Here is a 98031-nt window from a genome sequence, read left to right on the forward strand (position 1 = left end):
CCCTCTCCGCTTCTTTTTTTGTTTGGTACCTCAGTATTTTTATCGCAGATCTTTTTGGCAGTATCGACTGTGGGTTATCCGAGAACAGAAGTATACCAGCCACGGTGGGTCGATCACCGGTGATAACTCTCTGCTTTGTCAACCACTCAAGTGGCTCACCGGTGGGGATTGCGTCCAACAGGAACTCAAGGATTGCAACCGAATTGGTTATCTCTTCAACTTCAATATTTACGGGCTCATCCTCGAAAGACCTAACGCCCTTGTCATACTTTAGGCGATCAACGGCCTCTGCCCCAGAAAGAGGGAGACTCTGGGCGTTTCGTCTAACGTAAATTTTGCCATCCGTAGCTGAGATGATTTCTTGTGACTTGAAAATGTTTATGTGAAGCACAAGGCCCGAGTGATCTTTCGCTCGAAAGAATTCCGCTGTGTAATTGTTGGCAAGCGGCCCTAAAGACTCCATTACCTGAAAGATCGGGTTACAGGCCTCCTGATCGGCAAACCCCTTCCACAAGCGCTCTTTGCCGTCGGCGCTGATTACTTCCTCAATCCCGATATACACGTCTCCTCCACCGGTGTTGGCGAATGCAGAAAAGGTTTTTGTTAATTTAGAGGGTAAAATTTCTGCACTTTTAAGATCGGCGAAATGGCCCTCACTCATTTGTAAAAGGTCGGACACCCTGTCCGGATCAATATCAACAATTTCGAATGTCATTCCCATTTGCCCCACATCGATTCACCGGTGAAACTGCACTAAAGTGAATAACGCAAATTTTTACAACCGGAATTTGACGCAGCGCCACTCAAAGTATACCTCCCGCAATGTTAAAGCCGCCAACCCAAAAAATGGCCGCGGCTCTATTTTTCGTAACATACGGCAAATCCTAAGCCGCCCTCACAAACACCGCTAGCTCGCGCCGCACAGGATCCCGCTCCTCGCGCTCGACAAGCGCACCTTCACGCATCAGGGCGGTCACAAGGCTGGCCGCGCGCTTGCGCTGCACGTTGTCGTCCAAATCCAGCCCCACAGCGTAAGCTACAGCGCCTCCAACCCAGTTCTTGGCCTTCGGTGACTTCTTGTAGTCGGACGCGCTCACGGCCGCCAGGATGGACGCGCGCTGGTCTTCTGTCAGGTCTCCCGCCACGTCCTCGGCGCTCGGCCAATGCCACTCTGTCACGACAGGCGCAAAGTCCTGCGGCTGAGCAAGGCCGGTCCCGTTTCCAAGCGGCGTCGACACCAGATGGCGCCACTCCGCCTTATGCGAAAGCGGCGTCAGGTTCGACTTGCCGTAGGTGGTGTAGAAGTAGCTGAAGCGGTCAGCCTTATCGATGCCAGCCTCGCCTGCCTGCTCTTCTGACATGCGGTTGAGGACTCGTACCGAACGCGCCGCGCCTATCAGTGACACCGCCCCACGCGCATCTTCAACCGTCGCCTCTCGGTCAGCGACCTTGCGAAGGTGGTGCACGATGTCGATTGAGCAGTTGGTGTAGTCAGCAATCTGGGCCCACAGCTTCGCCACCTTGTCGATCGCGCCGTTGTCGTTCTCATTGACGCCATGCGTGGACACAAACGGGTCGACAATCATCACGTCGATGCCATTGCGCTCGATCTGCTCAACCACGGCTTCGACGATCGGCTGCTGGATGCGCACGCCGGCCTTCTTGTCTTCGATGGCAACGCATAGCTCCTGCTCACGGCCGCTGTCGAGGAACAGATGCCCTTCTAGGTCGGCTGGCTTCAGCTTATAGTGTATGCAAGCAGCCATGATACGCCGCTCCATTTCGTCACGCGGATCTTCGGCGTTGAATATCCAGGTGCGCAGACGCTTGGGCGGTTTGGTGCCAAGCAGCGCCCTACCCGACACCATGGCGAGCGCCTCGGCGATGCTGCTCGACGTCTTGCCTAGTCCGCCCGGTGACACCGTGACCGAGACGTACTTGCGGATGAAGTGAGAGCCGTACGCGAACTCACGGCGCGGCAGTGTTTTGGGGTCGATCCACTTGAAGGCGGTTGCGGTGATTGGTGACAGAGGCGCGTTGTCGTTGGCGGGCCCGATATCACCAGCGGGTGACTCCTCTTCCGTCGGCACGGCCTCCATCACGACATCCGCTTCTACCGCAGCCGCCTGCTCGCGCAGCCTGCCTTTTTCAAGGCCTCGCTGTATCATCCGCGTAATGTCCACCAGACGCGTGTTGTCGTGCGCCGGGAAGTCGGGCTCAGGAATGTGGCGCGGGTTCTGGATGCCAGCCTTAAGACCGTTCTCGATGGTCTTGCAGCAGCGCGACCAGTCCCTGCCCCAGCCGCGAGCAACGTCCTGAAGCAAGGCACGCGCCTCGGCCTCGCTGAGCGCTCCGGCACCGACGATAGTGCCGATCGAGAACGCCGCGTCGTTGAGCGCATTGTTGCGCGTGCCCATCGGGGCGCCTGCAAGGTCAGCGAGCTCACGGTCGACGGCCGCATCGACATACGCGTTGTTGGTGGCTGCAGACAGACTGTACTGCGTATGGGCTGGTGCAGACTTCGGCAGCAGCAGGTCGAGCAGCCAAGCCGGCGCGTCCGCAATCTCGCGCGTGTCCGTCTCCCACTTGTAGGAGCGCCCATTGGCCATCGTGCTGCCAGCGGCCAGCACGTAGCCACCCTCGGACCGGATATCGACGCCAGCGCCAAGAGCGCCGCGGTTGCGCGTGCCCACGACGTACTTGAAGTAGATGTGCATCCCGCCGTTCGGGCTCGTCACGCGGGCCGTGTCGGGCAGCGGTCCGTGCTCGGCTTCCATCTCAGCCAGCCAGTCGAAGCCATTAGCGCCGCCCGGCTTGTTGTCGATGTCGAGTGCGAAGAAGCCGGTCTTCTCGCCAGTCGGCAGGCCAACGGCGGCATCCGGCCAGTCCGACCACCATCTTTCGATGATGCGCGGAAAACGCGTCGCGCCCTTGAAGCCATTGGGCGTCAAAGGCGTCTTTTCGCCAAGCGTAATGATCTCGCCTGTTGCCTGGTCGACATGCTCCTCGGCGTGCGAACGGCATGGAAAGACCGGCCAGCCTTGGGCGACGTAGTGTTGCGCTAATTCAAGCGGCGTTTGCAATTGGGGTCTCCCGATTGTCGTTGGCGACCGTACGAGGAGCATCATCAGCCATTATGGCGCCGACGCATGCTTCCATCTTAGCGACCGAGACGGCGTTCCCGATCTGCTTGATTTTATCTGTCTTTGTACCTGCGAATTCGTAGGTATACTCTTCTGTATTGAAGCCCATTGCCGCGGCAAGTTCATGTGGCTCCAGCATCCGGAAAAGTATGTCATACTGCTGAGCAGGTTCTACCAGCACGCCTTGCCCGAGCGTCGGACCAACCGGCAGGGGTTGGCCCAGGTCGTGAACGCGCGGCGCCTGACCTTCACGCTCCCCGAACTGTGCCGCGATGAAAGCGAAATCCCCACCCTTTGCCGTGGTCATCGTGGGTATTGGATCAACATCGATGTCGCGGGCCTGCGGGCCGCCGTTGCTATTGGTGACTGGAACAACCATCCCAAACCGCCCCTTGCTGGTTATCGTAGGCAGAGCGTCGTCTACGGTATTGCAGGTTTCGCCAGAGCCGGAGCCGTAATAAGGGGAAATAAGAGCGTGGGACGCGCCGTTGCCGCCTGTGGTTTGCGTGGGAATAGGATTGCTGACGCCACGCGGTGAACCGCCTGATGCTTGGGACAGGACAAATGGCTCAGCAAGCCAAACGCCGCCTTTCGTATCCAGCGTAGGGATGAGGCCTTCAGAAACTCCCTCAGCCTTGTTACCTTTTCGACCGTTCATGATGATCGGTTCCGCCGCATACAGATGAGGAGCATGAGCCGTTTGCGTCGGTAAAGGATCGCCCGATCCTGTTGCTGTCGACTGCCCCTTCATGTTCACAATTACGGGCTCCGCGATCCCGATGTGCATACCGTTGGCGGCTATTGTCGGTAGCGGTTGATCAATGTCCTGGGCTGACATGTGATTCCGGAGTATGACAAGATACGGTTCCGGCCAGCCAAACTTGACGGAGCCGGCATAGATGCGTGCAAGCGTCTTTGCTGCAAGTGGCTTCTTTCGGTTGAGAATTGAACGACCTTTGATTTCCCAGTCGATGATCTCGCGAGCTGGACGCCAAGACTTTTTATCACCGAACAAATCTGCGTTGACGTTGTCCCGCTTTTGATGAGTTGGAGTCGGCCAATGAATCTTTCGACCGTCAGAGCGTCCCATAAGGATGAATCGCTGCCTAGTAGTGGCGTCACCATAGTCTGCGGCGTTTAGTTTTCTCCACTCCAGATGAAAGCCAAGTCGCTTGAGGGTGTCGATCCAAGCATGAAAGTACTCGCCCTTACGGCTCGGAATGGGTCGGCCCGTTCTGATGTTTACCGGACCCCAACCGGTGAACTCCCAGACGTTTTCTATGATGATCCGCTTTACACGAAGCTCGGTAAGCCAAGTAATGATATGCCAAGGGTCGGATCGTTGCTGATCGCTGGTAGGCTTGCCACCTCTCGCCACAGAATGATGGGTGCAAGTGGGCGAGGCCATAAGGAGGTCAAGGTATCCCTCTGGCACCAATAGATGCGGTCGAACGGTCGAAATGTCCTCAACGTAGTGTCTGGCTTCTGGATGATTAATGGTGTGCGTTTCGATAGCTGTCGGCCAATGGTTCACGCATACCAGGTCCATTTCCAGACCCAGTTTTTTAAGTGCCCTGTAGGCGCCCGTGGACGATCCGCCTGCCCCGCATAGCAGGTCAGCTACCTTAATCTTGCGCTTCATGTGTTCTCCTCAGAACTTATTTTTTCAGCTGATTACCTGTTGCGACTAAAAAGGCGCCTCGCTCAACGCCGCCCTTAGCCCCCGAGCGCAGCCCTCCCACGCTGCCTTGACCATCATGCGCTGCATGAGCTCGTCAAAGTGCGCCAGGTCCGTCACGCCATGCTCGGCGATGTATTCGCCGACGGCATCCACGCCGGCATCCAGGGCGCGCAGCTCGTAATCGTCGAGGCGATCGATCTTCTTGTAGTTGTCGATGCCCACGGCGCACCTCCGGCAGATGTAGTGAGGGTCTTTGTCGCGACCGTTGGCGTTCACGCCAATACCGAAGGCGTGCATCCCGCAGACAAAGCAGGTGGTGGGGTTATGGTCGGCGTCGACCGTCGGCGTGTGCTGGCGTGGGGTGGTTGGGAGTTTGGTCATGCTGCCCTCCCGAACAAGTCTGCCTGAACCGGCGACACATTGTCATTGTCGGCCTCAACGACGTGCACCTCTTCCAGCCGTTCAAACTCGATGCAAACGATCTCGCACATGGGCGAAACACCCTTCCAATCATTGATATAGAAAGACGTGTCGATCCCGCAGCCGGCCTCGAAGTGAAGGCCGGTGAGCTCCTGGAATTTTACCGCTTTGCCGTCCTTTTGGCGCTCGTAGCAAGGCCGTCCGCTGTAGTTGAAGCCCGCTGACATCTGCGGGACGATGAATGCACCAGTGTCGGCCAGATGAGCGGCGATATCGATGACGTGGAATTCGAACTCTGCGCCGGTGTAGCGAGGAGCGCCGCCGTTGCGCTTGATCTTGCCGAAAGGCGGGTTGCTGATCGCAACGTCAAACCTGCCCAGCCCCATTTCCAGCACGTCCATCACGTCGGCGAGAATCCATTCCGCCTCCGGCAAAATCGTCTGACCGACGGCGAGATAATCCGGATTGCGCTCCACGCAGGTGATGCGGGCCTTTTGGTGGCTACGGTGCCAGCAAGCGTACGACAGCATTCCAATGCCAGCGCACAGATCGATGATCCGCCCGCCGTATCCGCCTTGCCCGATGGCGTCGATCGTGAAATCAAACGCCATATCGTACGGTGTGAAAAAAGCGCCAGTAGCGCCGTTGACGTGGGTCGCGCCCTCGTTCCAGTTTTTGAGGACGAAGTCCTTGTCGTCTTCAGTTAGAGCCGGCTTCGTCAGCAGGTCGCAGGCCTGCGTATGGGCCTTTGCTTGAGCTTTCGTGAGCTTGGCCATTACGCTGCCTCCGAAAACAAATCAGCAGGACGATTGTCATTTGCCGGTACTGCCGCTGGATCGTCATCCTTGCTATTCGCGCCGATAGCCCACGCAATCCGGGCCGTAGCGATGGGCATGTATTCGTCCTCGCGCTCGCAGCCGATAAACTGAAAGCCCTCGAGAACAGCCGCCTTACCCGTGCTCCCAGAGCCCATGAATGGATCTAGGATGATTCCTCCGGGTGGCGTGATGAGGCGGCAAAGCCACTGCATAAGGGTCGTCGGCTTGACGGTTGGATGGGTGTTGGCACGAGGTTCAGGCTTGTAGCCCTCGTCGCGTCGTGTCATGTGCTGCCCGCTCGTATTAGAGACCATGCCGCCGGCTTTCTTCGGCAGGTGGTCTAGTCCTGCATCACGGTCGGCACGGCTGGCCTTGGCACAATAGAAGAAGCGTGCTGCGGACTTGTCGAGTTCAATGCGTGGGGCAAAGTGATCGCGAGTACCGAAACCGCCATAAATGCCTCGGCTCTCCTTCTCTCCATGCTCCGGCCCAACCGCTCTCTGCTGCCCGGGAGCATCAGGAAATGCCGCCAGCACCTCGTCGCTGCCGTCGTGGAGAATATTGGCTGGCCAGCGACCAGTTGGCTGTTGAAAGTCACCCGCCGCCCCGTTTTCGAAACCAGATCCGTCTTTCCAAGCAGACGATTCCGCTCTGCCGCTAGACTGCGCTGCATAAGCGCCACCGCCTAGTTTTTCATCGGTTTCAACCCGGCAGCCATCCACATTGATCGCGCCCACGCCCCACTCAGCAAGGTTAGCAGCGACGGTGCCAGTCAAAGGTTTGCGCGCCAGAGCAATAGGCTCCCATGCTGGCTTGAGCGCGGTACCCCAACCCTCCCAATCGCCATGCTGGTTGTGCGACTTCGGGAAGCCAGAACCATACACCCAGCCCAGTTGATCACGGATCTCAAAGCCTGCATCCTCGATCGCAACAGCCATGCGATGATACGTGCGCGTGCCAGAGAACGCGACGACATGGCCGCCCGGCTTGAGAACGCGCAGGACTTCAGCCCAGAACTCCTCTGAGAATGCGACTTCGCCGGTGTCCCACTGCTTGCCCATAAATCCAGCTGCTCCGCGACCATAAACGTCTTTGGCCGGTGCAGAACCTGGCTTTCCGAAACGCTTCTGGATCGAGACCAGCGCATAAGGCGGGTCGGTAACGACACTGTCGATCGAGTTGTCGGCGAGGCCGCGCAACACGTCGCGGCAATCTTTTTGATGCAGCACGACTCTTCCGTCGTGCATCGAGGTGATGCTCACGTTGTTTTGTCTCCTCAGACTGTGGTGTTCCCGCCGAAGCGGAAGCCGCGTTGGTGGCGCGGCGGGTTATTCTGCTACGGCGGGCCTTATAAGCGCCGCCGCCGCATTGCGAAGGCCTGCGGCACTAGCGCCGTGATGGGTGGCGGCGACGGCGGCCTTCAAGTTGACGTGCGAACCGACGCGAATATCATTGGCAATCTCTCGGCAAGCCTTTTCCTGCTTGTCATGCCACTGCGCGGCCAACTCGTAGCCGCGCGCCGTTTCTTCCCGCACCTTTGCATTAGCGGCGATGATGCGCGCAGCCTGAACAGCTGCGCTACCATAGGCGATCATGTAGGTGGGTTTGGTCATGCGACGCGAACCGACAACTGCTCGCCTGCCTCACCCATCCGAGCGCCAGGAACATCGGTGCCAGCCTTTAGACGGTCGGCGATTTCCTTTTTGTCCGGCGCAGTGGTAATTTTCACAACGTCTGACGGCAACAATGCCTCGTCGACGATCTCGACCGACGCAGCCTTCCTGCCGATGGAAATCGTCGCCTCTGCCAGAGGTACACGTGGCAGCCCTGCGGCTTTCAGCAACTTGAACATCAGGCTGCGCATCGCTTCCTTGCGCCGCTCGGCGCGAGACTTGCGCGCTTGCAGATCGGAGATGCGGAGCGCTACTGACTTTGCCAAGCTGTCGGCGTCGCGTTCGCCGTTCACAAGGCGCGTCAGGACGGCGTGGAAGTTGGTCTCGCCTTCAAGCATATCAGCGCGCAGTTCTTCGTCGGCTTCGAGCTCCGGATAAGCGGCGAGCATGTCCGAGAACAGCGCTTCGAGGTTGGCGACGTCGGCGGCCAAATAGTTGTCGTTGGCTGGTTTGGTCATGCGGACACCTTCACGAAATCGACCGATTCCGAATAGTATCCGTTCGACGAGCCGTACCAACGTATGTCCACGTGGCCCTTGATCGTCGCCAGCTTATAGAAGGTCCACGTTCCGCTTTCGCTAGCCTCTGGGGCGTCTTTGCTGGCAACCTCTGCAACAAGGATAGGGTTGCCGACGAGACTATCAAGGTCGCCATCAATGTCTTCGATGTAGACCGACTCACAGCAATCCTGCGAATGGTACATCTTGAAGGTTTCGCCTTCTTGCGTGGTGAAAAACAGTTCTTCGTCGCCAGATCTTCTGACTTCGGCAAGCGTCTTGCCGACAAGCGTGGAAAGGTCCACGCGGTCGTCCCAGTAGCTCATATCTATCTCCTCAACGTGGTGACGCCATTGGTGTGGCGTAGAGTTTGAAGCTATACTGTTTTTACAAATTTGTCAAGACTTCGGCGATAGCCTCCGCTGTTGCCAACCTGTACGTTAAGAATTCTTCGTGGGTCTTGTCTTTCTTGCTGCAATTGCATGATCGACAGAGAATTTGCAGGTTGTCTGGCCAATTTGTCCCGCCACGCGATATGGGGTGTATATGGTCGATGTGAAATTCTTCTTCTGTGGATGCGCCGCAGTATACGCATTTGAATTCTTGAGATTTGTTGATGCGATCGATGTCGTCCGGCGTAAATTTCCCATCGGCACCTCGCTCTAAAGACCTGCGATTTGCACCAATGGACCGCCACCTGTCGTAATTTTCATTGATCCAAGATGCGAGCCGCGCGCCAGATCGAATACGATACTGCTCGTCAGTGGCCCAAAGCACCCTGCGCAACAGGTTTATCGATTCACGATGGTCTGGATCCTCTCGCCGCCGGGCCGCATATATCCGGTTCTTCTCGTTCTTTGAGGCCACATAATTAGGATCATTTGCGCGCCTCTCTGCTGCGTACAGCCTGTTTGCTAGCCTCTCCTTTTCTGCGTATCCTGGCTTTGACCGTTTCTTCGCAGAACTAGCATTCTCACACGATTTGCATCGAGAAAATGGAACTCGCTCTCCCTTCCTATTTTTTCGCAGGCCAAATTTCTCCAGCGACTTCCACTCTCCGCATTTTGTGCAAACCTTACCGAGGCCATTCTCTCGGTCGGTATCCTTCGTCATATGCCCTCATCAACAACGCGATAGCCCTAGGAACGGGCTTTGGATTTGTTTCGCGCTCTATCTCGGAGACTTGTAAAGGTCTGGAATATCCCAGAACGCCGGCTAGCTGCGACTGGGTTAGTCCCAGACGCTTACGAATGGATCGAAATTCGTCATTATCCATGCACCACCTATATAAGGAATTTTCATTAGTTTCGTCAAGTTGAGTATATAGAAAATTCATTAGAATGGTACATCGTCCGCCACTAGCGCCTGCCAATCTTCCTCATCACGGTTGTCGTTCGCCGGCGCCTGTCTGTTGTCATTATCTGCCGGCACCCACTGCTTGACGTCCCAATACTTGCCGCGTGGGGCGATCATGACCTCGGCCGTGTCGCGCAGTTCTCGCTGCCGCTCGAGCCATTCCAGCACTGTCTTGGGAAACGGCATCTTGCCGCCATGCGATCGCCAGTAGCGGTCGGCCTTCGACTTGGGGAATCCTTGGTGCTGAGGGCAGATCCATTCAGATATTGAGGTCATCCCACACATGTACGTGACCTTCACGCTATCGGGCTTGCCTTCTTTACCGGGGTGGTGGCGGAACGTACGCGAGGTCACCGTGCGGGGTTCTGGCTCTGCCGTCGACATGATCGGTGTATCAGCAGCCGTGGCCGTAATCTTCGGACTGTCATCGATGTCGAACTCGTAGCCGCAGCATGAGCAGACGCGCGCCGAAGCATGCACCTTTTCTCCGCAGCCGAAGCGTCCGTTCTTGTCCTCGACGTCGAACGGGCAGACCTTCACTGGTGCTTCGCCGTCGCCCTTGTTGGGCGTCTTTGGCTGCACCATGTCGACCGGCCCGTGCTTGTCGACGAGACCGGCGAAGTCCAGCACGAGGCACGACGGTTTCGGACCAGCCTTGATTGCCGCAATGCGCTCCTGAGGCGTGCCGAGAGGCATGCCAGGCGCGTATATGACGCGAGTGCCGCGGCCCATCATCTGCACGTACAGCGAAACTGACAACGTCGGGCGAAGGGCAGCAATCAGGTCGACACCCTTGTGATTGAAGCCGGTGGTCAACACCGAGTTATTCGTCAGCGCGCGGATCTTGTAGGACTTGAAGTCCTCGATAATGCGCCGGCGTTCATCCTTCGGCGTTTCGCCGCTAATCATCTCGCAGGAGATGCCGCGCGAACGGATCTCATCACGCACGTGCTCGGCGTGCTCCACACCAGAGCAGAAGCAAAGCCAGGACTTGCGGTCGGCGCCCTTTGCGACGATCTCATCGACGGCGGAGCGCGTGACGTCCATCTTGTCCACAGCAGCCTGCAACGCGGATTGCTTATAGTCGCCGCCCTGCCTTCCTACGCCCTTCATATCGAACGTCGTGGCAGTAGCCTTTGACGAAAGCGGCGCGAGATAGCCGTCAGCAACACCGTCGGCGATGCCGTAGGTATAGACGATCTGATCGAACAAACGATCGTCGCCTTCATCAAGTCGGCCTGTATCCAGCCGGTAAGGTGTCGCAGTGAGCCCCAGGATTTTCATATCCGGATTGATGGCACGCAAGGCGGCGATGAAGCGGCCGTACATCGTGTTGCTGTTGGCGGGGATCAGATGGCACTCGTCCACCATCAGCACGTCGATGTGCCCGATGAGCGCAGCTTTGCTGTGCACGGTCTGAATGCCGGCGAAGATGATCTGGCTGCGCGCGTCACGACGGCCAAGACCGGCCGAGAATATCCCCGCCGGAGCAAATGGCCAAATGCCGAGCAGCTCTAGGTAATTCTGCTCGATGAGCTCAGCGACATGGGTGGCGACAAGGATGCGCATGTCCGGCCAGCCTTCAACCAGCCTCTTGATGAGCGAAGCCATGAGCAGCGACTTGCCGCAGCCAGTCGCGAGGTCAACGAGCGGATTGCCAGCAGTCGTTGACCAGTAGTCGAAAACAGCGTTTTCTGCGTCTTCTTGGTAGTGGCGAAGTTGGAGCATACGAGATTCCAGACCTTGAGATAAACGATTGGATTGCAGGGTTATCTGCGCTCGCCGCAATTCTCGCGGCTGCTTTTGCTTTTTCGTCGGCGCGCCAAGCCAAAAGACAAGCGGACGCGGTTCTCGGAGACGTGGAGCCTGTATTCAGCGCCTATCAGCTACCAGACGATGGGAAAAACTATCGCCACAGGGTCGCCATCGAGATAGTCAACCACAATCGGCTACCGCTCTATGTCCAAAGCATCAGGTTGGAGTACCCTGACTGGGTGCTTATTCACCGTGGAGCGGAAGAAGTTCGCGATCTTGTTGCCGCACTTTACGATGTAGTAATCGAGAAAAAGCGTGAGCACGTATTTGACGTTCCTTTCCGTCTCGCTGGGCGCTTCTCGAGTGATATGCCTGCAGTATCCACAAGCGTTTTCAATGTGAGATTTCTCGACCAGAACCAGCAGGGCGGTTTTGTACTAGGCTTCATCGTCCATTATCGCATGCATGGATCGAAGCGGGTTCGAGTTGCGTTTGCCTCGACAGGATTCGACGTTTTGGACTAACCAGCCTCCCGCAGCAGCCCAAGCACCCTCGCCCGCTCCTTGATGACGATTTGGCGAACGCGCTCTTTGGTGAGGCCGTGGTCATTGCCGATGGCCTCCAGCGTCTCACCCATCGCCCTTCGCATCAGCATCGCGCCATTGCGTCCTTCCAGCAGCGAAACAACGCGAGACAGGTCCGTGCCATCCTCCTGATGCGGATCAGTGGAACCCGGCAGTTCCTCAAACGCCGAGAGACTGCAGACCTCAGCGGACCGCGACTTGGTGGAGTTGGTGCGAACGAACTCCTTCGCCGTACCCCGAACGCAGAGGACGGCCCACGTCCAGAAGGTCTCAAGGCGGCATTCGCGATGACGGCGCAACATGACGACCATCGCCGACTGAAACAGTTCGTCGGCCGCGTCTTCGTTCTTGGTGATCTTTCGCGCCAGTCTTCGCAAAGCCGGCTCATAGGCCAGAAGCTTGCGGTCGAACGCGGGACTGCGCGGATTATTATCATTCGCAGCGACAAGCGGCGTGCGTGCTACAAGCGGCATGGTGGTCTCCTCATGTGGTGGTTCAGGCGTTGGTGGCGCCATCAATCCATGTCGTGCCGTCTCGCAGCACATAAGTGATTGTCTCGGCTTCCTCGTCGCAATCTGTCTGTTCGCCAGGCACGAGAGCCGGAATCGTCAAATGCGTCGGGCAGCCTTCCTTCTGCTCGTCGAACGAGATCGGCTTTGCCCAGCGCGCGCAGGACCAATGACCGTCTCCACCCATCTCTGGTGAGGAATGGATGCACGACCGGCAAGTGACGCGTGGCCAAGCGTTCTCTTTGCAGACAGGCTTGTGCTTGCAGAAGGTGCATTCGAACCAATCAGGCGCATCATTGATGCGCGACGGCGGCTCAGGTGAATTGATGATGCGTTCAAGCCGCGCCAGTAGACGCAGGCAGAACTCCGGATCGTATTCGATGCGCTCGGCATAGAGCGTGTCGTCATCTTTACAGCTGACGAGATACAGGCATCGCGACAGGCCGAAGGCGTGCATTCCCAGCTGACATTGTCCGTAGTGAAGCGGCTTTGCCTTCTCACATCCGTCTTTAACTATCAGCCTCATACCTTTGGCATTGCTAGACTTAAATTCGAGCAGGTGCTCTGTCTTAGGCGCCTCGACGACGCCCATGGCCTTGCCGTCGCACTTGCCGCGGACGTGCCCTTGCACCAGCCTGATCTTGTCCTGCTGGCCATAGACATCGACGCCGATGCGCTCGAGGTCGGCAACTAGCCTGTCCTCTTCAATGTTGCCGGTTTCGAACAGACGCAGCTGCCGGCCGTGGTGCTTTTCCAGCGGTGAGGCCCATCGGAAGGCGTACCAAAGAGCGCGATCGCATGGGTTGTTGGCTTCGCCAACTGATATGCCGAGGCTGTCCCATGACGAGGCTGCGGCTTCATAGGCTTGGTAGATCGCTCTGACAGTGCTGGATTCTGGCTTGGGTAGTGGGGCCATTAGACGCCCCACCCCATAAACTTCTTGAGCACGTCACCCATTCGCGCCGCTACGCCGCAATGCTCGACCGTCCTGCCGTAGGTGGTCATGTGCTCGCCGTGCGGCTCTGGGCTGTCGTGGCAGCGACGGGCATAGATGACGACTTGGTCGTAGCCATAATCGTCGGCGATGCGCTTTGCTGCACTGATTGGGATATCACGCATCGAGCAGCTTCCTTTCGATAGCGTAGCAATCATCGCCGCCGGTATATCCAGAGCTGTCCTTGATGAAGTGCTTTGTGCCGTCCTGCATAGTGATGACAAGTTGGGTGCTGCCGTATCCGCGATCCAAGTGGACGCTGGCGACGTGGTCGGTGTTGACCGAAAGTTCTCGTGTCAATCTGGTCAGCGCCATCAGCTGACCCTCATAGGCATGCAAACGAGCGTAAGCCCATCAAAGCCGTCGGACGTGATCAGCCCCGGCGTGCCGCTATCCTGCAAGGCCAGCTTGACCGGACCCGACGGCAGCACGTTGAGCACGTCGCGGACGTATGCCGCATTAAAACCGATATCCATCGGCTCGCCGCTGTATTCCGCCTCAACTTCGTCATTTGCCGACGCCTCGCCAGCTGCAACAGCGAGCGCGATGCTGCCGGGCGCAATGCTGAACTTCACGGCGCGGCCACGCTCAGACGACACCGTTGAAACGCGATCGGATGCCTTCATCAGCGCATCGCGATCGACAGTCACAACGCATTCGTTCGCCTTCGGAATGACGCGCTCGTAATCAGGGAATGTGCCGTCGATCAGCTTCGACGTGATGCGCACGTCATCCGACACAATGCGGATTTTCTGCTGGCTTATGGCCACCTGCACTTTGCCCTTTGGAAGCAAGCCGACGGTCTTGCGAGGCACAATAACGCCTTCGAAGGCTGGCAGCTCCGGGCCGATGTGACGCCCGAGACGATGGCCGTCCGTGGCAACCGCTTCCGACTTGCTGCCGCCCTTGAAGAACACGCCGTTCAGATAATATCGCGTCTCCTCGGTCGAGATCGCAAACGACACTGGCGCAAACATCGCTGCCAGATCGATTTCGAATTCTGCGTCGAACTTGTCGTCGCCGAGCGTTGGGAAGTCTTCTGCATGCAACGTCGCAAGAGAAAACCGCGAGCGTCCGGACTTCACCAGCAGCTTGTCGTCGTCGAGCGTCATGGTGATGTCGCCGGTCGCCTTGCGCGCGATGTCGTTGATCAGCTTGGCGCTAACGCAGATATTGCCGGGCTTGGTCACCTCTGCAGGAACGCCTGCGGTGGCGCTGATGTCGAGGTCGGTGGCCGTTATCGCAAGCCCGTCGCCTGCGGCAGCAAGCTGGACACTCGACAGGATGGAAATGGTGGATCTTGCTTCGACGACCTTCGTCGTGGCGGCAAGCGCACGCGTGAGGTCTTCCTTGTGGATGACAAGGTGCATGGGTGTCTCCTCTGATCGCGGGTTGTCCCGCGCGATGTGTGGTGGTGCCAGCCGTGGCGAGCGGCAGGCGGGTTAGGCTGCCCAAGGGGCCGGTTGACGCTTCGGCGGCTCGTAGCCGATTGGATAGCCGAGACCATCCTCGCCTTCATCGTACCGGCTCTCGTCGAACTGCTCGCCCTTCAACCCAGCGATCTTCTTGAACAAACCGATCGCGCTGCCTGGCTGCTCTTCGTTGTCGTTTGCCACCCACGATTCCTTGCCTTCATCATCGACGGTCAGGGCAGATATTGCCGCATCGAGAGAGAAAGGCGTGCCTTCCGTGCCGAGAACAACCTTCTCGCCATAAGCGCCGCCGATCTGGTCTTTCAGCTCCTCCCACGTGTCGATCTTCACCTTACGTCCTGCCAACACGATCTTGAGGATATCGCCCTTGCCGATCGTGTAGCCGCGATCCTGATACTTGAGGACGCGCGTCGCCGACGCCAGTGGGTATCGGGTGCCGGAATGGAATCGCAGGAATCGCTGTGAATTGTGCTTCAGGAAGTCGTCGTGGAATGAGAATTCGTCACTGTCGAAATCCAGCGCACCCATGACGGCCGTGAAGTCGAACGCGTCGAAGATGTCCTGCGCCGTCGGGAAGAAATCGAAGTGCATGAACTGGATCGGTGTGCCGCCGCTTTCTGCAAACGTCACGGCACGCTTTGTCGTTGAGACGCACCAGAAACCATTTTCGTAAGCGTCTGCGACTGCATATTCGAAGGCCTCGCGGCTCTTGAAGTAGACATCAACGTCGTTGATATCTCGATTGGTGAACACGCTTGTCACCGCTCCGCCGGCCGCGAATGCGCCGGGGATCGGGTAGCATTTCTCCGTGATCTTTCTGGCTTCCGCCTTGTAACTGCTCATGCAAATCTCCTCAAACGTGGTGAATTAGCGGGCCGCTGGTGAGGCAGCCCGCGTTGGTGGTTATTTGCTTCCCCAGGGCCGGCGCGTCGTGCCAGCAGCCACAGCGGCAGGCTTGTTGTCGTTGCTGGCGGCAGTTCGGCGGTTGTCATTGGCGGCGGATGGCTGAGGCGCAGGCTGGTTGGCGTCGATCTCTGGCGCGGGAACATTGCCTTCGTCTTCGAAGAAATAGCGTTTGATCTCGGCGCGCGCCGGGTAGCCGTTCTGCGCCTTACCAAGGCCGATCTTGGCAGTGAACGCCAGGAAGTGAAGCTCTTCGCTGTCCTCGATCGAAGACACGCCAACGGCACGGCAAAGGCTGGCGAACTGCTTCTGCCCGATCTCCTGGGCTTGCGGGTTGGAGTTCTCGAGATTGTAGGTCGTGAAGAGCTTGCGGCCCTTTAGGCTTTCAGGCTCGATGACCACCATCGTCGTCTTGAGGATGGTGCCGTTGCCTGCCTTCGTCGGGCCGACGTCGCTGGCCTCGATTTCCAGCTTGTAAATGCCGTTTGGAAGTTCGGCGTAGTCGTTCTGCTGTGTGTCGTGTGCGGTCGCATCAAATCTTTGACCAAGTCCTGCCATGCGTAGTCTCCTTGTGGTGTGGTGGTAGTGGTGGTTAGCGAAGGTAGTAGCGGAAAGGCCCGCTACCGAATTGCGTCGATGCGTGGTCACGCCAGACATGAATGAGCCAGACCCAGATTAGTTGGCCTGACCGTGTGCGTGCCTTTACCGGATGCCACGCGAACCACGATTCACCGCGGAACATGGTCACGCCGACTCCTCTTCCTCGACTGGCGCGTGCGCCGTGTAAAAGTATTTCGAGAGCTCGGCGAAGCCTTTGCCCTTCTTAAACGGAATGGACGGCGGCATGTTGAGACGGTTCTTCGCCAAGAAACCTGCCCGCTCGTCGGTGTAGATGACGCGCTCTGAGCCTGACATACCCTCGGCCTTGGCTTCCTTTTTGCCAAAGCCCTTGTCGACCTGCTTGACCGACGTGCGCTTGCTCATAAAGAGGAGGGCATCGCTCTTTTCCATAATGATGTCGGTGGCGCGGTCCTGCAACTTTGGCCGATAGCGGTCATACGCGTCGACGAGAGGATCGTTGAACGACTTGACCTTGCTGTGCAGGATCTGGACGACGTGGACACCTGCACGAGACAATGCGCGAATAGCAGACATGTATTCCAGCCAGTCGTTGTCGGCCTCAAGGTAGCCTTTACCAAACGCGGTAGGAGAGCCCTTGTCGTTGCTGTCGATGGTGTCCCAGCCCATGCGTGCGCAGGTGAAAGTCCACACCATCTTTTCGAACGCATCCAAGCTGTCGATGATGGCAGTCTTGAAATCGTGCTCCTCGGTCAGAAGATGCTCGAAAGCATCCATCATCTCGTTGAAATTTTCGATTTCGATCGACGGAACGTCTAGATCGACTGGCGTTTCCTCGCCGACGGTGTGCAGGTAGATCGGATTGGGGAACTCCCCTGCAAGCGTGGTCTTGCCGACGCCGCCGATGCCGTAGACGGCGAGGACGGGTGGCGTTTTGCGCTTGCTCGATCTCAGCTTGTCAAAGACTGACATTAAGCCTCCTCAGTGGTGTGTGGTGAGAATGATGGCGACGATGTAGGCAGCGGCTGCAAAGACGATCAGCCACCGCCAATGAGCGATCAGCGCGCGAACAGACGGCAAAACAGCCACCAGAATGCTCCAAGGACGGCGATTGCCACGATCGCCAACGGGAACAGCATGATGAGGCCAATGGCCACTACCGCTGTCAGGGCGGAGAATGCACCGCGCTTCAGGCCGCGAAGGACGTACTTGCGCGGCGTTGGTGTAACCGGCACGTAGTCGATGGGCGGCGTAATGGATTCGGTGTACCAGGGGGATTGAGGGTTGGTCATGCTAGGAGCCCCGCGAAGTACAGCAGGCCAACCGTCGGCAGGAAGGCGAGCCACACGATGATTGCGATCCAAATGGCAGCGAGCACTAGGCCGTCAGAGAATCCTACCCAGAAGGCCGGCCAGTTCATTGCGGAACCCGTCATCCCTCTACCCTCGCCTTCGCAGCCCGATGATAGCTCACAGGTGAGCCGCTCACCCACGTTCCTTCGAACTTGCGTGCCGCGCGTCGCGCCTCGGCCTTCTGCGCAGCGGTGCGGTAAGGCTTGCGATTGAGCATGTTGATTTTGCCGGTGCGCGTAAGCCCGGTCTGATGCGCAAGGTGCGCCTGTCTCATCATATTCTCCTCGTTGTGGTGAAGTGCGGCTGGTTGGTGGCCAGCCGCTTTGGTGGTTAGGCTGCGGCGTCGAAAGCTTCGACAGCGCGCTTTGCGGTCAACAGGTCAATGCCAGCGACCGCGCGCAACTCCTTGATCGCATCGATCTTTAGGCCCATCGCAGCCATGTTCTGCCACTTGTGGTCATAGACCGGCTTTGGCTCGTGATGCGTCGTCGTCAGCGTGAACACGCCGAACTGCTGGCCCTTGTGTTTCGCCGCCAGACGCTTGGCTTCCTTCTCGGCTGCGACGGTGGAAGCATGGACGTGTGGCGTTGAGGACGGCTTCGGCTGGCCGTTTTCGATTAGGGCGACGATGGTGGGTGTGGGGGTGGGTGGAGTTATCAGTTCGATGCTGTCGATGGGATCTGTCGCACCCCAGCCCTCTTTCGTCCAGTGCGTGCGAACTGTGCGCTGGTCGACAACCTCTTTCACGACGCCCTCAAGCTTGAGGGTCTTGTGGCGAATAAGGTCACCAACTTTGAACTTGGGCTGCGCGTTGTCGTTGCTGGGCTTCGCGACAGGCTCTTCGATCCATTCGGCGATGATGTCGTTGTCTTTCAGGCTCAACTTGTCGTCTCGATGAGATGAGCGACCATCGTCTGCCCATACCGCGCTGGCATAATTGCTGCCGTTGCCGAATATTGCGCAGCTGCCAACAATAAAGGCCGGCCCGACCTTGCGGCCGTCGCGCGTCCTATAGAACTTGCCTGCCTCGATTTTGATGGTGGCGGCAGAAGGCTCGAGGTTCGAGGCCTTCGCCAACCATTGTCCAGATTCACTGAAATCAACGCTGTACGTGTCGTCGATCCTGTCGTAACGGATGACCGTGCCGATCTCTCCGGTCTTCCCGAACAGACCGTGCCCGTTGTAATCCTCAGACTTGATCAGTCTAACTTCGTCACCCTTCTTAAGCTTCCCCATCACGCTGCTCCTTCCGTTGTTGTTTCGGCGGTCATCGCGCGCCGTTGTGTGAAGTCGACCTTGACGACATTGGTGTCGTCGTCCTGTTTTGCCGGCGGCTCGCCATCAGGATCGTGTTCGATCTCGAAGCCGTGCCACCAGATCGTCGAGGCGCCGTCAGCAAGGCGCACCTGATACTCGCTGCCCCAGTTGCGATCGCCGATGACGACGCCAGTGAGGTGAGGGTTTTGTCTGTTGCGGACCGGATCGCCGAAATTGAAGAATTCGCAGTCGCAGCTCATGCCGCCACCCGCTCACTACGCAGTGCGTAGTCGTTGACCGCCTGCCCCGCCGACAGATCGTCTTCCAAAGCCGGAGCATTGTCGTTTGCGGCGGCAAGAACGCGCGGGAGCGAAACCGGCATAAGGCCGGAAAGCGTGGAGCATCCGCCGTTGTGCGGTGCCAGGTGCGTCGTGCGGTCGGGATTGTTGTCATTGGCTGGGATGAAGGCGCGCTGCTTGTGCAAGCCGTATGTGCGCCGAAGCCGCTGGTATGCGGCCATTGGCTTGACGTTGTATCTGGCGGCGATATCTGCGACGCTCTCACCGTTTTCACGGCGCGCGTGCATATCCGCCAGCATCGTGCTGGTGATAATCGTCATGTCGTCTCCTCTGGGTGGTGGCCGCTTGGTGGTTGACAAAGCAGCAGGGTTATGAAACTAAACTAATTTTACAAATTTGTCAAGATTTCACCAAGGTGGATGCATGCCTGAAGTTAAGTCGCGCCTCCTGCAATCGATACTGAAGGAACAGAAGCGGAGAGCCGTAAAGGATCGCGCTGTCTACGAAGAACTAGGCGTGCCTCAGCAAACCTTCAGCACTTGGAAAGCTGGCGTCATACCGAGACCAAGACAATTCCCGGCGATTGCCGCCTTCCTCGGCGTCTCCGAAGATGATGTGGCGGAGATGGCTCGCGAGGCGGCCGAAACCGCCCCGTCCGTCACGCCGATTACGGTTGCCCGCACGTACGGCAAGATCTCCGACCGTAAGGTTGGCAAGTTCAAATTCGAGCCCATCAACGACGGCCGCAAACGTATTCCTGAAGGCAGGTACGCGATCATCATCGACACGAAAGTGATGGAGCCAGTCTTCCACGTCGGCGTGAAAGCTTGGCTCGACCCTTCGCGCTGGCCCATCGTCGGTGACGACGTTCTGGCCCATTCTGGCGGATTTGCCTGGATCGGGCGATTCGAAGGAATGAACAACGGGGCCGTTCAGCTTGGCCGCTATGATGGATCGCAGCTTGAAGTAAAAAACGTGGAAGCTGTTCATGTCATCGTCCTTTCGGAGCGGGTAGTTACAGCATAGCAGGCTGGTAACCCGACATGCCGATTGACAAATCCTACAAATTTGTGTAGGAGATTGGCTGTCCGATGTGGTGTCGGATATGGAATACGCTTCGTTCATGGCTTGGCTCTCGCCGAGTTCTCCTCGAGCGTTAGTACGAAGGCCGGGGTGGATACGGGTGGTGCCGATCCTTAAGCCCCGGCTTTTGTGTTTCTGGGTGGCGGCAGAAGGGGCGCGGGTTACGTCCGTACTATGGCCGCCCTTCCGCGTCAGGCCGCAGCCTTACGCCATTCGAGATACAGGTTCTTCAGCAGGCGCTTTTCGACATAGCGGTGAGCGCGGGTCGCGACATGCGCGCGGTAGGATTCTTTCTCGACGCCCTTGCCGTTGACCTTGCGCTCCACCGGCATGCCGAGCTTTTCAGCCTCGAAGCGGGCGCGCTCTGCGTAAACGCGTTGGTAATACGTGGCGTCGGAAAGATCGCTGCCGAAATCCGGACGCCACAGGCCCATATTGCCGATGATGCCGCTGCGCATGTTCCACGAGACCGATCGGCGGGCTCGATTGTATCCATGGTCTACCCAGTCTTGCGCTGTAGCGCCCTCGCCTGGGTTGCCTTGTCGACGACCGTTGATGACGGCCAGGCCAAGGCGTTTCCATACGGCGCTTACCGACTTGTAAGTGCCGATGTCTCCGCACTCGCCGACGATGGTAGCGAAGGAAACATCACCGAAACCGTTCACCGATTTCACAAATTCGTATGCGGGGAGTTGCTTGACCAGCTTGACCATCTGCTTTGCGTAGCCGTCGCACTGCGCGTCAAAAAGCTTTTCAGATTCGATGTAGGAGCTGATGACGCTCGCAACGTCAGACTGCAGCAGTCCTTCGTCGATCTCGTTCATGGCCGACTTAATTGCATCGTCGACGCGCTTCTGCGCTGCCTTCGTAAGCTTGCGCGGTGCCTTGCCGAATGCGGTCACTCGGTCGGTCGTCTTGTCTTCTTCAAAGTCGGCGTCGCGGCACAAAAGGCTGCGCACTTCCGCCTTCATCATAAGAACGACTTTTGTCTTTGCTCGGATGGCTGCCTGTCTGCGGCGATGAAGGTTGACGATCTGGCCGACGATGTCAGCGACTGGCTCTGGGTCGTAAGAAGCAAGTGGCTGGTGGTTGGCGAGCCATGGGGCTTCTGCAAGTTCTTCTGGGGATGGGTTGAATCTGATTTGCATGTTCATGTTGGTCTCCTCTTGGTGTGCGGCGTTTGGTTTGGTGGCCGCTGATTATGGGGTGGTGCAGGCTGGCATTGGACATCCGGGGTTCGAGCCGTTAGCGGCCAGCCTGAAAGACTACTGATGAGGTTTGCGGGCGTCGATCTTTGCTTGCACCCACGCCTCAACCTCTTCACGGACAAACGCTACTCGTCGTTCACCTAGATCAACGGCAAGAGGGAACCTGCCTTCCGCGCGGTAACGGTTGATCATTGTTCGCGACATCGAAGTCATCTTACAGACGTCATTAAGACTGATAAGTCGGGGTTTCTCTGCCATTGCTTTCTCCAATGTTGTGGGCGGCGGTGCTTCTCTGGGTTGCGCGCGCTCAAAGGCCGCCCACTCCGCTTAAGCGGAAACTCGTGTCTGCTCGTAAATTGACGTGAGGGTGTCGTTGTTGAACACTTCGTCGACGCGCTTGCCTTCGGGCAGCTTGGCCGCAACGGCGCGATAGTACGCGGCCTTGTGCAGCATATCCTGGGCTTGCGGCTGGTAGACAGCAACGGCGTTCTCTACATCGGCCTTGCGGGCATTCGCCATCCTTACGCCGTTCGGCAGAGTGACCGCCATAAGCTGGAGAGTTGCTGCCGTTTTGATGATCCGCGCACGGTGGGCGGAGCTGACGAGTTGCGGCTCCTTCATGACCAGCGGTCGAGAGGCGGCAAGATTGGCGTCGGGGCAGTCTTGGAAAATCTTCGCGTTGTCGCTGCGGATGCGCTCACCAACGGCAGCTTTTGCGCCAAGTTGGATGAGGTGGTTGCGGAGCGAGGCATTGCCTTCCGCAAGTTCGACGAGCGCATCAACCGCGCTGGTCTTTTCGTTGTGCCGGTCAACGGCCATCTGAATAAGCGCATGCGGCGTTGCCGATTTCGCGCCTTTGGCTCGGCTGTGTCTTCTGGATGGCTGCGGGGTTTCGATGTGCATGTTCATCGGTGTCTCCTCGTGCGGTGGTTTGGTGGTTGACTGGGTGGCGAATGGGTATTGGGTTGCATGCCCTTGATGGCCACTCAGTCAATTTGGTGTGCAGGGTGTTGGCGCGGGTCTATCGGGTTACGACACCTTTACGGCCGGCACTCTGCAAAAAAAGTTAGACGACGCGGCGAAAAACTGTTGGTCTTCATTGCCTCACCGGCCACATCGTCTATTCAGTTTTGCAAGTGGCGAGGCGGTTACAGCCAGGATTTCACCGAGACAACGGCCATCAACTACTTGCAAATTTGGTTAGTGAGCGCAGCGGCGTTTTCATGGGTTTCGCAGTTCCTATGGCCGCACTCACTATTTCTGCCGTGCCGCTGCAAAGCGTCTTCGGCGTATGGCGTGCAAGGTTGGGCGGCTCAATTGTGGTTTCCGAGTGCCGGGCGGCCCCTCCTTGCATCTTCGCTTGCCTTCACGTCGCTGGAGGTCGTCGCGATGGCAAGCCCGCCGAGGCGGATTGGTATTGTGAGTGCTTGGCAAGACGTCATTGGTTTTCGGTCGCCGGCTGGCCTCACACTCACAAATTCTCAGCAAACGGCGCGGCTTCTTTTACAAGGTTTGCCACTGGTTTATGGCCGCACCGTTTGCATTCATTCGGGAAGGGTGGCGCTTCCAGCCTGGTTTTCGCGGGACTATAGGCCACCCTTCCCTAACTCGTTACCACAGCGCTCCGCAGAGCACTCTGGTAACGGGCCACCTATGGCGGCCCGGTCACTGGCCGCCATCTTCTTCTGCGGTCGGGAGCTTCATGCTCCCATCTTCTTCTCGCCGTCATGGCGCTCATGCCGATCCGCGCTTGGGTCGTCTATCGTCTTCTTTCGCAATCCTTAAGCATGCGCATTCCCTTTCATGCTGCAGGTTCGTCTTGGGGTCTGTTGCCCTGTCGGCTTCTTGTTTGGCCGCTGTTGATTTTGGTTCTACCGTTTTACCGGTTTAGTGTCAACTCTAAACCGGTTTTATTTTTTGATATTTTTCCGTTATACCGGTGCGCATGGCAAAGTTGAGCGACATCATAAGGTCTAAGCGCAAGGAAATGGGCTTAACGCAGAAGGCGTTCGGCAACCTTTTTGGTGCGCAACAGACAACCGTCTCCGATTGGGAGAAGGGTAAGATATCTATGATGCGCAACTGGCAGAAGCTTGCCGGGTCTCTTGGGCTGCGCGAATCGGAGTTTCTCGACCTTATGGCTGAGGCGACGACCGAGTCGGAAAAGACCGAGCGCATGATTCCCGCGTTGCGTCAGGCAACTGCCCCTGTCATTAGTACCGGTAGTATCATTGCCGCTCCCAAGCCGCCGTCCGGGGAGCGTGACGTGCCTGTTCTAGGCAGGTCAAAAGGAGGGTCGGACGGTGAGTTTGAGTTTAACGGGCAGATCATGGGCTGGGAATGGAGGCCGCCTCACCTAGCGGGCGTCGCCGAGGCATATGCATCTTATGTAGACGGCGAGAGCATGTATCCGCGTTACAAGCCAGGCGAGACGGTATGGACCAATCCGCCAAAGCCGATCGCGCGCGGCGATGACGTTATCGTGCAGCTGGCGCCGAACGAAGAGGATGGCGTTCCTCGCGGTTTTATCAAAGAGTTTGTGCGGTGGGAGCCAAGCTTTCTGGTCGTGTGCCAGTTCAATCCCCCGATGGAAATCAAATACCCGCGCGACGACGTCGTCTCGATCCACAAAATCGACTACGCACAGAAATAACGGTTTACCGTTTTAACGGTTGACGACGCACCGGTATCGTTCTATATCTCCTCTTGTACCCCAGCAAACCAAGCTGGCCACCACAAGAGGAGATACACCATGTACAGACCGCGTCCCGAAGAGTTCGACGATATCGCCGTTGCCGCACACGGCGCTGTTGCCCAGTCCGACGAGCCAATGAAGCGCCCGGACCACAAGGCCAAGAAGCACGGCAAGCCCAAGACGAAATATGAATACGTGCGCCGCTTCCCCAAGAAGCCGCGCAACGGCGAGGAAGTCGGCGGTGGCCACTTCGTATTCCGCCGCGGTGACAGCACTGGACGCATTCGTCCCTGCATGTGGCCCTTTGAGCATCCCTCCTACGATTCAGCGCTGGTTGAAGCCGCACGCCTCCACAAAGAGTATGGCGGCACCTTTGAAGTGTTCGTTCGCGTCGGCCGCGTCGAGGCACTTGAGGCCGGCGAATGAGCGCGGCCGTCGAGAAGCCGACCGTCCAGCAAATTATCACCGAAGAACACGTCGACCTGTTGAAGGACATAGCTAGCTTTCTGGCTCTGTCTCTCTTCATCGCCGCAGTGCTGATCTGGGCTTACTGACACCACCAACCACCACACCACTTGAGGAGATCAAATAAATGAAATTCGACATTCTGAACAGATTCAGCGGAGAAGTGCAGTTTTCTACCGAAATCGACTGCAAGGCAGACGATTTGCCGTCAGTGAAACTCGGCATGGCCGTCAAGGTGGCCGTGAAGGAGAGCGCCAACCTCTACGGCGCCAACCTCTACGGCGCCAACCTCTACGGCGCCGACCTCCGCAGCGCCAACCTCTACGGCGCCAACCTCTACGGCGCCAACCTCTACGGCGCCGACCTCCGCAGCGCCGACCTCCGCAGCGCCAACCTCTACGGCGCCGACCTCTACGGCGCCGACCTCCGCAGCGCCAACCTCTACGGCGCCAACCTCCGCAGCGCCAACCTCTACGGCGCCAACCTCTACGGCGCCGACCTCTACGGCGCCGACCTCTACGGCGCCGACCTGAAAGATGCGAAGTACGCTGATTTGGTCATTGCGCAAACTCGCATCCTGCCAGCAGGGAGCCTGATCGGGTGGAAGAAATGCCGCGATGGCATTATCGTCAAACTTCGCATTCCTGAAGAAGCCCGTCGCAGCCACGCGTTCGGACGTAAGTGCCGCGCGGAGTTTGCTGACGTGATCGAGATAATCGGCGCCGAGCAAGCGGTCAGCAGTCATGACGGCGTAACCGTCTACCGCACCGGCGAACGCGTCACGCCTGACAGCTTCGACGAAAACTGGCAGGAAGAGTGCGCACCGGGCATTCACTTCTTCATCACCAAAGAAGAAGCAGAAAACTACTGAGCGCTTACCGGCGCTCACTACCCTTTTCACCACATCCGAGGAGACAAAAATGTCGAGAAGACGCGACAACACCTACACCCCTGCCCCATACGCCGGCGACGGACTCGAGATCGCAGCCAACCTTTCATCCGGAACCGCACCGACGGCCGTTCTCGTCGCAGTCGCCAAGTGGCACGAGCGCAGGAAGGACAGCCGCAATCGCGTCATCGCCTCCAAGCTGCGTGAGCTCGTCGCGGCGAATGACAATGGGAGGAGAAGATGATGGCCGCCGCTGAGAACATTGCCGATTTGCGCTCCATCCTCAGCATTGTTGCTGAGGAAACTGGCGCGTTGAAGATGGAGGACGCTGACGAGGACAGCGTCGGCTGGACAACTGAAGGCCCGTTGCCAATGACATTCGGACATGTCCGTCGCGCCCATGCCGCACTTGCCGCCCTCGAAGCCGCCCTGTCCGCTGCGGAGCCGGTGAGCGCCAATCTTAATGTGTTTGTGTGTTATGACGGGGTAATATTCGCAACAGAAAATTCTGCGAAAGAATACTGCAAAGACCGAAACTTTGCTCTTGGCGGCATGGGTTATAACAAGAAACCATTGCAAGGGGACTTCACCCATCCCGCGCCATCCGTGGCCGTGAAGGCTTTGCAGGATCACGTGCTGGCGGATTTCACGCACCTGACAGATGCCCAAGCCCTGTCGGGACCGTATATCGTCAAGCGCATCAAGGAGCGCTTCGGGTCGTTCGCCCTCTCCGCACAGCTGCAGGACGTGGCGGTTGCGGAGATTGTCTCGAAGTACGGTGATCCGGAAGCTTTTGGAGAGCGCGAGTTAATCCCGTTGGTCGATATCCAGAAATACCCATACGGAACGAAGCTCTACGCCGCAGCACCCGCAAAGCAGGAGGGCTGAGACGTGGCGAAGGAAAAACTTAAACCCTGCCCGTTCTGTGGCTCACATCCAGTACACGGCCTGATGAAGGTAGAGTATTGCCAACTTCACGGGGAACCGTTCCAGCGCGCTCGTGTCAATTGTCCTCACGGTCACGCCGAGATTATCTGCTCTTCTTTGGCGGAGGCAAAGGAAAAGTGGAATAGGCGTCCGGCATACCCCGGTGAAACGGGCGTGGCTTTGAATAAGGCCGTGGCCTTTATCGAAAGCCTCACCGACGACCCTCTTCTCATGGGGGAAGATATCGAGATGACACTTGATGATGTCCAAAATCATGCGCGGATAGAACTGGCCAGCCTCCGAACGCTAATGAAGCAGGAGGGCGGCGAATGATCCTTGACGACGATTTTGAGCGCAATGTGGAAGCAGAGCTTGCGCGCACCGCCGAATGGAACCGTGAAACGCTGGAGGCTGAAATCACGCGCCTTCGCCAACTCCTATCCGAAGCAGAGAAGCGCGAGAGGGAGGCAAGGGCGAAGGCGCTGGAGGAGGCTGCGCAAGTCGCCATGGACTGGAAGTGCTCGCTCCGCCCAGGGAACATTCAACGCCTATATGGCCATCAGGATGCAGCCCGAGATATCGCAGCGAAGATCAGCGCCCTGCAATCGGAGGAGCGGTGATGGTCGGATGCAAAGAACTAGTCGCGCGCGTTTCTGAGGTCACTGGAACGCCGCATGAAACCGTGACCGTCATTGACAGGCTATTAGCTGAGGCTGGCCTGCGCACGCGGTCTCGACGTGGTCGTGGCCAAACGGAGATGACTCCTTTGGACGCATCCCGACTTCTTTATGCGACTATCGTTAGCACTCGCGCCGTCGACGCGGTTCGCGTGGTAGAGGAAGGAGGCGAGGCAATATCTGATGTCGTGCAGTCGGTATCTCTCGGTCTGGATATAACTATCTCTTTCAAGCGATCGCCGTGCTGCACACAGGCGATATTGATAAAATCTCCGAACCTCATGGGTGAGCCATGACCAGAACCGCCGATAACGACAACGAGCCGCCGGACGCAGTCCTGGAAACACTGTTGACGCCGGAGCAGGTGGCGGCACGAATAACGGCGTCCACCGGAGTTTTGGTTACGGCAAGAACCGTGTGGGAGAAGTCGAAACGAATCGGGGTGTCGCTAAAGATCGGCAGATCTCCGATGATATCATCGCGCGATATACCTGCGCTTCTCCAAGAGGAAAACAGGAAATGGCAACGCCCTTTAAACGAGGAAAAGTCTACTACCACTACTACACCGATGCTAAAGGTAAGCAGCGGAAACGAAGCACTGGCCTTACTTCAAAAAAGCAGGCGCAAGAGGAAGCTGACGCCTTCATCGCACGGATAAAGGTCGCCAACCTTCGAGGGTACGATGCCGAATTAAAACTGGTTGAGGCGATCATCGCCTATGAGGCGGACGGTAAGTCTCCGCGCTTCCTAGATAAAATTGCGAAGGAGTGGGGGCATCTAAAGGTATCAGATATGAAACCGGCATGGGTGCGATCCCATGCGCGTGACCTTTACCCTGATGCACTCCCCTCAACTCTCAACAGGCAAGTCATAACCCCTGTTCAGTCGGTGATAAATCATGCGTACCAGGCGCAGGACGGCAGGCAGATCAAAATCGAAAAATTCGAGGTGAAGGACGTAAAGAAAAAGTCGGCCGTCGACGGGGAATGGCACGAGAAGTTTGCCGCGCACGCAATATCTCGACACATGGCGGTAATGGCCCGGTTCATGTATGAGACGGCCGCACGAATTAGCGAGGCTGTCCGAGTGAAGCCAGAGGATGTCAATTTGGCAGATCGCACAGTCGCGCTCACGAAGACAAAGACCAAACCCCGCGTAACCCGAATATCTCAGCCGCTCGCCGACATGATTGCGGAGCTAATGGAGGCACCTCCTGTTCGGCACAGGAAGAATAAGCGCAAGATAAACGGCCTATTTGGATATGCAAGCCGACACGCCGTCTACAACGGATGGAAAGCAACTTGTGACCGAGCTGGCATCGCATACGCTCCACCGCACTCATCCGGACGTGTCTCATTTGCGACAGAGCTAGTTGTAAAAAGGGGCGTGGACGTCGTTACAGCGGCAAAACTTGGCGGATGGGCAAGCCCAAAAGTGATGATGGATACCTACGCAAAGGCCGACGAAGGACACGCGGTGATCGATAGCGTATTTGGGAACGGTGGCGGGAAAACATCCCAAAATAAGCACAAAATCGATATTGAAGGCACCGACCCGGAAAACGCAAGCGAAAACAACGCGTTAGAAATGAAAACAAAAAACGCTCGCCCTTAGCAGGGGAGCGCCTTCGACCACTCGGCCACCTCTCCGGTGCGGCCTGATTATTGCGTAAAAAAAATGATTGCAAGGCTTTTTCGCCAAGAAGCACAAAAACCTGTTGGCTGAACATCGTCCTGCGAAACTTTGCGGGTCTTTAGGGAACTTCTTGCAGGCCGGCACGTTCTGCCTTCGGTAACAAAAGAGGTGTTCTAATGGCTCAGACCAAACTGAATGTTGTCGAAGACACGATCGAAAACCAGATTGCGGAGCTGCGTTCGCAGATCTCGTCCCTCTCCAAATCCGTATCCGCCCGCGCGGAAGGTGTGAGCGAGGATGCGTCCGAATTTCTGGATGAGGCGCGCGGGCGCGTGCGCAAGGCCGCGCATAATGTCCGCGCTCAGGGCCAGAATGTCGTGGAAGCCGTCAAGGAAAATCCCGGAACGGCGACTTCCCTGCTGACGATCGTTGGCGCACTCGGTTTTGCCATCGGTTATGCGGTTGGCGCGGGCACGCAGCAGAACTCGTCGAACAACAGCCTTTATCGCTGGCGCTGATCGCCTGACCGAATTAAAATTGAGGCAAGGCGGGTCTATCCTGCCTTGCCTTTTCTTACTGGTTTGAAATGTGATGAATGGGGGCGGATATGCAATTCACCGACGATATTGAAGCGGCTCTGTCGGATTTTGCGAGGGATCATGGCGTCGAAAGGGATGAGGCCATCCAGCGCATCATTCGCGCCGCCCTTATCAATAGCGGTTATCTCGCCTCCGGCGAAGAAGGCATTCCGCCGGAAAAGCTGAACGCCAGCAACGACGACTGAATTAATAGCCAGACCGTGATGGTGCGGGCGCCGCTCCGCCCTTGTAACGAGCCGACAGCGCACGCAGGGTGCTGGCAAATTCCGTCACATCCGCGCCGACGGCCACGAAGGACGCGCCGAGTTCGAGATAGCGGCGATTATAGGTTTCGTTGAAGGTGAGAATACCGGCGGCCTTGCCGGCCTTGACGATCTTGACGATGGCCGCCTCGATCACCGCCTGCACTTCCGGCTCGTCTATCCTGCCGAGATAGCCCATATCGGCAGCCAGATCCGCCGGGCCGATAAAGACGCCGTCCACGCCCTCCACCGCAAGAATATTGTCGAGATCGTTGATCGCCGCGCGCGTTTCGGCCTGCACCAGCAGGCAGACGCTGTCCGAGGCGCTGTCGGCATAGTCGGTTATCGTGTTGAAGGCGGAAGCACGGGCAACGGCAGCACCCATGCCGCGAATGCCGCGCGGCGGATAATGCATGGCGCTGACCAGATCCTTCGCCTGGGTTGCCGAATCGACCATCGGCACCAGAAGCGTGCGCGCACCCGCATCCAGAAGCTGCTTGATCATCCAGCTTTCGCCGACCGGCACGCGCACTACCGGTTCGGCAGGCGATGTGGCAAGGGCGCGCAGCTGATCGATGATGCTGCGCAGATCGTTCGGCCCATGCTCGCCGTCGATCACCAGCCAGTCGAACCCCGCCGTACCGGCGATTTCCGCCGTGATCGCCTCGCCCATATCGAGCCAGAGGCCGATCTGCGGCTTGCCGGCATGGATGGCGGTTTTAAAACGGTTTTCGGGAGCAGGCATGATGTCCTCAGGAAAGCAGTAATTTCAGATCGGCGGAAGCATCCGCCAGGATGGCGCGATCCGGCTCCGCGCCGGTATCGAGCAATTTCTTGCCCGCGACATAGGCCTTGGCATCGTTGACGGCATCCACCGCCACGAATCGCCCATCGCGAAAATACCAGACGGACCAGCTGCCCTCACGCGCGCCCTGCCTCAGCATCGTCTCGTCATAACCCAGATTGAAGCCGGCAATCTGCAGCTTGGCGTCATATTGATCCGACCAGAACCATGGCTTCGGATCATAGGCGGCTTCAGCCCCGGTAAGCACGGCAGCGGTCGCCTCGGCCTGATCGACAGCATTCTGTACCGATTCGAGACGCACATGCTGGCCGCGCCAGGGCAGCAGGGCGCAGTCGCCCACCGCATGAATGGCGCTGTCGGAGGTGCGGGTGTGGTCGTCCACCACGATGCCATTGCCGACATCAAGGCCCGATTCGCGAGCGAGGCGATCATTCGGCGTCACGCCGATGCCGACAATCACAAAGTCCACATCCAGCATCGAGCCATCGGAAAGTTCGGCAGCGGCCACCCGGGCGTCCATGCCGACAAGGCGCACAAGACCGGTCTTTTCGCGAATGGAAACGCCGTGGGCCTGGTGGATGCCGCGCATGATATCGGCGGTTTCCTTCGCCGCCACACGCTGGAGAATGCGGTCGGCCATTTCGATCAAGGTCACTTCGAGGCCGAGCTTGCGCGCGACGGCCGCTGCTTCGAGACCGATATAACCGCCGCCGATCACCAGCAGCCTGCGGCCGGGTTTCATCTCCTCCATGAGACGGTCGGCATCACGCTTGTCGCGAACGGTCAGGACGCCTTCCAGATCGCCGCCGATACTGGCGGGCAGCAGGCGGGGAGCAGCCCCGGTCGCCAGCACCAGCCTGTCATAGGAAAGCGTGCTGCCGTCCTGCATGCGCAGGAATTTGGCGGCGCGGTCTATCTCCTCGACCCAGGTAGAAAGCCGGATATCGACATTGTTTTCGGCGTACCATTCCTTTGGCCGGAACATCAGCCGGTCGAAGCTCATCTCGCCGAGAAGGTATTTTTTGGAGAGCGGCGGCCGCTGATAGGGATAGGCATCCTCGGAGCCGATGATGGTGATGGGGCGCTCATCCTTCAGCGCCCGAAGCTTCGACGCCAGCGCGAAAGCGGCCTGCCCCGCCCCGACGATTACCAGCCTTCCCGTCACAATCCACTCCCAGAAGAATCACGAAGCGCCGGTCCTGCCGGGCCCCGAGATGCGATATTGCAAGGTTCAGGCGTAACGCCAAGTACGGCCCCAGTCAACACCAGCCCCGTGCAAGCGTGACGCAGTATCAGCACAGGCTGCAACCGGATGGGGCCGAATGCATTTCCATAGCGGAAACATCGGCTTCCGAAGGGAAGATTGGTCGAGATCGAGACACAGAACAGACAATTGCGCGGATTTCCTTCATGCCCTGGCAAGGAAGCGGCGTTAAAATCGGCATCAAGAGAGGCAATCCGGGAGGTTGTCATGGCTTTGCATATGGATCCCCGTCAGAACGTCCCCCAGGACGAGATGTACGAGAAATTTCAGATCGACCGGCCCGGCAAGATCACCTTCATCGGGCATCATCTCAGCGCCAAGGACACCATGCGCTGCCTGGTGCGGACTATTTCCCTTTACGGCGCGGAACTGGATGTCAGTCCCGATCTGGAAATGCCGGCCAATTTCTATCTGGAAATTCTAGGTATCCGCGATGAGATCGGCTGCACGCTGATCCGCCGCGAAGAGGAAAAAGTGACGATCGGCTTCAATATGCTGATCGATGCGGAGTTCCTGCACCATGTGCGACGCCTGAGCTTCGAGACCAACGCGTGATCCTGACATGACAGGCCGATGGCTTTTCCGTCTCCTCGCCGGGACGTAAAATTCTGGTCCAAAACAGTCGTGCCGGAACCGGCTGCGCCTTGCGTCCGGTTTTTTTGCACCTATTGTGAGCCGGGTTTTAAACACACAGGTACCGGAACTCTCAGCCAATGTCAGCCTTTTCCCGCCTCACGCCGCTTGCCGCCTCGCTTCCCTCAACCGTTCCCTTCGTCGGCCCGGAGGCCATCGAGCGCAACCGCGGCCTGAAGGTTGAAGCGCGTATCGGCGCCAATGAGAGCGGCTTCGGCCCCGCCCCTTCCGTGCTTCTGGCCATGCGCGATGCGGCGGCGGAGACGTGGATGTACAGCGATCCGGAAAATTATGAGCTGAAGGAAGCGCTTGCCATCCACCATGGCGTTGCACGCGGCAATATCGCCATCGGCAGCGGCGTCGATGGGCTGCTGGGTGAGATCGCGCGGCTGATCGTCGAGCCGGGCACGCCTGTCGTAACATCCCTGGGCGGCTATCCCACCTTCAATTACCATGTGAACGGTTTCGGCGGGAAACTCGTGACCACGCCCTATGTTGACGATCACGAAGATCTGGACGGACTTCTCGATCTCGTCATCCGGGAAAATGCGCCACTCGTTTATTTCGCCAACCCTGATAATCCGATGGGAAGCTGGTGGGAAGCGAGCGAAGTCGTCGCCTTTGCCCGTGCATTGCCCGAAACCTGCCTGCTTATTCTGGACGAGGCCTATTGCGAAACCGCGCCTGCGAGCGCCGTTCCGGCCATCGATGCGCTGATCGGCCAACCGAACATCCTGCGCATGCGCACCTTCTCGAAAGCCTATGGGCTGGCTGGGGCGCGCGTGGGTTACGCTATCGGCACGCTTGGCAATGCCGAAGCCTTCGACAAGATTCGCAACCATTTCGGCATGGCGCGCATTTCGGTCGCCGGCGCTTTGGCGGCGCTGAAGGATCAGGACTATCTGCGTGAAGTCGTTGGTAAAATTTCTGACGCCCGTGAGCGCATTTCGGTAATCGCGCGCAATAACGGCCTTTCCCCGCTCCCCTCCGCTACCAATTTCGTCACCATCGATTGCCACCGCGACGGGGCTTATGCCCGCGCCATCGTCGATGGGCTGATGGAACATGGCGTCTTCATCCGCATGCCGGGCGTCGCGCCGCTCAACCGCTGCATTCGCGTGAGCGTGGGGCCGGGTGACAAGCTCGATCTGTTCGAGCAGGCGCTGCCGAAGGTTCTTAAGTCGATCGGCTAAACTCCCGCTCCACCCTCTTTCCTGTGCTTGTCACAGGAATCCAGCCGACGCGCGTCTGCGCGGCGAGAGGACTCTTCTCAGCCCAAGGACTTGGGCTGGCTGGATCCCTGAGACAAGCACAGGGATGAGGGTGTCGGGCGAGTCGGCATATGATCCGATACCGCGCGTTGCACGCATCGATTCAACGTCCCCCCGCAAGCCCCTGCCCCGCGGATCGTTTTCCGGCGAAGAGACATCGCCAAACATAAGAAAACCGCGCCGGCCTTGTTCCTGCCGGTCGCGGTTTGATGTGTCAGCGCAAAAGCCCTTTTCAAAGGCCTCGCCGCGTTCCCCTTCGGGTTTACTTTCCTTTGCGCCGGTCATCGGGACTGGAGGGAACGGGACCGGCAATCTCAATAAAGGCTTGGGTAAATCAGTGCATCGTCATCCAGTCGCGGGCGGCGCGCAGCGCTTCGGCCAGTTCCGATTTCGTCATGTTGCGGGCGAGATCGGCGCGCAGCGAAGCGGCTCTTTCCGATCCACGGATCGCGGCGATGTTGAGCCATTTATGGGCGGCGATCAGGTCCACCTTGCAGCCCCGGCCGGTCGCATAGACCAAGCCGAGATTGCAAAGAGTGTCGGCGCGGGTTTCGCCACCGGCAGCCATTTCGATATCGCGAATTTCAAAGCGTGCCATTGTTTTAATCCCTGTCCTTCTGCCTGTTTCATCATTCGCCTTCTTGTCGAGGCCATCGTCCGGACCTGCCGTCTTTTGCGGCTTTTTTGTCCTTTCGTCCGGCAGGTTTTCCCTGCGCTTTTGATGAGTTCACTATGCCACGGGGCCTTCAACGGTCGCTTAAAAGGCATGATTAATGGGCCGCAAACAAACTGCAAACGATTGGTAAAATTGGGTTTTCGTTAAATATCACGAGCCGCGGAAATTAAGGACTTTGCGGCGAATTTTACGAAAAGTTTAGAATTGGATTTAAACCCTTCCTTCACCACGATCAAAACAGCGATTTTCCAATTCTTCCTCTTTCGCTCGTCCCGCCGCTGCAAATGCCGCGCCGGGGCCGCAAATTTCTGTTTCCTTTTACGTGAACGTCAAATACTATCCGTCCTGCCCGTCATGAGGATGAAACGGGCACAGGATAACGCGGTGCAAGGAGCAATCGTTGCGCCGCAGGCGGCTTGGGCCAGAGATGGCGCATTCGCACGCCAAAAGGGTTTGATCTGCGCATCGCGTCTTTGGGCCGCCGGCTCGAGAAAGCCTGCGCGCATTTCGGGAGGAATTTTATGAAGCGTATAATGACGATTGCCGCCGCCCTCATGCTGAGCGGCAACCTTGCCTTCGCCGCCGAGGCAATCGAAGGCAACTGGAAGACCGCCAGTGGCGAAACTGCCGTGATCGGCCCCTGCGGCGGCGCCTTCTGCGTGACGCTGAAGACCGGCAAACACGCCGGAAAACAGATCGGCAAGCTTTCCGGCAAGGGAAACAGCTATTCGGGTGAAATCACCGATCCCGCCAATGACAAGACCTATAGCGGCTCCGGCACCGTTTCCGGCAACTCGCTGAGCATGAAGGGCTGCGTGCTGAAGGTTCTGTGCAAATCGCAGACCTGGACGCGGCTGTAATCGACAGGGCGGCGGGCGGGCTTCTGTCCTGCCGCCTGCGATCCCGCGCCTGACGGTACGGTGCGCTGCCCAAGGATTACGTTCGAGACTGCGGGCGCACGCCGCATGGAAGCCATATATCCGTTGATGTATCGTTGCGCCCAACACCAACGAGAGCGACGCATGCGCCCCACCCTTTCGACAATCCTGATTGCGGGCACCTCACATGTCGGCAAAAGCACCCTTGCCGGCCTGCTGAGCGAAAGGCTGCGCTGCGAGGCAATATCGACCGACAGTCTCGCCCGCCATCCGGGCAGGCCATGGCCGGGCATTCCGGCACCGGTGGAAGAATATTACGCGCGGCTCTCGGCGGAAACAATTCACTGGTTCCTGAAGATACATCATCAGAACATCTGGTCGCTGATCCGCACGATGATCGACAGCAGGTCCGGCACCGGCACTCCCACGATCTTCGAGGGCGCGGCGCTGCGGCCGGAATTCATCTCGCCCCTGCTTGGCGGCAAGGTCGCCGGTGTCTTTCTCCACGCCGGCAATGATTTTCTTCTCGAGAGAATGCGCTCTCACGCCCGCTACGAAGATGCAGCGGCTGAGAAGCGGCGGATCATCGACGCCTTTATCGAGCGTTCGTTGCGGGAAAACACGGACATGCTGGCATCCGCGCAGGAGCACCGCGTGCCGATTGTCGATGTGACGCAGCCTCAGGCATTCGAGACCCTGCTGACCGATCTGGCTGCACGTGCGGAAGCCCCGCTGTCCTGATCGAAAATCGGGTGGCCCGCGAGATGCCCGGCGCCATTGCGGCATCAATCCGTCATGTCACCGCCTGTTAACATCCCTGAATGCCATATGAACCGGGGTCTCAGGGTCCGTTCAGTCCGAGTGTGGCAAAACTCTGTCCATCAACTCCAATAAGGGGAATGGACATGGCAAAGCTGATCAGCCGACTGGCAATCTTCGCGTTTCTCATGGCGATCTTCGCCATGTCCTTCGCCTCGCTCGTCGTTAATCCGAACCGCAGTTTCCAGCGGGTGAATGCAGGCGCGGCGATCGCCTGCCAGCACAGCCCCTCGCCCGCCGCCAATTGCCCCGTCGTGTTGTGAGGACAGGCCGATGACGACAAGTTTTTCCAACGGCCTGTTTTCCGCGCTGCGGCTGGTGCTGATGGCCTCGATCTTTCTCGGTCCGGTCGCCGGACTTGCGGTTTACAAGGCCGATCCCCGCCCCGCCTCCAAGGGCGCCGGCTTCGTGCTTTTGATGAGCCTGCAGCGCGGCGCGCTCGGCTGAAATTTCCGCCGACCCGCTGTTATTCGAACTGCCTTTTTGCGTTTCTTTTCAGTTTCTTCGTATTTCTGTCGCTTGCCTGTCGAAATTGGCCTCTTATAATGGGCCATGACAATAGCAAAACGAACGATTCCGCCCCTCACCTTCATCAGCCCCGAGCCTTTCGCGCCGCAGTCCTTCACGGACCCGAAAGAAGCTGTGGCGGCTTTGACCGCGCTTTACGAACGCAATACGGCGTTCCTGATCAATTCCTTCACCGAGCTTGCCAAGGGCGCGCCGATTGCCGGGCGCTACCGCGCCTGCTATCCGCAGGTGAGCCTCGAGACCGCCACCTTCGGCCATGTCGATTCGCGTCTCTCCTACGGCCATGTCACCGCCCCCGGCGTTTACACGACGACCATCACCCGGCCGGAGCTTTTCCGCCATTACCTCAAGGAACAGCTGGGGCTTCTGATGAAGAACCACGGCGTTCCGGTCACGGTTTCGGAATCGGCGACGCCCATTCCGCTGCATTTCGCTTTCGGCGAAGGCGCCTATGTCGAGGCGGCGGCGGCCTCCTCGCTGTCCGACGTGCCGCTGCGCGATCTGTTCGATACGCCCGATCTCAACAATACCGACGATCTCATCGCCAATGGCGAATATGATCAGGTGCCCGGCGAACCCGCGCCGCTCGCGCCCTTTACCGCGCAGCGCATCGACTATTCTCTGGCCCGCCTCAGCCACTATACGGCGACGAGCGCCAACCATTTCCAGAACTTCGTGCTGTTCACCAACTACCAGTTCTATATCGATGAATTCGCCGCATGGGCGCGGCAGTTGATGAAGAATGGTGGCGAGGGTTACACGGCTTTCGTGGAGCCGGGCAATATCGTCACCCCCGCCGGTTGCGACAAGCCGGAAACGGATGCCGTGCTCGCGCGCCTGCCGCAGATGCCCGCCTATCACCTGAAGAAAAAGGGCCATGCCGGCATCACGCTGGTCAATATCGGCGTCGGCCCCTCCAACGCCAAGACGATCACCGACCACATCGCCGTGCTGCGCCCGCATGCCTGGCTGATGGTTGGCCACTGCGCTGGCCTGCGCAACAGCCAGCGGCTTGGCGATTATGTTCTGGCGCATGCCTATGTGCGTGAGGACCACGTTCTGGATGACGACCTGCCGGTCTGGGTGCCGATCCCGGCGCTTGCCGAAGTGCAGCTGGCGCTGGAAGGCGCCGTCGCGGAAGTTACCGGCTACGAGGGCTTCGAGCTGAAGCGCATCATGCGCACCGGCACCGTCGCCACCATCGACAACCGCAACTGGGAGCTTCGCGATCAGGCAGGTCCCGTCAAGCGCCTGTCGCAGTCGCGCGCCATAGCACTCGACATGGAATCGGCCACCATCGCCGCCAACGGCTTCCGCTTCCGCGTGCCCTACGGCACCCTGCTCTGCGTCTCCGACAAGCCGCTGCATGGCGAACTGAAACTTCCGGGGATGGCGACGGAGTTTTACCGCACCCAGGTCGCCCAGCATCTGCAGATCGGCATCCGCGCCGTGCAGAAGCTGGCCGCCATGCCGACGGAGACGCTGCATTCGCGCAAGCTTCGAAGCTTTTACGAGACGGCGTTCCAGTAAAAACAGATATCGCGGAAAGCGTCCTTGGTGTATTATTTCGAAAATCGATACACCAAGGAGTTTTCGATGCGCACCAACATTGAACTCGATGACGCCTTGCTCGCCGAGGCGATGGAAATCACCGGCCTTTCGACAAAAAAGGCAACAGTGGAAAAGGCGTTGCGCGATCTGGTGCGCATTCATCGTCAGATGCGCGCCCTCGATGCGTTGGAGGGCATGGGCTGGGAAGGTGATCTGGACGAGATGCGGACGGATTGGGATGCTGAGACGGACTGGGATGTGAAGAACGCCAAATGATCGTAGCAGATAGCTCTGCCTGGATGACGCGCCTACCCTCTCCGCCAAGTTTCGCGCCTTAATGGCGCAGGGCGAAATTCTGATCGGCGATATCATTCTTCTTGAGGTGCTTAGAGGCGCGCGTGACGGTCATCATGCGCGCCGACTTGAGCAGATGCTGGGCGAATTTCCCTGCGTCGCGATGATATCGCCCCAGCTCGCCATCAAGGCCGCCGCCAATTACCGCTTCCTGCGGGAGCGCGGCTATACGATCAGAAAAAGCAACGACCTCATTATCGGTACCTACTGTATCGAGCACGGGCACAAGCTGTTGCAAAATGACCGAGACTTTCAGCCGATGGCCGATCATCTCGGTCTACGACTGGCGTGAGCCTCAAACCACCTTCACCGTCCCCTCCACCCGCACCGGAAAATTCACCGAGCGTGCGATGAAGCATTTCTCGTGTGCATCATGGTGCAGCTCATCCGCCCGGGCGGCATCCCCCTTTGAAATGGTGATGACCGGCTTCAGCACCACTTCGCTGAATTGCCCAGCGCCATCCTTTTCCATCACCAGCGTGCCTTCGGCATTGTCGACATAGTCTTCAACGATGATGCCGTTGACCGAGCAGAAATGCAGGTACCACAGCTTGTGGCAGGCCGAGAGCGAGGCAACCAGCAGGTCTTCCGGGTTCCAGCGGGCGGGATCGCCGCGGAAGGCGGGGTCGGAAGAGCCGGCGATGTCAGCTTTTCCCGACGTGGAAATCGTGTAGTCGCGTTCATAGTCGCGATAACCAGAGGTGCCCTTGCCACGATTGCCAGTCCACTTCACCTGAACGGTGTAATGATGTTCCTGTCCTGCCATTTTAGTCCTCCCTAAGAGTTTTTTCGTCGCATTTTCCGGACGTAAAACCGCTACGCCCTTTTACTGGAAATGCTCCCGCGTATCGCGCAGGTGGTCGAGCCCCTTGCGCAGCGTTTCTATGATCTCATCCACCTCCGAGCGGCTGATCGTCAGTGCCGGTGAGGCCAGCATGCGGTCGCCGGTGGCGCGCATGACGAGGCCGTTTGCCAGGCAATGGTTGCGCACGGCGGTTCCGATGTCGTCCGGCTTGGCGAAACGCCGGCGCGTCGCCTTGTCGGCGGTAATCTGCAGGCCGCCCATCAGGCCGACGTTCACCACCTCGCCGACCAGTTCGTGATCCGTCAGGCTTTTCCAGCCCTCGGAGAAATAAGGGCCGATATCGTCGCATACCCGTTCCACCAGTCCCTCCTCCTCGATGATGCGGAGGTTTTCCAGGGCGGCGGCGGCGCAGACGGGATGGCCGGAATAGGTGAAACCGTGGTTGAAGTCACCGACCTCGGACAACATCACCTCCGCCACACGATCCGAGACGATGACGCCGCCAATCGGCAGGTAACCGGAAGACAGCCCCTTGGCAACGGGCGCAAAATCCGGCTCCACGCCGAAATGCTGATAACCGAACCAGGAGCCGAGACGGCCGAAACCGCAGATCACCTCATCGGAGACGAGCAGGATGTTGCGCGCCTTGCAGATGCGGGCGATTTCCGGCCAGTAGGTTTCCGGCGGCACGATAACACCGCCGGCGCCCTGAATGGGTTCGGCCACGAAAGCGGCGACATTTTCCTCGCCGAGTTCATCGATCTTCGCTTCCAGTTCGCGCGCCACCTTCAGGCCGAATTCGGCCGGTGAAAGATCGCCGCCCTCGGCATACCAATAGGGCTGGCCGATATGGGCCACGCCCTCGATCGGCAGGTTGCCCTGCTCGTGCATCCATTTCATGCCGCCGAGCGAAGCGCCCGCCACCGTCGAGCCGTGATAGCCGTTGCGGCGGGCAATAACCTTCGTCTTCGTCGGATGGCCGAGCGCCTTCCAGTAAACCCGCGCCATGCGGAACCAGGTATCGGTCGCTTCCGAGCCGGAATTGGTGAAGAAGACATGGTTCATCTTCGGCCCGGCGCGCGAGGCGATCTTCTGCGCCAGCAGCGTCGCAGGCGGCGTGGTGGTGCCGAAAAACGCGTTGTAATAGGGCAGTTCGTTCATCTGGCGCTGCACCACATCGGCGATCTCGCGGCGTCCGTAGCCGATATTCACGCACCAGAGGCCGGCAAAGGCGTCGAGATATTTCTTGCCGGTGCTGTCATAGATGAACACCCCTTCAGCGCGCTCGATGATGCGGGTGCCGGCGGCGTTGAGCTTGCCCATGTCGGAAAAGGGGTGGAGGTGATGCGCGGCATCGATGGCGGCGAGATTGGACATCGGCTTGGAGATTTCATTCATGACAGATCGCACTCCCATAAAGGCAGCGGCGCTCACGCCACCGCGCCCGCCGAACATGGCCGGGCGGCTTCGATTTGGCAAGGCTGGCGTTTTTTAGGGGTATGGAAGCTAGATTGCCGGTGGGATAACACTCAAGTCACATGCGGTTGCGTTATGCGAAGAACGACCGACCCACCAGCACCTTCAATTCGCCGGCATGGACTTCGAGCGCCACATCCCGCTCCATCGGCAGCAATTCGCCATCGATGACGCAGCGCAGGTCATGGCGTCTCTTCGGAAAATGCAGTTCCACATCCGTCACCGTCATGGCGGTCACGGCGGCGTTTTCCTTCAGCCTGCCGCGCAGAATGTCGAAAGCGAGTTTCGCGACACCGGAAGGACGCAACGGATCGGTGAGATAAAAGCCGAGATGGCCGCCCGAGACATTATCCGCCACCAGCAGCGAGCTCTGGCCGAATTCATTGTTGGAGACGGAAATGGCCGAGACCTTGCGATGCTGCGTTTCGCCGTTGACGGTGTATTCCACTTCGAAGACCGGCGGATTGAGGATGACGTTGATGGCGGCGCGGATGCTTGCCTTGATCTTGCCGAGGCGGGAGGCAAAAGCGAGATTGTTGCGATAGCGCACCATGCGCGAATGCAGGCCCGCGGAAAACTGGTGGACGAAGAGGCGGCCATTGGCGCTTGCGATGTCGACACTGGCAATCTCGCCATTCGCCAGCATCTCCAGCACCTGCCGAATATCGAGCGGCAGCTTCAGCGAGCGGGCAAAGAGGTTCATGGTGCCGGCCGGAACGATGCCGAGCGCGATGCCGTGTTTCCAGGCGATGGCGGCTGCTGCGGAAATCGTGCCGTCACCGCCGCCGGCAATGATGCCTTCAATGCCCGGCTCATCGGCGGCGCGCTCCATTTCCTCGACGATATCCTTTCCGGAGACCAGACGGCAATCGATGGCGTGGCCGGCGCGGGCGAAGACCTCGCGGGCATGGTCGCAATAGGCCTCCATGTCGGTGGTGCGAAACGTGCCGCCGTCACGATTGAAAATTGCAATGAGCTTCATGTTTCCAACCCGATCCAGTGAGGCAGCCGCGCGTAAATGCCTGACCCTATATAGGGTTCCGAACACCATCGCGTGAAGATGCTCTTTTGCCGAGAATCGCTCTACCGCAACGCATCATTTCATGTTAGGGATCACTTAAGGTCATTTTCATGACCGCGCATCTCCAGTCAGGGCAGACCGCTCCCATACGGTCTTGCCCTTTTTTCTGTGGGCCCTTCCCGCTTTTCAGGTCACGATGAGCCAGTCGAATATGTCCGAAGCCCGCCTTGGCGCGGAGAATGAAACCGTTTACACGGACGCTCCTGCCGTGGCCCTCTCCCCGCTTGCCATCGCGCTCATCGAACTGGCGCTTGCCGCCGGCGGCTTCGGCATCGGCACCGGCGAATTCGCCATCATGGGCCTGCTTCCCGACGTCGCCACCACCTATGGCGTCACCGTTCCGCAGGCGGGTTATGTCATCACGGCCTATGCGCTCGGCGTCGTCATCGGCGCGCCGATCATCGCGGTTCTCGCCGCGCGCATGACGCGCCGCACGCTGCTTCTCGGCCTGATGGGGCTTTTTGCGGCCGGTAATATCTTGAGCGCCGTCGCGCCGGATTTCCTGAGCTTCACCGTTCTGCGCTTCATCACCGGCCTGCCGCATGGGGCTTATTTCGGGGTTGCGGCGCTGGTGGCGGCCTCCATGGCGCCGATCCACAAGCGCGCCCGCGCCGTTGGCCGCGTCATGCTCGGCCTCACCATCGCCACCCTGCTCGGCACGCCGCTCGCCACCTTCTTCGGCCAGCTGCTGTCCTGGCGCGCGGCCTTCATGCTGGTCGGCGGCATCGCGCTTCTGACGGTGGCCCTGCTCTGGTTTTTCCAGCCGCGTGACAGGGTGGAGGAAGGCGCCAGCGTATGGCGTGAACTCGGCGCTTTCCGCCGCGTGCAGGTGTGGCTGACGCTCGCCATCGCCGCCGTCGGCTTCGGCGGCATGTTCTCGGTCTTCAGCTATATCGCCAAGACCACCACCGATGTGGCGATGATGCCGGTTTCCACCGTCTCCATGGTGCTGGCGCTGTTCGGCATCGGCATGAATGTCGGCAATGTAGTCGGCTCGCGGCTGGCCGATATCTCGCTCAACGGCACGATTGGCGGCATGCTCGCCTTCAACGTGCTTGTCATGACCGTGTTCGGCATGACGGCGGACAATCCTTTCATGCTCTGCCTCTGCGTCTTCCTGATCGGCTGCGGTTTCGCCGCCTGTCCGGCCGTGCAGACGCGGCTGATGGATGTGGCGCAGGATGCGCAGACGCTGGCCGCCGCCTCCAACCATTCCGCCTTCAACATCGCCAATGCGCTCGGCGCCTGGCTCGGCGGCCTCGTCATCGCCATGGGTTTCGGTTACGCCTCCACTGGTTATGTCGGCGCGGTTCTTTCCCTTCTCGGGCTTGGCGTTTTCCTTGTTTCCGTCACCGTCGAACGGCGCGAAAAGGCGGCCTGAGCCGGCCCTATCGCAGCTTACGGAAATTTCACAATCGGGTGCTTGACTCTTTTCGGTTTCAGGCGCAACACGGCCTTACGCGCAGGCCAATCAGCACGGCGCGGATTTCAACGGAGCATCATTGGATGTCTAGCGACAGTAGCAGTCGATTGCCTTTGCCGAGACCGGCGAACGTGAACTGATCCGACCTCTGTCGGCTCACCACCGCGTTCGCCGTGATCGGCGAATCGACGGAAAGGTGAGCAATCATGAACTTCCACAACCTCTCCCAGAGGGCCAGCAAGGCCGCACGTCTTCTTCGTAGCGGAAACGCCGGTTCCTCCACCACCATTGCCGAACGCGTCGAGCACCTCAACACGCTGGATGTCGCCGAGGCCGTAACCGCCCTCCTCGCCATGCCGCAGGCAAAGGCCGTCGCCATTCTCGACCGGCCAGAACTGCATGGCGCCGCCGCCATAATCGCCCATATTCCTGTCGAACAGGCCGCCCGCCTCGTCAATCTGATGTCTGACGACCGCGTTGCCGACGTCATGGCGGAAATGGCCGAAGAGCCGCGCGCAAAGCTGTTTTCCCGGCTGGACCGCACGACGGCGCTCTCCATCCAGCACCTGATGGGTTATCCGCCGCGTACCGCCGGCTCGATCATGACCACGGAATTCGTCAGCGTGCCGGACAATTGGACGGTGGAACAGACCCTTTCGCACATCCGCGTCGTCGAGCGGTCGCGTGAAACGGTCTATGCCATCTATGTGCTGGCTGAGGACGGAACGCTTTCCACCGTCGTGACGCTACGTCGCCTGCTGACCGGCGAAGCTGGCGCCTCCATCCTCTCCGTCGCATCGAAGGAAGGCATCGTCTGCGCCAGCCCCTTGATGTCGCAGGAGGATGTCGCCCGGTTGATCCGCAAGCACGACCTTCTGGCGCTTCCCGTCGTCGATGACCGTTCGCATATCCTCGGCATCGTCACCGTCGATGACGTGATCGACACCATGATCGCCGACACGACGGAAGACGCCCACAAGTTCGGTGGTATGGAGGCGCTCGGCAAGCCCTATATGACGATCGGCTTTCCGGACATGATCCGCAAGCGCGCCGGTTGGCTCGCAGCGCTCTTCCTCGGTGAAATGCTGACGGCCAGCGCCATGCAGCATTTCGAGGGCGAGCTGGAAAAGGCCGTGGTGCTGACGCTGTTCATTCCGCTCATCATGTCGTCGGGCGGCAACTCCGGTTCGCAGGCCACCTCGCTCATCATCCGGGCGCTGGCGCTTGGCGAACTCAAGCTTTCCGACTGGTGGCGGGTGCTGCTGCGGGAAATCCCGACGGGCCTGACGCTCGGCTGCATTCTGGGCGCCATCGGCTTCCTGCGCCTGAGCCTCTGGCAGCAGGCCGGTTTTTACGACTATGGCGAACACTGGCTGCTGGTCGGCGCCACCGTTTTCGCAGCCCTCGTCGGCATCGTCACCTTCGGTTCGCTCGCCGGCTCCATGCTGCCCTTCGTGCTGCAGCGCCTGCGGCTCGATCCCGCCAGCGCCTCGGCCCCCTTCGTCGCGACGCTGGTGGATGTCAGCGGGCTCATCATCTACTTCTCGGTGGCGCTGGTGATCCTCAGCGGTACGTTGCTCTAAAGACGAAAGGCCCGCTCGGAAGAGCGGGCCTTTTCATTTGCGGTGGGGAAAAGCGAACAGCCCTACCCTCAGCCACCGGCATTGATGACGCCCGTTCCCAGCAGTCCAAGCAAAATAACGCCAATGACCACGCGGTACCAGACGAAGGGCATGTAGCTCTTGGTGGAGACGACCTTGAGAAAGACGACGATCACGGCATAACCGACAACGAAGGCGATCAGGGTCGCGAGCCCCGTCGGGCCCCAACCGACTGGATTGTCTTCGCCGATGCTTTTGAAGAGCTGGTAAAAGCCGGAACCGAAGACGGCGGGAACGGCGAGCAGGAAGGAATAACGTGCGGCCGCCTCGCGGGTATAGCCTAAAAGCAGGCCGGCGCTGATGGTGCCGCCCGAGCGCGAAACGCCGGGGATGAGCGCCATGGCCTGCGCGAAACCGAACAGGATACCGTCTCGCCAGATAAGCTGGTTCAGCTTGTAACGCTTCTCACCGATTTTATCGGCAACGCCGAGAACGATGCCGAAGACGATCAGCATCACGGCGGTGATGTAAAGGTTGCGCAGCGAGTGCTCGATGGCATCCTTGAAGAACAGGCCAAGAAAGACGATCGGCACGGAACCAATGATGATGAGCCAGCCGAGCCGGGCATCGGCCTTGTTATACTCGCCGAGGCGAAAGTTCTGCCGGAGCCAGGCGATGGCAATGCGCATGATATCCGACCAGAAATAAACCAGCACGGCCGCTTCGGTGCCGATCTGCGTAATCGCGGTGAAGGCGGCTCCCGGATCCGCGCCGGAGGGCAGGAACTCCCCGGCGATCCTCAGATGCGCGCTTGAAGAAATCGGAAGAAATTCCGTAAGCCCTTGCAAAAAGCCGAGAAATGCGGCCTCCAACCAACCGATGCTCATGTGTCCTGATGTCCCTGCTGCGAATCGAGATCGCAGCATTATGCATCAATCGGGGCAAATACATGTTGCATCGCACCATGAAAAAGGCGCACGGAGGGGTGCGCTTTTACCTGTGATTTTTCAGGCGGCCTTTTCCTTCGCCTCGGGAAGGCGGGTATATTTCGCGCCGTTCCTGCACACGACATGGGCGTCGCCCCAGCTTTTTAGCGCCGAAATCACCGGTATCATCGTCTCGCCGAGCGGCGTCAGCGCATAGTCCACGCGCGGCGGCACCACCGGGAAGACGGTGCGGGAAATCAGGCCGGCCTCTTCCAGTTCGCGCAGCTGCTTGGTCAGCATGCGCTGGGTGACACTCGGAATATGGCGGCGCAGCTCGTTGAAGCGCAGCGTGCCCTCATTGATGAGGTGATAGAGGATCACGCCCTTCCATTTGCCATCGAGGAAACTTAAGGCCGATTCCACCGGGCAGCCGGGAAAGTTGCCGGTGAGCTTGGCGCGCGGTCGCGACATCACAGTATCCTTTTTGTATGTATCATCACAAAATGTGCATTCTTGCGATCGATGTTCATATGTATCAAGTAAGAGGCACGCAAACAAGCAAAGGAGACTGTTCATGCGCGCCATCGGTTACAGGACCAGCCAGCCCATCACCGCGAAAGACGCCCTCGTCGATATCGACCTGCCCCAGCCGGAAGCGAAGGGGCATGATATTCTGGTGGAAGTGAAGGCCGTTTCGGTGAACCCTGTCGATACCAAGGTGCGCCGCAACCAGTCGCCGGAAAACGGCGAACCCCGCGTGCTCGGCTTCGATGCGGCGGGCGTGGTAAAGGCCGTCGGCGACAAGGTCTCGCTGTTCAAGCCGGGCGACGAGGTGTTTTACGCCGGTGTCATCAACCGCCCCGGCTCCAACAGCGAGTTCCATCTCGTGGACGAGCGCATTGTCGGCGCAAAGCCAAAGTCCCTGAATTTCGAGGAAGCCGCCGCCCTGCCGCTCACCGCCATCACCGCTTACGAGACACTGTTCGACCGGCTGCGGGTGAAGGAGCCGGTTCCGGGCGCGGCCAACGCCATTCTGGTCATCGGCGGCGCGGGCGGCGTCGGCTCCATCGCCGTCCAGCTTCTGCGGGCGCTGACCGATCTCACCGTCATTGCCACCGCTTCACGGCCCGAGACGATTGCGTGGGTGAAGGAACTCGGCGCGCATCACGTCATCGATCACAGCAAGCCGATCGCCCCGCAGGTGGAGGCGCTCGGGCTCGGTGCGCCGGGCTTTGTCTTCTCCACCACCCATAGCGACATTCATGCCGCCGACAGCGTGGCGACCATTGCGCCGCAGGGCCGTTTCGCGCTGATCGACGATCCGGCCGGCGGTTTCGACGCCATGGCCTTCAAGCGCAAATGCATCTCGATCCATTGGGAAATGATGTTCGCCCGCGCGGTTTTTCAGACGCCTGACATGATCGAACAGCACAAGCTACTGAACCATGTGGCCGGGCTTGTCGATGCCGGCAAGATCAAGACGACGCTGACCGAGGTTTTCGGCACCATCAATGCCGCAAATCTCATCAAGGCGCATGCGCTGATCGAGAGCAACAAGGCCAAGGGCAAGATCGTGCTTTCGGGCTTCTGATCAAAGGTGAGGCGTCCGCATCGCGGACGCTTCTCTTCCGCTTATGGAGATGTTTGAGCCGAGCGCAAGACCGCGCGGCTATTCCTGTCAGTCGTCGTCCGGATCTTCCGGGCACGGCCAGGAGGCCGGCGCGGTGAGTCCGTTCGGCAATTTGGTCTTGGCGTCGCCGCAGGCAATGTCGATCTGCTTCTGATCAAGGCCGGTGGCAGCGGAAAGATCGACCCCTTCGATCCTCGTCAGCAGCAGGAATGCGCTGGTGAAATCCACCGGACCGCCGAGCTTGGCGCCGCCGAAACGGGCGCGTGACAGATTGGTGAGGGAGAATTTCGAGCCGTTCAGCGTCGCGCCCTCGAAATCGGCGCGGCCGAGTTCGGCCTTGGTGAAATCCGTGCCGTCCAGCTTGGTGTTTTCGAATTTGGTCCGCTGCATTTCGGCATTGACGAATTTGGCGTTGGTGGCGTCGGCGGCGGAAAAATCGCTGCGATAGGCTTCCACCTTGGTCAAATTGGCACCCTGCAGGTTCGCCTCGCCAAGGGCCGTGCGGATAAGCTTGGCCTTCTCGAGATTGGCGCCCTTCAGCGATGAACCGCGCAGGTCAGTATAGGTGAAATCCGTGCCGTAAAGCATTGCCGAATCGAGATTGCTGCCGCCCAGCATCAGCAGACGCTTGTTGCATTCGCGCCAGTCGATGCCGGCCATGGCGTCGGTACGGCAGCTTGCGGCCACCAGCGGACCGCCGCTGAAAGAAACCGCAATCATCGCAAGCGCCGCCACACCGGCAACGAATCCTGTCTTCCGCACGATATTCAGCCTTTGAAAGCCGGACATTCCTTCACTCCCTGCCGTCGGGTGACGGTACCTAGGACCATATGCACATTCAAGGCGTTACCGCATCGCTGAACCACAATCCACGGGCCACGCGACCACGCAACACCCCAACATCCTATATGTAGGAAATCGAAGAGCAATCCACAAATACTGACGGGGAGACGGGCTGTGAACGCCGCTCTCTCATCCCGGGCTAGACACGGCAACCGTTAACGACGCGTCTGCTTCGCGGGAATTGGCCCTTCGATCAGAGGTCTGCTCGTTCCGCAAATGTCGTCACTCTCGGCCGTATGACACAATGGCTGAGAGTGATTGCGAGCGGTCTTCCCACGCTCGGCATCATCCTCGGGGCCGTCCCGAGGACCTATCCACGTATCGTGAAATCAATCCGTTGCAGATGCTCGGGACAGGCCCGAGCATGACGGAAGAGAAGGCTTCGGCCGTAATCGCCATCACATATTGGCGTAAACCGGCCCCTCGCCGCCCTGCGGCGGCACCCAGTTGATGTTCTGGTTGGGGTCCTTGATGTCGCAGGTCTTGCAGTGCACGCAGTTCTGGGCGTTGATGACGTAGACTTCTTCGCCGTCCTTCTCCACCCATTCGTAAACGCCGGCCGGACAATAACGCGTCGAAGGGCCGGCAAAGACGTCGTGCTCGGACGATTTCTGCAGCGCCATGTCCTTCACCTGAAGATGCACCGGCTGGTCTTCCTCATGGTTGGTGGAGGACAGGAACACCGAGGAGAGGCGGTCGAAGGTCAACACGCCATCCGGTTTCGGATAGGCGATCGGCTTGTGTTTCGAGGCCGGCTCAAGGCTCTGCGCATCCGTGTTGCCGTGCTTCAGCGTGCCGAAGACGGAGAAGCCGAACAGCTGGTTCGTCCACATGTCGAGACCGCCAAGACCGACGCCGATCAGCGTGCCGAATTTCGACCACAGCGGCTTGACGTTCCTGACCCGCTTCAGGTCCTTGCCGATATCGCCATCGCGCCATTCCGCCTCGATCTCCGCCACCTCATCATGGGCGCGGCCGGCGGAAATCGCTGCGGCGATCTTCTCGGCCGCCAGCATGCCCGACAGCACCGCATTATGGCTGCCCTTGATACGCGGCACATTGACGAAACCGGCGGAACAGCCGATCAGCGCGCCGCCGGGGAAGGTGAGCTTCGGCACCGACTGGTAGCCGCCTTCGGTGATGGCGCGCGCACCATAGGAGATGCGCTTGCCGCCCTCGAAGGTATCGCGGATGGCCGGATGCGTCTTGAAGCGCTGGAATTCCTCGAAAGGATAAAGATAGGGGTTCTTGTAGTTGAGGTGCACCACGAAGCCGACGGCGACGAGGTTATCCTCGAGATGATAGAGGAAGGAACCGCCGCCGGTCTTGAAACCGAGCGGCCAGCCGAAGGAATGCTGCACGAGACCCTGTCTGTGCTTCTCCGGCTTCACCTGCCAGAGTTCCTTGATGCCGATGCCGAATTTCTGCGGCTCGCGATCCCGGGACAAATCGAATTTGGAAATCAGCTGCTTGGCGAGCGAACCGCGCACGCCCTCGCCGATCAGCACATATTTGCCGTGCAACTCCATGCCGCGGGTGAAGTTCGGGCCAGGTTCGCCGTTCTTCTCGATGCCCATATCGCCGGTGGCGACACCGATGACCGCACCCTCATCATTATAGAGCACTTCGGTTGCGGCAAAGCCCGGATAGATCTCGACGCCGAGCGCTTCCGCCTTTTCCGCCAGCCAGCGACAGACCAGCCCGAGCGAGACGATGTAATTGCCGTGATTGTTCATCAGCGGCGGCATCATGAAATTCGGCAGGCGAATAGAGCCGGCCGGGCCGAGAAACAGGAACTGGTCGTCCTTCACCTCGGTCTTGAAGGGATGCCCCTCCTCTTCGCGCCAGCCCGGCAGCAGCCTGTCGATGCCGATCGGATCGACAACCGCGCCGGAGAGAATATGCGCGCCGACTTCGGCACCCTTTTCGAGAACGACGACCGAAAGCTCCGGCTCCACCTGCTTCAGCCGGATCGCGGCGGCAAGGCCCGCAGGACCCGCGCCAACGATCACAACGTCGAATTCCATCGCTTCGCGTTCGGGCAGTTCCATCGCTTCCGTCATCTCATCCTCTCCGCATCGCCGGTCCCATCCGGCTGTTGTTATATCCGCTTTCCGGCATTCCCGGCGCATCGCCCGCGCCAGTCAAAAAACCATCCGCGACACCGCATCCACCAGCGCCTGTCTTCGCAAAGCAGGACGCCTTTGTCGAGCTTCTATAGCGGCAAAACATGTCGCACGCCAGTCAATTGTCAGACAACCTGATGATTGATGCATTACTTTTACGTTCACGTAATAATGAAAATAGAAGTTGGGAGTGTAGCCGTCAAGGGTAGTCGGCATTTGTGCCACTCTCGCGTTTACCGCGGGTGAAACGCCCATTCGGCTCGCTTCATCAATGGCGGCGCTTCTGTTTGCGCCAAAAGCGGACGTACCTTTACGTATCGATGATTGTCCGCTGTCGCCCCCATTGAAGACGTTCACCGGCTTGATCGCGACGCTGCAAACCGGACATAGTACGACAGCAAGACGTGTCGCAGGTTTTGAGAATTATGTCATAGGTGTGGTATCTTACCAGGGAGACAATGAGAGATATGAACCGCAGCGTCACCTTCACTTTGACCGCCGACGACTATGTTGCTGCCAACAAGCTGTTCATACTGAAATATTCAACCTCACGCTGGCCGCTCGTTTGCTGGCTGATTTTCGTTGCTTTGCTGCTTGCCTCGCTCTTCACGTTGGCGCTGCGATTCCCCGATGCGCCTTTCATGTCGCTCTTCTACATCTGTGTGGTGGTTGTGATCTCAATACCGCTCTACCAGTATTTTTTCGGCGCTGCCGTGTTTGCCCGCAAGGCCTACGCAGAACAGAAAACCCTTCAGCAGCCGATCACGGTTACATGGTCTGAGGAAGGCTTTAGGAGCAAGGGACAGCAGGGCGACTGGAATGTTCCTTGGAACGACTATCTCAAATGGACCGAAGACAGCAAAGTGATCCTCCTCTATCAGAGCGCGCGCGTGTTCAACATGCTGCCCAAGCGCGTCCTGACGCCAGCACAGATCGAGGACTTCAGGCAATTGGTGGCCACCCACATCAAACGCGCGTAAAATGCCCCCACGAAGATGGAGCCGTTCCTATCGCAAACTCCCAAGTTGCTTCAAAATCGCCACTGCCGACTTCTAAAGGAATTTCTGTAGCAAGCGTTTGGTGCAAAACTCCGGCTTGAGCGACACTGGAAGACCTCTTCCCTCTCTCTCAGCGTGAAACTTGCCAATCCGCTCTCCCCTCATCGGTCCCGTCCAGATCAGTGCTACAATCGGTTTGGGCCACAAGCCGACTAGCTAAAATCGCTCTCCAACATCAAACCGCCCATTCCTCATCCGTCGTGAACACGATCGTCAGCCAGCGGTCGCTCCCCTCGCCGCCCAGCGCATCGCCGATCTCGTCGCGGATCGCGTCCCATTCTTCCAGACGCCGGGGCGGCCAGTTTTTCGGGACGATGAAAAAGAGTTCGATCTGACGGCCGCGGCCGACGCGGGCGACATAGGAATAGTGCGAGGAGAAACCGAATTTCTCCACCGTCTCGGCGGCCACCCGGTCCACATGCTGCTTGAATTCCAGCGGGGTCACCAGAAGAATATCCGCCAGCGCCTGTTTCACATTGCCGAGCGGCATGGGAATGATGACGAGGCAGACCAGCGCCAGCACGGCCGGGTCGATATAGGGTGCAAGCCATGCCTGCGCCGTTCCCGTGAGCCCGTAACCCACGGCGAAGGCGACGAAGAGCGCCATGCTCAGAAGCGCGCTCATCAGCCAGCTTTTGGCGTCCAGCGCCACGAAGGCGGATTTCAGCCGGCGGTTCTGCCGTTTGACGAACCATGCCATGGCGAGCGAGACGGCGAAGCTGACGAAGGTGACGACAATGGCGTAATCGAACTCGATCGATCTGCCGCCATCCATCAGGCTGTCGACGGCATTGATGAGGGCGTAGATCGCCGCCCCCATCAGGAGGGTGCCGTTAAGCCCGAGCACCATCGGCTCCAGATGCCAGAAGCCCATGGTGAAACGCTCCACCAGCCGACCGCCGGGTTTGGGCGCGGCGGAAGCGGCGATCAGCCGCGCGACAAGCAGCGCCAGCACCGTCATGAAAGCATCCGTCAGCGCATAGACACCATCGAAAACCACGGCGAAGGAGCCGGAGAACAGGCCTGCGCCGATGCCGAAGAGCGCCAGGAGAACCGTGACGGCAATGGAGAATTTGAGCAGGGATTGTTCTGTCATGACGTGTCTTTACCTTCAAACCGGACGCTACCTTGCTCGAAGCGTTTTCCCTTTTCCTTGAATCGAGAAAACCCTCTAACTCTTTGTTTTGTAGCATTTCCGGGCGGAAAACCGGGGTCCACTTTTCCTGGAAATACTCTATAAACAGCACATTGAGCACTCACAAGACAGGACAAAACCCATGGATCTCGGCATTTCCGGCAAACGCGCCCTCGTTCTCGCCTCCTCTCGCGGCCTTGGGCTGGGCATTGCCACCGCGCTGGCGAAAGAAGGCGCACATGTCCTTCTTGTCGGCAGAAGCGGCGAAAAGCTGGAGGCGAATTGCAAGGCGATCAATGCGCTCGGCAAAGGCAAGGCCGACTGGGTCTGGGGCGATCTGGCCGAGGACAATTTCGTCGAGGCCATGGTTCAGGCCGTCAGGGAAAAGCTCGGCGGCATCGATATTCTCGTCAACAACACCGGCGGCCCGACGCCAGGCCTTGCGCAGGAAATGACGGCCGACAAGCTGGATACCTTCTTCCAGTCGATGGTGCTGCGCGTCATCACGCTCACCAATGCGCTTTTGCCGCAGATGAAGGAACAGGGTTTCGGCCGCATCCTGACCGTCGCTTCCTCCGGCGTGTTCGAGCCGATCGCCAATCTGGCGCTGTCCAATACGCTGCGCGGCGCACTGGTCGGCTGGAGCAAGACGCTGTCCTCCGAAGTGGCCGGTTTCGGCATCACCTCCAACCTGCTGCTGCCCGGCCGTATCCACACCGACCGCATCGATGAACTCGATGGCGCCAACGCCAAGCGTCTGGGCAAAAGCGTCGAGGAAATTCGCGAGGCTTCCGTCAAGAGCATTCCGGCCGGTCGTCTCGGGACGGTGGAGGAATTTGCCGCCGCCGGCGCTTTCCTCTGCTCGGTGCCGGCAAGCTACATCACCGGCACGATGCTCAGGGTAGATGGCGGCGCGGCGAAGTCGAATTAAGGCCACAGAGCTACGAATCCGGTCAGGAAGCCGCTCCGTAGATCACGTAACGGTTCCGGCCGGTATTCTTGGCCTCGTAGAGGGCGGTATCGGCGCGGCGCAGGACATCGCTTGCGCTCTCGCCCGGATTTGCAAAGGCAATGCCCGCCGAGCAGCTGTATCGGAAACCGGGCATGTCTGCGAGCGGTGAGGCCTGCGCCAGTGATGACAGCACTTCCTGCATGACCGCCTCAACGCCCAAAACGCGCGAACCGGCGAGCATCAGCAGGAACTCCTCACCGCCGATCCGCCCCACGAGATCGTCGCGGGCGACCGCAGCAGAAAGTCGGGCGGCGAAGTCCTTGAGAACCAGATCGCCGCAGGCATGGCCAAATCGGTCGTTCACCGACTTGAAGTGGTCTATGTCCATGATGATGACGGCAAGGGCCTCGGCCTTGTTGGGGCCAAGCCTGTGATTGAGAATATCCATGACGTAGCGACGGTTGCCGAGGCCGGTCAACTCGTCGCTCAGGGCGAATTTCAGCGCCCTGTCCCGCTCCTGGCGAAGATCGCGCAGCTCAACACCGAGTTCGGAAATATCGGTGACGACGCAAAGCATCCAGCCGCCCGGCAGCGTCGTCTCGGTCGTCAGCATCCAGCGCCCGTCATTGAGGCTGGTTTCAATGGTGCGATACGGCAGCTTGCCGCGCCTCGTTCCCGCCGAGCGCAGCCATAATTCGAAATCGGCGGTCTCGACGGCCGTGCCGGTGGAGTTGCGGTAACCGATGCGCATCAGATCGGCCCATGTCGGAAATTCGTCCGGCCCGATGCCGAGCGCCATGCGGAACGCCGCGTTGGCGAAACGCAGTTCATCTTCGCCGTCGAAAAGGGCATAACCCTGCTGGGACGCCGCCATCAGGTCAATGAGATGGCGGTTGAAGCTCTCCGCATCGCCGCGGGCGTTTTGCGCCGGCAACACGTCTTCGAGGGTGGAACGGGCCGGCTTTCGGGACATCGGGGCTCCGCGTGTGCAAACACAACAAATACAAAAATAAATCTGCTCTTTAACGCTATAGTTCAGCCTTATACTCTCTTTATGCGAAAAAATATTTAATGCCGGCGGCATGACGGCCTTCCAGCCATGGTGATTACTTCATGCAATTTTCACAATAAACCCGGGTGCAGGCGCTTGCCATTCCGTCAGCCCTGTGCAATCAACCGCCCTCCTCTGACATCGGGGTGCCAAAGGCATCCCTTATTTTCACGCCGGGCCGCCTTTCAGGCCGGGCGGGTGTTTCTATCGGCAACAAGGATATGGCGATGACGCAAAAGCGGGCTCTCGGCCTCGATTTCGGCACGACCAACACGGTCATGGCTTTTTCCGACGCGGGCGGCGCCAGCCGTTCCATGCGCTTCACCAGCAGCGCGGGCACGGATGACAGCATGCGCACGGCGCTCTCCTTCATGAAGGATGCCGGCCTTGGTGCGGCCGCCCTGCATGTGGAAGCCGGCCATGCCGCCATCCGGCAATTCATCGACAATGCCGGCGACTGCCGTTTCCTGCAATCGATCAAGACATTTGCGGCCTCGCCGCTGTTTCAGGGCACGCTGATCTTCGCCAAGCGCCAGAGCTTCGAGGATCTGATGGACGTGTTCCTGCGCAAGCTGAAGACCTATGCGGGCGAGGAATGGCCGGGGGACGTCTCCACCGTCATCGCCGGCCGGCCGGTGCGTTTCGCCGGCAGCAATCCGGACGAAACGTTGGCGCTCGCCCGTTACAACGAGGCGCTCACCCGCGCCGGTTTCCCGGAAATCCACTATGTCTACGAGCCGGTGGCAGCCGCCTATTATTTCGCCCAGAGCCTGAAGAAGGACGCCAATGTGCTGGTGGCGGATTTCGGCGGCGGCACGACGGACTATTCGCTGATCCGCTTCGAGACCCATGCCGGCAAGCTTTCCGCCACCCCCATCGGCCATTCCGGCGTCGGCGTGGCGGGCGATCATTTCGACTTCCGCATGATCGACAATCTGGTCTCGCCGGAAATCGGCAAGGGCAGCAAGTTCAAGAGCTTCGACAAGGTGCTGGACGTGCCCTCCGGCTATTACGTGAATTTCGGCCGCTGGAACCAGCTGTCGATCTTCAAGACCTCGAAGGAATTCACCGACCTCAAATCGCTGGTGCGCTCGGCGCTGGAGCCGGAAAAGCTCGAACTCTTCATCGATCTTGTCGAACATGACGAGGGTTATCCGCTCTATCAGGCGATTTCCGCCACCAAGATGGCGCTCTCCTCAGCGGAAGAAGCGGAATTCAACTTCGCACCATTGGGCAAGGCCGGCCGCAAGATGGTGAAGCGCAGCGATTTCAACAACTGGATCGCCGAAGACCTCGCCAAGATAGAAGAAGCGCTCGACGAGGTTCTGGAAAAGACGAAAGTCGCGCCCGAAGCCATCGACAAGGTGTTCCTGACCGGCGGCACTTCCTTCGTGCCGGCGGTTCGGGAGCTTTTCACCCGCCGTTTCGACGCGGACCGGATCGAAAGCGGCGGCGAGTTGCTCTCGATTGCCCATGGTCTGGCCATGATCGGCGAAAGCGGCGACATTCAGCGCTGGACAGTGTGATTTGCGGGTTTCCCGGGCAGGGAACATGGGTTAATTTCCGCCCATGATCGCCGCTCACGACCTCTCCCCGGCCGAACTCGCCGCCCTCCTGCATTTCCATGCGGATGCGGGCGTGGACTGGCTGCTGGAAGACCAGCCGGTCGATCGTTTCGCCGAATTTGCCGCTGCCCGCCCGGCCCGATCCGCGCCTGCGCAGGAGGCCGCAGCAGCTTCACGCCAGATGGAAAGGCCGGCGGACCGCCGTGCCGATGCGCCTCAGCGGCAGGCGGCGACGCGCAGCGCCCCCGCGCGCGGCGCACCGGCTGCCCCCGCCATTCAGCAGAATGTCGCCATGCCGGACGAGCAGGCGGTGGCGGCGGCGCGTTTTGCGGCCGAAAGCGCGCGGTCGCTTGCCGAGCTGAAAACCGCGCTCGACGGTTTCAGTGGCTGCAACCTCAAGAACAGCGCGCGCAATACGATCTTTACCGAAGGCGACCCCGCCTCCGCCATCATGGTCATCGGCCCGATGCCGGATGCCGATGACGACCGCGAGGGCCTGCCCTTCGCCGGCAAGGCCGGGCTGTTGCTCGACCGAATGCTGGCGGCCATCGGGCTTGAGCGCAGTACCATCATGCTCGGCAATGTCGTGCCCTGGCGGCCGCCGGGCAACCGCCCGCCGACTCAGGCCGAAATGGATATCTGCCGCCCCTTCATCGAGCGTCAGATCGCCCTTGCGGAGCCGAAACACCTGTTGCTTCTCGGCAACTTTACCGCACGTTTCTTCTTTGGCGGCACCGGCACCATCCATACGCTGCGCGGACAGTGGCGTGATGTCGCAGCCGGACATCTGATTTTGCCGGCTTTGGCCAGCCTGCATCCGCAGGAACTTTTGAATGCGCCTGCCAGCAAGTCATTGGCATGGCAGGATTTATTGGCTTTTCAGGCAAAGATTGCCGAAGGCTGACTGCCTTATTCTTGCTCAATGTAAATGAATTATGAAAAAAGCCATGCACAATGCGCATAACAGCGGCGCATTTGCTCAGCTTGCGGAATCCATGCTGCGCTGCGATATAGCCCCATGTCTTGGGAGGAATAGGTTTAAGGAACCAAGGCAATGACCACTCGCTTCCGTCCGGTCCATTCCGGCTTTGAAACGCTCCGCCTGGCGGGCCTCGGCCCTCGCTCCAGTCAGGGCTACCATCGTTTCGGCGCAGCCGCAAACGAACAGATGACCGCACGCGCTGCCATGCAGCAGGTTCGCGTGACGCGTCCCTCGGCAGTCTTCGCGGATTTCCGCGAGCGCTGAGAAGCAATGAGGCCAGTCTAGCGCTGGTCCACAGATATGATTGCGCGCTGGCGTCTTTCTTCGGGAAGGCGCCTTTTGCTTTTGCGGTTTTTACGATCATAAGTCTCCGTCATGCCGGACCTGATCCGGCATCCAGCCAGCCCAAGTCCTTGGGCTGAAAGAACTCTTTTCGCCGCGCGGACGCGCGTCGGCTGGATCCCGGCTCAAGGCCGGGATGACGGAAGCGGTTGCCATGAAACACCGGCAATAACATCCCTCACCCCTGCGGCGTCGAGGCCTTGCGGGCCGCCCGTCTTGCCAGGCCCAGCTGATGCTCGCGAAAGATGATGAAGATGCCGGCGAGGATAACGATCGCCGTGCCGATCAGCATCGTCACCGTGGGAATATCTCCGAACAGAATGTAGGAGACCGCGATGCCGAAGATGATGGAGCTGTATTCGAAGGGCGCGATGACGGAGACTTCGGCGTGCCGGTAACTCTCCGTCAGGAAGATTTGCGCGACCCCACCGCAGATGCCGCTCGTGATCAGCAGCATGGCCTGCGTCATGCTCAACGCACTCCAGCCGAAAGGCACGCTGACGAGCGACAGCAGGGTGGCGGTGAGCGAAAAATAAAGCACGATGGTCGGCGTCTTTTCAGTCTCCACCAGTTGCCGCACCTGGATCATCGCCAGACCGCCGAGCGCCGCACCGCACAATACGGCAATGGCCCCCAGCCCCTCACCCGCGGCAAAACCGCCTTCCCTCAGAAGCGTCATCTTCGGCCAGAGAATCACCAGCACGCCCGTCATGCCGACAAAGACCGCGCTCCAGCGATAGATGCGCACCTTTTCATGCAGGATGACGGCGGCAAAAACGACCGCGAGAAGCGGCGAGGCGTAACCGATGGCGATGAATTCCGGCAGCGGCAGCATGGTCAGCCCGTAAAAGCCGCAGGCCATGGACAGGATGCCCAGAAACCCGCGCTTGAAATGGCCGAAAAGATTATTGGTGTGCAACGCGCTGGTCAGCGCATGCAGCCACGCCAGATAGACGACAATCGGGAGAATGGCGAAAGCGGAGCGGAAGAAGGTGATCTGGCCGGCCGGTACATCGCCTGCGGCCTTGATACAGGTCTGCATGACAAGAAAAAAGCCGACCGAAATCAGCTTCAGGCTAATCCCGCGAAAGGGATTCATCGGTTCGGCGTTCATTGGCAACTACTCATATCGGCTGCGCAAACACGCCATCGGGAGATTTTTCATGCGGGGAGGACGACGCAGGGGAATTGGATTTATGCAAGGCTAGAGCATTCCTCCGGCGCTTTACAACAAAAAATGTGATTTACCCGTGAATTCGGCTGATTTGGGGAGGGATTGTTTTCGCGGCTGCGGAAATGATGCAAACCAAAAGCGACGCGCGCTAAAATTTGAAGAAAATAAAATATAATTTCAGCAATCGTTCAACATTTGCTGCCATGGTCCACAGGTCCGGCGGCGGGAGGATTGTCTGCATGGCCGGCAAAGCCTTCCATGGCGGGACAGAACGTCCTCCGACGCGCACATGAACGTGACGAATATTCTACCCATTTTACATCCGGGCCTTATGACGACATGATGCCGGGAAGACCACGCAAAGTTATTCAGGGACAGTCATGCGAACAGACACGGGCCAGATCGTTCACCTGGCAGATTACCGCCCCACCGATTTCGTTCTGGAGCGGGTGGATCTCACCTTCGAACTCGACCCCAAGAATACCAAGGTCGAAGCCCGTCTGATCTTTCACCGGCGCGAAGGCGCCGAGCGGCAGGCGCCGCTGGTTCTGGATGGCGACGAGCTGAAGCTTTCCAGCCTGCTGCTCGACCAGGTGGAACTTCCCGCCGGTCAATATGAGGCGACGCCGGAGAGCCTGACCATCCGCGACCTGCCGGCGGAGGCGCCCTTCGAAATCTGCGTCACCAATTACATCAATCCGCAGGTCAATACGCAGCTGATGGGGCTTTACCGCACCAATGGCGTCTATTGCACCCAATGCGAGGCGGAAGGTTTCCGCCGCATCACCTATTTCCCCGACCGTCCCGATGTTCTGGCGCCCTATACGGTGACGATCATCGCGGCAAAGGACGGCAATCCGCTGCTGCTCTCGAACGGCAATTTTCTCGGCGGCGGCAATTACGATGAAGGCCGTCACTTTGCGGCATGGTTCGATCCGCATCCGAAGCCCAGCTATCTTTTCGCACTCGTCGCCGGCGATCTCGGCGTGGTGGAAGATACCTTCACCACCATGTCCGGCCGCGATGTGGCGCTGAAGATTTACGTCGAGCATGGCAAGGAGCCGCGCGCGGCCTATGCCATGGACGCGCTGAAGCGTTCGATGAAATGGGACGAAGAGCGCTTCGGCCGCGAATACGACCTCGATATCTTCATGATCGTCGCCGTATCCGATTTCAACATGGGCGCCATGGAGAACAAGGGTCTCAACGTCTTCAACGACAAATTCGTGCTGGCAGACCCGGAAACCGCCTCCGATGCGGATTACGCCAATATCGAGCGCATCATTGCGCACGAATATTTCCACAACTGGACCGGCAACCGCATCACCTGCCGCGACTGGTTCCAGCTCTGCCTGAAGGAAGGCCTGACGGTCTATCGCGATCAGGAATTTTCCGCCGACATGCGCTCTCGGCCGGTCAAGCGCATCGCCGATGTGCGCCATCTGAAATCGGAGCAGTTTCCCGAGGATTCCGGCCCGCTGGCGCATCCGCCGCGCCCCGATACCTATCGTGAAATCAACAATTTCTACACGACGACCGTCTATGAAAAGGGCGCCGAAGTCACCCGCATGATCGCCACGATCCTCGGCGCGGACGACTTCAAGAAGGGCATGGACCTCTATTTCGAGCGCCATGACGGCGAAGCCGCCACCGTCGAGGATTTCGTCAGGAGCTTTGCGGATGCCAGCGGCCGTGACCTTTCGCAGTTTTCGCTGTGGTACACCGAAGCGGGCACGCCGCTCGTTTCCGTCTCCTCGGCTTATGATGCGGGCAAGTCCACATTCAAGCTCACTCTGGAACAGACGACCGCGCCGACGCCCGGCCAGCCGGTAAAACAGCCGCGTCACATTCCGCTGTCGCTGGCGCTGATCCTCGACAATGGCCAGATCGCCGAACCGCAGGCCGTCGAAGGCGGCGAATATCGCGACGGCGTGCTGCATCTGGCCGAACGCAACCAGACCTTCTCTTTCTCCGGCATTTCCTCGCGGCCGGTGCTGTCGATCAACCGGAGCTTCTCGGCGCCGATCAATCTGGATTTCGAGCAGAATGCGGCCGATCTGGTACAGATCGCCCGGCATGAGACGGATATGTTCGCGCGCTTTCAGGCGCTGACCGATCTTGCCCTGCCGGCGCTGATTGCCGCCACCAGGGCCGTGCAGAATGGCAATGACGTTCAAACGGATGCGGAGCTGACCGCAACGCTTATCGAAATCATTGGCAACGACGCACTTGAGCCCGCCTTCCGGGCGCAGGCTCTCGCCTTGCCGAGTGAAACGGATATCGCCCGTGAAATGGGCGGCGACAATGACCCGGACGCCATCCACAAGGCGCGCAACGCCACCATCAAGGCCATTGCGACAGCCGGGCTCGAAACGCTGCGGCGGCTTGCCGAAAGCACGGCTGATGGCGAGGCCTACAGCCCGGATGCGGCAAGTGCGGGACGCCGTTCGCTGCGCAACGGCGCGCTGACCTTCCTCGCCTTTGCCGAGGAAACGCCGGCCAGCGCGGCAAAGGCCTTTACTGAGGCCACCAACATGACCGATCTCGCCCATGCGCTTAGCGTGCTGACCCAGCGTTTCCCGGAAAGTACGGAGACAAAAGAAGCGCTTGCCGCCTTCGAAAAGCGCTTTGCCGACAATGCGCTGGTGCTCGACAAGTGGTTCTCGCTGCAGGCAGCCATTCCGGGCGACGGCGCGCTCGACCGGATCAAGGCACTGATGAAATCGAAACATTTCATCGCCACCAATCCGAACCGGGTCCGCTCGCTCGTCGGCACGCTTGCCTTCGCCAACCCTACCGGCTTCCACCGTGCCGATGGCGCCGCTTACCGGTTCCTGGCCGAGCAGATCATCGCCATCGACAAGCGCAATCCGCAGCTTGCCGCCCGCATTCTCACTTCCATGCGCTCCTGGCGGTCGCTGGAGGCAAGCCGTGCCGAGCACGCCAAGGCGGCGCTTTCGACGATCGCCGACGCCAAGGGCCTGTCGACGGATGTGAGCGACATCGTCGGGCGCATCCTGAAGGGCTGACCGCCCCGCCAAAACTCCGAGCAATGCCGATACGCCGTCTTGATCGCCATCAAGGCGGCGTATTGCGTTGCGCGGCATGATGGTGCGCGAGAGGCCGGGAACGGCTGAAGACCGGAAAGGAATTTCAGATGACGGATATGTCCAGGACCAGCGCTTCGTTTCAGCGCTTCATGACCGATGCTCCGGCCCACAAGGCGGCATGGTTTCAGGCCGTGCAGGGTCTCGGGGCGGCGTCCACGCTCGATGCGAAAACACAGAGCCTGATATATATCGGCATTCTTGCCGCCCTGCGTCTGGAAAGCGGCCTCGCCTTTCACGTGATGGAAGCCAAGGTGCGGGGCGCAAGCCGCGACGATATCATCAGTGCGGTGCTGACCGGTCTTCCGGCGGCCGGCAATGGCGTGATCAGCGCGCTTGGCCCGGCTCTCGACGCCTTCGACGGAGCCTGACGCCTGTTCCAGCGGCGCTCCGCAAAGACCGGATCAGATTGCCGGCTCACTGATTTCGTTCATAATTCCCGCCTTCACCAAAGCGGAAACAGACCGTCCCGAAAAAATACGGAGTCGGTTCAAGGGGTTAAAATTCTTTTAACTTTTGCCTCTGGACACGGCGAATCGCATTTGATTCACTAGTCATATTCGAGCGGCGGCGCTTCGAATCACTGGGGACATCTTGAAGGCGGGACAATGACGAACGTGCGGCGGGCGACTGCGGGCGATGAGCGGCCGTATGCCAAATTTTCTGATCTTGCGGCCTGGGGCGAAAGGCTTTCCAGCGACCTGATGGGTTTGATGAATGGCTCCGACCGCCCGATGCCGCAGGTCGAGACCCTGCTGAAACGTCTCATTCCCATTCTCATCCTCGCCTTTCTCGTCGTCGTCGCGGCCTCGCGCATGCTGGGCATCGTTGCCGAATATAGCCGCATGGAAGAGGCCGCCCGCCATTCCACGGCGCTGACGGCGCTGACGGCCAAGGCGGCCCTTCTCAACAACGATACCGTTTTCACCGCGCAGGACCGTGCCCGCGCCGAAGCCAATCTGGTCGCGGCGCTGCCATCCGGCAGCCTTGCCGACGGCACCATGGTGCTTCTTTCGGGCAGCAATGGCCGCATTTTCGCGGGCGCCGGCAAGGAAGCGATGCTTTATATCGGCACGTCGCTGCCGGCTTTGCTTCCTGAAATAGCCATCGTGCAGCGTTTCCCCGGTGCGCCCGGCACCATCGAGACCAATATTGACGGCCAGCAGCACTATGCGACGATGATCCCCTTCGGCGACGACGGCGCGATGGTGATCGCGGCCCGCTCGCTACAGCCGATCCGTTCCTTCTGGCGCAGCGAAATCGCCATGAACGTGACGCTGTTTGCCGGCATCTCCTCGATCCTGCTGGTCGTGCTCTATGCCTATTACATGCAGGTGAAGCGCGCCCGCGACGCCGACGACATCTTCGCCGAATCCAACCTGCGGGTCGAAACCGCGCTGTCTCGCGGCCGCTGCGGCTTGTGGGATTTCGATCTTTCCACCCGACGCATGTTCTGGTCGGGTTCGCTCTACGAAATTCTCGGGCTGCCGCCCAAAGCAGCGCCGCTTTCCTTCTCCGACGCCGCCCGCATGATGCATTCCGAAGACGGCAATCTCTATGAGCTTGCCCGCGCCGTCGGCTGCGGCAATCTGCGCCAGATCGACCAGATCTTCCGCATGCGCCATGCCAAGGGCCATTATGTCTGGCTGCGCGCCCGCGCCCAGGTCATCCGCACCAATAACGGCCCGCGCGTCATCGGCATCGCCATGGATGTGACCGAACAACACCGCCTTGCGCAACGCTACGCCGAGGCCGACCAGCGCCTTGCCGACGCCATCGAGTCCACCTCGGAAGCCTTCGTGCTATGGGACAAGAACGACCGTCTGGTGATGTGCAACACCCATTACCAGAAGGCCTATGGCCTGCCGGACAGCGTGCTGGTGGCCGGCACGGAAAAAAGCACCGTCTATGCCGCAGCCGCCCGCCCCGTCGTTGAACGTCGCGTTGCCGATCCGGACCAGTCCGGCCTGTCGCGCACCACCGAAGTGCAGCTTGCCGATGACCGCTGGCTGCAGATCAACGAACGCCGCACCCGCGATGGCGGTCTCGTCTCGGTCGGCACCGATATTACCCTTCTGAAGCGCCATCAGGAACGACTGCGCGATTCCGAGCGCCGGCTGATGGCCACCATCGGCGATCTTTCCGCCTCGCAGCACAAGCTGGAGCGGCAGAAGACCGAGCTTTCCGACGCCAACGCCAATTACCTCGCCGAAAAAGAGCGCGCCCAGGCCGCCAACCGGGCGAAATCCGAATTCCTCGCCAATATGAGCCATGAGCTGCGCACGCCGCTCAACGCCATTCTCGGCTTTTCCGACATCCTGCAAAACGAAATGTTCGGACCGGTCGGTTCGCCGAAATATTCCGAATATGCCCGCGATATTCACGATAGCGGCAAACACCTGCTCAACGTCATCAACGATATTCTCGACATGTCGAAGATCGAGGCGGGCCATATGCGCATCAACCGCGAGACAATCGATCTCGCGCCGCTGATCGAGGAAACCCTGCGGCTGACCGCCATTCAGGCCGAGCAGAAGAACATCACCGTGCAGCAGAAGGTCTGCGCTGGGCTGACCATGCAGGGCGACCGTCGCGCCATGAAGCAGATCATGCTCAACCTGCTCTCCAACGCCGTGAAATTCACCGGCGACGGCGGCCGCATCGCGCTGCGCACCCATGTGCATCAGGCCGCGATGATCCTCACCATCGCAGACACCGGCATCGGCATTCCCGCCCAGGCGCTCAACAAGATCGGCCAGCCCTTCGAACAGGTGCAGAGCCAATATGCCAAGAGCCAGGGCGGCTCCGGCCTCGGGCTTGCGATTTCCCGCTCGCTCGTCAAGCTGCATGGCGGCACGATGAAAATCCGCTCCTGTGAGGGCCGTGGCACGGTGGTGACAATCATCATTCCGCATGCGGCGGGGTGCTGCGGGACGGTGCATTGAGGTGGCGTCGGGCGCGCTGAGTTTCCTGCAATATGTACAGGTCGAGTGCGCGATTACCCCCCTCTGCCCTGCCGGGCATCTCCCCCTCAAGGGGGGAGATCAGCTGGGAGCTAACGCTCGCTCATTCGCAACGTTAGAGATGGGCTGAAGAGTGCCGCATATCGATCTCCCCCCTTGAGGGGGAGATGCCCGGCAGGGCAGAGGGGGGTGAAGCCTCACCCACCCACATCACCCACCATTCTTCACCGTCCCCACAAACGCCTTCCGCACCGCCTTCGCCAGCCGCTTCACCTCTCCCTCCAGTGTGGGAATGTCAGGGCAGTCCCCCGCCCGGCAAACGAGATCGGTGAGGCCCGCCGGCGCCTCCTTCGGGTTGAAGGCGCCATCGATGCACAGCCGCACGATCTGTGAGATTTCGGTGTAGAGCGCCATCGCCGCCATGCAGTCATCGAAAGCCTGCGGCTCCATGACAGGGGCGGCGAGCGCCTGCAGCGCCTCGGCCGTGTTGCGCCCCGGTTCGTGCGCGACAAGCCCCTTCACCGGCCCCACCAGCGCCAGATATTGGGCGATGAATTCGAGGTCGATCAGCCCGCCATTGATGAGCTTGAAATCCCAGTTGTTTTCCGGCGGCTTTTCCTGCTCGATCAGGCTGCGCATCTCCAGCACATCGGTAGAGACCTTGGCCACATCGCGCTTCTGCGACAGGATGGAAGCGATGATGCGGCGCGCATCCTCCATCAGTGAGGCATCGCCGCAGATCAGGCGGGCGCGCGACAGCGCCATGTGCTCCCAGGTCCAGGCTTCCTCGCGCTGGTATTTCTCGAAGGCGGAAATGCGGGTCGCCACCGGGCCCTTGTTGCCGGAGGGGCGTAGCCGCATGTCCACCTCGTAAAGCACGCCCTCCGCCGTCGGTGCGGAAAGCGCCGCAATCAGCCTTTGCGTGACGCGGGTGAAGTAACGCACGACATCGAGCGGCTTTGCGCCGGTCGATTCATGCGCGGCATCGTCATAATCGTAAAGCAGGATAAGATCGACATCCGAACCGGCCGTCAACTCGAAGGAGCCAAGCTTGCCCATGCCCATGACAGCCACGCGCCCACCGGGATAGAGCCCATGCGCCGCTTCCATCTCCGCCAGAACGGCATTGAGCGCGGCCTCGATCACCAGATCGGCAAGGTGAGTGAAGGCGCGGGCGGCCACCTCGCCGCGGATTGCGCCGGTCAGCAGCCGCACGCCGATGAGGAACCGCTGTTCGGCGGCGAAAATGCGCAGCCGGTCGAGAATATCCTCGTAGTGGCGGGGATTGGAGAGAAAGCTTCCCATGCGGTGGGCGAGATAGTCGCGCGTCGGCACGTCGCTCATCAATGCCGGGTCCAGCATGCCGTCGAACACATGCGGACGGGCGGCGATGATTTCGGCAAGGCGCGGTGCGGACGACATGATCGTCACCAGCAGGTCGAGCAGCGCCGGGTTGTTGCCGAGCAGCGAAAAGAGCTGGATGCCGGCCGGCAAACCGGAGAGGAAATTGTCGAAACGCAGCAGCGCCTCATCGGCCCGTTTGCTTTCACCGAAGGCGCGCAGCAGGTCCGGCGTCAGCTCCGTCAGCCGCTCGCGCGCCTCGACGGATTGCGTTGCCCGGTAACGGCCATTGTGCCAGGTGCGGATGACGCGGGAAATATCCTCCGGCCGCTCGAAACCGAGGGCGGAGAGCGTCTTTAACGTATCGGGATCGTCCTTCTGGCCGGTGAAGACCAGATTGCCGGCCTCGCCAGACAGTTTCACCTCCTGCTCGAACAGCGCCGAATAACGCCGCTCCACCAGCCGCAGCACCTGTTCCAGCTTTTCCGAAAAGGCCTTGGTGTCCTCGAAACCGAGCATGAAGGCGATGCGCTTCAGTTCGGCTTCGGTGTCGGGTAGCACATGGGTCTGCTCGTCGCGCACCATCTGGATGCGGTGCTCCACCTCACGCAGGAACCAATAGGCCTCCGTCAGGCTGTCGCGCGTCTCGGCGTCGATCCATTTCGCCTCGGTTAGCGCCGCAAGCGCCTCCTGCGTTGCGCGCACCCTGAGCGCCGGCATGCGGCCGCCGGCGATAAGCTGCTGGGTCTGCGCGAAGAACTCGATCTCGCGGATGCCGCCGCGCCCGAGCTTGACATTGTGGCCCTTCACCGCAATCGCGCCATGGCCCTTATGGGCGTGGATCTGCCGCTTGATGGAATGAATATCGGCAATCGCCGCATAATCGAGATATTTGCGGAAGATGAAGGGCGTCAACTCGCGCAGGAAATTCTCACCCGCCTTGATATCGCCGGCTACCGGCCGCGCCTTGATATAGGCGGCGCGTTCCCAGTTCTGGCCCCTGCCCTCATAATAAAGCAGCGCTGCCTCCACGGGGATGGCGAGCGGCGTCGAGCCGGGGTCTGGCCGCAGCCTAAGATCGGTGCGGAAGACGTAACCATCGGCCGTGCGCTCCTGCATGATGCGGACGAGGCGGCGCATCATCCGGCCGAAATTCTCCGTCGCATCATAGGGATCGTCCATGATGCCGGCTGAGGGTTCGAAGAACACCACGGCGTCGATATCGGAAGAATAGTTCAGTTCGCGCGCGCCGAGCTTGCCCATGCCTAGCACGATGAGACCCGACCCGTCGCTCGGAGCTGCGACATTCTTCAGTTTCAGCTTGCCGCTCTCATGGGCGGCGAGCAGCAGGTGATCGATGGCGGCGGAAAGCGATGCATCCGCCATGTCGCTCAGCCAGCGTGTCGTATCGCGGGCGGTGAAGATGCGCGCCAGATCGGCAAGTGCTGCGATGAAAGAGAGCCGCCGCTTGGCTACCCTCAGCCGCGACATCACCTCGTTTTCGCTCGGCACCCCGCCTTCTTCGCCCGGCTTCCAGCAATCGCGCGCCTCATGGACGAGACCCGCCAGCAGCGGCTCGAGCGGTTTCGACATCGCCAGCGACAAAAGCCCCTCATCCGCCGACGCCATGTCACGCAGATAGGGGGACAGCGTGAAAGCCGCGGCGATAAACTCTTTGAGTGCACTTTCCCCGGCAAGCAGCGCGGCCACCGCCGGCTCGCTTTTGCCGATATCCTTCAGCGTCGAAAGAACGGATTTCAGTTCCGTCTGCGTATAGGGGCGGATCACGCCCGGCAGAACCTCGCTCAGCCGCCTTTCAGCGGTTTCCCGTTTCGTCACTGTGTCTCTCCCTCTTCCGACTATCCTCTCGCCGCTCCCTGACATGCGACTTTCAGGACCGGATGCGCCGCACTCGAAACGTCCCTGCCGCCGCACCTCTTGGAAGCCTCCCGGCGCATGCATGTGGCGTTGTAACAAATGCAGGCCGCTTTGCGATCATAAAACCGCCGATGGCGATGTTTTCCAAAGCGCCCTACCCCGTAATGTCTCCGCAATTGTGCCCGCGTAGCGTCAGCCTCAACGAAACCCGACTCCCCGGTTTTCCAACGCTCGGTGTTGCAACGGATATGATCATGAAACAGATTTTTACAGTGAAATTGCAAAAGAACCTGCGCGCGATGGCCCTTTGCCTGACGGCGCTGCCCATGGCGCAGGCCGTCTGCACCCCCGCTTTTGCCGCCGACATCGGCAAATCGGACCGGGTGGCCGATCCGCAGGGCAATTTCGACAATGCCCGCTACAGCAGTTCCAGCGACTGGAAGATCACGCTCGGTGTCGGTGCCGCCTACGCCCCGAAATATGAGGGTTCGGACAAGCTGGAAGCAGGCGCCGTGCCGCTGGTTTCCATCGAATATGGAGATACGCTGAGCATCGATTTCAGCGGCGTCACCGTCAACCTGCTGAACCACAACGGCTTCAGGCTGGGTGTGAAGGGCGGCTGGGAGGCCGGGCGCAAGGAAAAGGACGACAGGAAAAACGTGCGCGGAATGGGCGATATCAAGGCGGCCGGCGTGGTCGGCGGCGTTATCGCCTATGGCGTCGACCCCTTCGAAATCTACGCCAAGGTGGACAAGACCATCGACGGCAGCGAAGGCCTGACCGCGACCATCGGCGCCAGCGTCTCGCACAAGGTGGACCAGTTCATCCTTGGCGCCGACCTCTCCGCCACCTGGGCGGACGACAAGCACATGAAATCCTATTTCGGCGTCACCTCGGCCCAGTCCGCCCGCTCGGGCCTGCGCCGCTTCGACGCGAAATCGGGCTTCAAGCGCATCGACGCCAGCGCCTCCGTCACTTACCTCCTCACCGAGAACTGGTCGATCACCGGTGCGGGCGGCGTCGGCTTCCTGCTGGGCGATGCCAAGGACAGCCCCCTGTCGAAGAAGGATATTCAGCCGTTTGCGATGGTGGGCGTCGCTTACACGTTCTGAACCGCGAGCAGGAGAACCGCGCGGCCGCGGATGCGCGCTCCGGCACGTCCCCAATGAGGAAAGGCATCCCTGCCCTCACGCCTCCTCACCCTGTGAAGCGCCGCAAGGCGCTTCACAGGGGCCGCGATGTTTCGCAGAACGGGCGGCCGGTTCCAGCGTGCCCTTATAAGCGACGACGAGACCGACGAAGGGCAAAGAAATTTCCACATCGAAGCAGAACCGGCCGTTTTCCTCGGACTCGAAACTCTCGCCCTTCGGCAGAAGAAAGCCGGGCAGCGGTATGCCCAGAACATGCCATCGCCGGGGGATGAGAGCCAGCCGGCCACCATCGAGCACCAGCGCCAGAGCGACGGTAACGATGCCGAAACGCTCCGCCAGCAGATATTGATCCTTGCCCATGCCGGCCGACTGTGTGGACGAGAAGCGGCGCCCGCCGAAATTCCGCGTCCAGCGCTCCTTGCCCTTTTCCGGCGTGAAGGTGACGCTGACGGGAACCTGCTTTCCCGCCTGCGGAAAGCCGACGAGCGCGGAAGTCATGCGGGCCAGCATGCCCTGTCCGCGGCGTATCTCCGCGACCCCGCTCCATTGCCGAACATCCTTGCTGTCGTGCAGTTCCCGCAGACGCGGCGGCAAGTCATCGAAGGCCGGGCCGAGAAGCTGGCAGAACAGCGAGACGTCGGGTTCCTCGCGGCGGAACCCCGTGTAGATCGTCTTGCTGCGGAAAAGCCGGTCGTAATCGGCAAGGTTCAGCGCATCCGTGCCGGCGCGTGCGCCGGGCAGCGGGCGCTCGCCGCTCAGCATCTTGCGGACAATAGCCTCGATCGCCATGGAGGGGATGTAGGGGCCGTCATCGCCTTCGGCCAGCAAATGCCAGCTCATCTCCATCGGCCTGCCCGCTGCACGCCCCTGCGCGCGGACGAACATACCGCCGCGATGTTCGCCAAAGCGCATCCGGTTCAGCACGGCATGAAACAGCGGCGATAGCGGCGCGAATGAGGGAAGGCCGAACCGCGCCCGCGCTTTCGCCAGAAGGTTCAACATACGGTGCAGAAACTCCGGCACGGGACCGGCCCCCATCCATATATCGGTCATCGACGGGTGTTCCGGTGGAATCACCTGTAAATCCGGCACATCGACCAGCGAAAAGTGAATATTGCGCAACGGCAGCCTGCCGGGCACGGCAACGGTGAAGCGCCTGCTTTCCGCAAGGCCGACGCCATGCGCCGGCCTGCCATGCCGCCAGAGCTTGACCGGCGCGCCGGCATAACCCACCACCGCCCGCATGACGTTGAGGCCGATCCCGGCATAGGGAGACGGCGCTATTCCGCCCTCGACGGTGAGAATGTCCATGGTCCTTTCCATTTCGCGCAGGACGGCGGCCGTCAGGACGGGGAAACTGCTGACGCCTGACAGGACGAAAACACCGGCGGCTTTTGCCCGCTCGTCGAATTGGCTGACGCCGAAAACGAAATCGGCGGCATCTGCGAAATCGAGATAGTCTATCCCGGCGTCGATGCATGCCGTTATCACGCCGTAACATGCGCTGCCATAGGTCTGGAACGGCCCGGACGCATCGACGACAAGATCGGGCTTGTGGATACGCAGGGCGTCTGCGATATCGCGGCGATCGAGCATCAGCGGGCGCAATTGCGCCTGTCCGCGCCAGGCTGCGCAAAAGGCCTCCGCCCGTGCGAGGCTGCGGCCGCAGACGAGAATTTCAAGGCTGGACATATCGGCAAGCAGTTCCGCCAGCCGGCCGCCGAACACGCCATAACCGCCGAGGATCAATATTTTCATTGTCCTGCCGACGCCTCTGAACCGATGCCCGGATTGCCTGAACGGGTGGCCATTGCCATGGTCAAAGGATTCTCTCCCGGTACTCCGGCGGCGCCACCCAGCATTCTTCGCGTTTTCCGAACCAGCGGTAGCGATTGCGGGCGACAAAGCGATAAACGGGATCGCGCAGGAATGCGGGAACGATGCGTAATATGGTGATCAGCCGCCAGGGTAGGCCCAGCGCTTCATATATGCTCAGCACAGCATCGCTGTCCTGCCGCACCCTGCCGCCCTCCACGACCAGCATGCTGACCGGATCTTTCGGGTCCATGCCGCAACGTCGGTAAATTTCCGCGCCGATATCGCCCTGCATGGATGCCAGGCGGAAATATCCGGCCCTGTCATGCCGCAGCACGAATTGCGCATTCACGGAGCACAGCACACATTCCGCATCGAACAGAATGATGGGGCCGTGCCCGTCGTCGGTCAAGGGAACCGTAGCTGCCACCCGTCACACATCCTTTCGTCCATCGCACGCGATTTCCGAACAGAGCCATTGCAGTCAATCAATCGGACTATTCTTCAGATCATCTTGCAATACAATGTTGAAAAACAGTCATTTTCCGGATGGCGAAGACTTTGCGCACAAATCCCGGTGAACGGCATCGTCAGCCGCGATGCCTAAGCCTTCGAGACGGGAAACACCATCGAAACGGTCAGCCCCGGGCACGCGGCATTCGCGGCATCCGTGTCCGATAGCATCAGCGATCCGCCATGCAGCTCCATCACGGCCTCCACCAGCGACAGGCCGAGCCCGGTTCCGGGTTTCGAACGGCTTTCATCCAGCCTGACGAAGCGTTTCAGCACCTCGCCGCGTTTGTCGGCGGGAATGCCGGGGCCGTGATCGGCGACGGAGAGCACGATGGCCTCCGGCTCCCTTGCCAGACGCACAACGAGCTTTTTGTCGCCTTCGCCCTCGCAGGCATATTTCATGGCGTTGTCGATAAGGTTGGAGAGCGCCTGGCCGATCAGCTCGCGGTTGCCCTTTACCGACAGGTCCGCCTCTATTTCGGCCTCCAGCACAAGCCCCGCATCCTCGGCTACCGGCTCGTAGAGTTCGGCGCTGTCGGCGGCAATCGCCGAGACGTCCACATCGGTCATTTCTGCTGCAATTGAGCCTGCCTCGACGCGGGAAATCATCAGCAGCGCGTTGAAGGTGCGGATAAGCTGGTCGGATTCGGCGATGATGCCTTCAAGCGCTGCGCGCCGTTTCGTCTCGTCATTGTCGTCAAGCGCTGCGGCCGCCTTGTTGCGCAGCCGCGTCAGCGGCGTCTTGAGATCATGGGCGATATTGTCGGAGACCTGCCGCAGGCCTTCATTCAGCTTTTCGATGCGGCCGAGCATGGCATTGAGCGAGCCGGACAGGCGGTCGAATTCATCGCCGGAGCGGCCCTGCGGCAGGCGCTGCGAAAGGTCGCCCGCCATGATCTTTTTGGTCGCGGCCGACATGCGGTCGATGCGTTTCAGCGCGTTGCGGCCGATGCCGAACCAGATGAGCAGCGCGCCGCCACCCATGATGGCGAGCGCCACCATCAGCGCGTTGCGCACCAGTGCCCGAAACTTGGTGGGTTCGCCGAGGTCGCGGCCGATCAGGATGCGCAGGCCATTGTCCAGCATGAAGACATTGGCGGTGGCCAGATGCTGCACGCTGTCGCCGCTTTCGGAGTAACGCTCGTAACGGAAAGGAAAACCGGTCCAGCCTTCCTTGTCGAAAACGCCCGGCTGCACCGAAGCGACGTTGCCGGCAAGGATTTCGCCATTCGGCCCGGCGATGACGTAAAGGCTCGCCCCCGGCTGACGGGCGCGGCGTTCCATCATCCGCAGCAGCGGGTTGATGCCGCCGCGATTATAGATGCGCTGCACATCCGAGACTTCCTGAAGCACGGCATCGCGCGTCTGCTGGTTCAGCAGCCGTTCGGAAAGGGCGGTGACATAGAAGACCAGGAAGGCGGCGCAGAGCGCAAACAGCAGAATATAGAGCGCCGAAAGGCGCACCGCTGTCGACCGGAACACTATTCTGAGGCGGGCCATTTTCGCCAATCAGCCCTCGTCCTTCATCATGTAACCGGCGCCGCGAATGGTCTTCAGCAGCGGCTTCTCGAAGTCCTTCTCGATCTTCGAGCGCAGGCGGGACACATGCACGTCGATGACATTGGTCTGCGGGTCGAAATGATAGTCCCAGACGTTTTCGAGAAGCATGGTGCGGGTCACGACCTGACCGGCATTCTTCATCAGATATTCGAGCAGCCGGAATTCGCGCGGCTGCAGCAGGATTTCCTTGCCGTTGCGGCGAACATCGTGGGACAGCCGGTCGAGTTCGAGATCGCCGACCCGGTAGATCATGTCCTGCTCGGGCTTGCCCTTGCGGCGGCCCAGCACCTCGATACGGGCGAGCAGTTCGGAAAAGGCATAGGGTTTCGGCAGATAATCGTCGCCGCCGGCGCGCAGGCCGGTGACACGGTCATCCACCTGCCCCAGCGCGGAAAGGATCAGAACAGGCGTCTCGATGCCGCGGCGGCGCAGCTCGCTGATGACGGAAAGCCCGTCGCGGCGCGGCAACATACGGTCGATCACCATCACGTCGTAAGCGTTCTCGCAGCCCATGAACAGGCCGCTCTCACCGTCGCTCGCATGGTCGGCGACGATCCCGGCTTCGCGGAACGCCTTGGTCATATAGGCCGCAGCCTCGAGGTCGTCTTCAATGACAAGAATCTTCATGTGCGGGACAATAGCGCCCTCGCCCTTTTCCGCACAACCGGAAACAGATGCGACAGACATTTCCTGAACCTTGTTTTCCATGAGGTTTCCTCCGAAGACCTGGTCTCTGGCGTTATCTGGCTTCTAGACGGGGCGACCGCCTATGGAGCGAGTGGTTACCGCTTGTTTCTTCTCCCCGCCGGGGAGAAGGTCGCGGCAGCGGGATGAGGGGGCAAGGCCAGAGATTTACCGAGAGGTTCCCCCCTCATCCGACCCTTCGGGCCACCTTCTCCCCGGCGGGGAGAAGAAACGGGCCGCAACGCCCTGCCATACTCAACCGCCCCGTCTCAAGAGCGGGATACGACGCCGGCTCCCGAAAGAACCGGCATCGCCTTTCAGCCTATCAGCCCTGGTCGATATCCAGAGCGATGAAGCGGCTGCCATCGTCCGTCTGGATCTGGAACAGCGCCTTGGAGCGTCCGTCCTTCTTGGCCTGTTCGAGGATCTTCTCGATATCGGCGGCGGAAGCGACCTGCTGGTTGTTGACCGAGGTGATCTTCTCACCCGTCTTCAGGCCACGGGCGGCGGCATCGCTGTCGGGATCGACATCGGTGATGGCAAGGCCGTTGCCGTCATCGGCGGGCGCAACCGTCAGGCCGAGGCTGGAGAGCACCTTCTCGCTGGAGGACTGGCCGCCCTTGTCGTCGTTCTGGGCAGGCGTCGCCTTGGAAGCATCGTCGCTGGCGAGATCGCCGAGCGTCACCGTGACAGGCTGCGACTTGCCGCCGCGCCACAGCGAGATTTCAACCTTGGTGTTGGGCGCCATGCCGCCGATGCGGCGCGACAGGTCGCGAGCATCCTTGACGGGCTCGCCATTGACGGCGGTGATGATGTCGCCCTGCTTGATACCGGCCTTGTCGCCCGGCGAGCCGGCCTGCGGCGAAACGACGAGCGCGCCGCTGGCTTCGGAAAGGCCGAGCGATTCGGCGATATCCTTGCTGACGGGCTGGATCTGCACGCCGAGCCAGCCGCGTTCGACCTTGCCGTCCTTCTGCAGGTCGGCGATCACGTCCTTGGCGACCGATGCCGGAATGGCGAAGGCGATGCCGACATTGCCGCCGGAAGGCGAGAAGATGGCGGTGTTGATGCCGACGACTTCGCCGTTGAGGTTGAAGGCGGGACCGCCCGAGTTACCGCGGTTCACGGCGGCGTCGATCTGCAGGTAGTCGTCATAGGGGCCGGAGCCGATATCGCGGCCGCGGGCCGAGATAATGCCGGATGTCACCGTACCGCCGAGACCGAAGGGGTTGCCGACGGCGACGACCCAGTCACCGACGCGGATCTTGCTGTCATCGGCGAACTGGACATAGGTGAACTTGCGGTTCACATCGACCTTCAGCAGCGCCAGATCGGTGCGCGGATCGCGGCCGACGAGCTTGGCGTCGAGTTCGGTACCGTCATTCATCACGATCGTATAGGCGGAGCCGTCATCGACGACGTGGTTGTTGGTGACGATGTAACCGTCTTCGGAAATGAAGAAGCCGGAGCCCTGAGCGACGGGGCGCAGCGGACCCTTGCCGTCACGGTGGCGGTTCGGGCCACGGTCGGAGCGATCCTGGTTGGGGCCGCCGAATTCCTTGAAGAAGCGCTTCAGCGGATGGTCGTCCGGCAGCTGGTCGAGGCCACGGCCACCGAAATTGAAGGAGAAATTGCTGGAGTCATCGGAAGCGGGCTGCACGTTCGACTGCACGCGAACGGAGACGACGGCGGGCGACACCGCATCGACCACATTGGCGAAGCTCGGAACCTGCGGCGCATTCACCTCGACGGGAGCGGCAAACGAATGGAGGATCGGTGCGGCGATGCCGGTGGAAAGCATCAGCGCCGCAAGGCCGCCAACGGTCGTGGCCTTCAAAGCCGTCTTCAGCGAGGCCGTCTTCAGCGAGGCCGTCTTCAGCGAGGAATGGCCGTTTTGCGAATGAGACATGGTGTACCTTCTTTCTTCTTTCTTCATTCAGACTGGAGCCCGTTTGACCGGGGGAGAAGCGGTGGATGATGAAGATATAGGAGGCGACACCTTACGGCGAAGTGTCTGACGAATGAAAAATCCGTAATGTTGAAAAAGAACCGGGGAGAAAAATGAAAACCGGTTATTTTTCAATGAGATTGCGAATTCGTTCTTCTTCGTCCGCGCTCAGTTTCTGCGGCTGTTCCTGACTTGCGCGACGGCGCGAAAACACGAAGACGGCGAAAATTCCCGCAAGGGTGAGACCGATGGGCGCACCCCACAAAAGCACGGTACGCAGGCTGAGGCGCGGTTTCAGGAGCACGAACTCGCCGTAACGCGACACGACATAATCGATGACTGCCTTGTCGCTGTCGCCCTCGACCAGCCGTTCGCGCACCAGAACCCGCAGGTCACGCGCCAGCTCGGCATTGCTGTCGTCGATGGACTGGTTCTGGCAGACCATGCAGCGGAGCTGAGACGTGAGGTTGCGCGCGCGCTGCTCCAGCACGGGGTCTTTCAACACTTCGTCCGGATTGAACGCGAAGGCCGGAGAGGCTGCTGCGAAGATGAGGGTGAGAAGAAGAGCGAGCCTTGCCACTCTCTCCCTCATTCCTGTTCCCCGGAACAAGGCCGCACTCATTCCGCCGCCTCCGGCATTGCAGCCCGCACCGGCTTCGCCTTACGGTTCGGCGCACCCACCCGCAAACGCCTGTCCGAGAGCGAGATAAAACCGCCGGCCATCATGAACAGGGTGCCGCCCCAGATGCACAGGATGAAGGGTTTCCACCAGATGCGCACCACCATGCCGCCATCGGCCATGGGGTCACCCAGCGAGACATAAAGCTGGCTAAGGCCGAAGGTCAGGATGCCGGCTTCCGTCGTCGGCATGCGCCGCGCGGTATAGAGCCGCTTGGACGACCAGACATCGGCCACCTCCACCCCCGCCTTGCGCACGGTGAAATGGCCGCGATCCTCGGTGAAATTCGGGCCGACGGCGTGACGGACGCCATCGAAGGTCAGGCTGTAACCGCCCGCTTCCGCCGCCATGCCCTCTTTCATTTCCAGGACCGTCTCGGTCTCGAAAGTGGTGACGATGACGATGCCGAGCACGGTGATGCCAAGCCCCATATGCGCCAGCGCCGTGCCGAAGGCCGAACGCGGCAGGCCCTTCAGGCGGCGGAACGCTATACCGAAGGCGAGCTTGCCGAAATTGGCGCGATACCAGAGATCGGCGAAAGCGCCGAAGATCAGCCAGAAACCGGCGGCGATGCCGAGTGCGGCCAGCACCGGACCGCCATTTTCGATGTACCAGAGCGTCAGCCCGGCAAGCGCCGCAAGCGCTGCCGCCACATAAAGCCGCTGGAAGGCTCCGAGAAGATCGCCGCGCTTCCAGGCGAGCATCGGGCCAAACGGCGTGACGATCAGGATCGGGATCATCAGGAGGCCGAACGTAAGATTGAAGAAAGGCGCACCGACTGAGATTTTTTCGCCCGTCAGCGTTTCCAGAATGAGCGGGTAAAGCGTGCCGATCAGCACGGTCGCGGTCGAGACCGTCAGGATCAGGTTGTTGAGGACGAGCGACCCTTCGCGCGAAATCGGCGCAAACAGGCCGCCGGCCTTGAGCGACGGCGCGCGCCAGGCAAAGAGCGCGAAGGCGCCGCCGATGAAGACGGTCAGGATGCCGAGAATGAAGATGCCGCGGCTCGGATCAGTAGCGAAAGCGTGGACCGAGGTGAGCACGCCGGAGCGGACGAGGAAGGTGCCGAGCAGCGACAGCGAAAAGGTCATGATCGCCAGAAGCACAGTCCAGATCTTCAGCGCCTCACGCTTTTCCATGACGAGCGCCGAATGCAGCAGCGCGGTTCCGGCAAGCCACGGCATGAAGGAAGCGTTTTCCACCGGATCCCAGAACCACCAGCCGCCCCAGCCGAGTTCATAATAGGCCCAGTAGGAGCCCATGGAGATGCCGGCGGTCAGGAAGGTCCATGCGGCGAGTGTCCATGGCCGCACCCACCGCGCCCAGGCGGCGTCGATGCGTCCTTCCAGCAGCGCCGCAACGGCAAAGGAGAAGCAGACGGAAAAGCCGACATAACCGAGATAGAGCAGCGGCGGATGAATGGCGAGGCCGAAATCCTGAAGAATGGGATTGAGGTCCTGCCCCTCGGCCGGCACCGGCTCCAGCCGCAGGAATGGGTTGGAGGTGAGCAGGATGAACAGCAGGAAGGCGACCGAAATCCATGCCTGCACCGCAAGCACATTGGCTTTGAGCGTTTCCGGCAGGTTGCGGCCGAAGGCGGCGACGAGCGCGCTGAAAAACACCAGAATCAGCAGCCACAGCAGCATGGAGCCTTCGTGGTTGCCCCAAACGCCGGTCAGCTTGTAGATCATCGGCATCAGCGAATGGGAGTTTTCCCAGACATTGCGCACGGAAAAATCCGAGACGGCATAGGCTCGCGTCAGCGCCGCGAAGGAGAAGGCGACCAGCAGGAACATCAGGACCGAGCCGAGCGAGGCGACATCCATCAGCGCCCGGTCGTTACGGCGCGCGCCGATGACCGGCAGCGTCGAGACGATCAGCCCCACACCGAGCGCCAGGACCAGAACATAATGGCCGATCTCGTTGATCATCTGGTCGCTCCGGTCTTGTCGGAAGAAGCTGCGCTGGCCGCTGGCGTTGCGGCGGCCGGTTCTTCGCCTTCCCCCGCGTGCTGCCACAGGCCCTTGTCCTTCAGCCGGTCGGCCACTTCCTTCGGCATGTAGTTTTCGTCGTGCTTGGCCAGCACGCTGTCGGCAACGAAGCCGTGGGTCGCGGCATCGAACATGCCTTCGGTAACCACGCCCTGCCCTTCGCGGAAAAGATCGGGCAGGATGCCGGTATAGCTGACCGGCACGTTCGCTTCACCGTCGGTCACCGTGAAGCTCACCGTGCGGCCCTCGCCGCGCTTGATCGAGCCTTCCGCCACCAGCCCGCCGAGACGGATGCGGGTGCCGGGGTTGACGGGCGTTTTCTCCAGATCGGCCGGCATGTAGAAATAGGCAATGGACTGGCCGAAGGCAAACATGACCAGCAGCACGGCTGCAACGATGAAGCTCATGCCGCCGCCGATGATCGCCAGGCGTTTCTGTTTGCGGGTCATTGCGTCACTCCCTGCGGCGCGGCATCCTGCTGCCCGTTCATGCGGATCGGTCCGGCGGAAACGCCCAGTTCTTTCGCCAGCGTCAGAAGCTGCCTGCCCTGCTCGCCCTCCGGCGGGAAGGCCTTCAGCCCCGCCCGCAGCGCCTCTCCAGCCTTGGCTTCGTTCTTCAGCACGGAATAGGCACGGACAAGCCGCATCCACCCTTCGAAATCGGCCGGGTTTTCCTTCAGCTTGGCGTCGAGGCTCGACACCATGCCCTCGATCATCGCCTGCCGGTCGGTCGCTGTCATGTCTTTCGCAGCCGCCATGTCCTCAGCGGTCGGGCCGGGTGCGGCAGGGATCGCCGCGCCGCCGGTCCGGGCGATATGTTCGCGCACCAGCGGCAGCCAGGGCGCACCGGCCGGTGCATCGGCCTCCAGCGCGGTGAAGGCGGCGCGTGCTTCCTCGGCCTTGCCGGCCTGCTCCAGCGACAGCGCCAGATAGAAACGGGCGCGCGGATTGCCGGGCTTCAGCTCTTCTGCCTCAGCAAAAGCAGCACGTGCGGCTTCGATGACGATGCCGTCATTGCCGGCCACCAGCGTTTCGCCAAGGCCCGTCAGCCGTTCCGGGCTCGGTCCCAGAATACGAAGCGCATTGCGATAGGCAAGCTCGGCATCGCCAAGCCGTAATGTCTTGAAATAGATCGGCGCGAGGATATCCCAGCCGGCGCCGTCCTCCGGGTTCTGCGCCAGATGCCGTTCCGCCCGGACGACCAGCAGGTTCATGTCGTTGCCGGGCTTTTCAAGACGTGCCTCGAGCGGCATGTCCGGCACTTCCGGACTGCCGTTCCAGATGTAAAGACAGAGACCGAGCGCGGGCAGCAGAACCGTAATGAGGCTGGCGGCGAGATTGTGCCGGCGCGGCCGGGTTTCTTTGCCGGATTGCTCTTCCGCTTCGGCGGCGGCGAGAAGCCGGCGGCCGATTTCGGCGCGGGCATAATCCGCCTCGGTGTCGCCGATGAGGCCAGCGGCGCGTTCGCGGTCCAGTTCGGCCAGCTGATCGCGATAAACGGCGACCTCTCCGTCGCGGCGCGTCTGCGACGCCTCGGTCTTCCGCATCAGCGGGTACATCAGGACGATGGCGACAGCCGCCGTCAATATCGCAACGACAATCCAGAACATAAGGCTCAATTACTCGAATGCGCGGCACATGGAAACATGAAGCGCGGGGATGACGTGAATTTGAGACATCACGCCGCACCGCAGGCCATCTCCCGGCTGCACCGCCATGCCTCTTTTTGTCATCGCAAAAGGCCCGTGACCTTGATTTACGTCAAACTATTTTAAGTCAGCGGCGACCAGCTTCCATCGGCATTGCGGCAGGCTGCGCCGCGCGCCCTGGTTTCGCGTCCGTCGACCGTCAGGGTGTGGGAATATTGCCGGCAATTCTGGTTGCCGACCTGATAGGGCGCATTGGCGACCACCTGCCCCTTGGCGTCATCGCCGATCCACGACACGGGCGTGCCGACGGGGGCCGTTTCCAGCGCCTTATATTCGGCCTCCAGCGCCTTGGTCTGGTCACCCCTGTCGAGCTGCACGCCGCTTCTCCCGACAATGCCGCCCTCAAGATTGGCAAGGAACGGCGTCGAAGGCTGCGCAGAGCGGCCGAACAGACCGCCGCCCGCCGGGCGGGTGCCCGTGGTGGTGCAGGCGCTCAGCATCGATACACACAGGATCGAGAGAAGTGCCGGGCGTGACACCAGCGAACGCATTGTCACGGAGCGGCAGCCATCATACACGTCAACCAAACCCTGTCCTCTTTTTTACCGCATCGCACCTAATATAGTGCCATTGAATTTCTTGCCTTTTTTCTTGCCTCACGCAAGCTCTTTCGAAAGGCCCGGCAAAATCAGATCGGCTTTCAGCCCGCCGATGGCGCTGCGCGACAGCGAAAAGCGGCCATGGTACTCTGACACCACCTCGGAAACGATCGACAATCCGAGGCCCGTACCCGGCCGGCTTTCGTCCAGCCGCCGCCCGCGCTTCATCGCTTCGCTGATCTGTTCCGGCTCAAGCCCCGGCCCGTCGTCCTCCACCGTCAGCTCCACCCAGGAGCGACGGGCAATTTCCGCATCGGAGGATGGGTGCGTGCCGGCCGCAAGCGTGATGACCACGCGCGTCTGCGCAAAACGCGCGGCATTTTCCAGAAGATTGCCGACGACCTCTTCCAGATCCTGCTGCTCCATACCGAGCACCGCGCCGGGTTGCTCGAAATTCAGCACGAACTGCTTGTCGGGGTTCAGGCGGCGCATCACGCGCACAAGCCGTTCCAGCGCCGGCTCCGCTTCCACGCGGGCGAGGATCGAGCCGCGCTGGGCGGCGATGCGGGCACGGGAGAGATAGGATTGCACCTGCGCCTGCATGGCGTCCGCCTGCGCCCGCACCAGATCGCCATGCTGCGGCTCCAGCGTGCGGGCCTCGTTCAGAAGAACGGCGATCGGCGTTTTCAGCGAATGCGCGAGATTGCCGACCTGCATGCGGGCGCGCTCCACGAGGCGGCGATTGCTGTCGATCAGCGCATTGACCTCATTGGCAAGCGGCTGGATTTCACGCGGGAATTCACCTTCGAGGCTTTCCGCCTCCCCGCCCCTGATCTTGCCGAGCGCCACGCGAGCCTGATCGAGCGGCCGCAGACTGTAGAGAATGGCAAGACCGTTGACGACCAGACTGCCGACACCGAAAACGGCGAGCGCCAGATAAAGGCTGTTGGAGAAATCACGCACATCGTCTTCCACGACGTTCAGATTGCCGGAGACACGGAAACGCGCCGCGCGCCCCTCGCCATCCAGCACAACTTCCGTTTCCGCCACGCGCACCTGATTGCCTGCCTCGTCGGTGACGGCATAAAAGCGCTCATAGCGGTTGTCGAAGGGCGCATCGAGAATGCTCGGCACCGGCAGGGTGGAGACGCCGAGCGACGACGACACCAGCGGCGCGGTCTGGAAATTGCCGAGCGGCTCGACAACCCAGTACCAGCCGGTATCGGGCTGCGAAAAGCGCAGATCGCCGAGCTGCGGGCTGCCGGCCAGCGTGTTCTCATTGGAAATCGTCACGGAATTGATGACGTTATAAAGCTGCGCCCTCAGAAGATCGGTGAAGCTGCGCTCCACACCCTGCCGGTAAAGCGTCGAGATCACGACGGCGATCACCACCAGCGCCAGCACCGACCAGAGCGAGGCGAGCAGCAGAACGCGGGCGGTGAGGGAATTACTTCGCATCTGCCGGCGCTTGCATCCGGTAACCGAGACCGCGGATCGTCTCGATCAGATCAACACCGAGCTTCTTGCGCAGACGGCCGACAAACACCTCGATGGTGTTGGAATCGCGATCGAAATCCTGATCGTACATGTGTTCGACCAGCTCCGTGCGCGAGACGACCTCGCCCATGTGATGCATGAGATAGGACAGCAGCCGGAATTCGTGCGAGGTGAGCTTCAGCGTCGTACCGTTGACGGTCGCCTTGGAAGACTTGGTGTCGAGCCGGACCGGGCCGCACACCAGTTCGGAAGATGCATGGCCGGCGGCGCGGCGGATGAGCGCGCGCACGCGGGCAAGCACTTCTTCCACATGGAAAGGCTTCGTCACATAGTCATCGGCACCGGCGTCGATACCGGCAACCTTGTCGCTCCAGCGGTCGCGGGCGGTGAGGATGAGCACCGGCATGGCCTTGCCGGCCGCACGCCATTTTTCAACGACGGTGATGCCGTCGAGCTGCGGCAGGCCGATATCGAGGACGATGGCGTCATAGGGCTCGGTATCGCCGAGATAATGGCCTTCCTCGCCGTCGAATGCCTGATCGACAACATAACCGGCTTCTTTCAGCGCATCGGTCAGCTGACGATTGAGATTGGCATCGTCCTCAACAACGAGAATACGCATTGTCCGCCCTTTCCTGTATCCCGGCCCGCAGGCGCGTCGCCGGTCATGCTAAATGTGTCGGATTGTTTTCCGATATTTCGGCGATGCGGGCAAGCTACATCGGCACGCGCATCGTCACCTTGCGCGGGCGTTCGCCATTGCCCTGGACGAGAACGGTGACGACACAGGACTGACCGTCACCGGAAGGATAGACCGAAAGCAGCTGACCGCCGGTTTCGCGCACGACGCGGGCGACGGCTGCGCCGCAATCGCTCGCCGCCAGAATGTAATGGCCCTGCAGATCAGCCTCGGGCGCCGTGAAACCGGAAAGCCCGGCTGCAAGCGTCGCGATGATGAGAGGTGATGCCATTCTACAAACTTCCAAAAAACCGGGTGCGTCTCGAACCGTATTGTGACCGAATATGTAGCGCAAAGCGTCTGAATGGCAAATGAATGCCGCCCCCGCCGCGTGGGTGCCAGGCGGGAACGGCGTTGTCGCGGGTGCTGTCAGCGAATGGCGCTGGTCGCCGAAAGACGGCCATAAAGTGCGACCAGACCACCGATTCCGCCCGCAACCGTCACCAGCCCGTCCGCCAGTTCTCCTTGCAGACCGGCGGGCAGATCAAGGCCTGCGATGCTGAAAAGCGGTGCGAAAACCGCAACCAGAGCGCCCCAGATCGTGCGCGATTGATACCATGCTTTGGTACTGTCCATAGTCTCGTCCTTTGCGTTGTTTTTCAGGCACATGTCAGATCGGGAGGGTGGCCTGCGCCACCACGCCCGAAGGCACCGCACGACCGAGCATTCGGACACGCACGGAAATGTGATCCCGCAATGCCGGGAAATCTGTGAGTTCGTCCGCTGCGGGGTAAAACCAGAAGGGTTGCGGAACCTCCGCCATGCGCCGCACGGTCTCGCCGTCCAGCACCTCGATGCGATAAAGCTCGAAGGGCTCGTCCAGCGGAATGTCGCTCGCATCCCAGCCATCGGCCTCTACCCGGCCCCGGCGTTTCCACCTGATGAAAACGCCGTCGCCGCGCCGCTCGGCGGCAAGATGCACCGGCGCGAGCGGTGTCAGCGCCCGCAGGCCGCCCTCGAAGGCAAAAGGACCGCTCGGCGCCCCCGCCATTCCGGCGGCTTCCGCAATCCAGTTCAGGCGTCGCCCGCGCTCGCTCGCGGCAAGACCGAGCGGCTGCACCGCCGCATCCAGAACCACCACCGGCGCCCCTTTCGACGCGCCTGCGGCGAACGCGTCTTCCGTGCCGCCCAGTCCCCGCAAAAGAGCGGAGAGCCGCCAGCGTGCGGGTGCGATTTCCTCGGCCTTTGCGAAAGCGACGATCTCCCACATCCCGTTCGCAGCCTTGATTGCAAGACGGTTCTCGCCGTTCAGCACCGAAAGCTCCCCGGCCGACGATACCTCGCCGAAGGGCAGATCGATGAGGATTGTGTTTTTCCGGTCGAAGCGGCCGGAAGGGCCCGATGTCAGCGGCATTGCCAGCGCGCCGATCATCGCCGGCCGGTCCAGCAGCACGCGCTGCCGGTAACCTTCCCTGCCCGGCGACGCGGAAATGATGATTGGCCGCCAGGGCTTTGCAAGCGCCGCAATCCGCGCCGAATCCTCCGGCGCAGTGCCGTCATGGTAGGGCAGATCGAGAAACAGCACCTCGGGCGCGAAACCTTCCGCTCCGCTTGCACCGCTGCTGCGCCGTTCCTCCGCGCCGCCGACAAAGACCGGAAAGGCAGGAGAAAAGGCCCGCGCCTCCACCTGCCGCACCGCGCCGTCCTCGATCCGGCTGACCAGAAACCGCCCTGCCGGCGCCTGCGGAAAAGCCCCTTCCGGCAGGCGGATACAATCACCCGGTTCAAGCGCGATATCGCAAGGCGGCAGAGCAAAGCGCAGGCTGCGCCGCGCCTTCCGGTTGTCGCGCAACAACGCCTCGACGGCGGCCTCCGCCGTTTCCGCAGGCAGGGCAGCGTTAAGATCGAGCCGCATCACCCGGCTGCCGGCATTGTCGATGCGCCGGGACCGTACACTTGCCTGCTCGTAATCCAGCGTGGGGTTGAAAGAGGTCAGCACGGCTTCAGCCGCGAAATCGCTGTCATGGCCGAGATTTTCCGACCAGAGCGGCTCGTCTTCCAGATCGGCCAGCAAGGCAATATCTCGGACCGGCAAGACGGCCGTATTGCGGGAGCGGAAGCGCAGGGTTCCGCCATCTTCCGTCACATCCACCTGAAACGCCGCCATCAGCGGCTCCAAGAGGTTGCGGGCAGAGGTCACGTCTCCCTGCACATAACCTCCCAGATCGCCGCTGACGGCGGAAACATCGAAGTCTGAAAAGCCGTGATCGGTGAGGATGGCGGCGATGGCATCGGCGAGCGTTGCCGTGCCCAGCCTCCCGTTCAGCCAGTGGCCGGTGCGCCAGTTCGCCCCATCGCTCCAGGCCGCGCTATTCTGCGGAAAGGCCGGAAAGGGCCGTGCATCCCAGGTCCACAGATAGACCCGGCTTGCATCGACCATCGCCGCATCGCCCTTTCCCCAATGGTCGAGATGCGCCTCCAGAAACCGTCGCTGCTGGCTGTCGGCGCGGTTGCGGCGGGAAAAATAGGGAAAGGCGTTTTCCGCCGATTTCGGATCAGGAAAGACATTGGGCCGCGTCGCGCTCTTGTCCACCGCCGGGCAACCGAGTTCGGTGAACCAGACCGGCTTGGAGCGCGGCGCCCATGCCGTGGGCACGGTTTTCTCCACACCCCGCACCCGGTCGTAGTGGAGGTTTCCCCACCAATTGCGCAAGTCCTTGTAACGGAACACCCACGGCTTGCCCTTCAACCCGTCGGTAATCGGCGTGCGCCGCCGCGCGGCGCGGTCCGCATCGCTGGCATAATACCAGTCGAACCCCTCTCCCGCCGTGATCGCGCGGCGGAAGGCGCTCACATCGTCCGGGCCGGTCATGCCGTCGGGATTGCCGTTTGCGGCATCCCCGTCGCGCCAGTCGGAAAGCGGCATGTAATTGTCGATGCCGATGGCGTCGATATTCGGGCTCGCCCAGAGCGGATCGAGATGGAAGAACACGTCGCCCGAACCGTCCGCCGGCTGGTGACCGAAATATTCGCTCCAGTCCGCCGCATAGGTCAGCTTCACCGCCGGCCCCAGTATCGCCCGCACATCGCCAACCAGCCGCCCCAGTTCCTCGACAAAGGGAAAGGCATCATTCTCGTCCCTCAGCGCCGTCAGCCCGCGCAGCTCCGAGCCGACCAGGAAAGCATCCACCCCGCCAGCCCGGGCCGCCAGCGCCGCATAATGCAGCACCATACGGCGATAGCCTTCATCGCGGTTGCAGAAGGCGGAAACCTGCGCCCTTGCGCCCGCGCTGCGATCCGCAGAACCGGCCCTGCCGGGTGCGGGAAAGCAGGTGATGCGCCCGCGCCAGGCATAGGCGTCCTGCTCGCCTTTGCCATAGGGGTCCGGCAGACCATTGCCGATTGGAACATCCATCATCACGAAGGGGTAAAGGCACACCCGAAGCCCGCGCGCCCTGAGATCGGCTATCGCCTGCAACACGCTTTCGTCGTTCGGCGTGCCGCCATAGGCCGGGCCGCCGCCATGATGGCTGACAGGATGCGCCTCATCGCGCGAAAGGCCGGCGACGGACCATGGCATGGTTTCCCCATCCCGGCCGGCCACTTCCACGCCCGGCAGAATGCGGCATTCCCCCGCCCGCATATCCGTGCCGAACCAGCTTACCACCAGCGCCACGCTCTCAAGATTGGGACACAGATCCAGCAACTCGTCGATCGCCGCAGCCCAGTCGGTCGAAGCGGTCAGGCCGTTGCGGTTCATGATGCGGCTTTGGCCGATCCCCGTCCTTTCGGAAACCTGCGCAGTGGCGTAACCGTGTTCCGTTGCCCCCGGAATGACGGTGATGGCGCGGATGGATTTTTCCAGCCGGCCGACCGGCCGCACCACTTCGAACTGCATGAGCGGAATGCGGTTGCCGAAGCCGTCGAGCGGCAGGCGTTCGAACACCACATAGGCCAGTCCCCGAAAGGCCGGCGCATTGCCCGCCCCCTGCTTCGCCTCGATCAAAGGATCGGGCAATTGCGTCTCGCTGCCTGGATAAAAGCGCATCTCCACGGCATTCAGGTCCATCTCCCGCCCATCGGCCCAGACGCGCCGCACCCTTGCCGCCTCGCCTTCGCACAGGCCGATGGCAAAGCTGGCGAAATACCGAAAGGTCTCCACCTTCGGGCCGCGATTGCCCTTGCCGCCGCGCCGCTCCACTTCCACGCTTTCTTCGAAGCGCGTCGCCCAGATCAGCGTGCCGCCGATCCGTGCTGCGCCGTAAAGCCGGTTGATCGCCGCTCCCTCATCCGCCCCCGGAATGCGCGCGGTAGAGAGCCGCGCGCCCGTTACCGTCCGCCCGTTCGAAAGCAGCGTGCGGTCGATGGCGTTGCCCGCCAGCGCCCCGGCCGCCCGGCCGATTACTGCGCCAAAAGGACCGAAAATGCCGCCGAGTGCCGCGCCCGCCGCCTGAAAAACGATTGTCGCCATGCTTGCCTCGAAAAATCAGGGATCGGGAAAACGGAAGACGCCGGCGATGCGCCGCCGCCAGCCGGGCACCAGCGCCGAACGCACCACCGCCGCCTGTTCATAGGCGTGGATGAAATGCTGCGAACCGGCCAGAATGCCGAGATGCTTGGCGGCGGCATCGGCACGCCAGCGGAACAGCAGCAGGTCTCCCGGCCTTGCCTCTTCCAGGCCCGCCACCGCCGGAAAATGGCGTTTTGCCGCCGCCATCAGCCGGTCCTCGCCGCCGCGTTCGGCCCAATCGGGCGCATAGGGCGGCGGCAATTCCGGTTCGTGGCCGTAAAGGTCCCGCCAGATGCCGCGAATGAGGCCGAGGCAATCGCAGCCGACACCCTTCAACGAGGCCTGATGCCGATAGGGCGTGCCGATCCAGCCTTCGGCGAGCGCCAGCACTCTTTCGCCGGGATCGCTCATGAAAACAGCGCCCCGCCGTCATGGCTCTCGCCGCCCGCCGCATAGGAATAGGCGAAATCCGCCCCCGGCAGATGCGGAAAGCCCCGAAAATTCAGATGATTGGCGAATTTCGCCCGGCAGGTGGCAAAGCTCTTGTCACAGCCGGCGGTGACGGAAAACGCATCTCCCGGCAAAGGCGGCTGTTCCAGCGGCAGCCAGAAGGACAGAAGAACGCCACCGTCACGCCGCTCCTGCCCGTCGAGATCGAACCCCTTGCCGGCGAGCGGGCCGGTCAGAAAACGCAGCTTTCCCCGGCTGAAAAAACCATCGGCAAAGGCATCGAGCCCGGAAACGAGCAGGCCGCCCGAGGCATCCACCGCCGCCACGCTGCCATGCCCGGTAAAGCGCGCCAGATCGACACCGCAACGCCTGTCGCCAAGGGCGGCGTCGCAGCGCCGCCCATAGACCCTGCCCTGCGGCTGGCCGAGGCGATGGGCAAGACTGCGCAGCTCGGCGCGAAACGCGCCGCCGGCCCGCGTCACCTCGCCAATCTCGCGCCTATTCAGCAGCACATGCTGGTCAGGCGCCTGCCAGTTGACGAGGAAAAGCTCCACCCTCGCCCCATCGAAACGCCCGGCGGCCAGATCGCCCTCCGCAATCGCCTCGCTTGAAAAACCGCCCGCCACCTCCCCAGCGCCGGCACCCAGTCCCGTTTCGCCGTCACTATCGCTGGCAGAAAAGCCGCTGGCGGCGAGGTAGGATAGACCGCCGAGTGATATCGCCTCGTCATGATCGGTAAAACCGATCACCCCGCCGTCCTTCAGTGTCACCTTCCAGCAATGGCATGTGGTCGTCGCATCTTGCCCGAGATGCCCGGCAAGGGCGGCGGGAATGGTTTTCATGGCAGGATTTCCATCAGTGGAATGGAGGGAATACGGCCCGCCTCGAAAGCGGTCAGGTTCACGTCGATACGGTCGATCCCGAAGCGGACCGGCACGTCGAATTCGAAACCGGCGCGGATCGCGGCGCCGGCGGGCGGCACCCGCCCCGCACGGAACACGATCATGCCGGTTACATGATCGACCGCCACCTCAGCCGCTTCGACCTTCACCCCCTCGACCGAAACCATGACCGAACCTTCGACCGGTTTTTCTATCCGCCGCACGAAGGAGCCGCCCGCATCGGCATAGGTCTTCCGCAACTGAAAACCCGCTGTCACGCCGTCGCCGGTGCCGATCCTCTGATCGGTCGCGGCGGGCGTCTCTCCCGGCGGGCAGGATTTGAAATCCACCGGGTCGCGAAAACGAAAGCCGTAAAGTTCGCCGCGCCGCGCCTCGAAAAAGGCAAGCACCTCATAAAGATCGGCGACGGAGCGGATACCGGATCCGGCGTCATAGCTACGTCTGGCGTTCCTCCAGCGCTGGTTGCGGCTTTCGCGGCCATTGGACAGGTTGACGATATCCGTCCGCCGCACCGGCCCGCCGCTCACCCCGAGCGCGAGCCGCAGCGGAAACCGCACTTCATGAAATGCCGCCATGTCGTTGTTCCTGGATTCTTTTCGATGGTCTTGAAACGTGGGAGGACGCGCGTGCGTCACAATCCGCGCTGGCCGCGCCCGACGCTGCGCGCCAGCATGGCCGCGATCTGGCCTTCGCTTTTCCGAAAGCTCGCAGCATCCGTCGCCGTCACGTTAAAAATGATCTGCGCCCCGCCGCCGCCGGACGGCGCGGCAACGCCGAGAGCGCCATCCGAACCGCGCTTCAGCGGCAGGATCGCTTCCGCCCCCGCCTCGCCCATCAGGCCAAGCCCGCCGCCCATCGGAAAAAAGGCGGGGCTGGAAACGACGCCGCCATCGGCAAAGGGCGTGATGCTGCGTCCCGGCACACCGCCATCGGCAAAAGCGAACAGCGAACCGCCGCCGTTCAAAAGCCCGCTGACGGCATTGCCGATCATGCCCTCAAGCGGTTTCAGACCGGCCGAGAGTGCGATGCCGGACAGCCGCTGCCCCAACCCGCGCAACACATCGTCCAGCCCTTTGCCGCCCGCCGTCGCCGCCTGCAGGGCCGAGGTCAGGGCCGCCCCGAACCGCTCGGACCGGCGCTCGAGATCGCCCATCACCTCGGACAGCGCCTCCGCCTCTTCCCGGTTCTCCGCCATCGATCCTTCACCCGCCATCGCGCTTGCCTTTCTGATTCAACTGGGGAATGCATGGTGCTGAAACAGCTCTCAAAACCGCTGCTTCAACCCACACTCTTTTAAAACCCAACTTCTTGGGTTATGGTTCTCATGGTCACGATTCTCCGCCAGCATGGCATGCGTTTTGTCATCTACACGGCCGATCACGAGCCGCCGCATGCTCATGTTTATGGAGAGGGTGAAGCCCGTATCGACATCGTCAGCCTCGTCGTTCTCACGCAGGGCGGCATGTCGGACCGGGATGTGCGGCGCGCCGTCGCCGTCATCGAGGAAAACCGGAAGCTGTTTATGGAAACCTGGAGACGATATCATGGTTGAGGTCAGCGATGCCGAACTCGCCGCCGCCAAGGAACGCTGGGAAAAAGAGCGCGCCGAGCGCCCCATTCCGGTTTCCGTGCGTTTCGAAACGGCCTCGGCCCGTGTCATCGTCGATTTCGCCAACGGCGCCTGCTTCATGTTTCCCGCGCGGGCGCTCGAAGGCTTGCAGGACGCGACCGCCGAACAGCTTGCGGATGTCGAACTGCTCGGCGAGACGGGTCTGCATTGGGAAACCCTCGATGTCGATTATACGATCAGCGGCCTGATGAACGGTATTTTCGGCAGCCGCACATTCATGGAAACGCAGCGCAAGGGCGGGCAATCCCGCTCTCCGGCCAAGGCAGCAGCCAGTCGCGCGAACGGTGCCAAGGGCGGCCGCCCACGAAAAATGCCCTGACGCCGTCACCCATCCGGAAACCGCCGCATCATCGCTTCCATCGACTGACGGTCGGGGCCGCGGGGGACGGCGTTGCCGCCCGTCATCGCGAAGAATTCCCGCGGGGTCAGCCGCCAGAAGGTTTCGGAGGAGAGCCGCAGCAGGCAGAAGCCGGCATGGATCGCCGCCTCCCAGGGGAACGGGCGCGGCGTCGCTTCGCCTGCTGCGGCGCTCAAGGGTCCGGCGGCGTCTCGCCTTTCAGGCCACCGAAGGTGGCGGTCAGAAGATCGGCGACGATGGCGGCATGACCGGCAATGCCGCCTTCCACCGTGGCGGCGGCCACATCCTCGTCGGAAAAGACATTGCCCGCGCCGCGCAGGCCCGCGCCGATTACCCTTATCATGTCGACCGCCTTCATGCGGCCGCTCGCAAAACGTTCGGCAAGCGCGGTGAGGTCGTCGGCTGCAAAGGCGGTTTCGAGTTCGGCGAGAGCGCCGAGCGTCAGGCAGAGAACGCGCCTTTCGCCGTCGATCAGCGCTTCGATCTCGCCGCGATGGCGGTTCGCCCGCCCGTAACGCAAACGCTCAGGCATCACAGCGCTCCAAAATTGAGAAGACCGGCCGATTCCAGCGCGATCTCGAATTGCACCTCGCCATCGTGACGGCCGGAATATTCGAGCGCCACGATCTGGAACGGCCCGGTAACGATGCCGAAACCGGGAATGACGATCTGCCAGCCGGGAATGCTGCCCGCAAAAAATGCGCCGCGCACCAGCGCATCGCTCGCCTGATCCTTGAAGATGCCGGAGGCCGTGAGCGACGCCCGTTGCACACCGGCGCCGGCAAGAAGCTCCCGCCAGCGCCCCGCGCTTTCGGCATCCGTCACGTCGACCGCCTGGGCATTGAAGGCCAGCCGCTTTGTCCTCAGCCCCGCGACGGTTGCATAGGAACCGGCATTGTCGATCTTCAGCAGCAGGTCCTTGCCCTTCTGCGCCACCATGTTGTTTCCTTTCGTCTCGATTGATGTTGCGGGGTCGCGAAGGGCCTGCTACCAAAAGCGTTCCAGCACCTCGCACCCCGCGATCTCACCATGTCCGACGCTGCCCCCCTGACGTCTCGCGCGCGCCTTATCGGCGTGCTTGCGGTCGGGCAGATCGTGAGCTGGGGTAGCGGTTTCGATATGCTGGCCGTCCTCGGGCCACGGATCGGTAAGGAACTGGCCATCACCAACGGCGTGGTTTTCGCCGGCCTCACGATCATGATGACCATCAGCGCCCTGTGCGGCCCATTGCTTGGACGAATGCTGATGCGCCACGGCGCGGCGCCGGTGCTGGCGGCCGGTTCGGTATTCTTCGCGGCCGGCTTTGCCGTGCTCGCCTTTGCGGGCGGGGCGGTGAGCTATCTCTTCGGCTGGGCCGTGATGGGTTTTGCCGCCACCTGCGGCCTGACGACGGCGGCCCATGCGGCCGTGGTGGAACGTGTGGGCGCGGAAAGCGGCCGGCTGCTGACGCTGCTGATGCTGTTCACCGGGCTTTCGGCGGCGGTTTTCCTGCCGGTCACCACCATTGCCGATCAGCATCTCGGCTGGCGCGGCACGCTTGCCGCCTATGCCTGTCTGCAAATCTTCATCCTGCTGCCGCTCTATCTTTTCGTGCTTCCCGGCCGGCCGGCCCGAAAAGAGGCAAAGCCGAAAGAAGAGACGGCCATGTCGCCCTCACCGGTCGATACGCGGCGCGCCTTCGTGCTGCTGGCCGCCATGACGACGATCAGCGCGTTTACGACCTTCGGCCTGTCACCGCTTCTGCCGCTGCTTCTGGTTCAGGCCGGCGCAACGCAATCGCTTGCGGTGCAACTGGCATCGGCACGCAGCGTGCTTGCGATTACGGCGCGCGGGCTGGATTTTCTGCTCGGGAAGCACGGAAACCCCTTCCTCACCGCCATGATCGGCTTCTGTTTGCTGCTCTTTTCCCTGCTGCTGTTGCTCGCCTTTGCTCCGGCCATGCCTGCCTTCATCGGCTTCATCGTTTTCTTCGGCTTTGGCGCCGGCGTGCTCACCGTCAGCCGGGCCGTGTTGCCGCTCGCGGTATTTTCGCCGGAAGAATATGGGCTTCAGGCCGCACGCATCTCCCTGCCGCAGAACCTCGCCATTGCCGGGGCGCCGGTCATCTTCACCGTGGCGCTGGATCGCGGCAGCGTATCCGCCATGCTCACCATCGCCTCCGTGCTAATCGGCATTTCGTTTCTGCTGCTGATCGTTCTGTGGAAAACCGTGCGCAGGCAGGGTTCCTGAAACGGCGCTACTCCGTCACCGCCCTGAAGCGCATCTCCGCGATGAAATTCCGTGTCTTCGCCTCGCGCCGCGAGCGGCTGGAGAGAAGATGCAGATTGACGAGAGAAACGCCGGCAATCGGCAGCGCCGCATCATCGAGCAGGATCTTCACCCGTTCGACGATTTCGCCGGCACCCCTGCGGCCATTGGCGTCGCTCCATATCTGCAGCGACAGGAAATGCTCCTCGGCTCTTTCCGTCGCCGTCGAATAGTCCCGGCTTTCGAGATCGTCGATAACGATGCACGGCAGAAGCGCGCGCGGCAGAAGCCGGTCGACGATGCCGCCGGGGACAAGCGCTGTCAGCGCCGCATCGCTGCCGAGCCTTGCGAAAATCGCCTGAAGAAATGCGTTGGCAGCGCTCATCGGCTTTCCTCCTCGCAGCGGCAGACGATGAAGCGACGCGTCTCATCCGGGTCGATCACCGCCCGGATCGCCAGAATGCGGCGGCCCTTGCGAAAGCGCATGCCGGCGGCGATGTCGCCGCGGTAAGCCAGCCAGACGCGGTGGGTGATCGTCACGCCCTCGGCTGAGGCCCGTTCATGCGAGGCCTCCGAAACGGGTTCGATCGCAGCCCAGAGCGACCGCAGGAAATTCCAGCTTTCCGCAGCACCGCCCTGCCCGTCCGGCGTTTCGGTCCGCACGTCCAGTTCCAGCCGCGCCGTCAACCTGCCGGGATCGAGAAAAACAAGGTTCATGTCTCAAAGCCCCAGACGGCAGAAAGGCGCCACCAGCCGCTCGTAACCGGCGGGAATGGCGGCGGGCTGGTTTTCCGGGGCGACCGCGCCGCGAAAGGCGAACATCTGCGCCACATGCATCAGCATGGCGCGTTTCAGCGTGTCGGGCACATCGGTTCCCGCTTCGCCATAGCCGGCAATGAAATCGATCTCGATGCCGTTCATCGCCCGTCCGGGGGCCGGCGGATCGCGCAGCCACAGCCTTGCGGGACGCGCCGCGCCATCGAGCAATTTTTCGCCGGCGGTGATGTCCGCCGAGCGCCCCTCACCGTCAAAAACCAGTATAGTTTCGATGGCTTGCACCGGCGTCCTGCCAATCGGAATCACGCCGCTCTCAGGCCACCGGTCGAGGTAAAACCGCCAGGTCTGGCGGATGAGGCAAAGCCCGGTCGCACGTTCCAGATGCTCGCGGGCGGTGCGGATGAGCGCGGCAAGAAGCGCATCCTCATCGCCGCTATCGAGACGCAGATGCGCCTTCACCTCGGCAAGCGTCAACGGCTCCGCCTGCGGCGGATGAATGAGGGCATAGGTCATGGGGTCTCCGGAAGAAAGGTAGTCGCATTAGCGAGCGGGCACCGCCTGTTTCTTCTCCCCGAGGGGGAGAAGTCCGCGGCAGCGGGATGAGGGGGCAAGGGTAGAGATATTTGGCAACGTTGCCCCCTCATCTGCCTCTTCGGGGCATCTTCTCCCCGGCGGGGAGAAGAAAGGGCCGCAAGGTCTACGGTCAATTCACCCCGAATTTCACCAGCTTGATCGCCTCGAAATTCTGCACGCCGCCGCCCACGCGTTTGGTGGTGTAGAACAGCACGTAGGGTTTGGCCGAATAGGGATCGCGCAGGATGCGCACCCCGGTACGGTCGACGACGAGGTAGCCGGCGCGGAAATCGCCAAAAGCGATGGCGAAGCTGTTGGCCGCCACATTCGGCATGTCCTCCGCCTCCGTCACCGGAAAGCCCATCAGCGAGGCCGGCTGGCCGGCAGCGGCGGGCGGATGCCACAGATAGGCGCCGCTGGTATCCTTGAAGCGGCGCAGCGCCCCTTGCGTCTTGCGGTTCATCAGGAAGGTTCCGTTCTGGCGGTGGCCGGCCTTCAGCGCATAGACGGCATCGAGCAGCACATCCATCGGCCCGGCGGAGGCGAATCCGGCCGAAACGCCGGTCGCGACATAACCGATATTGCCCCAGCTCCAGCCATCATTGGCGACGGCCGCATAGGAGAGGAAACCCTTGGGCTTATTCGCGCCATCGCCGGCAATAAAGGCGGCGGCCTCCTGTTCGGCGAAAGCGATATCCACTTCGGAGGCGATCCAGGCTTCGATATCGACTGCCGCATCATCCAGCAGGCCCTGTGTCGCCGCCGGCATGGCGTAAAGCTCCATGGTTGGGAAGGAAAGCTCGGCAAGCTGCGGCGTTGCCGTTTGCGGACGCGCCGCCGTTTCGGAAACCCAGCCGGTCGTCATGCCGCCGGGCGAGAAGGGTTTCTTCAGCACGGCGGCGGAAACCTGCCGGACGGTCGCCAGCGCGCGGATCGGCGAAATCGCCGTCATGCGCCGGCCGATCTCGCCATCGGTCTCGTTCGGCAGCAGAAAACCGCCATCGGCCCCGGTCGAACCGGCAAAGGCCTTGGCCTCCAGATCGCGCAACGCGCCCTCCTCGCCGCGACGGATATAGGCCTCGAAAGCGGCCTTGTGCTCTTCGGCATCGTGGGAAAGCGCATCCTTGCGGCCAAGCGCGGGACGCGCTTTCTTGAGCGCCAGATCGTCCATGATCCGGCGGTTGTCGTCGAGCGCCCTGTCGATGCGGTCGAGCTTGTCGCGGGTCACGACATCCGCGCCCATCTTGCGCTCGATATCGGCAAGCCGCTGGTCGTTGGTCTCGCGAAAGGCCTCGAAGGCCTCCATGAACTCGTCGAAGGCGGCCGTCACCGTATCGGGCACGGCCTTCACCTGCGGCGCGACGGTCATCGGGGCCGGTTTCGTCATCTGGTCTGTCATGTCGTTTCCTTGTTGGTGATTGTCCGGAAGTCAGCGTTTGGGTGTCGTGTCGAACAGCGCGCGGGCGGCGCGGCGCATGGTGCGCACCAGCTCGGTCTCGCGGTCGCGGAAGAAGCGGGCATGCTTGACGTCGGAAACGCGCGCCGAAGGCAGCATCGGAAAGGTTACGACCGAGATTTCCCAGAGGTCGGCTTCCAGGATGCGTCGGACGCCGTGGCTCGCCGCCTTGCCGGAACGCACCGTTCGGAATCCGATGGACAGCCCGTCCAGCGCCCCGGTCTTCATCAGCGAATGCACCTCGCGGGAGCGGGCGACGCCGGGGGCGAGAACGCCCTCGACATAAAGGCCGCGCTCGTCCTCGCGGATGGTGCGCCAGGCGCCGATGGGCTCGGCCGGATCGTGCTGGTAGAGCATGCGGATGCCAGCTGCGCCCCGCTCCTCGATGGAGCGGCGAAAAGCGCCGCGCTCGATGACATCCTGACCGAGATCGACCTCGCCGAAGACGCTGGCATAACCGGAAAAGGTGCCATCGCTGGTAATGCCGCGCAGTTCCAGATTGGCGAATTTGCGCGTGGCGGGACGCGGCCCGCGATAAACGTGCATGGAAAACTCCTGCGATGTGAAGGAAATGTCAGGCGCGCGGGCGCGCACCGTAACGGTCGGCGATGCGCACCAGCACGCCCAGCCCCCACCACGCGCCCATGCTGGCGGCGGCGGAACCCGCCACCATGATTTCCCGGCCCGAAAGCGCGCCGGCGATATCGAGCTGCTGCACGATCCAAAGGCCGATAGGCCCGCCAAAGATCATGCCGCAGGAAACGCCGGTGATGAAACGGCTCGCGGCCTCGCGTCTGCTTTTCGGCAGGAGATAAACGAGCGACACACCCGCGCCCGCCACGGCGCCGGTGATGCGGGCGGCCCAGATGCCAGCCTCATTGGCGAATTCAGACATGGGTAATCATTCCGTTCTAGGATGTGGTTATCGGGCGGACGCGCCGCGTCGCACGCAGGCGCTTCCTGTGCGCCTGCACCGGGTGATTTTGCGAATCTTCGGAATCGCTTGGACGGAAGAGCTCACAAAGAGAGTCCGCTTCTTCAGAAAATGATTGAACGGGACACCGGGGTTTCGATCCCGCCGGGGCGGCGATCAATAACCGACGGCTTCGCGCTTTTCCTCGTCGCTCAGGAACGAGGCCGCGCCGATGCGCGCCCAGAGCGCATCCCGCTCGCCGGCAAGCCCGGCAATCCGGTCGAGATCGGGTTCGAGCCTCAGCCCAGAGCCGAAGACCGGAGAAAGCCAGCCGCAGAGCCTCGCCGCCGTGCGATAAACGAGCGGTAGGACGGTGAGACGATAAAAGGCGCGGTTCGCCTCCTGGTAATTGGCATAGGTATTGTCGCCGGGAATGCCGATCAGCATCGGCGGCACGCCGAGCGAAAGCGCAATATCGCGCGCCGCCCCGTTGCGGGCCTCGAGAAAATCCATGTCGCGCGGCGAAAGACCCATGGCCTTCCAGTCCAGCCCGCCTTCCAGAAGCAGCGGGCGGCCGGCATTCATCGCCCCCTGATAGCCTTCCTCCAGCTCACGCTTCAGCCGCTCATATTGCTCGGTGGAGAGATTGCCGCCCTCCTTCGGCTGGTAGACCAGCGCGCCGGATGGCCGGGCGGAATTGTCGAGCAGGCGCTTGTTCCACTGGCTTGCGGCATTGTGCAGATCGAGCGCGGCCCCTGCGGAGGCGAGCGGCGCAAAACCCGCCCGGTCATCCAGCGGATGGAAAAGTTTCAGATGCAAAAGCCCCAGCCCGTCGCGCTCGGCGGCGATGCGCCGGGAGGCGCGGCCCTCGGCGCGGTAATCATAGGCCACCGGCCACCCATCCGGCCCCTCGACGATGCTGACCCGGTCGGGCCGCAGGAGATGCAGCTCGCGCAGCCGCCCGCCCACCATCAGCGGCTCGATATAGGCATTTCCGGCGAGCATGAGGTGACCATAAAGCGCCTCGAAGAAATCCGGCCCGCCCATATGGGCGCCCGGTTTTAAAAGCAGCGCCAGGAGCGGATGATCGGCGAGTTCCTCTTCGCCATCATAAAGCAGCCAGCTGACGGAAGCCGAGGTCTCCGCCACCATGCGGGCGGCCCGGTGCGCCACTGGGTTCTTCATGAAGCCCTCGCGGGCAAGTGCGGCATAGGACCGGCCCGACCAGAAGGCCTGCCCGCCCTGCACGGCAACCGCCATGAAGCCATCGGCCATTTTCCGGCTTTCAGGCACGGCTCTGCCATCCGCCGGGCGCAGCCACGGCAGGGAAAAGGGAAATCGCATGGAATTGTCCTTGTTTTGATGGCGCGCGGCGTCGAGTCCTGCGGCGTCGCCCGCGTGGGGTTTTCACCGACAGGCTAGACGCTGAAATTTCTGACGACGTCCTGAAAGCTCTCTTTCGTCATGCTCGGGCCTGTCCCACTGCTGTCCGGTTTAAATTTGGTGGACATGGCGCACGGTGTTGATTCTACTCGTATTC

107 protein-coding genes (1 of these 107 cut by a window edge) are annotated in these 98031 nt (G+C 60.7%); 37 read left to right on the forward strand and 70 right to left on the reverse strand.

All coding sequences use genetic code 11. From position 1 onward, the window contains the following. The 11 genes from BTE54_RS23960 to BTE54_RS24015 all read right to left on the reverse strand — a co-directional run. Positions 1-715, reverse strand: the 5' portion of a protein-coding gene (locus BTE54_RS23960) for an ATP-binding protein (protein WP_143240768.1). The gene continues 701 nt to the left of window position 1, outside the view; the window shows 715 of its 1416 coding nt (coding positions 1-715); it begins with the start codon at positions 713-715; the stop codon falls past the left edge of the window. Between the two features lie 169 nt (positions 716-884). Then, the gene (locus BTE54_RS23965) at positions 885-3083 is read right to left on the reverse strand and encodes a bifunctional DNA primase/polymerase (protein ID WP_348556047.1); all 2199 of its coding nucleotides are present in this window, start codon (positions 3081-3083) and stop codon (positions 885-887) included. Next, positions 3067-4785: a DNA cytosine methyltransferase gene (locus BTE54_RS23970; RefSeq protein ID WP_078054196.1), complete on the reverse strand. Its 1719-nt coding sequence runs from the start codon at positions 4783-4785 to the stop codon at positions 3067-3069. Before BTE54_RS23970 ends, BTE54_RS23965 begins: the two co-directional genes overlap by 17 nt. Before the next feature lie 45 nt (positions 4786-4830). Beyond that, on the reverse strand, positions 4831-5205 hold the full coding sequence (locus BTE54_RS23975; RefSeq protein ID WP_078054197.1) for a DUF6511 domain-containing protein: 375 nt from the start codon (positions 5203-5205) through the stop codon (positions 4831-4833). Further along, the gene (locus BTE54_RS23980) at positions 5202-6020 is read right to left on the reverse strand and encodes a methyltransferase (protein WP_078054198.1); all 819 of its coding nucleotides are present in this window, start codon (positions 6018-6020) and stop codon (positions 5202-5204) included. The genes BTE54_RS23975 and BTE54_RS23980 overlap by 4 nt, the downstream gene beginning before the upstream one ends. Further along, positions 6020-7324, reverse strand: a complete 1305-nt coding sequence (locus BTE54_RS23985; protein ID WP_280940575.1) for a site-specific DNA-methyltransferase — start codon at positions 7322-7324, stop codon at positions 6020-6022. Before BTE54_RS23985 ends, BTE54_RS23980 begins: the two co-directional genes overlap by 1 nt. Positions 7325-7390: 66 nt before the next feature. After that, the gene (locus BTE54_RS23990) at positions 7391-7675 is read right to left on the reverse strand and encodes a hypothetical protein (protein WP_078054199.1); all 285 of its coding nucleotides are present in this window, start codon (positions 7673-7675) and stop codon (positions 7391-7393) included. After that, positions 7672-8193, reverse strand: coding sequence for a siphovirus Gp157 family protein (locus BTE54_RS23995; protein ID WP_078054200.1), 522 nt, complete (start codon positions 8191-8193; stop codon positions 7672-7674). Before BTE54_RS23995 ends, BTE54_RS23990 begins: the two co-directional genes overlap by 4 nt. Further along, on the reverse strand, positions 8190-8558 hold the full coding sequence (locus BTE54_RS24000) for a hypothetical protein (protein WP_078054201.1): 369 nt from the start codon (positions 8556-8558) through the stop codon (positions 8190-8192). The genes BTE54_RS23995 and BTE54_RS24000 overlap by 4 nt, the downstream gene beginning before the upstream one ends. A gap of 749 nt (positions 8559-9307) precedes the next feature. Further along, positions 9308-9568 carry a helix-turn-helix transcriptional regulator gene (locus tag BTE54_RS24010; RefSeq protein ID WP_198939220.1) on the reverse strand — a complete coding sequence of 87 codons (261 nt, stop codon included), beginning with the start codon at positions 9566-9568 and terminating at the stop codon, positions 9308-9310. Further along, positions 9568-11316: a DEAD/DEAH box helicase gene (locus BTE54_RS24015; protein WP_078054204.1), complete on the reverse strand. Its 1749-nt coding sequence runs from the start codon at positions 11314-11316 to the stop codon at positions 9568-9570. The genes BTE54_RS24010 and BTE54_RS24015 overlap by 1 nt, the downstream gene beginning before the upstream one ends. On the opposite strand from BTE54_RS24015, the gene BTE54_RS24020 reads away from it, so the two are divergent. Next, on the forward strand, positions 11256-11867 hold the full coding sequence (locus BTE54_RS24020) for a hypothetical protein (protein ID WP_143240769.1): 612 nt from the start codon (positions 11256-11258) through the stop codon (positions 11865-11867). The genes BTE54_RS24015 and BTE54_RS24020 overlap by 61 nt on opposite strands. Here BTE54_RS24020 and BTE54_RS24025 read toward each other — a convergent pair. From BTE54_RS24025 to BTE54_RS24080, 13 genes are all read right to left on the reverse strand, one after another. Continuing rightward, positions 11864-12400 (reverse strand): sigma-70 family RNA polymerase sigma factor, encoded by a 537-nt coding sequence (locus BTE54_RS24025; RefSeq protein ID WP_078054206.1) that lies wholly within the window; start codon positions 12398-12400, stop codon positions 11864-11866. The two genes, BTE54_RS24020 and BTE54_RS24025, sit on opposite strands and share 4 nt — an antisense overlap. A gap of 22 nt (positions 12401-12422) precedes the next feature. After that, positions 12423-13352 (reverse strand): oxidoreductase, encoded by a 930-nt coding sequence (locus BTE54_RS24030; RefSeq protein WP_078054207.1) that lies wholly within the window; start codon positions 13350-13352, stop codon positions 12423-12425. Then, positions 13352-13555 carry a hypothetical protein gene (locus tag BTE54_RS24035; RefSeq protein ID WP_245316698.1) on the reverse strand — a complete coding sequence of 68 codons (204 nt, stop codon included), beginning with the start codon at positions 13553-13555 and terminating at the stop codon, positions 13352-13354. The genes BTE54_RS24030 and BTE54_RS24035 overlap by 1 nt, the downstream gene beginning before the upstream one ends. Next, positions 13548-13745, reverse strand: coding sequence for a hypothetical protein (locus tag BTE54_RS24915; protein WP_143240770.1), 198 nt, complete (start codon positions 13743-13745; stop codon positions 13548-13550). The genes BTE54_RS24035 and BTE54_RS24915 overlap by 8 nt, the downstream gene beginning before the upstream one ends. Further along, entirely contained in the window at positions 13745-14800 is a 1056-nt protein-coding gene (dnaN, locus tag BTE54_RS24040) for a DNA polymerase III subunit beta (protein ID WP_078054209.1), read from the reverse strand. Before dnaN ends, BTE54_RS24915 begins: the two co-directional genes overlap by 1 nt. Positions 14801-14872: 72 nt before the next feature. Continuing rightward, positions 14873-15706 (reverse strand): hypothetical protein, encoded by an 834-nt coding sequence (locus BTE54_RS24045; RefSeq protein ID WP_078054210.1) that lies wholly within the window; start codon positions 15704-15706, stop codon positions 14873-14875. Positions 15707-15766: 60 nt separating this feature from the next. Continuing rightward, complete coding sequence (locus BTE54_RS24050) at positions 15767-16324, reverse strand: DUF669 domain-containing protein (RefSeq protein ID WP_078054211.1); 558 nt, start codon at positions 16322-16324, stop codon at positions 15767-15769. A gap of 186 nt (positions 16325-16510) precedes the next feature. Next, positions 16511-17317 carry an ATP-binding protein gene (locus tag BTE54_RS24055; protein ID WP_078054212.1) on the reverse strand — a complete coding sequence of 269 codons (807 nt, stop codon included), beginning with the start codon at positions 17315-17317 and terminating at the stop codon, positions 16511-16513. A gap of 86 nt (positions 17318-17403) precedes the next feature. After that, positions 17404-17637 carry a hypothetical protein gene (locus BTE54_RS24060; RefSeq protein ID WP_078054213.1) on the reverse strand — a complete coding sequence of 78 codons (234 nt, stop codon included), beginning with the start codon at positions 17635-17637 and terminating at the stop codon, positions 17404-17406. A 139-nt stretch (positions 17638-17776) separates the two neighbouring features. Beyond that, the gene (locus BTE54_RS24065; RefSeq protein ID WP_078054214.1) at positions 17777-17971 is read right to left on the reverse strand and encodes a hypothetical protein; all 195 of its coding nucleotides are present in this window, start codon (positions 17969-17971) and stop codon (positions 17777-17779) included. A gap of 56 nt (positions 17972-18027) precedes the next feature. Then, on the reverse strand, positions 18028-18933 hold the full coding sequence (locus BTE54_RS24070; protein WP_078054215.1) for a hypothetical protein: 906 nt from the start codon (positions 18931-18933) through the stop codon (positions 18028-18030). Next, the gene (locus tag BTE54_RS24075; protein WP_078054216.1) at positions 18933-19214 is read right to left on the reverse strand and encodes a hypothetical protein; all 282 of its coding nucleotides are present in this window, start codon (positions 19212-19214) and stop codon (positions 18933-18935) included. Before BTE54_RS24075 ends, BTE54_RS24070 begins: the two co-directional genes overlap by 1 nt. Further along, complete coding sequence (locus BTE54_RS24080; protein ID WP_078054217.1) at positions 19211-19573, reverse strand: hypothetical protein; 363 nt, start codon at positions 19571-19573, stop codon at positions 19211-19213. The genes BTE54_RS24075 and BTE54_RS24080 overlap by 4 nt, the downstream gene beginning before the upstream one ends. A gap of 103 nt (positions 19574-19676) precedes the next feature. On the opposite strand from BTE54_RS24080, the gene BTE54_RS24085 reads away from it, so the two are divergent. Then, a complete protein-coding gene (locus BTE54_RS24085; protein WP_245316700.1) occupies positions 19677-20279 on the forward strand; it encodes a hypothetical protein in 603 nt (200 codons plus the stop codon). 248 nt (positions 20280-20527) lie between these two features. On the opposite strand, the gene BTE54_RS24090 is transcribed toward BTE54_RS24085, so the two are convergent. The 3 genes from BTE54_RS24090 to BTE54_RS24100 form a co-directional block, all read right to left on the reverse strand. Further along, complete coding sequence (locus BTE54_RS24090; RefSeq protein WP_078054218.1) at positions 20528-21490, reverse strand: hypothetical protein; 963 nt, start codon at positions 21488-21490, stop codon at positions 20528-20530. Between the two features lie 111 nt (positions 21491-21601). After that, the gene (locus BTE54_RS24095) at positions 21602-21802 is read right to left on the reverse strand and encodes an AlpA family phage regulatory protein (protein ID WP_078054219.1); all 201 of its coding nucleotides are present in this window, start codon (positions 21800-21802) and stop codon (positions 21602-21604) included. 69 nt (positions 21803-21871) lie between these two features. Next, positions 21872-22453, reverse strand: coding sequence for a hypothetical protein (locus BTE54_RS24100; protein WP_078054220.1), 582 nt, complete (start codon positions 22451-22453; stop codon positions 21872-21874). Between the two features lie 1045 nt (positions 22454-23498). On the opposite strand from BTE54_RS24100, the gene BTE54_RS24105 reads away from it, so the two are divergent. The 11 genes from BTE54_RS24105 (at position 23499) to BTE54_RS25185 (ending at position 29616) form a co-directional block, all read left to right on the forward strand. Next, positions 23499-24197, forward strand: coding sequence for a helix-turn-helix domain-containing protein (locus tag BTE54_RS24105; RefSeq protein ID WP_158080283.1), 699 nt, complete (start codon positions 23499-23501; stop codon positions 24195-24197). Positions 24198-24296: 99 nt separating this feature from the next. After that, the gene (locus BTE54_RS24110; RefSeq protein WP_078054222.1) at positions 24297-24665 is read left to right on the forward strand and encodes a hypothetical protein; all 369 of its coding nucleotides are present in this window, start codon (positions 24297-24299) and stop codon (positions 24663-24665) included. Then, positions 24662-24793 (forward strand): hypothetical protein, encoded by a 132-nt coding sequence (locus BTE54_RS25470; RefSeq protein WP_280940576.1) that lies wholly within the window; start codon positions 24662-24664, stop codon positions 24791-24793. The genes BTE54_RS24110 and BTE54_RS25470 overlap by 4 nt, the downstream gene beginning before the upstream one ends. A gap of 38 nt (positions 24794-24831) precedes the next feature. Beyond that, a complete protein-coding gene (locus BTE54_RS24115; protein ID WP_078054223.1) occupies positions 24832-25575 on the forward strand; it encodes a pentapeptide repeat-containing protein in 744 nt (247 codons plus the stop codon). A gap of 49 nt (positions 25576-25624) precedes the next feature. Continuing rightward, positions 25625-25837, forward strand: a complete 213-nt coding sequence (locus tag BTE54_RS24120) for a hypothetical protein (protein ID WP_078054224.1) — start codon at positions 25625-25627, stop codon at positions 25835-25837. Beyond that, the gene (locus BTE54_RS24125; RefSeq protein WP_143240771.1) at positions 25834-26481 is read left to right on the forward strand and encodes a hypothetical protein; all 648 of its coding nucleotides are present in this window, start codon (positions 25834-25836) and stop codon (positions 26479-26481) included. The genes BTE54_RS24120 and BTE54_RS24125 overlap by 4 nt, the downstream gene beginning before the upstream one ends. Positions 26482-26484: 3 nt before the next feature. Then, positions 26485-26853 carry a hypothetical protein gene (locus tag BTE54_RS24920; protein ID WP_143240772.1) on the forward strand — a complete coding sequence of 123 codons (369 nt, stop codon included), beginning with the start codon at positions 26485-26487 and terminating at the stop codon, positions 26851-26853. Continuing rightward, positions 26850-27140, forward strand: a complete 291-nt coding sequence (locus BTE54_RS24130; RefSeq protein WP_078054226.1) for a hypothetical protein — start codon at positions 26850-26852, stop codon at positions 27138-27140. Before BTE54_RS24920 ends, BTE54_RS24130 begins: the two co-directional genes overlap by 4 nt. Before the next feature lie 576 nt (positions 27141-27716). After that, entirely contained in the window at positions 27717-28811 is a 1095-nt protein-coding gene (locus BTE54_RS24140) for a tyrosine-type recombinase/integrase (protein WP_078054228.1), read from the forward strand. Between the two features lie 197 nt (positions 28812-29008). After that, on the forward strand, positions 29009-29350 hold the full coding sequence (locus BTE54_RS24145; protein WP_078054229.1) for a hypothetical protein: 342 nt from the start codon (positions 29009-29011) through the stop codon (positions 29348-29350). An 89-nt stretch (positions 29351-29439) separates the two neighbouring features. After that, on the forward strand, positions 29440-29616 hold the full coding sequence (locus BTE54_RS25185) for a hypothetical protein (protein ID WP_162856870.1): 177 nt from the start codon (positions 29440-29442) through the stop codon (positions 29614-29616). Position 29617: 1 nt separating this feature from the next. Here BTE54_RS25185 and BTE54_RS24155 read toward each other — a convergent pair whose 3' ends face one another. Further along, complete coding sequence (locus BTE54_RS24155; RefSeq protein ID WP_003524114.1) at positions 29618-30418, reverse strand: HpcH/HpaI aldolase/citrate lyase family protein; 801 nt, start codon at positions 30416-30418, stop codon at positions 29618-29620. Positions 30419-30425: 7 nt separating this feature from the next. Continuing rightward, positions 30426-31643, reverse strand: coding sequence for an FAD-dependent oxidoreductase (locus tag BTE54_RS24160; RefSeq protein WP_078054230.1), 1218 nt, complete (start codon positions 31641-31643; stop codon positions 30426-30428). Between the two features lie 306 nt (positions 31644-31949). Here BTE54_RS24160 and BTE54_RS24165 point away from each other — a divergent pair, with 306 nt between their 5' ends. Beyond that, the gene (locus BTE54_RS24165; RefSeq protein WP_035240153.1) at positions 31950-32297 is read left to right on the forward strand and encodes a hypothetical protein; all 348 of its coding nucleotides are present in this window, start codon (positions 31950-31952) and stop codon (positions 32295-32297) included. A gap of 158 nt (positions 32298-32455) precedes the next feature. After that, positions 32456-33568, forward strand: coding sequence for a pyridoxal phosphate-dependent aminotransferase (locus BTE54_RS24170; RefSeq protein WP_065654145.1), 1113 nt, complete (start codon positions 32456-32458; stop codon positions 33566-33568). A 412-nt stretch (positions 33569-33980) separates the two neighbouring features. On the opposite strand, the gene BTE54_RS24180 is transcribed toward BTE54_RS24170, so the two are convergent. Beyond that, a complete protein-coding gene (locus BTE54_RS24180; protein WP_003524109.1) occupies positions 33981-34244 on the reverse strand; it encodes a sel1 repeat family protein in 264 nt (87 codons plus the stop codon). 599 nt (positions 34245-34843) lie between these two features. On the opposite strand from BTE54_RS24180, the gene BTE54_RS24185 reads away from it, so the two are divergent. The 7 genes from BTE54_RS24185 (at position 34844) to BTE54_RS24210 (ending at position 38744) form a co-directional block, all read left to right on the forward strand. Beyond that, positions 34844-35182, forward strand: coding sequence for a DUF2147 domain-containing protein (locus BTE54_RS24185; RefSeq protein WP_003524108.1), 339 nt, complete (start codon positions 34844-34846; stop codon positions 35180-35182). Positions 35183-35344: 162 nt separating this feature from the next. After that, entirely contained in the window at positions 35345-35941 is a 597-nt protein-coding gene (locus tag BTE54_RS24190; RefSeq protein WP_078054231.1) for an AAA family ATPase, read from the forward strand. Positions 35942-36099: 158 nt separating this feature from the next. Further along, on the forward strand, positions 36100-36282 hold the full coding sequence (locus BTE54_RS25190) for a hypothetical protein (RefSeq protein WP_020809511.1): 183 nt from the start codon (positions 36100-36102) through the stop codon (positions 36280-36282). Positions 36283-36292: 10 nt separating this feature from the next. Beyond that, entirely contained in the window at positions 36293-36466 is a 174-nt protein-coding gene (locus BTE54_RS25195) for a hypothetical protein (protein ID WP_003509979.1), read from the forward strand. Between the two features lie 105 nt (positions 36467-36571). After that, positions 36572-38077, forward strand: coding sequence for an AMP nucleosidase (amn, locus tag BTE54_RS24200; RefSeq protein WP_078054232.1), 1506 nt, complete (start codon positions 36572-36574; stop codon positions 38075-38077). Positions 38078-38143: 66 nt separating this feature from the next. Continuing rightward, positions 38144-38374 carry a type II toxin-antitoxin system VapB family antitoxin gene (locus tag BTE54_RS24205; protein ID WP_003524105.1) on the forward strand — a complete coding sequence of 77 codons (231 nt, stop codon included), beginning with the start codon at positions 38144-38146 and terminating at the stop codon, positions 38372-38374. Positions 38375-38435: 61 nt separating this feature from the next. Beyond that, entirely contained in the window at positions 38436-38744 is a 309-nt protein-coding gene (locus BTE54_RS24210) for a PIN domain-containing protein (RefSeq protein ID WP_245316701.1), read from the forward strand. A gap of 3 nt (positions 38745-38747) precedes the next feature. Here BTE54_RS24210 and BTE54_RS24215 read toward each other — a convergent pair whose 3' ends face one another. The 3 genes from BTE54_RS24215 to BTE54_RS24225 all read right to left on the reverse strand — a co-directional run bounded on the left by BTE54_RS24215 (position 38748) and on the right by BTE54_RS24225 (position 41715). Continuing rightward, the gene (locus BTE54_RS24215) at positions 38748-39218 is read right to left on the reverse strand and encodes an OsmC family protein (RefSeq protein ID WP_078054233.1); all 471 of its coding nucleotides are present in this window, start codon (positions 39216-39218) and stop codon (positions 38748-38750) included. 60 nt (positions 39219-39278) lie between these two features. After that, positions 39279-40655 carry an aspartate aminotransferase family protein gene (locus tag BTE54_RS24220; protein ID WP_198939221.1) on the reverse strand — a complete coding sequence of 459 codons (1377 nt, stop codon included), beginning with the start codon at positions 40653-40655 and terminating at the stop codon, positions 39279-39281. A 151-nt stretch (positions 40656-40806) separates the two neighbouring features. Beyond that, positions 40807-41715: a diacylglycerol kinase family protein gene (locus BTE54_RS24225; protein WP_078054235.1), complete on the reverse strand. Its 909-nt coding sequence runs from the start codon at positions 41713-41715 to the stop codon at positions 40807-40809. A 235-nt stretch (positions 41716-41950) separates the two neighbouring features. Here BTE54_RS24225 and BTE54_RS24230 point away from each other — a divergent pair, with 235 nt between their 5' ends. Both BTE54_RS24230 and mgtE read left to right on the forward strand, forming a co-directional pair. Beyond that, positions 41951-43195 (forward strand): MFS transporter, encoded by a 1245-nt coding sequence (locus BTE54_RS24230; protein WP_078054307.1) that lies wholly within the window; start codon positions 41951-41953, stop codon positions 43193-43195. Between the two features lie 248 nt (positions 43196-43443). Then, positions 43444-44820 (forward strand): magnesium transporter, encoded by a 1377-nt coding sequence (gene mgtE / locus BTE54_RS24235; protein WP_078054236.1) that lies wholly within the window; start codon positions 43444-43446, stop codon positions 44818-44820. Positions 44821-44888: 68 nt separating this feature from the next. Here the strand turns inward: mgtE and BTE54_RS24240 are convergent, their stop codons facing one another. After that, a complete protein-coding gene (locus BTE54_RS24240; protein ID WP_078054237.1) occupies positions 44889-45725 on the reverse strand; it encodes an undecaprenyl-diphosphate phosphatase in 837 nt (278 codons plus the stop codon). Positions 45726-45845: 120 nt separating this feature from the next. Next, entirely contained in the window at positions 45846-46235 is a 390-nt protein-coding gene (locus BTE54_RS24245) for a helix-turn-helix domain-containing protein (RefSeq protein WP_078054238.1), read from the reverse strand. Positions 46236-46338: 103 nt separating this feature from the next. Between BTE54_RS24245 and BTE54_RS24250 the strand changes: the two genes are divergently transcribed. Continuing rightward, complete coding sequence (locus BTE54_RS24250) at positions 46339-47355, forward strand: zinc-binding alcohol dehydrogenase family protein (RefSeq protein WP_078054239.1); 1017 nt, start codon at positions 46339-46341, stop codon at positions 47353-47355. 87 nt (positions 47356-47442) lie between these two features. Here the strand turns inward: BTE54_RS24250 and BTE54_RS24255 are convergent, their stop codons facing one another. Together BTE54_RS24255 and BTE54_RS24260 are read right to left on the reverse strand one after the other, a co-directional pair. Then, complete coding sequence (locus BTE54_RS24255; RefSeq protein WP_078054240.1) at positions 47443-48183, reverse strand: pentapeptide repeat-containing protein; 741 nt, start codon at positions 48181-48183, stop codon at positions 47443-47445. Positions 48184-48635: 452 nt separating this feature from the next. Further along, on the reverse strand, positions 48636-50300 hold the full coding sequence (locus tag BTE54_RS24260; RefSeq protein WP_078054241.1) for an electron transfer flavoprotein-ubiquinone oxidoreductase: 1665 nt from the start codon (positions 50298-50300) through the stop codon (positions 48636-48638). 530 nt (positions 50301-50830) lie between these two features. Here BTE54_RS24260 and BTE54_RS24265 point away from each other — a divergent pair. Next, a complete protein-coding gene (locus tag BTE54_RS24265; RefSeq protein WP_078054242.1) occupies positions 50831-51343 on the forward strand; it encodes a YcxB family protein in 513 nt (170 codons plus the stop codon). Between the two features lie 253 nt (positions 51344-51596). Here the strand turns inward: BTE54_RS24265 and BTE54_RS24270 are convergent, their stop codons facing one another. Continuing rightward, positions 51597-52517, reverse strand: a complete 921-nt coding sequence (locus BTE54_RS24270) for a cation diffusion facilitator family transporter (protein ID WP_003524087.1) — start codon at positions 52515-52517, stop codon at positions 51597-51599. Between the two features lie 181 nt (positions 52518-52698). Between BTE54_RS24270 and BTE54_RS24275 the strand changes: the two genes are divergently transcribed. Continuing rightward, positions 52699-53487, forward strand: coding sequence for an SDR family oxidoreductase (locus BTE54_RS24275; protein WP_078054243.1), 789 nt, complete (start codon positions 52699-52701; stop codon positions 53485-53487). A 22-nt stretch (positions 53488-53509) separates the two neighbouring features. Here the strand turns inward: BTE54_RS24275 and BTE54_RS24280 are convergent, their stop codons facing one another. Next, positions 53510-54481, reverse strand: coding sequence for a sensor domain-containing diguanylate cyclase (locus BTE54_RS24280; protein ID WP_198939222.1), 972 nt, complete (start codon positions 54479-54481; stop codon positions 53510-53512). A 305-nt stretch (positions 54482-54786) separates the two neighbouring features. Here BTE54_RS24280 and BTE54_RS24285 point away from each other — a divergent pair, with 305 nt between their 5' ends. The 3 genes from BTE54_RS24285 to BTE54_RS24300 all read left to right on the forward strand — a co-directional run bounded on the left by BTE54_RS24285 (position 54787) and on the right by BTE54_RS24300 (position 57370). Then, on the forward strand, positions 54787-56085 hold the full coding sequence (locus BTE54_RS24285) for an Hsp70 family protein (RefSeq protein ID WP_065654818.1): 1299 nt from the start codon (positions 54787-54789) through the stop codon (positions 56083-56085). A 43-nt stretch (positions 56086-56128) separates the two neighbouring features. Next, positions 56129-57028, forward strand: a complete 900-nt coding sequence (locus BTE54_RS24290; RefSeq protein WP_078054244.1) for a uracil-DNA glycosylase — start codon at positions 56129-56131, stop codon at positions 57026-57028. 150 nt (positions 57029-57178) lie between these two features. Then, a complete protein-coding gene (locus BTE54_RS24300; RefSeq protein WP_003509784.1) occupies positions 57179-57370 on the forward strand; it encodes a hypothetical protein in 192 nt (63 codons plus the stop codon). Between the two features lie 256 nt (positions 57371-57626). Here the strand turns inward: BTE54_RS24300 and BTE54_RS24305 are convergent, their stop codons facing one another. After that, positions 57627-58562: a DMT family transporter gene (locus tag BTE54_RS24305; RefSeq protein WP_059753763.1), complete on the reverse strand. Its 936-nt coding sequence runs from the start codon at positions 58560-58562 to the stop codon at positions 57627-57629. A gap of 440 nt (positions 58563-59002) precedes the next feature. Here BTE54_RS24305 and pepN point away from each other — a divergent pair, with 440 nt between their 5' ends. The 3 genes from pepN (at position 59003) to BTE54_RS24320 (ending at position 64674) form a co-directional block, all read left to right on the forward strand. Next, positions 59003-61651: an aminopeptidase N gene (gene pepN / locus BTE54_RS24310; protein ID WP_078054245.1), complete on the forward strand. Its 2649-nt coding sequence runs from the start codon at positions 59003-59005 to the stop codon at positions 61649-61651. Positions 61652-61779: 128 nt separating this feature from the next. Continuing rightward, the gene (locus BTE54_RS24315; protein WP_065654163.1) at positions 61780-62100 is read left to right on the forward strand and encodes a carboxymuconolactone decarboxylase family protein; all 321 of its coding nucleotides are present in this window, start codon (positions 61780-61782) and stop codon (positions 62098-62100) included. Positions 62101-62337: 237 nt separating this feature from the next. Then, positions 62338-64674 carry a PAS domain-containing sensor histidine kinase gene (locus tag BTE54_RS24320; RefSeq protein ID WP_078054246.1) on the forward strand — a complete coding sequence of 779 codons (2337 nt, stop codon included), beginning with the start codon at positions 62338-62340 and terminating at the stop codon, positions 64672-64674. 228 nt (positions 64675-64902) lie between these two features. On the opposite strand, the gene BTE54_RS24325 is transcribed toward BTE54_RS24320, so the two are convergent. After that, on the reverse strand, positions 64903-67872 hold the full coding sequence (locus BTE54_RS24325) for a bifunctional [glutamine synthetase] adenylyltransferase/[glutamine synthetase]-adenylyl-L-tyrosine phosphorylase (RefSeq protein ID WP_078054247.1): 2970 nt from the start codon (positions 67870-67872) through the stop codon (positions 64903-64905). Between the two features lie 287 nt (positions 67873-68159). On the opposite strand from BTE54_RS24325, the gene BTE54_RS24330 reads away from it, so the two are divergent. Continuing rightward, positions 68160-69023, forward strand: a complete 864-nt coding sequence (locus BTE54_RS24330) for a MipA/OmpV family protein (RefSeq protein ID WP_198939223.1) — start codon at positions 68160-68162, stop codon at positions 69021-69023. 75 nt (positions 69024-69098) lie between these two features. Here the strand turns inward: BTE54_RS24330 and BTE54_RS24335 are convergent, their stop codons facing one another. The 19 genes from BTE54_RS24335 to BTE54_RS24425 all read right to left on the reverse strand — a co-directional run bounded on the left by BTE54_RS24335 (position 69099) and on the right by BTE54_RS24425 (position 89750). After that, positions 69099-70820, reverse strand: a complete 1722-nt coding sequence (locus BTE54_RS24335; protein ID WP_078054248.1) for an SDR family oxidoreductase — start codon at positions 70818-70820, stop codon at positions 69099-69101. A 61-nt stretch (positions 70821-70881) separates the two neighbouring features. Then, the gene (locus BTE54_RS24340; RefSeq protein ID WP_078054249.1) at positions 70882-71307 is read right to left on the reverse strand and encodes a thiol-disulfide oxidoreductase DCC family protein; all 426 of its coding nucleotides are present in this window, start codon (positions 71305-71307) and stop codon (positions 70882-70884) included. 173 nt (positions 71308-71480) lie between these two features. Beyond that, on the reverse strand, positions 71481-72890 hold the full coding sequence (locus BTE54_RS24345; protein ID WP_078054310.1) for an ATP-binding protein: 1410 nt from the start codon (positions 72888-72890) through the stop codon (positions 71481-71483). Positions 72891-72899: 9 nt separating this feature from the next. Further along, the gene (locus tag BTE54_RS24350; protein ID WP_031233368.1) at positions 72900-73658 is read right to left on the reverse strand and encodes a response regulator transcription factor; all 759 of its coding nucleotides are present in this window, start codon (positions 73656-73658) and stop codon (positions 72900-72902) included. Positions 73659-73959: 301 nt separating this feature from the next. Beyond that, entirely contained in the window at positions 73960-75543 is a 1584-nt protein-coding gene (locus tag BTE54_RS24355; protein ID WP_078054250.1) for a Do family serine endopeptidase, read from the reverse strand. A gap of 163 nt (positions 75544-75706) precedes the next feature. Continuing rightward, the gene (locus BTE54_RS24360; RefSeq protein ID WP_078054251.1) at positions 75707-76174 is read right to left on the reverse strand and encodes a cytochrome c-type biogenesis protein CcmH; all 468 of its coding nucleotides are present in this window, start codon (positions 76172-76174) and stop codon (positions 75707-75709) included. Between the two features lie 26 nt (positions 76175-76200). Then, positions 76201-78192, reverse strand: coding sequence for a heme lyase CcmF/NrfE family subunit (locus tag BTE54_RS24365; RefSeq protein WP_020808641.1), 1992 nt, complete (start codon positions 78190-78192; stop codon positions 76201-76203). After that, positions 78189-78701 (reverse strand): cytochrome c maturation protein CcmE, encoded by a 513-nt coding sequence (ccmE, locus tag BTE54_RS24370; protein ID WP_078054252.1) that lies wholly within the window; start codon positions 78699-78701, stop codon positions 78189-78191. Before ccmE ends, BTE54_RS24365 begins: the two co-directional genes overlap by 4 nt. Next, complete coding sequence (gene ccmI / locus BTE54_RS24375; RefSeq protein ID WP_198939224.1) at positions 78698-79861, reverse strand: c-type cytochrome biogenesis protein CcmI; 1164 nt, start codon at positions 79859-79861, stop codon at positions 78698-78700. The genes ccmE and ccmI overlap by 4 nt, the downstream gene beginning before the upstream one ends. Positions 79862-80022: 161 nt before the next feature. Further along, a complete protein-coding gene (locus tag BTE54_RS24380; protein ID WP_078054311.1) occupies positions 80023-80451 on the reverse strand; it encodes a hypothetical protein in 429 nt (142 codons plus the stop codon). A gap of 105 nt (positions 80452-80556) precedes the next feature. Beyond that, positions 80557-81957 (reverse strand): HAMP domain-containing sensor histidine kinase, encoded by a 1401-nt coding sequence (locus BTE54_RS24385; RefSeq protein ID WP_065654175.1) that lies wholly within the window; start codon positions 81955-81957, stop codon positions 80557-80559. Beyond that, complete coding sequence (locus BTE54_RS24390) at positions 81947-82618, reverse strand: response regulator transcription factor (protein ID WP_003509815.1); 672 nt, start codon at positions 82616-82618, stop codon at positions 81947-81949. Before BTE54_RS24390 ends, BTE54_RS24385 begins: the two co-directional genes overlap by 11 nt. Positions 82619-82712: 94 nt before the next feature. Then, entirely contained in the window at positions 82713-82967 is a 255-nt protein-coding gene (locus BTE54_RS24395; RefSeq protein WP_003497070.1) for a hypothetical protein, read from the reverse strand. A 137-nt stretch (positions 82968-83104) separates the two neighbouring features. Further along, positions 83105-83311 carry a hypothetical protein gene (locus BTE54_RS24400; RefSeq protein WP_035262738.1) on the reverse strand — a complete coding sequence of 69 codons (207 nt, stop codon included), beginning with the start codon at positions 83309-83311 and terminating at the stop codon, positions 83105-83107. A gap of 34 nt (positions 83312-83345) precedes the next feature. Continuing rightward, the gene (locus BTE54_RS24405; RefSeq protein ID WP_078054254.1) at positions 83346-87146 is read right to left on the reverse strand and encodes a glycoside hydrolase/phage tail family protein; all 3801 of its coding nucleotides are present in this window, start codon (positions 87144-87146) and stop codon (positions 83346-83348) included. A 15-nt stretch (positions 87147-87161) separates the two neighbouring features. After that, positions 87162-87596, reverse strand: coding sequence for an NlpC/P60 family protein (locus BTE54_RS24410; RefSeq protein WP_078054255.1), 435 nt, complete (start codon positions 87594-87596; stop codon positions 87162-87164). Next, the gene (locus BTE54_RS24415) at positions 87593-88477 is read right to left on the reverse strand and encodes a DUF2163 domain-containing protein (protein ID WP_078054256.1); all 885 of its coding nucleotides are present in this window, start codon (positions 88475-88477) and stop codon (positions 87593-87595) included. The genes BTE54_RS24410 and BTE54_RS24415 overlap by 4 nt, the downstream gene beginning before the upstream one ends. Beyond that, positions 88474-89112: a TIGR02217 family protein gene (locus BTE54_RS24420; RefSeq protein WP_078054257.1), complete on the reverse strand. Its 639-nt coding sequence runs from the start codon at positions 89110-89112 to the stop codon at positions 88474-88476. Before BTE54_RS24420 ends, BTE54_RS24415 begins: the two co-directional genes overlap by 4 nt. Positions 89113-89168: 56 nt before the next feature. Beyond that, positions 89169-89750, reverse strand: coding sequence for a phage tail tape measure protein (locus tag BTE54_RS24425; protein ID WP_078054258.1), 582 nt, complete (start codon positions 89748-89750; stop codon positions 89169-89171). A 111-nt stretch (positions 89751-89861) separates the two neighbouring features. On the opposite strand from BTE54_RS24425, the gene BTE54_RS24430 reads away from it, so the two are divergent. Next, a complete protein-coding gene (locus BTE54_RS24430; RefSeq protein WP_078054312.1) occupies positions 89862-90089 on the forward strand; it encodes a DUF4160 domain-containing protein in 228 nt (75 codons plus the stop codon). Continuing rightward, positions 90082-90486, forward strand: a complete 405-nt coding sequence (locus BTE54_RS24435; RefSeq protein ID WP_078054259.1) for a DUF2442 domain-containing protein — start codon at positions 90082-90084, stop codon at positions 90484-90486. Before BTE54_RS24430 ends, BTE54_RS24435 begins: the two co-directional genes overlap by 8 nt. 5 nt (positions 90487-90491) lie before the next feature. Here the strand turns inward: BTE54_RS24435 and BTE54_RS24440 are convergent, their stop codons facing one another. From BTE54_RS24440 to BTE54_RS24450, 3 genes are read right to left on the reverse strand one after another with little or no spacing between them, the layout of a single operon-like run. Beyond that, positions 90492-90701 (reverse strand): rcc01693 family protein, encoded by a 210-nt coding sequence (locus BTE54_RS24440; RefSeq protein ID WP_078054260.1) that lies wholly within the window; start codon positions 90699-90701, stop codon positions 90492-90494. Next, positions 90698-91057, reverse strand: a complete 360-nt coding sequence (locus tag BTE54_RS24445) for a gene transfer agent family protein (protein ID WP_065654183.1) — start codon at positions 91055-91057, stop codon at positions 90698-90700. The genes BTE54_RS24440 and BTE54_RS24445 overlap by 4 nt, the downstream gene beginning before the upstream one ends. After that, entirely contained in the window at positions 91057-91464 is a 408-nt protein-coding gene (locus BTE54_RS24450; RefSeq protein ID WP_078054261.1) for a phage major tail protein, TP901-1 family, read from the reverse strand. Before BTE54_RS24450 ends, BTE54_RS24445 begins: the two co-directional genes overlap by 1 nt. A gap of 90 nt (positions 91465-91554) precedes the next feature. Between BTE54_RS24450 and BTE54_RS24455 the strand changes: the two genes are divergently transcribed. Continuing rightward, positions 91555-92754, forward strand: a complete 1200-nt coding sequence (locus tag BTE54_RS24455; protein ID WP_198939225.1) for an MFS transporter — start codon at positions 91555-91557, stop codon at positions 92752-92754. 7 nt (positions 92755-92761) lie between these two features. Here the strand turns inward: BTE54_RS24455 and BTE54_RS24460 are convergent, their stop codons facing one another. The 7 genes from BTE54_RS24460 to BTE54_RS24490 form a co-directional block, all read right to left on the reverse strand. Beyond that, positions 92762-93157 (reverse strand): DUF3168 domain-containing protein, encoded by a 396-nt coding sequence (locus tag BTE54_RS24460; RefSeq protein WP_078054262.1) that lies wholly within the window; start codon positions 93155-93157, stop codon positions 92762-92764. After that, positions 93154-93489 (reverse strand): phage head closure protein, encoded by a 336-nt coding sequence (locus BTE54_RS24465; RefSeq protein WP_078054263.1) that lies wholly within the window; start codon positions 93487-93489, stop codon positions 93154-93156. Before BTE54_RS24465 ends, BTE54_RS24460 begins: the two co-directional genes overlap by 4 nt. 3 nt (positions 93490-93492) lie before the next feature. After that, positions 93493-94062, reverse strand: coding sequence for a head-tail connector protein (locus BTE54_RS24470; RefSeq protein ID WP_078054264.1), 570 nt, complete (start codon positions 94060-94062; stop codon positions 93493-93495). 190 nt (positions 94063-94252) lie between these two features. Beyond that, positions 94253-95521 (reverse strand): phage major capsid protein, encoded by a 1269-nt coding sequence (locus tag BTE54_RS24475; RefSeq protein ID WP_078054265.1) that lies wholly within the window; start codon positions 95519-95521, stop codon positions 94253-94255. 30 nt (positions 95522-95551) lie between these two features. Further along, positions 95552-96124: an HK97 family phage prohead protease gene (locus BTE54_RS24480; RefSeq protein WP_065654190.1), complete on the reverse strand. Its 573-nt coding sequence runs from the start codon at positions 96122-96124 to the stop codon at positions 95552-95554. A gap of 28 nt (positions 96125-96152) precedes the next feature. Next, complete coding sequence (locus tag BTE54_RS24485; protein WP_003521211.1) at positions 96153-96473, reverse strand: DUF6107 family protein; 321 nt, start codon at positions 96471-96473, stop codon at positions 96153-96155. Between the two features lie 195 nt (positions 96474-96668). Beyond that, positions 96669-97835, reverse strand: a complete 1167-nt coding sequence (locus BTE54_RS24490) for a phage portal protein (RefSeq protein ID WP_078054266.1) — start codon at positions 97833-97835, stop codon at positions 96669-96671. Positions 97836-98031 lie beyond the last annotated feature (196 nt).

The sequence above is a fragment of the Agrobacterium sp. YIC 4121 genome, assembly GCF_002008205.1.
GTDB classification, from domain to species: domain Bacteria; phylum Pseudomonadota; class Alphaproteobacteria; order Rhizobiales; family Rhizobiaceae; genus Agrobacterium; species Agrobacterium leguminum.

Coding starts and splice junctions, on each gene's coding strand:
- BTE54_RS23970 (WP_078054196.1), bottom strand. CDS start 4,785: ATGAAGCGCAAGATTAAGGTAGCTGACCTGCTATGCGGGGCAGGCGGA.
- BTE54_RS23975 (WP_078054197.1), bottom strand. CDS start 5,205: ATGACCAAACTCCCAACCACCCCACGCCAGCACACGCCGACGGTCGAC.
- BTE54_RS23980 (WP_078054198.1), bottom strand. CDS start 6,020: ATGGCCAAGCTCACGAAAGCTCAAGCAAAGGCCCATACGCAGGCCTGC.
- BTE54_RS23990 (WP_078054199.1), bottom strand. CDS start 7,675: ATGACCAAACCCACCTACATGATCGCCTATGGTAGCGCAGCTGTTCAG.
- BTE54_RS23995 (WP_078054200.1), bottom strand. CDS start 8,193: ATGACCAAACCAGCCAACGACAACTATTTGGCCGCCGACGTCGCCAAC.
- BTE54_RS24000 (WP_078054201.1), bottom strand. CDS start 8,558: ATGAGCTACTGGGACGACCGCGTGGACCTTTCCACGCTTGTCGGCAAG.
- BTE54_RS24010 (WP_198939220.1), bottom strand. CDS start 9,568: ATGAATTTTCTATATACTCAACTTGACGAAACTAATGAAAATTCCTTA.
- BTE54_RS24015 (WP_078054204.1), bottom strand. CDS start 11,316: ATGCTCCAACTTCGCCACTACCAAGAAGACGCAGAAAACGCTGTTTTC.
- BTE54_RS24025 (WP_078054206.1), bottom strand. CDS start 12,400: ATGCCGCTTGTAGCACGCACGCCGCTTGTCGCTGCGAATGATAATAAT.
- BTE54_RS24030 (WP_078054207.1), bottom strand. CDS start 13,352: ATGGCCCCACTACCCAAGCCAGAATCCAGCACTGTCAGAGCGATCTAC.
- BTE54_RS24035 (WP_245316698.1), bottom strand. CDS start 13,555: ATGCGTGATATCCCAATCAGTGCAGCAAAGCGCATCGCCGACGATTAT.
- BTE54_RS24915 (WP_143240770.1), bottom strand. CDS start 13,745: ATGGCGCTGACCAGATTGACACGAGAACTTTCGGTCAACACCGACCAC.
- dnaN (WP_078054209.1), bottom strand. CDS start 14,800: ATGCACCTTGTCATCCACAAGGAAGACCTCACGCGTGCGCTTGCCGCC.
- BTE54_RS24045 (WP_078054210.1), bottom strand. CDS start 15,706: ATGAGCAGTTACAAGGCGGAAGCCAGAAAGATCACGGAGAAATGCTAC.
- BTE54_RS24050 (WP_078054211.1), bottom strand. CDS start 16,324: ATGGCAGGACTTGGTCAAAGATTTGATGCGACCGCACACGACACACAG.
- BTE54_RS24055 (WP_078054212.1), bottom strand. CDS start 17,317: ATGTCAGTCTTTGACAAGCTGAGATCGAGCAAGCGCAAAACGCCACCC.
- BTE54_RS24060 (WP_078054213.1), bottom strand. CDS start 17,637: ATGACCAACCCTCAATCCCCCTGGTACACCGAATCCATTACGCCGCCC.
- BTE54_RS24065 (WP_078054214.1), bottom strand. CDS start 17,971: ATGAGACAGGCGCACCTTGCGCATCAGACCGGGCTTACGCGCACCGGC.
- BTE54_RS24070 (WP_078054215.1), bottom strand. CDS start 18,933: ATGGGGAAGCTTAAGAAGGGTGACGAAGTTAGACTGATCAAGTCTGAG.
- BTE54_RS24075 (WP_078054216.1), bottom strand. CDS start 19,214: ATGAGCTGCGACTGCGAATTCTTCAATTTCGGCGATCCGGTCCGCAAC.
- BTE54_RS24080 (WP_078054217.1), bottom strand. CDS start 19,573: ATGACGATTATCACCAGCACGATGCTGGCGGATATGCACGCGCGCCGT.
- BTE54_RS24085 (WP_245316700.1), top strand. CDS start 19,677: ATGCCTGAAGTTAAGTCGCGCCTCCTGCAATCGATACTGAAGGAACAG.
- BTE54_RS24090 (WP_078054218.1), bottom strand. CDS start 21,490: ATGAACATGCAAATCAGATTCAACCCATCCCCAGAAGAACTTGCAGAA.
- BTE54_RS24095 (WP_078054219.1), bottom strand. CDS start 21,802: ATGGCAGAGAAACCCCGACTTATCAGTCTTAATGACGTCTGTAAGATG.
- BTE54_RS24100 (WP_078054220.1), bottom strand. CDS start 22,453: ATGAACATGCACATCGAAACCCCGCAGCCATCCAGAAGACACAGCCGA.
- BTE54_RS24110 (WP_078054222.1), top strand. CDS start 24,297: ATGTACAGACCGCGTCCCGAAGAGTTCGACGATATCGCCGTTGCCGCA.
- BTE54_RS25470 (WP_280940576.1), top strand. CDS start 24,662: ATGAGCGCGGCCGTCGAGAAGCCGACCGTCCAGCAAATTATCACCGAA.
- BTE54_RS24115 (WP_078054223.1), top strand. CDS start 24,832: ATGAAATTCGACATTCTGAACAGATTCAGCGGAGAAGTGCAGTTTTCT.
- BTE54_RS24120 (WP_078054224.1), top strand. CDS start 25,625: ATGTCGAGAAGACGCGACAACACCTACACCCCTGCCCCATACGCCGGC.
- BTE54_RS24125 (WP_143240771.1), top strand. CDS start 25,834: ATGATGGCCGCCGCTGAGAACATTGCCGATTTGCGCTCCATCCTCAGC.
- BTE54_RS24130 (WP_078054226.1), top strand. CDS start 26,850: ATGATCCTTGACGACGATTTTGAGCGCAATGTGGAAGCAGAGCTTGCG.
- BTE54_RS24140 (WP_078054228.1), top strand. CDS start 27,717: ATGGCAACGCCCTTTAAACGAGGAAAAGTCTACTACCACTACTACACC.
- BTE54_RS24145 (WP_078054229.1), top strand. CDS start 29,009: ATGGCTCAGACCAAACTGAATGTTGTCGAAGACACGATCGAAAACCAG.
- BTE54_RS25185 (WP_162856870.1), top strand. CDS start 29,440: ATGCAATTCACCGACGATATTGAAGCGGCTCTGTCGGATTTTGCGAGG.
- BTE54_RS24155 (WP_003524114.1), bottom strand. CDS start 30,418: ATGCCTGCTCCCGAAAACCGTTTTAAAACCGCCATCCATGCCGGCAAG.
- BTE54_RS24165 (WP_035240153.1), top strand. CDS start 31,950: ATGGCTTTGCATATGGATCCCCGTCAGAACGTCCCCCAGGACGAGATG.
- BTE54_RS24170 (WP_065654145.1), top strand. CDS start 32,456: ATGTCAGCCTTTTCCCGCCTCACGCCGCTTGCCGCCTCGCTTCCCTCA.
- BTE54_RS24180 (WP_003524109.1), bottom strand. CDS start 34,244: ATGGCACGCTTTGAAATTCGCGATATCGAAATGGCTGCCGGTGGCGAA.
- BTE54_RS24185 (WP_003524108.1), top strand. CDS start 34,844: ATGAAGCGTATAATGACGATTGCCGCCGCCCTCATGCTGAGCGGCAAC.
- BTE54_RS24190 (WP_078054231.1), top strand. CDS start 35,345: ATGCGCCCCACCCTTTCGACAATCCTGATTGCGGGCACCTCACATGTC.
- BTE54_RS25190 (WP_020809511.1), top strand. CDS start 36,100: ATGGACATGGCAAAGCTGATCAGCCGACTGGCAATCTTCGCGTTTCTC.
- BTE54_RS25195 (WP_003509979.1), top strand. CDS start 36,293: ATGACGACAAGTTTTTCCAACGGCCTGTTTTCCGCGCTGCGGCTGGTG.
- amn (WP_078054232.1), top strand. CDS start 36,572: ATGACAATAGCAAAACGAACGATTCCGCCCCTCACCTTCATCAGCCCC.
- BTE54_RS24205 (WP_003524105.1), top strand. CDS start 38,144: ATGCGCACCAACATTGAACTCGATGACGCCTTGCTCGCCGAGGCGATG.
- BTE54_RS24210 (WP_245316701.1), top strand. CDS start 38,436: ATGGCGCAGGGCGAAATTCTGATCGGCGATATCATTCTTCTTGAGGTG.
- BTE54_RS24215 (WP_078054233.1), bottom strand. CDS start 39,218: ATGGCAGGACAGGAACATCATTACACCGTTCAGGTGAAGTGGACTGGC.
- BTE54_RS24220 (WP_198939221.1), bottom strand. CDS start 40,655: ATGAATGAAATCTCCAAGCCGATGTCCAATCTCGCCGCCATCGATGCC.
- BTE54_RS24225 (WP_078054235.1), bottom strand. CDS start 41,715: ATGAAGCTCATTGCAATTTTCAATCGTGACGGCGGCACGTTTCGCACC.
- BTE54_RS24230 (WP_078054307.1), top strand. CDS start 41,951: ATGAGCCAGTCGAATATGTCCGAAGCCCGCCTTGGCGCGGAGAATGAA.
- mgtE (WP_078054236.1), top strand. CDS start 43,444: ATGAACTTCCACAACCTCTCCCAGAGGGCCAGCAAGGCCGCACGTCTT.
- BTE54_RS24240 (WP_078054237.1), bottom strand. CDS start 45,725: ATGAGCATCGGTTGGTTGGAGGCCGCATTTCTCGGCTTTTTGCAAGGG.
- BTE54_RS24245 (WP_078054238.1), bottom strand. CDS start 46,235: ATGTCGCGACCGCGCGCCAAGCTCACCGGCAACTTTCCCGGCTGCCCG.
- BTE54_RS24250 (WP_078054239.1), top strand. CDS start 46,339: ATGCGCGCCATCGGTTACAGGACCAGCCAGCCCATCACCGCGAAAGAC.
- BTE54_RS24255 (WP_078054240.1), bottom strand. CDS start 48,183: ATGTCCGGCTTTCAAAGGCTGAATATCGTGCGGAAGACAGGATTCGTT.
- BTE54_RS24260 (WP_078054241.1), bottom strand. CDS start 50,300: ATGACGGAAGCGATGGAACTGCCCGAACGCGAAGCGATGGAATTCGAC.
- BTE54_RS24265 (WP_078054242.1), top strand. CDS start 50,831: ATGAACCGCAGCGTCACCTTCACTTTGACCGCCGACGACTATGTTGCT.
- BTE54_RS24270 (WP_003524087.1), bottom strand. CDS start 52,517: ATGACAGAACAATCCCTGCTCAAATTCTCCATTGCCGTCACGGTTCTC.
- BTE54_RS24275 (WP_078054243.1), top strand. CDS start 52,699: ATGGATCTCGGCATTTCCGGCAAACGCGCCCTCGTTCTCGCCTCCTCT.
- BTE54_RS24280 (WP_198939222.1), bottom strand. CDS start 54,481: ATGTCCCGAAAGCCGGCCCGTTCCACCCTCGAAGACGTGTTGCCGGCG.
- BTE54_RS24285 (WP_065654818.1), top strand. CDS start 54,787: ATGACGCAAAAGCGGGCTCTCGGCCTCGATTTCGGCACGACCAACACG.
- BTE54_RS24290 (WP_078054244.1), top strand. CDS start 56,129: ATGATCGCCGCTCACGACCTCTCCCCGGCCGAACTCGCCGCCCTCCTG.
- BTE54_RS24300 (WP_003509784.1), top strand. CDS start 57,179: ATGACCACTCGCTTCCGTCCGGTCCATTCCGGCTTTGAAACGCTCCGC.
- BTE54_RS24305 (WP_059753763.1), bottom strand. CDS start 58,562: ATGAACGCCGAACCGATGAATCCCTTTCGCGGGATTAGCCTGAAGCTG.
- pepN (WP_078054245.1), top strand. CDS start 59,003: ATGCGAACAGACACGGGCCAGATCGTTCACCTGGCAGATTACCGCCCC.
- BTE54_RS24315 (WP_065654163.1), top strand. CDS start 61,780: ATGACGGATATGTCCAGGACCAGCGCTTCGTTTCAGCGCTTCATGACC.
- BTE54_RS24320 (WP_078054246.1), top strand. CDS start 62,338: ATGACGAACGTGCGGCGGGCGACTGCGGGCGATGAGCGGCCGTATGCC.
- BTE54_RS24330 (WP_198939223.1), top strand. CDS start 68,160: ATGATCATGAAACAGATTTTTACAGTGAAATTGCAAAAGAACCTGCGC.
- BTE54_RS24335 (WP_078054248.1), bottom strand. CDS start 70,820: ATGAAAATATTGATCCTCGGCGGTTATGGCGTGTTCGGCGGCCGGCTG.
- BTE54_RS24345 (WP_078054310.1), bottom strand. CDS start 72,890: ATGGCCCGCCTCAGAATAGTGTTCCGGTCGACAGCGGTGCGCCTTTCG.
- BTE54_RS24350 (WP_031233368.1), bottom strand. CDS start 73,658: ATGGAAAACAAGGTTCAGGAAATGTCTGTCGCATCTGTTTCCGGTTGT.
- BTE54_RS24355 (WP_078054250.1), bottom strand. CDS start 75,543: ATGTCTCATTCGCAAAACGGCCATTCCTCGCTGAAGACGGCCTCGCTG.
- BTE54_RS24360 (WP_078054251.1), bottom strand. CDS start 76,174: ATGAGGGAGAGAGTGGCAAGGCTCGCTCTTCTTCTCACCCTCATCTTC.
- BTE54_RS24365 (WP_020808641.1), bottom strand. CDS start 78,192: ATGATCAACGAGATCGGCCATTATGTTCTGGTCCTGGCGCTCGGTGTG.
- ccmE (WP_078054252.1), bottom strand. CDS start 78,701: ATGACCCGCAAACAGAAACGCCTGGCGATCATCGGCGGCGGCATGAGC.
- ccmI (WP_198939224.1), bottom strand. CDS start 79,861: ATGTTCTGGATTGTCGTTGCGATATTGACGGCGGCTGTCGCCATCGTC.
- BTE54_RS24380 (WP_078054311.1), bottom strand. CDS start 80,451: ATGCGTTCGCTGGTGTCACGCCCGGCACTTCTCTCGATCCTGTGTGTA.
- BTE54_RS24385 (WP_065654175.1), bottom strand. CDS start 81,957: ATGCGAAGTAATTCCCTCACCGCCCGCGTTCTGCTGCTCGCCTCGCTC.
- BTE54_RS24390 (WP_003509815.1), bottom strand. CDS start 82,618: ATGCGTATTCTCGTTGTTGAGGACGATGCCAATCTCAATCGTCAGCTG.
- BTE54_RS24395 (WP_003497070.1), bottom strand. CDS start 82,967: ATGGCATCACCTCTCATCATCGCGACGCTTGCAGCCGGGCTTTCCGGT.
- BTE54_RS24400 (WP_035262738.1), bottom strand. CDS start 83,311: ATGGACAGTACCAAAGCATGGTATCAATCGCGCACGATCTGGGGCGCT.
- BTE54_RS24405 (WP_078054254.1), bottom strand. CDS start 87,146: ATGGCGACAATCGTTTTTCAGGCGGCGGGCGCGGCACTCGGCGGCATT.
- BTE54_RS24410 (WP_078054255.1), bottom strand. CDS start 87,596: ATGAGCGATCCCGGCGAAAGAGTGCTGGCGCTCGCCGAAGGCTGGATC.
- BTE54_RS24415 (WP_078054256.1), bottom strand. CDS start 88,477: ATGAAAACCATTCCCGCCGCCCTTGCCGGGCATCTCGGGCAAGATGCG.
- BTE54_RS24420 (WP_078054257.1), bottom strand. CDS start 89,112: ATGGCGGCATTTCATGAAGTGCGGTTTCCGCTGCGGCTCGCGCTCGGG.
- BTE54_RS24425 (WP_078054258.1), bottom strand. CDS start 89,750: ATGGCGGGTGAAGGATCGATGGCGGAGAACCGGGAAGAGGCGGAGGCG.
- BTE54_RS24430 (WP_078054312.1), top strand. CDS start 89,862: ATGGTCACGATTCTCCGCCAGCATGGCATGCGTTTTGTCATCTACACG.
- BTE54_RS24435 (WP_078054259.1), top strand. CDS start 90,082: ATGGTTGAGGTCAGCGATGCCGAACTCGCCGCCGCCAAGGAACGCTGG.
- BTE54_RS24445 (WP_065654183.1), bottom strand. CDS start 91,057: ATGCCTGAGCGTTTGCGTTACGGGCGGGCGAACCGCCATCGCGGCGAG.
- BTE54_RS24450 (WP_078054261.1), bottom strand. CDS start 91,464: ATGGTGGCGCAGAAGGGCAAGGACCTGCTGCTGAAGATCGACAATGCC.
- BTE54_RS24455 (WP_198939225.1), top strand. CDS start 91,555: ATGTCCGACGCTGCCCCCCTGACGTCTCGCGCGCGCCTTATCGGCGTG.
- BTE54_RS24460 (WP_078054262.1), bottom strand. CDS start 93,157: ATGAGCGCTGCCAACGCATTTCTTCAGGCGATTTTCGCAAGGCTCGGC.
- BTE54_RS24465 (WP_078054263.1), bottom strand. CDS start 93,489: ATGAACCTTGTTTTTCTCGATCCCGGCAGGTTGACGGCGCGGCTGGAA.
- BTE54_RS24470 (WP_078054264.1), bottom strand. CDS start 94,062: ATGACCTATGCCCTCATTCATCCGCCGCAGGCGGAGCCGTTGACGCTT.
- BTE54_RS24475 (WP_078054265.1), bottom strand. CDS start 95,521: ATGACAGACCAGATGACGAAACCGGCCCCGATGACCGTCGCGCCGCAG.
- BTE54_RS24480 (WP_065654190.1), bottom strand. CDS start 96,124: ATGCACGTTTATCGCGGGCCGCGTCCCGCCACGCGCAAATTCGCCAAT.
- BTE54_RS24485 (WP_003521211.1), bottom strand. CDS start 96,473: ATGTCTGAATTCGCCAATGAGGCTGGCATCTGGGCCGCCCGCATCACC.
- BTE54_RS24490 (WP_078054266.1), bottom strand. CDS start 97,835: ATGCGATTTCCCTTTTCCCTGCCGTGGCTGCGCCCGGCGGATGGCAGA.